This window comes from Nostoc sp. CALU 546 (assembly GCF_048836525.1).
In genome coordinates this window covers 57,672-149,470 of sequence record NZ_JAWJTF010000006.1, presented here as the reverse complement: position 1 = coordinate 149,470, position 91,799 = coordinate 57,672, and the positions used below count along the sequence as shown (strand labels likewise).

Below are 91,799 nucleotides of genomic sequence, written 5' to 3'. Positions count from 1 at the left end.
ACCAACTGACCAAACTGCCAGAAGCGATCGCATCCCTGACTCAGTTGCAACAGCTTTCCCTCAACAATAACCCTCTTAACCCTGACCTTGCAGCCGCTTACGAACAAGGCACTGAAGCAGTCTTCCAATACCTGCGGGCAAAGGCAGAAGCACAGATAACTCTGAACGAAGCCAAACTGATCCTAATTGGCGAGGGTGAGGTGGGCAAGAGCTGCCTGTTAGGGGCATTGCGGGGAGATGAATGGGAAGATGGTCGCCCCACGACTCACGGCATTGAAATTAAATCTGTAATCGTCACCGATCCCGACAGTGGCACAGAGATATCACTCAATGGTTGGGATTTTGGCGGTCAAAGGGTTTATCGACCGACGCACCAATTGTTTTTCAGTGCGCCAGCCGTGTATCTGGTTATCTGGAAACCACGGGAAGGTCCCCAACAGGGCTTTGTCAAAGAGTGGATTACGCTGATCAAAAATCGAGAACCAGATGCAAAGGTGTTGGTCGTCGCAACCCACGGCGGTCCCGGACAGCGACAACCGGATATTGACAGACAAGAAATTCTCGATCAATTCGGCAAAGATACGGTAATCGATTTCTTCCATGTAGACAGCAAACCCAACCAGGATACGACGGATTGCGCTGGTCTTGCAGAATTAAAAGATACTATTGCTCGTGTCGCTGCATCTCTTCCCGAAATGGGGCGTTCCGTTCCAGCAAAGTGGCAACGGGTGCGGGAAACCTTACAGACAAGTGACAAAGCCTATCTCCCCTACGATAATGTCATTGCCATCTGCGCTGAACAGGGAATTGATGAGGAGCAAGCAGAACTGTTCCTTCGCATCTCCCATATACTAGGGCATTTCATCCATTACCATTACGACCCAACACTACGCGATATCGTCATCCTCAAACCCGACTGGCTGGCAAAGGCGATCAGCTTTGTGCTGGATGATGAAATGACACGCAAACGCAACGGTTTGGTGGAATTTCAGCATCTCAGCCAGTTGTGGAGCCATCCGCCATTTGCAGGCGAAGAAGGCTACCCCTCAAAGTTGCATCCAATTTTTCTGCGGCTGATGGAACGCTTTGATCTATCCTACAAAGTGGTTTTCGATCCGTCAGAAACTAGCAATACCAGCCTCATTGCTCAACTTGTTCCCGATACACGGCCGGAGCCATTGCCCAATTGGGGAGAGCAACCGGAAGCAGGAGATAGACAACAGGTGCAAATCTGCCGCATTGTGGACAGTCGGGGACAGTTTGCAGTTGCAGAAGGATTGTTTTACCAGTTGATTGTCCGGTTGCACAAATACTCACTGGGACGGGCGAATTACGAAGACAGCATCCACTGGCAACGGGGCTTAATGCTTGACAATGACTACAACGGTCGGGCATTGCTGGAGTATGTTGGCACTGATGTAAAAATCACGGTGCGGGCAGCTTATCCTGAAAGGTTCCTATCCTATCTCACAGAAGAGATTAAATGGCTAGTCGAGAATTTTTGGGAAGGGTTGCGTTGTAATGTGATGGTTCCCTGCCTGCATTGCACCTTGCAGCATGAATGCGCCTGGAAACGGACTGTTTGAAGTACAAAAACTAATTGAAAGCAAAAAGAAAAATCGCCATGAGTTCCCATGTCCCATTTCCGGGTGTGGTGAATGGCAAAACATCGATCAATTGCTGAATAACGCGCCAACTGCTCAACCCCCATCCCAAGAAATTGGCATTGAGCAGTTCCGAGACATTGTGAAAGACGAGTTAAACGTCATCCGCCAAGATTTGGTTATGTACGATCGCCTAGATCAAGCACGCTTTCAGGTATTATCTCAGGAGCAACGTACTATTTTAAGCCAGGTCGATCAGCAGTTTGCAGAACTAATGCAGATGCTCACCGATGAAGCGAAAGATGGCCCGCGCCTGTTTAGCTTTAAGCCTATCGATCCGAAATTTTTCGATCGCCCCAAATGGATTAGTGCCAAGTTTCAACTCACCCTCTGGTGCGAACACGCACGTCAACCACTTCCAGCCTTAAATCCCGATGACAAGAAGAAGGGAGTCTATGAATTAGACTTGCCGCGTGAGTGGTTCACCAAGGCAGTCCCCTATCTCAGAATTTTGACCGGAACCCTGAGCCTAGTCTTACCTGTGGCAGGTTCGGCAACTAAATTTATACTGGATGATACCACCTACAAAGCCATTGAAGAACAACTCGATTTGGGACAGAAAAGCATCGAGTCTACCTTGAAGGGAAGTGATATGGCTTTAACTGGAAAGTCCAAGAGCGATGCCACCTTCTTGGAAGGCGATGCAATCCGCGCTCAAGGCTCGATTTTGCGAGAATTACACGCCCTTCTGAAACAAAAAGATCCTAGTTTTGGTGGTCTAGTGCGGGTGCAGAACAAACGCCGTGAATTTCTGTGGGTTCATCCTCAATTTGTCGATGAGTATTAATTTTATGTGAGTCTCCAACGGAGGCGCACATTAATTTTTGGGGTGAAATGTTTTGATATCGATTTCGGTTTTCAGTACAGTTGGATCATCTGTGTGTTCAATACGAAAACCTAGTTTTTCACAGACTTTTTGCATACCGTAATTATCAACCAAGATATCAGCAGTAATTTTATTTAGTTGCTCATCTCGACTAACTTGCAGTAACCTTTGTAGTAACTCGGTTCCTATACCCTGGCATTGAGAGCGATCGCTAACCACAATAGCAAATTCTGCCTCATTCGTACTATGTATTTTACTTAATCGACCAACTGCCAATATTTCCCGTGTCTGCGTTTCGGGATTTTGATATTCGACAACTAGAGCTATTTCGCGATCGTAATCAATAAAGCATATACGTGTTAGCCGTTCATGGGCTACTCTTGACTGGAGCTTAATTAGGTGGAAATAACGAAAATAAACACTTTGCTCTGAAAGTGTCTTGTGAAATTGCACCATCAACGGTTCATCTTCTGGACGGATGGGACGAATGGTAACAGGAGTGCCATCTTTCATCGTCCATTTGCTGACATATTTTGTAGGATAAGCTCGAATCGCTAACTTTGGTAGTTCGTTTTCTTTAACATTCGGTTCGTGGAGGATAATCCGCGCATCGAGGGCAATTAATTGCTCAGATGAAGCTAACAACGGGTTAATATCGATTTCCTTAATCCAACGCTGTTCCACAACTAATTGACTAAATACTACCATTAATTGTTCAAGGGCAGCAATATCAACACTTTTGCGTTCCCGAACTCCTTTAAGCGCTTTATAAATCTGCGTTTGCTCCATCATGCGCCGCGCTAAAGTGGTATTGAGGGGTGGAAGTGCGATCGCGCGATCGTGAAAAACTTCAACTAGTTGTCCCCCTGTACCAAACAGCAACACCGGGCCAAACTGTGGATCGAGACTACTACCGATAATTAGTTCATAACCAGCCATTTTTACCATAGGCTGCACGGTTACACCTAAAAAATGCTCAACACCTACTTTCTCACTCACAGATTCGGCAATAGCGTTGTAAGCATGTCGTACAGCTTCAGCATTTCTCAGATTTAATTGCACACCGCCAACATCTGTTTTATGAGTAATTGTGTGGGAAAAGAGCTTTAAAACAACTGGATAGCCAATTGTTTCAGCACATTGAACTGCTTCATCCTCGCTCTTAGAGACGCAAGTTGCAACCACCGGAATACCATAAGCAGCTAAAATCTGCTTCGATTCAAACTCCGTAAGAATAGTTCGCCCAGCCTGACGGGCTATTTGGATAATTTTTTCCACACAATTACGGTCTGGTATCCCTGAAGCGGAATCAAATACAGGCATTACAGGAGTTTCGTAGATACCGCGCAGATTATAACTAGACTGCCACATATAACTAAATATCCGAGCAGCAGTATCAGGGTAAGGATATGTGGGGATATGGCTACGATTGAGAATCATCTCACCTGCTGCAATATCTGCTCCTCCCATCCAACTAGCAAGGATAGGTTTACCAGCTATATGTGCGTAGGGTTTCAATTGCTCGGCTGTTTGGGTGGGTTCTGTCATTGCTTGAGGAGTGAGAATCACCAATAAACCATCACTATTGGAATCTTTCGCAGCAATTTCCAACGCTTTGGTATATCTCTGTGGATCAGCGTCTCCTAGAATATCAATCGGGTTGCCGTGACTCCAATGTGCTGGTAATAGTTGATTCAGGGATGCGCTAGTTTCCTCAGAAATTGGTGCAACTTCTCCACCTGCTGCAATCAAAGCATCAGTAGCAAGTACCCCAGGCCCACCTGCATTAGTTAAAATTGTCAGCCGTGGCCCTTGGGGACGGGGTTGTTTTGCCAGTACCTCTGCCATATCGAACAAATCAGAGATACTGTTGACGCGCAACACCCCACAACGTCGGAAAGCTGCATCCAGAACCTCATCACTTCCTGTCAGTGCGCCAGTATGGGAAGCAGCAGCTAAAGCAGCAGCTTCAGTACGACCTGCTTTTATGACAATAATCGGTTTAGTTAAAGCAACTTCCCGCGCTGCTGACAGAAACGATCGCGCATTCCCAATTGATTCCATGTAAATGACAATACTTTTGGTATGCGGGTCATCACTCAAATAGTAAATCAAATCTCCCCAACCCACATCCAGCATTGAGCCAAGAGAAACAAAGGCGCTAAAACCAACGTTTTCCCGAAAACTCCAATCAAGGATAGCCGTACAAAGCGCTCCACTTTGACTAATAAAGCCGACATTTCCAGGACGCGCCATTGTACTGGCAAAAGTTGCATTTAAACCTGTGCGTGGACTCATTACACCCAAGCAATTAGGGCCAATAATCCGCATTTTGCCCCGATGCGCTTGCTCAAGTATTTGCTGTTCTAAAGCGATACCCTCTGCACCAGCTTCTTTAAAACCAGCACTTAGAATAATTGCACCTTTGACACCTGCATCTACACATTCAGCAATAATACCTGGGACTGTTGTTGCGGGGGTGGCAATAACTGCTAAATCCACTAGTTCTGGTACATCAAAGATAGTCGGGTATGCTTTGATTCCCAATATGCTGTGCCGTTTGGGATTGACAGGGAAAACAGTTCCACCAAAAGGATTGCTAATCAAGTTCCATAGTAGAGTGCGTCCAACACTACCAGCTTTTTCGCTAGCACCAATTACAGCCACACTTTTTGGTGCAAAGATATCATCAAGGGGATTCGCTTTCTCAGTTCGCAAAATATCATAGGCGCGATCGCCAGATGACTGGATAGGCTTTTGCATGAGTTGCTGTTACCTGTGGTGGAAATATATTTTAAACAAGTAAGCTGAAATTTTCGTCTATAATCTGGGTAATTTTTTGTAAAGCGATCGCAACTCCAATTTCAGCAAATGGTGATAAATAGCAACCTAATTCAAAGTTCACACCTGGTACTTTGATCCACCAAGCCGGTGGACAACGACCGTATATAGCTTGAGTGAGAGCTAAGAGCGATCGCGGATCGGCTGTATGTCCGGCAATCATTTTGAAAGATTCAGGTGAAAGCAATTGTACCTGTACCTGAGAACTTTCAGAGGTGAAACAAGCATCGATAAAGATTGCCAAATCAGCATGGGCTAAAGCTTCAGCCAGTTCAGGGGTGAGTTGATGGACAGCCAAAGATTTCACTTTTGATAGATGCAACGCCTTAGCTACTCGTTGCCCAATGCCATCATCACTACGCAATTCATTACCGTAACCAATGGCGTAGGCGTAGCCCGTCGTAGACATCGCTTCCGGCGGAGCGTAGCCCATCGCATTAAAATTCATACTTTTTAGCTGTCCAACACTATTCTGAAATTAGAGACAAAACTTGAGGAACTTGTGAGGAGATAGAGAAGCTTAGAAGTAATGCTCACAATTTCCTCAGATTGTTGACATATAAATAAACCTGTGAGTAAACATTACAACTGATCAGTACTCTGTAGCAGAAATTATGACTACAGGCGATCGCCTATAGTCAAATTCTCTCCAGTCAAGACAAGAATTGTGATTTTTATCAACAACCAAGCATCTCTATAGTCTGGTGAATCTTTTGTTTGGAGGATGATGATGAGCATAAGTGATGGAAAGAACTCAGAAAATCTCAAAAATCCCCTGCTTTTTACGTTAGAAGTCGGATTATGGCCGCAAACGGTGTCTGATTCGGCTATTGTTGGTGATGCTGCGATCGTGTCACCTCCCACGAAAGATTCTTGCTCTACATACCCCACAGTCCCTGGTATTAGTTACAAAAATTTCGAGCTATCTTCAACAGGCTTGACCCCCAAACAACGAAAAACCGCTCTGGTTCAATTACAAAACTATGAGTCTACCCAGAGAAATTACTTCCTCGGCTATCAAGTCAACCAAAGCCTCAACTACGAAGAAGACTTGAAGCCGTACCTCAACTACCACATTAATAATGTCGGCGACCCTTTCCAAAGCGGGAACTATACCATCAACAGTAAGTTTATGGAGCGTGCAGTATTAGATTATTACGCCTCGCTGTGGAATGCGCGTTGGCCCCACGATCCCAATGATCCAGAGTCTTACTGGGGTTATGCTCTAACAATGGGTTGCACCGAAGGTAACTTATACGGTTTGTGGAACGGACGTGATTATTTAGCCGGTAAGTTCCTACTCAATGACCCTACCGTTGAAGAAGAAGCTAGACAAGCTAGTTTAGCAGGTCAGCCACGCTCGGTAGAGCGCCGCCTCATCTATCAGCAGACACCCGTTTTAGAAAATAACCCAAACGCTCACACTCCAGTTACATTTTATTCAGAGGACACGCACTACTCAATTATCAAAGCCATGCGCGTGATGGCTATTCAAAATTTTTACGAGATTGGGACTGAAAAATATCCCCAGGAAAATCCACTAGCACCAGGTCAACCTTGGCCAAAAGAGGTACCATCTCAAGGCGGTAACGATGGACCTGGCTCGATTGATATGGAATCACTGTGCAAACTTGTCGAGTTTTTTGCCGCCAAGGGATATCCGATTCTCGTGTGCTTTAACTACGGCACCACATTCAAAGGTGCTTATGACGATGTAGAAGCAGCAGGCAACGCTCTGCTTCCTATTTTAAAAAAATATGGTCTTGATGAACGTAAGGTATATTATGATCCCGAAGATCCGACCAAGTATGATATTCGCAGTGGTTACTGGTTCCATAGACTTCTTGCAGAAGTGGGTAAAGGGGCAGGGGGAAAGGTGAAAGGATGGAATTTTCCCTTTCCCTTTAACCTTTAACCTTTCCCCAACATCTTGTAAAAGTTACTTTTGCAAGATGTCTCATGTAGATGCTGCGCTCGGTGCTGCCTATATGCCATTTCTTGAAATGGCGTATAACATGGGCAAAATCTCGCAGCGTGGCCCGAACTTTGACTTTCGTCTGCCCTTTATCAACTCCATCGCTATGAGCGGACACAAGTGGATTGGCGCACCACTACCATGTGGGATTTATATGACCAAGACAAAATATCAGCTGCGTCCACCCGACGATCCAGAATATATAGGTTCTCAGGATACTACATTTGCTGGCTCTCGCAACGGCTTCTCAGCTATACTTCTCTGGGACTATCTGGCAAAAAATTCTTACGAAGCCCAGGTTAATAAGGTGCTTTATACCGAGAATATAGCTATCTATGCATACTTACAATTAAAGACCCTCGAAGAGAAACTGGGCGAGGATTTGTGGGTGAGACACACGCCACTATCACTTACTATACGCTTCAAACGTGCCAATGATGATATTGTCTTTAAATATTCTCTATCGAGCGAGACGTTGTATGTGAAAGGTCATAAGCGTGAGTACTCGCATATTTTCATCATGGCGCACGTTACAACTATCCTGATTGATGAACTGATTCAAGACCTCAGTCAGGCTGGTGCTTTTGGGAAGCAGGAAGAAGAAAAGCCAGAACTGGAAACTGATATCTACGTCACTCACAAGCCAAAAAAACTGATCCACGTTCCACATACTGGTCGTGGCTTTAAATAATTAATACTGTTATGAACTACCCCTATCTCAACGAAATTAGCCAGAAGTTAGCCAGGGGTTTTTACATCCCCTGACTTAACCTGAAGTGAATTCGACGGCTCATATAGTATCTGTCTACTTAGCTGAAAAATACCTCTCCTTGGTTTGACCAACTCAGTGCTGAGTGCTGAGTAAATTTAAGAAGTACTCAGTACTTCGCACAGGGCGTAAAAGCCCCGCAAGAGTGTGGGCGGAATCTTCTTATAGAGAGAAGGTTGATACCCGCGCATAGTGTGGGCGGTCAACTCAGCACGGGCTAAACGCCCCGCTATCCATGTACAGCACTTGGAACTCAGCACTGTATTTCCTCACAAGTTCCTCAAATTCTTTTTCTAATTTCAAGATAAAGATGCCCAACTATTGCATTAATTAGCTTGAAAATTTGCGAAGCAACAAATATGGGTTAAGCAAAAGAGATAGGCATCTGCCAAAAGTAGTGAAAATTTTTTGAACTTGGAATTGCTTAGGAGCTACACACCATGAGTACCATTGTTCAACCTCAAAGAGAATTTAATTTTTTTGATTTCTGGGATAGTTTTTGTCGCTGGATTACTAGTACAGAAAATCGGATTTACATCGGCTGGTTTGGTGTGTTGGCGATTCCCACTTTGTTGGCTGCCACCATCTGTTTTATTTTGGCTTTTATTGCCGCTCCCAGCGTAGATATGGATGGCATCCGTGAGCCAATCATGGGTTCATTGATGGATGGTAATAACTTAATTACAGCCGCAGTTGTACCAACCTCTGCTGCCATTGGTTTGCACTTTTATCCGATCTGGGACGCGGCATCAATGGATGAATGGCTCTACAATGGTGGGCCATATCAATTGATTGTGCTGCATTTTCTCATTGGTATTTGGTGCTATCTAGGGCGATTTTGGGAACTAAGCTATCGTTTGGGAATGCGCCCCTGGATAGCAATTGCCTATTCTGCACCCGTCATCGCCGCTACTTCCGTTTTGTTAGTTTATCCCATTGGCCAAGGTAGTTTTTCTGATGGTTTACCTTTGGGAATCACTGGAACTTTCCACTTTATGTTGGCTTTCCAAGGTGATCACAATATCCTTATGCACCCGTTTCACATGTTGGGTGTAGCAGGTATATTCAGTGGCGCACTATTTAGTTCTTTACATGGTTCTTTGGTGACTTCAACACTCATTCGGAAGACCGATGACAATGAATCAATTAATGCCGGATATAAGTTAGGTCAAAAGAAATTTACCTACAAGTACCTATCAGGACACTCTAGCTTTTTGGGACGGTTGTTGATTCCTATCTTTGCTAGTAAAAATCATCGTGCTTTCCATTTATTATTAGCAGCATTCCCAACGATAGGTATTTGGTTCGCAGCAATGGGTGTATGTTCGATGGCGTTTAATATCAATGGGTTGAACTTTAATCATTCCATCTTGGATAGTCGGGGTGAAGTAATTAGAACCAACGCTGATATACTGAACCGTGCCAATCTGGGTATAAATGCAATGCACGCTCCTAATGTCCATAATTTTCCTTTAGTTTTGTCTAGTGGTCAACCTATTCCAGTTAGTTAAAGATTGCATCCATCCATTTTTATGGTTGTTTTAAACCTGCCTGCAATTCTGATATTAGTCAATATTGCAGGCAATTTTTTTCTCAGAGCCGGAAACATGTATTATCAATAGGTAGTGAAAAATCACGCGACCATTCATTCCAAGAGCCAAAATAATTTCTGGCAGAAATTCCCGCCTCTTCAAGGGCTATTAATGTATTCGCAGCCCTTGAACCCTTAAAGCAGTAAATATACACAATGGACTCTGAAGTAATACCTACTGACTGACAAATTTCTCGGATTTCATCTGGCGATCGCAACGTGGGGATTTCCGATTCGGAATTCATCAGATGATGCCATTCTAACCATACAGCGTTAGGGATTCTGCCTTTGCGGGGACAAAAATCAGGATGATAGGGAGAAGAACTCAACCCAAGCCATTCATTGCGATCGCGCACATCTAATTTAATAATTGCTGGATTGTCAATTGCTTGCAACATCTCGGCGGTAGTCACCATCATGTCAGCATTGGGATGCAATCTAAATATGCTGCTTTCACGTAATGGTACTTCATCGGTAGTAGGTAATCCCTCTGTCAGCCATGCTCTATATCCTCCGTGTAAAATAGATACCTGAGTGCAGCCCAAATACTTCAGTAAGAAAGCTGCTCGACAAGATTGACCATAACCTCTATTTAAGGCATCTTCATACACAATTAACCGTTCCGCACCTGATATTCCCAGCTTGCTCATAATTTCTGCAAAATACTCTTGTAGTTCTTTTAATCCTGCTGGGGAGGAATTCTCTAAAAGATAGGTGAAAAAATCTCTAATATTTAGGGATTGAGGAATATGAGAGATAGCATAATCTTCGGGGCTTCGCGTATCGATAATGACAGTTTGTAACGATTTTTCTGCTGACAGCGACGTGAGTTCTTGAGGAGAAATGAGGAGTTTTGTATTCACGCTTTCATGCTTCTATTATTCTACCATTAGGCATTATCGCGCCCGTTAGATTTGCGTTTTGGAATACAAATCACAGAATAATAAATATTGAATGTTACAAGAGAACCTTTGTGGCTGTGTTGTTTTCAAGCAAGAATTCAGAATCCAGAATTCAGAAGTCAGAAGTCAGAAGTCAGAAGTCAGAATAGATTAATCTCGGCAAACTTCATTTACAATATTTCCATCTTTCCCAATTAATTGAATATGTAAAGGCATTTGTCCTGCCGCATGAGTTGAACAACTCAAGCAAGGGTCAAAAGCTCTGATTCCCGCCTCAACACGGTTTAACATCCCTTCAGAAATTTCTGAACCGTGAATAAAATGTCGGGCAATTTGTGCGACTGTGCGATTCATTGCCAGATTGTTCTGACCTGTGGCAATTACTAAATTTACTTTTTGAAGTAACCCATTCTCATCAACTTGATAATGGTGAAATAATGTCCCACGTGGTGCTTCACTCACACCCACTCCTTCTAATTGATTAATGCCAGCATCAGCACGCAATTTTTTAGACATTAAATCTGGGTCATCTATCATAATTTCTATGCGTTCAATGCAAGCTAAAATTTCAATCAACCGGGCATAGTGATAGAAAAATGATGAGGTGACAGTGCCTTTACCTCTGTCTCTAAATTCTCTCAATTCTGTATCAGCTAAAGGTGTACCAATATGACTGCAAATATTCAGACGTGCTAGCGGCCCCACCCGATAAATACCACTATCTAAACGACAATGGTCGCTCTGGTCAGGATAACCTAAAGGACGATAGTAAGGAGACTTTAAATAAGAATCTGGTTGAACTGCTTCACCAATAAATTCTTGATAATGAATTGGATCGAGTTTATCAGCAATAATATTTCCAGCGCTATCTACAAAACGAATATGTCCGTCGTAGTTCTCCCACAAACCATCAGGAGTAACTAAACCCATAAATAAGCTAGGAAAATTCCCAAAGATTTGCACTTCTTTTTGATAATCATTGAGTAAGCCTTTAAATCTACCCAGTGCATCTAATATTGTGCTGCGTACTTCTGGAATGCGGTTCTGAATATGGGTGCGTCCTTCTTGCGATAAGGGTTCACGGACACCACCAGGAACCGCCCATGATGGATGTATTTTTCGCCCTCCCAATTGTTCAATAATTTCTTGTCCAAATTGACGTAAGCGGATTCCGCCACGCGCTAATTCTGGTTCAGCTGCAATTAAGCCAAATACATTGCGTTTTTGAGGGTCGCTATCCATCCCTAATAATAAATCTGGGGCGCTGAGGTGGAAGAAACTCAGGGCGTGGGATTGGATAATTTGTCCCAAATTCATCAAACGGCGCAATTTTTCCGCAGCTTTGGGAATTGTAACAGCAAGGATGCGATCGCCTGCCTTTGCTGATGCTAATAAATGACTCACCGGACAAATCCCACAAATCCGCGCCGTAATTCCTGGCATTTCCCAAAGCGGGCGACCTTCACAAAACTTTTCAAAACCACGAAATTCTGTGACATGAAAGCGAGCATCGCTCACTTGTCCTGTATCATCCAAGTAAATAGATATTTTGGCATGTCCTTCAATTCGTGTAACCGGATCGATAATAATCTTTTTCATGACTATCTTAATTTTGGATTTTAGATTGACCAGTTTTAATTAAAAATTAAAAATTAAAAATTAAAAATCTAAAATTCGGTCAACCACTACACCAATTCTCATAAATGTCTTTAGCTTCTGGATATTCATCGCAATATTCTTCAAGGGCTGTTTTCACGACTTTCTCTGCTCGTTGATGTGCTATCTCGGCTTGTAATTCCTCGATCGCATCCCAAGCAGCAGCACATTCTTCTGAACGGATGCCTTTTTGATCGCAAATAACACGAGCTTTTTTAATTTCGTCCTGAAGCTGTTGTTCTAATAAGATAGTATGAGGTTGCTCAAGAAAACTACTATTAGCTAGAATGTCAACAAGGGAAATGATACCCAGTAGTTCGCCCTGAATAACAGGCGCTCTCTGCAAATTATGGTCAGCAAATAATCGTGCTATGTATTCTAAGCCAAGGTCAGGATTGACGACGATACAAGGCTTAGTCATCACTTCATGAACACGCACACTACAGGGATCTTTACCATAAGCAATCACTTTATAGACAATATCCTTTTCAGTAATCATGCCGTAGGCGTCTTGTTCATGGCGACGATCTACAACCAGCGCTTTCCAGTCCCTTGTTCTTAAGAGTTTGACTGCTTCCGCCACTGTTGCGGAACTACGAATCGTAGCAACATCTTTAGTCATAATGTCAGATGCTTTCAACATGATGCTCTCCAAATTTCTAATAAAGCTAATGCTATACGGGTTTAATAAAATCTAAAAATGTGAGCTTTCTAAATTTCCTTGTGATCTATTAGTCCTGTTATGCAGTCGCATCCATTGATAAGCAGTAATGTTTAATAATAAACCCACGAAGAATAACAAGACCATCAAGGCTATCTGATACCAGAGAAGTGGCTGGACAAATAAATCTAAAATCACGTGTAGTAAGTTCATAATGCTGTAAAAGATAGTTAAGCCAAAATGCATAACTCGATAACGTTTTGAATCGGTAAAAGTAGTAGCAATAATTGCCAACATTGGCAGCACAAAAAAACCTAACATCAACCACATAATTCCAGAAATATCATTGATGGTTTTGGCTGGTTGAGATTCGACAACAGGTAAACTATGAAAAAGCGGTATTAAATTCAGCTGTGTATGAAACAGTGTTCCTAGTAGAAATACTGTCCAAAGAGCAATGATTCTTTCCCGATAATTAACTGCCATAATTGTTGATAAATTTGTTTTACAATTGCCTCACTTTCAACTTAGATAAAGAATTTGAGTAACTTGTGAAGTTAACCAAACTTGATAAACTCACGTCCTGCTAATTGTGGTTTTTCTCCCCTTAAAAGTGGCTCTAACACTGCTTTAATCCGAGTTGCATCAGGTGGACAACCTGGCAAATAAATATCAACTGGGACTACTTTATGCACTGGTATCACCCGATCTAGTAAGGTTGGTACAATACCAGGCTCATGGGGAATTGTGGCGTGAATATCTGCGGCTTCGATGTAACAACGCTGAAGAACAGGTTCGGCACTACCTAAAGGGTTGCGTAAAGCAGTAACATTACCAGTGACAGCACAATCGCCAAAAGAGACAAGGATGTGCGATCGCTCTCTTACTGTCTGAATAGTTTCCAAGTGATCCTCATTGGCTACTGCACCCTCAACTAACACCACATCCACCCCTTGAGGATATTCTTTGGTATCAGCGAAGGGACTATAAACTAAATCCACTTGTCCAGCTAAATCAATCAGCCATTCATCCAAATCGAGAAAAGACATGTGACAACCAGAACAGCCGCCTAGCCAAACCGTTGCTAATTTTAAACGAGCCATTTTCTTTTTTTTGAGGGTGATAGGGATGAACTTTGACCTTATAACTCAAGACTTGAGTGCAACTTCTTGCCATTCCTGTACGACATATTTTGGAATTGAAAGATTGATGAAGTGTTGTCTATCTACAGGTATCCCAATCAACAAATCTTCAGTTGGTAATTGAGGCAAAACATTCTTGAAGTCATACTGACCGATGGTTGGTGCTGGTGCTTCATCTAGGAAAATATCAGGAGCAGTAAATACTTTACCTGTATCACTAGTAATTTTCAGGGGTAAGGGATGGGCTAGTTCCTGAGAACCAGGAAATCCCACCAACCGGAGACTTATTGACGATATTTTATTGCTATTAGAATGAACTCGCTTAAACAAGACAACCTGCCAATAATTTCCTAATTCATCATTTAATTTTTGCTGTGAGCGATAAACGATTTCTCCTGGCGCATCGTCTAATTGAATAACAGTAGCAATCACCTGTTGAGATGTGAATGTTGCTAAACCCAGGTATATATATATTGTTAATATTGCTAGCAATAGGAGCCACCAAAAAAATTTTAAGAGACGGCGTAACATTAGATTTACCTCGTTGTGCAAATTCATGATTGGTAGCTAAACAAGCCATTGCTACTTCTGGCGTGCTGTGACTAGGAAATCAAGTTTGGTGCGATGTCTTGCGACAAGCCACTTTGTGTCTACGCGTTTCATTTCTCCGACGCTTGAGCCTTTGTTAAAAAGCGCACCTGTAGGGCAAGCATTAATGCATTTACCGCAGGAAGTACAAGTATCTGAGGTTCCCCAAGGCTGATTCAAATCAGTGATTACATGAGAGTTTGTCCCCCTACCCGCCATATCCCAAGTGTGCGCTCCTTCAATTTCGTCACAAACACGGATGCAACGAGTGCAAAGAACACAACGGTTATGGTCAACACCGAAGCGATCGTGAGAAACATCGACTTTGCGATCGGGGAAATGGTAATCCAACCGCACATGATCCATACCCATCTCAATGGCCAAGTCTTGCAATTCGCAATTACCATTAGCTACGCAAACTGAGCAAATGTGATTGCCTTCAGCAAATAGCATTTCTATGATTGTGCGACGATATTTTTGCAAGCGATCGCTATTTGTCTCAACTTCCATACCCTCAGTAACTTTTGTCACACAAGCAGGTTGAAGTTTATTACTACCAGCAATTTCTACTAAACAAAGCCGACAAGCGCCAACATCTCCAACTCCTTCTAGGTGACACAAAGTCGGAATGTGAATCCCTGCATCCTGTGCCGCTTGGAGAATAGTCTCCTCCTCACGAGCGCTAATTAATTGTTCATTAATTGTTAAAGTTTTTACAACCATCTCTTATTGATTCCTGGTAACGCTAATGTACTTTCAAATTGCACATTTTTTCCAGTTATTGGTCTTTTATAAATACAAACAACAAATGAAAAATGACCAATGACTAATGACTAATCAAAGCTAAATACTCATCACGGAAGTAACGCAAGGTACTAAATACTGGATTGGGTGCAGATTGACCAAGACCACACAAGCTAGTATGTTTTACCATGTCACATAGTTCTTCCAACAATTCCAAATCAGCAAAGGATGCCTTACCTTCACTAATCTTTGTCAACAATTTATACAACTGCACCGTCCCCACCCGACAGGGAATGCATTTACCACACGATTCATCCATGCAAAATTCCATGAAGAAGCGGGCGACATCCACCATATTGGTAGTTTCATCCATGACAATCATCCCACCGGAACCCATCATCGAACCCAGTTGAGTGAGTGATTCATAATCTACCGGACTATCAAAAGCTGCTGCTGGAATACATCCCCCAGAAGGGCCACCAGTTTGGACTGCTTTTACCACACCACCATCTGGTACGCCACCGCCCATTGCTTCCACAATTTGCCGCAGTGAAGTTCCCATCGGTACTTCTATTAAACCTGTGTTACGGATTTTGCCAGCTAGAGCGAAAACCTTTGTACCTTTGCTCTTTTGAGTGCCAATATTAGCAAACCATTCAGCACCTTTGCGAATAATGGGTGCAATATTGGCGTAAGTTTCAACGTTATTAATTAAGGTTGGATAGCCCCATAAACCAGACTCAGCAGGATAAGGCGGACGGGGATGAGGAGTACCGCGTTTACCTTCAATAGAAGCCATTAAAGCGGTTTCTTCACCACAGACATAAGCACCAGCACCGATACGAATATCAATTTTAAAATCAAAGTGAGAGTCGAAAATTTGTGTGCCTAGAATGCCAAGGCGTTGTGCTTGACGAATGGCAATTTGCAGACGATTAATGGCAATGGGATATTCTGCCCGAATGTAAATGTAGCCTTGGTTTGCGCCGATAGAGTATGCTGCAATCGCCATTCCTTCCAAAACGCGATGAGGATCACTTTCCAGTACACTGCGATCCATAAACGCCCCTGGATCGCCCTCATCAGCATTGCAGATTACAAATTTGCGATCGCTTTGCTCGCCGTAGGCATCACTTTTTGCTTTGGCAACTGTTGCCCATTTCAAACCTGTAGGATAACCAGCACCACCACGTCCCCGTAAACCGCTGCGGGTAACAGTATCTACTACTTCGCTAGGAGTCATCTCCCGCAAGACATGGTAAAGCGCTTGATAACCGTTGGCAGCAATATAAGATTGAATGCGTTCTGGATCGACTTTGCCACTGTTTTCTAAAACAATTGGCATCTGGGATGTAAAAAATGGATGTGTTAAATCACCCTGTTGGACTGTTGTCTCTCCTCCATTGATAGCGGTGATAATTGATGGTGCATGATCAGGTGTGACTTTCTCATACAATTTGCTATGTGGAGATTGCCTAGAGTCCTCCCCAGTCCCCAGTACCCAATCCCCAGTCCCCAGTTTCTCCACCTGTACTAATGGCCCTTGACAGCATAAACGCATACAGCCAACGCCACGAACTTCTACTTTTTCTGTCAAATTCTCTGCTGTTACAGCCTCTTCTAGACGCTGTTTGACGACTTGGGAATTCGCAGACAGACAACCAGCGGCAACACAACAGCGAATTTGCACAAGTTTCTCTGAAGCACGTTCTTTTTGGGCAATTTCAATTAATTCAGGTAGATCCATCTTGCAACCATCCTTTGATGCAATCAAGGACTGATTCAGCAGTTTGATTGCCTAAAACAGTGCCATCAAGTACTACAGCAGGTGCAATTCCACAAGCACCCAAACATCTTGCTGTTAGCAGTGAAATTTGACCATCTGCTGAAGTTTCACCAGCGTGAATGTGGACAGATTTTTCTAAATTTGTCAGGATAGCTGGAGCGCCTTTGACGTAACAAGCTGTACCTGTACACACTACACAGGTATGTACACCACTAGGAGCAAGTGAAAACAAATGGTAGAACGTAGCAACGCCATAAACTCGGCTAGGTGGCAGTTTGAGACTATGAGCAACGTAAATTAATACATCGTTTTCTAAATAGCCAAAAAGTTCTTGCGCTTTATGCAATATCTCAATGAGTGCATCCTGTTGATACTGATAGCGTTTTATAGTTGCATCCAGCATCTTAAAGCGCTGATCACTGTGAGTTGCTGAGGGTGTTTTTGCCGTGTTGTTAATTTTAACAGCAAATGCTGAATTCATGGTTTGAGCCTCTTGTCTCTTCAGGATGTTCCGAGTCTCACAGTTAAGATGATAGAAGAACAATTTGAGAAACTTGTGATGACAGTTAAGTGAATTTTCGGCGTTGTTGGATGAAGGTACAATTAATCACACTCCAGACACAGAGGGAAGATTATATTTCGGGAGTAATATCTAAATTTCCGCTTAGTTATCAATAGTAATAGCTGATAACTAACGATGCATAATACCTAAGTTAGATCCTCACAACTTCCTCAGTTTTTTGGATTAACCTCAACATATAGCCGGAACAGGGTTAGAAAGTGAGGCAGAGGACAGTATTATTTATACTTTCTGCCCTCTGCCTCCTTCCTTTGTTTCTTGTTGAGGAGTCATGACCATGCAAAAACGACTTGGCATTCTTACCAGTGGTGGCGACTGTCCTGGACTCAATGCTGTAATTCGGGCAGTTGTAAACCACGCTACTCTTACATATAACTGGCAGGTAGTGGGTATTCCTTATGCGACTAGAGGGCTTTTAGAGAAAAAGGCAATTCCTCTGAGCATACATGGTCTAGACCTACGTGGTATTGACCCCTTGTTAAATATGGGAGGCACAATTCTGGGTAGCATTAACAAAGGAGATACTCTGGCTCATGTTGACGAGATTGTTGCAGGCTATCATGCTTTAGAACTAGCTGCCTTGATTGGTATTGGTGGAGATGGCAGTTTAGCAATTCTCAACGAACTGCAAAGCAAAGGGAACTGGCAGTTCATCGCCATTCCGAAAACAATTGATAATGATGTAGGCAAGACGGAAAGAGTAGTTGGGTTTGATACTGCGGTCAACACAATTGTTGATGCCCTAAATCGTTTGACATTTACAGCGGCTAGTCACGATCGCGTGATGATTGTCGAAGTCATGGGACGGAAAGCAGGTCACTTAGCACTGCACTCTGGCATTGCAGGTGGTGCGGATGTGATTTTGATTCCCGAAATTCCCTACACAATTAAAAGTGTGTGCGAACATTTGGCAGAATTACGCGATCGCTGGGGACGCAGATTTGCAATTGTAGTCGTAGCGGAAGGCGTTCAAATAGCAGTCGATTCATCTAACTATTCATCATGCCAAAAGCCATCCTGTGGTATGGGTCAATATATTGCCGATGAAATTCGCCGTTGCAGTAACGATCAAATTGATATTCGGGTTTCTGTTTTAGGACATATCCAACGAGGTGGTATTCCTTCAGCTTTAGACCGTTTGGTAGCCACAGCTTTTGGTAAAGCTGCGGTAGATTTATTAGCCGATGGACAATCTGCACAGATGGTAGCTTGGCAAAATGGACAAGTTGTAGCAGTTCCTTTAGAGGAAGTCTTGGCTTTTAGTCCGTGTCTTGTAGATCCCAATAATTTCTTAGTGCAAACGGCGCGATCGCTCAGTACTTATATTGGTAACATTACTCCAGCGATCGTCAAAACATAATTTACAGTTATTTTCAGGTAACCCAACCGAATATTTGCAGTACTTAGTGCCATTCGGTAAAGGTCAAAGGGAAAGGGTTAAACTTGGATTCTGCTGGTGCGATCGTAAAAACTCAACGGACATCATTATTTGCCCGTGAGTAAGGTAAGCGGAGCCTCTTAATAGGCATTCCCAGTCGTCGGAGACTGGGAACGAGGTCATGCTTCTACTTTATCGAAGGAGGCAGGAGGAAAACTGCCCGACGCTCCTCTCCTGAGCTACCGCTGCGCTATCTGTAACACCCCGCGACCTAATGGAGTAAGGGTTTAAGACAAGAACTCCAAAAATTCTAGTTTTGTGGCTCTTTTTCAGGAGGGGTTTGAATCCTATAAGTGAAAAAACCTCCTGCCTCCTGCCTCCTGCCTCCTTCAATGAGTCTTCTCTGTATTAACCACCTGCAACAGCTGGGACAATACTTACTTCATCACCATCTTTAAGAGTTGTGTTTATACCATCTAAATGACGGATATCTTCGCTATCGACGTAAAAATTTACAAACCGACGTAGTTTACCTTCTTCATCGCATAAGCGCGATTTAATCCCAGGAAAGCTTTTTTCTAAGGATTCCAACAATTCTGCAATGGTGCTACCACTGGATTCTAGAGTAGCTTGATTATTGGTAAAACTTTGAAGAGTCGTAGGAACTAAAACTTTTACAGCCATAGAAGTAAAAAGTGAGGAATTAAGAGTGAGGAGTTAGGAATAAAGTTAAGAGTTAAGAGTTATGAATAAAAAAACTCATAACTCATAACTCCTAACTAAACGAGGACTTGTTGCCATTCCAAGCGATCAAGAGTACGCGATCGCTCTAGCGCACGTTCAAAACTATCGAGTTTGGCGTCAATAGTCAAGGGTTCACCAACGTAGCCTTGGATTGCTTCTTGGGTTTTCAGACCATTGCCTGTGATGTAAATCACGGTTGTTTCATCTGGATCAATCTTGCCAGCTTCTACCAGTTTTTTCAGCACGGCCACAGTTGTACCACCAGCTGTTTCTGTGAAGATGCCTTCGGTTTCTGCCAGCAGTTTGATGCCATCAATAATTTCTGCATCATTAACTGATTCAATGTTACCACCAGTCTTTTGAGCTAACTCTACAGCATAAATGCCGTCTGCTGGGTTGCCGATCGCCAGCGATTTAGCAATTGTATTCGGTTTTACTGGCTTAATAAAGTCGCGTCCTTCTTTAAAGGCTTGGGCGATGGGTGAACAACCTTCAGCTTGAGCGCCGCTGAAACGAACGCTCTTGTTTTCTACTAAACCAACTTCTACAAATTCTTGGAAACCCTTATAAATTTTGGTAAATAGTGAACCAGATGCCAAGGGAGCAACAACATGATCCGGTAGTTCCCAGCCTAGTTGTTCCGCAACTTCAAAACCTAACGTCTTGGAACCTTCAGAGTAATAAGGACGTAGATTAATATTGACAAAACCCCATCCATGTGTATTAGCAACTTCTGAACAGAGGCGATTTACCTGATCGTAGTTGCCCTTAACTGCCATCAGGGTGGGACTGTAAATCAAGCTACCGAGAATTTTACCGGCTTCTAAATCTGCGGGGATGAACACACAGCAGTCTAAACCGGCGTGAGCTGCGATCGCAGCTGTAGAATTTGCCAAGTTACCAGTGCTAGCGCAAGAAACAGTAGTAAAGCCCAACTCTCGCGCCCTCGATAGAGCAACTGATACCACCCGATCCTTAAAGCTCAGGGTGGGCATATTCACGGCATCATTTTTTATATAAAGCTTATTTAGACCCAGGCGACGGGCAAGACGATGGGAACGAACCAAGGGAGTCATACCCGTTCCCACATCTATAACATTGTCAGTTGCGACAGGCAAAAAGGGACGGTAGCGCCAAATGGAGTTGGGCCCAGCTTGAATTGTTTCACGAGTGACAGTCAGACGTAGGGCGCTGTAGTCATACTTGACCTCTAACGGCCCAAAACATAACTCACAAACATTGCTGGCTTTGAGTTCATATTCGGCACCACATTCTTTACACTTTAAGGCTTGAAAGTAGGCAGTGCTGCTTTGGGTTTGGGTTTGGGTTTTGATTGCCTGAGTCATAAACTAGCTTTCCCTGTTTGTCTGTCGGCTGTCGCCTGATAGTAACACGAGTAAAAATACCAGTCAAACATACCCGACAAATTTTGTCGGGTATGTTTAGTATTGAAAGGAATGATTATTGTAAAACTTTAACATCAGTAATCCCTACATTTAGTATTTACACTTATGCGTCGAATGTTATAAAAAAAGAAAACAGCTTAAACTACTCAGCATTAACACTGCTAAATAATATGATTAAATTGCATTTTGTTTATGATGAATTTGCATTTATTTAAATTACTATCTCATTTAAGTAATCTAGATCACCTAGTTAACTTTCAATTTTTTTATCTAAACGACTCTATTGAGCAGTATGTCTTTCTGATGAAAAAGACGCAAAAGTGTTTTCAGATATAAGTTTTAGTGTTTTTAGCACCTGAGTTAAACCACTAAAATTTCTATGTGTGTTGCCAAAATAAAGTTACCTTTTCAACTTTGATGCACTCATTAATAGCTAGACAAGTTACTTATTTATACGGAAGATTTTTTGAGCTTTAAAAGCTACATTGCTATTTACATGAACAACTTAGCAAAATACAGTAATAAATTACACATATTTGCGATTGCCAGCCTTGAGTCTCAAGGGTAAGCATAAAACAAGTAGACAAGTTATTTCTGGTTATTGCCTCAATATAATTTTCAAGGAGTGTCAATCATTTCACTCCTTAAATATGCATTCCCGAAACGTTGAAGTTTTGGGCAGCTATATTCGGTAATTCTTTAAGGAATTGCCGAACTTTATCCTGTCTCAAAATCCAAGATACAAGTTCAGCAAACAAACAAACTACTTTTATGGTAAACCGAAACAAATCTGTCAACAAGCAGCGTAAGCCTTACCAATCTCTAGTAGCAACAGCATTATTAACTGGTAGCCTTTTCCAATTTATTGCACCTGTACTAGCTGACGGTACAGCTGCTGGTCAATCCATCAGCAACACAGCAACTGCTACCTACGAAGATCCTAACAATCCAGGAACTCCTATTAATACAACTTCTAACACCGTCACTGTTACAGTGGCAGAAGTTGCTGGTATCACAGTTGAATCTACTGGTGTAGTAGATAGTAACGGTGGCAACGTCGAAGTTAATGATTCATTAATCTTCAATTACACTATCACTAACGTTGGTAACGACCCCACCGGCTTCCGTATACCCAACTTAGCCACAACAACGGGGCCAGCTACAGTATCAGGAACCTTACCAAACGGTGGCACACCCAATAACCTGCAATACAGTATTGACAATGGTGTAACCTGGACTAACATCACAGCTGATGTGGTTGTACCAAACATTCCTGTAGGTGGTCAAGTTTTAGTCAGAGTACCAGTTACCGTCCAACCAGGCGCTCAAAACGGTGACACAATTACTGTTAGGCTTGGTAATACTCCTGCCAACGCTCAAAACGTCTTGCGGAATCCTGATGGTGGTGACGTTTACACTGTAGATAACCCTGATGATGGGCCTAACAATCCAGAAGTAGACGGCATACCTGTTAACGGTACTAGGGAAGCTAGTGATACATCTACCGATGTGAGAATTGGTGGAGTTGTTCAAAGCTATTCTTTAGCTACTGTTCTTAAGACACGCACTGCTTACAACAACAATAATACAGCCAACTCAATTACAGATGACACCTTAACTTATGGGTTGAGTTTGCGAGTTGAAGGTAATGATCCTACAGGACGGGGAATTACCCCCGCCGCATTGGAAGGTAGAAACATCAACCTTGACGGTTCAACTGTTCCACGCATCTTAGTTTCAGATGCCATTCCCACAGGTACAGATTTAGTTTCAGTCACTCCGCCTGCTGGGTGGATAGCAGTCTACACCACATCTCCAATTGGTACTAATGCCAATGACGCAGCATGGACAACAACAGTACCAACTAACCTTGCTACAGTTACGCGCGTTGGTTTTGTCAATAATCCTGCTACCGTTACATCAGTTGCACCTAATCAAACAGTTACTGGTTTCTCCATTCAATTAACAGTAGAATCTGGTGCAACATCACCCTTAATTGTTGCTAACATCGCTCAATTGTTTGGTCAAACCCCTGGCAATACCTTCCCTGTATACGATGAATCTGGTGATCAAAATCCCAGTAACTTCGGTGGACAAGTGGGTAACATGACACCATTTCCAGGTACAGATATTAATAATGATGGTATCCCAGAGACTTTGGTTGTTGATGATGGTTTTATTAACAACCCAGGTACTCCAGAAACAGGAGTTGATGGCAACAACGATAACACTGGTGTTGGTGATGGTGGTGAAGCTAACATCTTTACGGTGGAAGTTGCTGTAGCTTCAGCAATTCTCAATGGCCCAATTAATGCGCCCAATGCCATCGGCCCATCTGGTGGAACCAATGATGACTTTACTAACAAATCTTCTCTAGTCCCAGCAGGTACACTACCAAATACCACGCTTAACCCGCAACCAGTGGGCTTTACAAACACCATCAGAAATAGTGGTGCTAATGCTAGTAACTATTCTTTAGTACCTATACCACCTGCAAGTAATACACCTGCGGGAAATAATGCAGACTTACCCACAGGTACGTTAGTCACCATTACCTACGGTTCTGAATCTAGATCCTATGTTTGGAATGGCACGAATTTTCTCTTTGATATAGATCGTGATCCTGCTACGGCGGGTGATCAATCAGCTATTGATGCCATAACTGAATACATTACCATTCCTAACGTGGCTGCTGGCACTAATATCAACTACGGTGTGGAAATTGATTTACCTGCTAATACTCAGTTATCCACAGATATTGACAGAGGTTTCCCAGTGCCAATTACTGCCTTTGTGGATGATGCTACTGCTGGTTTAGGTGCAGAAACTGTTCGCAACACGACGATTGACCGTGTATATACTGGCTTCTTAAAACTGCGGAAACTGTCAAGAATCCTAGACCAAAATGGACAGCCAGTGGCAGGGGCTGATGGTCAACTCAGCGATACTCCTAAGAGTCCTGTACCTGGAAACATTATTGAGTATCAGATTCAGTACAGTAACATTTCTGAGCCACAATCTGGTAACGGTAACATCATCTTAAACGCCAGCAATGTGGTGATTAATGAAAATGGTGTCACACTTCCTAATAACTGGGCGTTAGACCAAGATAATAACGGCCAAATTGATACCAGCAACATCATTGGTTCAGCTACTGACCCCAACGGTAATATTCAATTCTTCAACGGTAATCCTGCTACTAACTCTGGTAGTGACCAGACTGGAACAACTGTAACTACGGATGTGACTAGATATGTCAATAGTGTCACCGGTCAGGTAGCCCCAGGTCAGCAGAGAACATTCAGCTTCCGACGTAAGGTTAACTAATTCGTTGGGATTGGGGACTCTGATGTTTGCAAACTCATTGGCGTGGTCACTGAGCTTTGTCGTTCGCGTAGCGTCTCGTAGAGAAGTGCAGTTTCTCGTAGAGAAAAGATTGCACGATCGCTGCAACCAGTTGACCTTATCCCCAATCCCTAAATAGGAAGTAAAGAGAGGAGTGACTCTTTCTTAGCAAAAACAGGGAAAGATAAGTCAACAATCAACATTCTGGAAGTTTTTTGAGGTGATTTATATGCAGCGTGTTTCTCTTGCAGGTTTAGGAGCGATCGCACTCATTATTACAGTTCCATTTGTCGGTCAAATTCCGGGAATCGCAAATGTATGGCATTCAGGAAGTGCTGTTGCTCAGAATATCAAAACTCAAGGGCAAATTCAATTGCGTTTAGAAGCAGAAAAGCAAGTGGTGGCACTGGATCAGCAGGGTAAGCAAAGCCAGAAATGGGAACCTTTGAAAGGTCAAGTTGTGGTGCGACCAGGAGATGTGTTGCGATATACCTTGAGTGGCGAAAATAAGAGCGATCGCCCAGTTAAAAATCTAATTCTCAATCAACCGATTCCGAAAGGAATGGTCTACGTGCTGAATTCTACCAATGTCGCCAACAATGCCAAAGTCATTTACAGCATTGATGGCGGGCGTAGCTTTGTCGAAAATCCCACTGTTAAAGTTACTCTTCCTGGCGGGAAAGTGGAAACAAAACCAGCCCCAGCCATTGCCTACACCCACATCCGTTTACAGATTCCATCACTTGCAGCCAAGACAACAGTTAAGGCGACTTATCAAACCCAAGTGCGCTGATGGAGACGAAGGGAGACGAATTTCCTGACTCGATAAAGAAGCGTTTCTAGGCGAAACCTGGAAACGAGATTTGGCTTAACTGGATTTCCACAAATAAGTGCTTTTATTAACAACAAGCTTGACATTTCAGAGGAGATGTGTAGGGTGAGCCATCCTCAAAACCAAAAGCAAATTACTTCTAGCAGTAGATGGTGGCGACGGTTAACAGCTACTCTTCTTCTGGGAAGTTTTTTGCATACTACTATACCTATACCAGCGATCGCGCAACAGACTAACAATCTGGTTGCGTCTTTGCCATTAATAAACCAAGCTACTTATACTTATACAGATTCCAGCAGTAATTATCAATATCAAGGCAGTTCTAGTCAGATTAATGTTAGTCCTAGCCCATTAGTTGACCCATTAGGGCGGATTTTAGGTTGTGCTGGCACAATTTTACCTGACTATACAGGTTTTTCAGTTGGGGTATATGAACCTAACTCTAGTGATCCAACGGGGACAGAGTTGGGCAGTTTGGTTTCTCTGACTCGAACAGAGTTACCAGATATTCCTAATAACAACATTCCTGGTGGTAAATCGCCAAATATCGAGAATAGTAACCCTTACTTCGTGACGAATAACCCTGCGGGTGTCTACAATTTTTTACTTGATCCGAATAAGGGTCAAACTGATCCAGGTAGAACCTACATTTTTGTAGTTAATCCACCACCAAATTCTATCTACAAACAGCGGCGGGTCAAGATTGAAATCCTTGCTAGTAGTGCTACACAAGGTAATGGTATCGTCCGATATGTTGCTACTTCTCTAGATGGTCAACCAATTAGTCTCACAGGCGAAACCAGGGTAGAGCAAACAGTTGTTTTAGTTCCCAATGCAGAAGTTGTGGGACTGGACTTATTAGCCTTTGAATTCACCACAAATTTGTGTCAAGCCAATCAGTTACAGATTATCAAAACAGGCGATCGCGCTGCTGCTGAACCTGGAGATACGGTAATCTACCGCGTGTCGGTGAAAAATCTCGCTGATGCTGGTTTGAATAATATATTTGTCACCGACAATCTACCTTTAGGATTCAATTTCTTGCCGAAATCTGTGCAAGGAGAATTGGATGGTCAACCAGTCACTATCACCTCAGAACGCAATGGAAACACAGTGACATTCCGCACAGACGTAACGATTCCCACAGAGAAAGTTCTGAATATTGCTTACGCTGCTCAACTCACAGCCGATTCACTGCGTGGAAATGGTCGTAATAGTGCGATCGTTAATGGCCAACGAGCTGATAACAGTTTTAGCACCAAGGATGGGCCAGCAACCCACCAGTTGAATATTCGTCCAGGAATCGTTTCTGATTGTGGCACGATTATCGGTCGGGTGTTTGTTGATAAAAACTTTGATGGTGAACAACAGCGTGGTGAGCCTGGAGTACCAAATGCGGTGATTTTTCTAGAAGACGGGAACCGCATCACTACAGATCCGAATGGTTTGTTCTCCTTAGCTAATGCTTTACCTGGATACCACACAGGTGTATTAGACCTCAGCAGTGTACCCGGTTACGCCCTAGCTCGTAACGAAAAATTCCGCGAACGCAATAGCCAATCTCGCTTGGTGCATTTAGAACCGGGTGGCTTGGTACGTATGAACTTCGCTGTCACCCCCACATTTCAGGAGTCAGTGAAGAAATGAAACCCAGACTGCACTGTACAACTACATTTAACCTGAGATTGATGGGGGCGATGCCAGTAATGGCTCTCAGCCTTGTTTTATATCCTGCGATCGCCAAAGCTGAAATCACTAGCGAAAAACTACTTTTCCCCGATTCTCCTTCGCAGGTAGACAAGGGTGTAGAAGATCCTGACTTTTCAAGTTCTAAAAGGGGAGAGGCTTTGAATTCTCCCCATGTTTTGGGAAGTTCTGACAAGCAACTTTCACCCCTCGAACTTCCCTCAACTTCTTCAGCACCAGTTATTGATACTTCAATTCCAGATATCCAACCAAGTGAAACGGAAATACAACCATTTCAACCAGCAACTTCTGTTGATTTGCCCAGAGGGTTACGTAAAATAGCAGCACGCGAAGACACAGAAACACAGATTGAAGCTTCTCCAACAGAAATACAACCATTTCAACCAGCAACTTCTGTCGATTTGCCTAGAGGCTTACGCAAAATAGCAGGAGTAGAGGACACGGAGAAAACGGAAGGGGTGAATGAAAATCTTCCCGTTTCCCCCACTATCCCTATCTCTACAGCAATCAAAATTTTGACTCCGACGGCTGACAGTGTTGTAGATGTCCAAGCTAGTACGGTAATTGTACAGTTCCCCGCTGGTAGTCAAGTGGAATTGCGGGTAAATGGGGCGTTGGTAGACCCTTCTTTAGTGGGACGGACGGAAACTGATGCCACTACTAACTTGGTAACGCAGACATGGTATGGTGTCTCGTTAAAAGAAGGTGCAAACACCATCTCTGCACAAGTTGTTGGCGGGACAGAACCTCCTGTAACAGTGCAAGTCGCAGTTCGGGGAGCGCCACAAAAACTAACTTTAGAAACAGTTGAGTCCCGTATCCCAGCAGATGGACGTTCTACGGCGACAATTCGGGGTCAATTCATCGATGCAAGTGGTAATCGCTCTAACCATGATGCTGTTGTCACTTTGATCCCTACTGCTGGGGAGTTGGTTGGGAAAGACTTCAAACCCGATGAACCGGGATTTCAAGTGGAGGCGAAAGCTGGGCAATTTACAGCGATTTTGCGATCGCAGCTAAAAGCGCAAACTGTGACAATTCGTGCGATCGCTAATGATTTAGAAGCCTTTACTCAACTGCAATTTGAAACGTCACTACGTCCGAGTTTAGTGACAGGGGTCATAGATTTACGCTTGGGTGCTAGAGGTACAAATTATTACGGTAGTTTCCGTGATTTCCTCCCTCCAGATAAAGACAACAGAACACAATTAGATTTCAATTCCGCGATATTTGCCACTGGTGCGATCGGGGAATGGTTATTTACAGGTGCATACAACAGTTCTCGTAGCTTGAATGAAGATTGTAACTGCGATAATCGCCTGTTTAGAACTTACCAATTCAGTGAGCAAAACTATCCTGTCTACGGCGATAGCTCAAAAGTTGATGTAGTTGCGCCTTCTATTGACAGTGTATTTCTGCGTTTTGAGCGTTCAGCTCGTATCCCCGGCTCTGATCCAGATTATGGCATGTGGGGTGACTACAACACAGAAGAATTTGCGCGGCGATCGCAGCAATTTACTGCTATTACTCGTCAACTCCACGGTTTTAAAGCTAACTACAACTTAGGAAACCTACAAATTACAGGTTTCTATGGCAACAACTTAGAAGGGTTTCAAAGAGATACCATTGCTCCCGATGGTACTAGTGGTTATTACTTCCTCTCTCGCAGACTACTACAACCAGGTAGCGAAAATGTCTTTATCGAGTTAGAAGAACTCAATCGTCCTGGGACTGTATTAGAACGCAAACAGCTTAACCGAGGCCCAGACTATGAAATCGACTACGATCGCGGTACATTAATATTCCGCGAACCGATTCTTCGTACCGATATTGATCAAACTGGACAAGTGTTGGTACGTCGGATTATTGTTAGCTACCAATATGACGACCAAAACTCTGACGGCAATATTTATGCTGGTCGTTTGCAATATAACCTTTCCCGCAAACTTAACCAGGAAAGTTGGATAGGAGCAACTTATGTTCAAGAAAATCACGGAGTGCGCGACTTTCAACTCTACGGTGCAGATGCGCTGATTGCTTTGGGTGACAAAGGGAAGTTAATCGCAGAATATGCCCATTCCACTAATGATTCTGATGTTGTGGGAAAAGTTAGTGGTGACGCCTACCGCTTGGAAGCTGAGGGAGAAATTGCCAATGGGATTCAAGGTCGTGCCTATTATCGCTTTGCTGATACCGGTTTTGCCAATAATGCCACTATCAGCTTTGTACCGGGACAAACTCGTTATGGAGCGCAGGTTACAGCTAAACTAACTTCAAGTACTAACGTCAGGGTGCAATACGACCACGAAGACAATTTTGGGATTGCTCCCCAACCCCTAGACACCTTTGAAGAACTGTTTGCACCTCGTTATGAGGCTATACCTGGGAGCAAAGTTGATAATTCACTGACGACGATTTCTGCTGGAATTCAACAACGTTTAGGTAAAGCTATTCTGGATCTGGATTGGATTCATCGTAATCGGGAAGACCGAATCCCCGACAGCGCTCTGAATAGTAATTCTAATCAATTGCGATCGCGTTTTACAGTTCCCATTGCGAAAAACCTGACTTTCCAAGCCCAAAATGAACTCAGCTTATCTTCCCAAAAAGATACTGTTTATCCAGATCGTACTATTTTAGGGTTGAATTGGGCAGTAGTTCCTGGTGTCAGCGTCAGTTTGGCTCAACAGTTTTATACTGGCGGTCAATTTTCGGGTAATTCCATCACCAGCTTAAGTGTCAATGGTGAACACAAACTCGGTACTGATACTACCTTGACTGGTCGTTACTCAATTTTGGGTGGTGCAAATGAACTGACTACTCAAGGTGCAATTGGTCTAAATAACCGCTGGACTATTGCTCCGGGATTGCGGCTGAATTTAGCTTACGAACACGTATTTGGCAACTTCTTAGGACGAACTGCGACGGGTCAACAATATGCCCAACCCTACGCCTTTGGTCAAGCAGCATCAGCGATCGGATTTGAGGGTGGCGATAGTTACAGTGTTGGGTTGGAGTACAGTGATAATCCCCAGTTTCAAGCCAGCGCTCGTTACGAACATCGTTCCTCTTCTGGTGGTAGTAATACAGTAATTACCGCAGGTGCCACAGGTAAAATTTCTCCGGCTCTGACGGCTCTGGTACGTTATCAACAAGCAAACTCTTCCAATCAGAAGCTTTCAGGATTGGGAGATACCGCTAATTTGAAGCTGGGTTTAGCCTACCGCGACCCCAATAGCGATAAATTTAATGCTTTGTTGCGTTATGAATATCGCCAAAATCCGACAATTATTCCTGAAACTATTCTCTTAGGTAGTGGTACGGGTTCCCAAGACCATACCTTTGCTTTAGAAGCTATTTATGCCCCTAACTGGCAATGGGAATTCTACGGTAAGTATGCTTTGCGTAACAGCACTTCTTATTTAGCCAACGATTTAGTTGGTACAAGTATGGTTAATCTGGGACAATTGCGAGCTACTTATCGTTTGGGATATAGCTGGGATTTAGTTGGTGAGGCTCGTTGGATTGGTCAATCTAACTACAGCGAGACGGGCTTTGTGGTAGAAACAGGCTACTACCTCACTCCTAATCTGCGCCTTTCTGCTGGATATGTTTTTGGTAAAGTTGATGACCGAGATTTTTCTGGAACACGTTCCGCAGGTGGCGCGTATTTGGGCTTTACGGTCAAGCTTGACGAATTGTTTGATGGTTTCGGACAGCAAAAACCTGTAGCACGTCAGCAACCAGAATCTACGGTGCAAACTCTGGTAAAGAAATTAAAAAATAGAATTCAGGAGTCAGGAGCCAGAATTCAGAATTGAATTCTATGTGACTGGCGGATAGCGTAGCAGTGACAAGTCCCGTACTCCTGCAAACAAGCAAGCTATGCATAGTGTAGAGAGCTTTCTGAATAAAGGGGTTCCTGAGAGGCTCCGCCTCTAGTGGCTTGACCAGAGAATTCGTTCCCAGCCCCCAGGCTGGGAACGAGGCAACATAGGACTTTGGGCTTATCTTAGTGCCATTTGGGTCTGAATCCCCTTCCAAGTTTTCCCAGTCCCCAGTCCCCAGCTTACAAGGGTAGGGGTTTTGTATTTAGTCATTTTTTGACTATTTCAACCAATGCTTAAATCCTGAAACGACCAAACCATGTTAAACAGTTGAGAATTTTCTCAACTATTTTCGAGATTTTTAAACCCCTACCCTTGAAAGAGTCCCCAGTCCCCAGTCCCTTTTTCAAGCTTCCTTTGTCAGCATCCAAGCAGAGTAAGCATCCTCAAAAAATCTGCTTTGACGACGAGTTCCCTTATGCTTGCTGACTCTTACTTTCAGGGTAGTTGTGTAAACTCCATCCATTACCTGATGTCCATAACCACAAACTTGACCAACTTGCCCTGTTCTTTGATGCAAAGCATAATCTCCAATATTCAGCATAATTCTGATTCCCTAATTAACTAGGCTGAGTAGTTTGTGTTTGACTGTTTGGGCGCGGTAAAATCACTTTGAGGATATTACCGCGCTCAAAACTGTAAAAATTAAGCTGCAATCCGGGGTCGGTTATTGGGTGCAGTTGGAGCCAGCAAACGACTGTATAGCTGAGTCAGTCGGAATGCCACACTATACCAACTAAAAGCAATTTCTGTCCGTTGCCTTGCTGCTTCACCTAACTGGTCTCGCCAAGCTGGGTTGATTAAAATGCGGTCTATGGCAGCAGCAAAAGCCACTTCATCTTTGGCGGGCGCTAGTAAACCTGTGACCTCTGGTACAACAGTAAACTGCAACCCACCGACATTACTAGCTACGACTGGAGTTTTACTCGCCATCGCCTCAATGGCAACTAAACCAAAAGGTTCGTAGTGACTGGGCACTACGCAGACATCAGCAGCAGCGTAGTAGAAGGGGAGGACAGTTTCATCTAGGCGACCGGCAAAGGTTGTACAATCTTCTAATCCGAGTTCAGTGACGATGCTGGCGATGCGATCGCGTTCAATTCCATCACTCTGACCTGGACGGCTACCACCCCCAATCACTAGTTGGAGGTTAGCCTCACCCCTTAAACTCGACTTGCCAATGGCTCGTACTAAAGTTTCAATACCTTTGCGTCGGTCAAAGCGACCAACATAGAGAACCATCTTGGCATCTGGTGCAATTCCCAACTTTTCCCTTGCAGTAGACCGCGGAATTTCCCCAAATTTATCAGTATCGGTACCACAGGGAATCATTTCAATGTTCCCTTTGCTGGAAACGAGTATCCGCATGTGTTTCTGTTCTTGTGGACTGGTTGCAACCACGCAGTCTACAGTTTCTAGACAGGCTTTTTCTATAGCTAGTCGCTGGGCTGCAATTACGGGAACATCACCAATACTTCTGTATTTAACCGCTCCTAAAGAGTGGTAAGTATGCACCTGAATCAGCGGTTGTTGCTTTTTCAATTCCATGCCAACCCAAGAAGACAACCAGTAATTGGTATGAATTAGGGAGTAATGGAACCCTTGGCGTTGCTGGAATCGCTGGAATTCTTCGATAAATTCAGGTAAATGGTTAAACAAGTCATCTCGCCCAATAAACTCAGCTGGGCCAGCATTTAACCGAATAGTACGACAGTTTAGGCTATGTTGAGAAATCGCAGCTTGTTCAGGACTACTACGACGAGTGAACATATCCACTTGCCAACCTTGCTGGGCTAGGGCATAACCTACTTGACGCACATAGACATTTTGACCCCCAGCTTCTTCTTGACCGATTTCAACAGCCGGGTCGCCATCGACAGAAATTAAAGCAATGCGATGTTTCTTATTCTGGAACATAGCTGATTTTCACCTCAAGGCAAATAATCCTACCTCAGACGCCAGAAATCAAGATATTGTTATCCTCTCTCAAGGCCGAGGGCAGGCACAACGAACCACAAAGTTACCAGCCAAAGGACACTGACGAGAACAAGGCATTACTTGTAAGAATGCTTCTCGTTCAGTCTCTTCTCAATGCCGACGAAGTTAGCTGACGGGCTAGGACTGAGAGATGTCCTTCTTGAAAAAGTTATAAGTTGTGAGTTATGAATTATGAGTTATCTATTTAGTAACTTTTAACTCCTCACTCTTGAATCCTCACTCTTAACTCTAACTTTCTTCAAAATACGCCCCAAACTTGGTTCCTCCGCTCCGGTTTACCCTTACTCACAAAACTTTTCAGGGAATATAGTGGATTAGGCAGACTGATTTATTTTTCTTCACAGTTTATAACGTGTCATCATCAACTATGTCAACAGTATGAACAAAAAAAGTGTGCTGGGAATCACTTTAAAGCTTGTTGTGCCTAGCGTTGGAGAATCAGAGCATAGGGGAAACTTGGAGTTTTTAAGATGCTATCAACGAGAAGCTTACTGATATTCACTGCTACATTTTATTGATTTTTTGGGAATGAAATAGTCTTGAGAATTTTAGTGCAAAAAAATCTGTGAGAGGATATTTGGAAAGTCAACAAATATACTCGAAACCACTTTCCTGCAAAGAAAGAGGTTTGGAAACCCCCATTTCCTCATAGGGAAGGAGAACTTAAGTCTCCCCACATTAAATGATCTCATCAATTATATGTCTCTTCTTACACCTGTTTAACCACTCGTATTTTCTCCTAGTCTTGTTCAAAAATCAGGAGTTCTATAGAAAGTTAGGCATGGCTTATTACGGTATGAATTAAGCTAACAAAGGGATAGAATGGTATTTAAATCTGCATAAGGTAAAAATCTACTCTTCCTGTTTTCCTAGATATACTTCAATAACACGAGAGTCATTTTGAACTTCCTCAAAATTCCCTTCGCACAGCACCGAACCTTCATGTAAAACTGTTACTTTCTTGGCAATTTGCCGCACAAATTCCATATCATGTTCAATTACTAAAATTGAATGACTTTGTGCTAGCGCTAAAAGTAATTCGCCGATGTTATAGGTTTCTTCATCTGTTAAACCTGCAACTGGTTCATCAACGAGTAATAAGTCTGGTGACTGTGCCACTAACATTCCAATTTCTAAACGCTGCTTTTCACCGTGAGAAAGTAAACCTGCTCTAATATCTGCTTTTGGCGTTAAACCGATGGTTTCTAACAATCCTTTAATATTATTCTTTTCAACAGCATTAGAATGTTCAAACAAAGTAGAAAAGACATTTTTCTTCTTGTTAATAGTAATTTCTAGATTTTCACGGGGCGTTAAATTCAGGTAAATTCGAGGTGTTTGAAACTTGCGCCCAATTCCCAATCGCGCAATTCGATATTCAGGTAAAGAACGTAGGTTTCTTCCTTTGAATAACACTCGCCCAAGGCTTGGTTGCACTTTCCCCGTAATCACATCCAGAAATGTTGTCTTTCCCGCTCCATTTGGGCCAATTACTACCCGTAATTCACCCACATCCATGCTAAAGTTAAGCTGATTTAGCGCCCTAAATCCGTCAAAATTAACAGTTACGTTTTCAGTTTCCAATATTTTCGCGTTCATGTTGCACTTCGGGGTCTTCTTCCAAGGTTGGATATGTAACAATTTGTTGACGGCGGTGGAAAAGAGAAATATTTTGACTACGCAACCATCCCACGATACCGTCAGGAAGGACTGTAACTACTATCAAAAATAGTGCGCCTTGGAAAAATAGCCAGATTTCAGCAAATTGTTCGCTTAAAAAAGTGCGGGCATAATTTACTAATAAAGTTCCGACAATCGCCCCAATTAAAGTAGCGCGTCCGCCTACAGCTACCCAAATCACCATTTCAATCGAAAAGGCAATATCCATTGCTCTGGGTGATACAGAACCACTTTGAATGGTGTAAAATGCTCCTGCTATCCCTGCGATCGCACCGGAAACTGCAAACACCAACACCTTAAAATCTGTAGGGTCGTAGCCAGAAAATCTTACCCGACTTTCATCATCACGAATTGCTATCAACAACCTCCCAAAGCGTCCGCTTGTCAACCAGCGACAAACGCCATAGGTTGCTGCGAGAAACACTACCGTCAGCGTGTAGAAAATCAATTGCGTCTTGGCATCGCTGACCGTTGCCCCAAAGAAAGTTGTAAAATCTATCAGTCCGTTCGTACCGTTGAAAAATTGTTGTTGACCGTTAAAGAAGTTGAAAAATACAATAGTTCCGGCTTGGGTCAAGATAGAAAAATAAACTCCCTTGAGGCGATTCCGAAATACTAAATATCCTAATATTCCCGCCAATAACCCTGGAATTAGTACCACAGCAGCTATTGTCAAAGGAAACGAATAAAAAGGTTGCCAAAATGCGGGAAGTTCTGTAACCCCATAAAGCCCCATGAAATCAGGTAATTCTCCAGTCGGGACTTGCAGTTTCAGGTACATTGCGATCGCATATCCACCCAAACCAAAGAAAATACCATGTCCCAAACTTAGTAAACCAGTATAACCCCAAATCAAATCGATACCCAAAGCCACGATCGCCAGTGACAAAAATCGCCCCAATAAATTTAGACGAAACTCCGTCAGCAGCAGTGGCATAATGATAATGAGGAAGAGTGCGATCGCAATCACCACCCCCACCTCAATTAAAATTAACCTTCCCCCCTTCTTTATCATTCTCTGTATCCTCTGCATCTCTGCGGTTTAAACATCAACAGTACGTCCCTTCTGCGGAAAAATCCCCCCAGGCTTCCACTGTAAAAACACAATAATCAGCGCAAATACCATCACCTTCGCCATACTCGTCGTGGCAAAAAAAGTAAAGAAATCTGCCAAAGGTTTAACAGGAGTCAACAACAAAGCCAAAGTCCCAGAACCAATTAAAAAATTAGCCGTACCAATACCCAAAGCTGCCAAAATAGTACCGGCTAAATTGCCCACACCCCCAACGACAACAACCATAAAAGTATCGATAATATAGTTTTGTCCCGTATTTGGCCCTACAGAACCAAGCAAACTAATCGCACATCCAGCCACACCAGCTAAACCAGAACCCAGTGCAAAAGTAATCGCATCAACCTTTTGAGTTGGGATACCCAAACAAGCACTCATACTCCGGTTTTGCGTCACAGCCCGAATTCTTAAACCCCAGCTAGAACGTTGTAAAAATAAGTAAATTCCTGATACACAAATTATTGTTAAAGCAATAATAAATAATCTGGCGAAGGGTAATTGTACACCACCTAAAGACATCCCTGCTTGTAACCAAGTAGGCGCAGTTACATCCACATTTTGAGCGCCAAACCAAGGTTGAGTTACTGCTAACTGATAAGTTTGACTCAATAAATTGCCTGTTGTAATTGTCACCCCCAGCGATAATAAAAATATCACCGCCACAATCCAGTTACGAACTCTTCCCAAATCTGTGCGGGAATTTAAAATCCATAAACCTCCAAAAAACAACAGAGAAAATAAGCCTATACCAATTATCAATACCCAATTTACACTGCGGACAAACTGCTGAAAAATTAAACTTACTCCCCAAGTTGCCAATAGAGTTTCTAACGGTCGTCCATAGAGATAACGAATCACGCCTTTTTCTAGAATTAATCCCACAGCAGCCGTGAAAATAAAAGCGATAATCAAAGCCAAAAATATATAAACTTCAAACCATACCCCGCCCAATTGTTTACATACATTTTGCACAACATAAGTTGTATAAGCACCGAACATCATCAATTCACCATGCGCCATATTAATGACGCCCATCAATCCAAATATAATGGCTAGTCCCAACGCGGCAATCAATAATACAGCGCCAATACTAATACCATTAAATACAGCTTCTAAAAATCCTGCTAACACTTATTTCTCCTATCTATCAGCTTCTCGTTTTTAGAATTGACGTAGGATATGTTAGGCACGCATTTCTATATTATTTCTAACAAAAAACATGACATGACCTCCTAACGCACCGTTATCTAAGATGGTGCGTTAGGCTAAAGCCGTAACACACCCTACTTATTTCTGATAGTTCGTAATCGTTAATTAATTACGAATTACGAATTACGAATTACGTAGCTTGCTTCTCGCCTTTGGCGAGTATTACGAATTATTTAGGCTTTCTTGAACTTACCACCCTTAGCCGGGTCAGTCCAATCACAAGCAAATCCTTTAGTCTCTTTTACAAACTGATTCCAAGGAACTGGCTCAACTGGTGTTGGAGTAGCATAGACAATATCAAACAGTCCATCTTGTCTAACTTGACCAATCCGCACAATTTTAGATATGTGATGATTGGCATCCATTGTCACTTTACCTTCAGGCGCATCTAGAGTTTGACCATAAGCCGCCGCCCGCACTTTTTCTAAATCAGTAGTTCCAGCTTTTTGTACTGCTTGCTTCCACAAATAAACTGCAATGTATGCTGCTTCCATTGGGTCATTTGTCACCCGATTTTCACCGTACTCTTTCTTGAAAGCTGCCACAAACTTTTTATTAGCAGGTGTGTCTACTGTTTGGAAATAGTTCCAGGCTGCATAGTGACCTTGGAGATACTCTACACCAATTGCTTTAACTTCTTCTTCGGCAATACTTACAGACATAGAGGGATATTTATCTGGTGTCAATCCAGCCCCTTTCAATTGTTTGAAGAAAGCCACGTTGCTATCACCATTCAAAGTGTTATAAATCACGCCGCCATTAGGCAAGTTTTGCTTGATTTTAGTGATAATTGGTGTAACTTCTGTGTTACCAAGGGGTAGATAATCTTCACCAACTGTTTTTCCGCCTAAAGCTTCTAGTTGAGCTTTAATGATGGTATTAGCTGTTCGGGGAAAAACGTAGTCAGAGCCAACTAAAAAGAATTCTTTGCCTTTATTTTTTAACAGCCAATCAACAGATGGTTCGATTTGTTGATTTGGCGCAGCGCCAGTGTAGAAAATGTTTTTAGAACACTCCTGACCTTCATATTGCACAGGATACCAGAGCATGTGATTTTTGCTCTCGAATACTGGCTTGACATTCTTGCGGCTAGCAGAAGTCCAACAACCAAAAACTACACTTACTTTATCTTGATCGATTAGCTTGGTTGCTTTTTCTCTAAAAGTATCCCAGTTAGAAGCACCATCTTCGGTAATTGCTTCAATTTGTTTACCTAAGACACCACCAGCAGCGTTTATTTCTTTGATTGCTAATTTTTCAGCATCGACAACGCTTTTTTCACTAATAGACATAGTACCACTCAGAGAGTGCAAAATACCTATCTTGATGGTATCACCCGCAGTAGCCGCCGCTGGTGAAGCAGCAGGAGGTGCGGCTGGAGTCTCTGTTGCAGTTGGAGAATTATTCGCGCAAGCTTTCAAAAAAAAGCTGCTTCCAAAAGTTGCAGAACCGTAGATTAAAAACTTGCGTCGGTTAAATTGTCTTCTCATATCTTTATGAATTTCCCTCTTGATGAATCAGCCAACTTATAGAAAGCTGACAATATCAATCTTCAAAGTGTGATATTAGTGCGATAGTTTACTAGTAAAAAGTGACGTGTTATACAAAAAAGTTCATTTTTGTAATAAAAAACAAACTTTTTAATATTAAGCTTTGTTAACTTCATAAATATTTTCATATCTATGAAATTATGTTGTGGAGGAAGAAAAATCTTTCTCTTCCACGAATGCCTGAGATTCTAGACAGTCTTTGAAGGCGCGATAAATCGCGTCTCTACATCAGGGTTTTGTTGCTCATTCTGAACTGTATTGAGTTGAAAACATCTGTCTTTTTTCAAAATGCTAGTCGCTACTGAACAGATAGCTGCTTGACACAGCAATATCAGGAATATTTTGTGTTTTTCACTGCGAGGCTTTTAGATTAGCATTTTTGTAATTATTTCATCTTCGTTGCCAGTTGCAAAATCAGCAAAGCGTTTTGCCAAGGGTGGTATAAGTACTAGGGGATTGCTAAACCCAGAAAAAACATGAACGCCTTCAAATCCTGGGATAGCACCAATTAAGGGTAGTTGATTGCTACTAAATGCCACTAGGCAATGATACCAAGTCCCTGGTAAATTCTCCAATGTTGGTAAAATTTGACCAACACTTCTTCGCAACCATTTTTCGCTTACGTCTGAGTTTACCTTGGCATGAGGATCTGCGATCGCACGGCTAATTTGACCAATGCGGATACTACCATCTGGAAACTGAATTGCACCCGCATCTAAAATTGGCGGTACTAAATCATTACCAAGTTCATCCCACAATTCATCAACTTGAGTAGATTCAGCTTCTAGTTGAAACCGTTGTAGATTAGCCGGCATAACTAAAGTGCGTAGCTTAATATCAACAGGTGGGGTTTCAATGATTTCTGCATGGGTAAAATACAGCTTGATGGAAACACCAGCAGATTTTAGCAGTTGGCGGCTGAGTCCACCCGCACAAATGACAACATTCGCGCTGTGGTAAGTTGTAGTGGTGGTTTTGACACCATCTTGCAAAACTTGCAAAACTTGAGAAATCTGCATTTCACCCCCAGCACGTTCAAAGGCTTGGATGTAAGCAAGTGATGTTTTTTCTGGGTGAATATGACCGTGTTTGACAGTTAAAGCACCAGATATTGCTTCTCGATTTAGCTGCGGTTCCAACTCACAAGCTTCTTGGACACTGAGTAAACGAGGTGGAATGGCAAAATGATTATATGATGCCGCAGTTGCTTCTGGGTCATTAGCGGCTGAAATCGTGAGTAATAAATCTAATTCCCGAAATTGGATATCAGCGTCTAACTCTTGAGATAAAATATGGTAACGTGCGATCGCTTCTTCGCACAATAGCCGAGTTAGTGGCGTATTGCCAGACCAATAGGCAAGCCCACCATAACTATAGCGAGTTGCATTCTGTGGTGTGCTGTATTGCTCCAACAAAAGTACAGCAAAACCTGTTTTTACTAATTCATAAGCGAGTGCAGCACCCGTAATTCCACCACCAACCACAATCCAGTCGTATATTTTCATATTAAATATCTTTCTTAACTACGAATTACGAATTACGAATTACGAATTACGAATTACGAATTACCATAACTTGCTTGTAAACGACTTAAAAGATATTCTCCCGCAAGGATAGGGGGATAAATAGGCGATTGTTCTTTCTGGCAACTTTCCAAACAAGTAATTTCGGTATCATCATTAGGATGACAGAAAAAAGCGATAGAATACCGGGACTGCTTCACCCTATCATCATTGGGAATCATCACTCGATGCTTAGTTGAGCAAAACACATGATTTGTCCACCGTTGCATTAAATCGCCAGTATTGACTATTACAGTATCAGGAATTGCAGGCGCGGCAATCCACTCTCCAGATGTTGTCTGTACTTCCAACCCACCAACATCATCTTGGAAAAGTAAGGTAATACTGCCATAATCGGAATGCTCACCAGCACGAACTTGTCCGGGTTTGGATGGTGTTTGCAATGGGGGATAGTGTAATAGTCGCAAGGTATGATTTTGTTGATTATGTCTTGTTGTAAAATAATTTTCTGGCAACTCCAACGCCAATGCATAAGTTTGTAGTATCGTGTTGGCAAGTTCTGTACAACTATCATAAAAAGTGACAAGAGAAGCATCTATCCCTACAGCCGCTTGTTTGTTGACATTCAACGCCTCTTTTAAGTCCCCTGGGTTGTTGGGGTTAAGACGTTCTCTCTCAATCCCAACGTAACCCGTATTACTAAATTCATCACTCCAAGCTTGCTTTTGCTTAACTTCTAAAGGTAAATTGAAGAAAGATTTGCTGTGAGTGAATACTTTATTTATTAGGTCTTTTGATATTCCCGAATTTCGCAAGTACATGAAACCAATTTCATGACAAGCTTGATAAATTTGTTTCACAATAGCTTGCCGAGTTGCTGCGTTGCCATTGCTAAAGGTAGTTAAATCAATTACTGGAATGATGACCATTGATATTTGTAAATTTTTGCTTTTGTTTAATTATTTAGCGGAGACATAAACTTTGCTCAAAATTATTCAGATAGAGACTGACGAACATAAATCCCATATACAGGAAATATTTTGGGAATATTTTAACGAGACTAAATTGATATTCAGCGATCAATTCGGCATTAATTTAGATGTTAATACATTCTTTGAGCAATATATGACTCAACTTCACGAATTTCTACCCCCTTCAGGACGCTTGCTTCTTGGGCAATCCGAGGCAAAAATAGCTGGCTGTGTTTGCTTACGAAAGATTGGTGAAGATGTTGGCGAATTAAAAAGGATGTATGTAAGATCAGAATTTCGCCGAAAAGGAATCGGTCGGGCATTGTTACAAGATATCATCAATGAAGCTGTCTACATTGGTTACTCAAGGATACGTTTAGACACCGCCCCTTTTGCAAAGGAAGCACAGGCACTTTATCGTGCATTTGGCTTTCAGGATATCAAACCATATTTGGAAAAAACAGAAATTCCTTTAGAACATCGTGCAAACTGGATTTTTATGGAATTGATTTTAAAATCATGAATATTCGTTGTGAAACTTTGACAGACTACCCAGCAATAGCTGAGGTGAATACATTAGCCTTTGGACAAGAAAATGAGGCTAAACTTGTAGAGGAAATTCGCCGTTCTGAGCGCTATATACCAGAACTTTCGTTAGTTGCAGAAATTGAAAATGTTGTAGTCGGTCATATTTTATTTAGCTATATTGACCTGGTAGGGAAAGAAACATTGCAGGTACTTGGTTTAGCACCTTTGGCAATTCTTCCACTGTTTCAAAGACAAGGAATTGGTAGTGCATTAATCAAAGCCGGGTTAGAGATAGCAGAGGCAAAGAAAGAAGCCGTAGTAATTGTACTAGGTCATCCCCAATTTTATACTCGTTTTGGCTTCAAAACTTCTGTTGTTTATGGAATCGAGTCTCCCTTTCCAATACCAGAGGAATTCTTCATGGTTAAAGCACTGCAAAGTTATCAGGAAAATTACAAAGGAAAAGTGGTTTATCCATCTACTTTTGATGGAGTATAAGTCACGAACAGATTCAGGGATGAGAGGTTCTTTTAAAAGTCGTTTGCTGTGGGTAAAGACGCGATGAATCGCGTCTCTACAAATGGTCTATTTGTCGCATTATTTTTTCAGATTGGTATTAGATGGGATGACAACAAATCATCGATTATTCATTAAAAATCACTGGTGCTGAACTATACTTTTTGCTTCTAAGGCAGCCGCAACCCTTAAAATTAACGCTTCATTATATGGTGCTGCTATTAATTGTACACCTAAAGGTAATGCATTTTGACGCTGAATTGGCACTGATAAAACGGGTAAACCAATGAAAGATAATGGTTGAGTAAATAACCCTAAATGAGGACGGACAAGAATTTCTTCGCCATCCAAAATCATCGTTTGTTGACCAATTAGCGGTGCGGAAATTGGTGTAGTTGGGGCAAGAATTACATCGACATTTTGAAAAACTTCCCGCACGCGATCGCGATACCAATTTCTAAAGCGTTGTGCTTGCAGATACCAGCTACTTGGAATTAACGCCCCAGCTAAAAAGCGATCGCGTGTAGCCGCATCAAAATCTTGAGGACGCGATACCTTCGGTGGGCTTTGCCTACGCAATTTATCCAAATGCAGATTTGCCCCTTCGCTAGCTGTAATCACAAAAGCTGCTGCACGGGCGCGGTGTGCTTCTGGTATGATTACGTATTCAGTGACTTCTATTGCATCAGCTACCTTTCGTACTGCTGCTAAAGCTTCCGATTCTGCGCCTTTGGTGAAATAATCACCAGCGATCGCAATTCTGATATCAGAAATATCCTGTTTAAGTTGTGGTAAAACCAATTCAGGCGGACGTTTTGTACAAATTGGATCGCGATCATCTTCTCCCTGAAGCACATCAAACACCGTCGCGATATCCTGCACCGATCGCGCAAAAGGGCCAATGTGGTCAAAACTGCTAGAAAATAAAGCTACCCCAGCACGAGATAACCTCCCGTAAGTCGGCTTGAAACCAAAAACGCCGCACAACGCCGCCGGAACGCGAATTGAACCATTAGTATCAGAACCCAACGTCAACGGTACTAATCCAGCAGCAACAGCCGCAGCCGAACCACCTGATGAACCACCAGCAACTCGCTGTAAATCATGGGGGTTATGAGTCGCGCCATAATGAGAATTTTCCGTTACGAAGCCATAAGCATACTCATCCATATTCAAAGCGCCAACCAGCACAGCACCGGCTTGTTTCAGCTTCGCTACTGCGGTTGCATCAAGGCTGGCTGCTGGGTTTTCTACATTGATTTTCGATCCCGCCAGAGTCGTTAAACCAGCGATATCGAAGAGATTTTTCACCGCAAAAGGCACACCAGCCAGCACTCCCGGATGATTACCTTGGGCAATTTCCCTGTCAATGCGGGCTGCATCTGTTAAAGCTGTTTCAGCAGTGATAGCCGTAAAACAGTTGAGTTGATGATCTCGCGCAGCGATTCGTGCTAATGCAGCTTTGGTGACATCCACCGCGCTAACTTTACCCTCGCGCACAGCAGCAGCTATTGTGATGGCATCGGCTGAATTAAAATTCATGCTGAAATATTAAGAGATAGCGCGTTTAGCTTTTTGAGTAATAGCAGTCCGCATAGTTTTTGTTAGTTGTAGCAAAGTAGCACTAAAACCTAAATCTAGAATACAAGATAATAAAAACCAAAAGGGCAAAAATTGGTTTTCAGGATTTTTAAAACTTTCTTTAAGAGCCATACGAGTCACAAGATTTGACCCGATCATAAAACCATATAGCGGCCCTATTAACAATCGCACTTGTTCACTTAAACGTGTTAAATCATCACCTTCGGCTTTAAATCGATCGGCAAAAGTGGACAACGTGTTAGCTATTCCCCAAATGCTATATATGGGAATTAGAAATCGTGCGATCGCACCTCCTGGCGTAATCGGATATTCCTTAAATAGATTCTTTAAATCGGCATGGAGACGATATAGCCAAACCAAAAAAACAATGATTGAAATTAAGCTGATAAATAACGAAATGATTGATACAAGTGCATCAAGAGAAGCAAGTAGCTGGTAAAGTGGCTTTGCTATGACTTCCAACAAAGATAATAGCGTAGAAGCAATACCAAATCCTAACAGCATCCAAAGCAACCGCACCAACAATCTACCGACACCCGCAGACTTCAATGAACTAGAAGCATTGAAATTATTCATCTGATTTTTCCAAGATATAATCGGCTAATATCTTAGTATCGTTAGTTATACTGCAAGCTCAGTAATATTACTAAAACATCAACATAGCTATTGTTGAAGCCATTATGGTTCAAACACTGGTGCAACTTCAATTTCCTCTGGTAAAGGGAAAGAATTTACAAGACTAGCGATCGCACTAATTCTCTCAAAATTTGCCACCACACCATCACGATACTCATCTCTGATCTCTAAATCTAACAACAACGCCATTTGATCAACATACTCACCCACATCAAACTCTTCTCTTCTCATCTCTCTTCCTTCGCGCCTTTGCGGTTCGTTATCTTAAACTTATAACCTCTCACCACAGATCAAATGCGATTAATTTTATACAGTAAACCCGGCTGTCATTTATGTGAAGGCTTGCAAGAAAAGCTAGAACAAATCCAAAATCTCAGTTTCGAGTTGGAAATTAGGGATATTACGACTCGTGAAGATTGGTTTGCTGCGTATCAGTATGAAGTGCCGGTACTTTTTTTATCAAACCACAGAGGCGAGGAGGAAAAAGAGGCGAGTGAGAAACCATTGCCGCGTCCTTCTCCTCGTGCTAGTGTGCAGCAGTTGGAGCAAATGTTGCGAAAGTATTTAGCCAATTAGAAAAAAATAATGCAGAATAAGCGCAAGATTAAGAATGTGACGAGGTTCACAAAATGAAATTGCGGGAATTACTAACAGCGGTAGACAGTGTTGAACAATTACCTAGCCATCCGACTTTAGAGGATGTGGAAGTTAGGGGTTTGAAGACGAATTCCCATGCTTGTCGTGTGGGAGATTTGTTTATTGGGATGCCAGGAACGCGGGTTGATGGTGGGGAATTTTGGCAAAGTGCGATCGCATCGGGGGCTGTAGCTGCGATCGTTTCTCCCGAAGCTGCACAAAAAAATCCTCCCACAAATCAGGCTGTGGTCATCAGTGCAAGTAACATCACTCAAGCTTGTGCCCAAATAGCCAGTGCTTTTTACGGTTATCCAGGGAAAAAACTCAAGCTGGTGGGTGTGACTGGGACAAATGGCAAAACTACAACTACTCATCTAATTGAATTTCTCCTCAACAAAGCTAATCTAGCTACAGCTTTGATGGGAACTCTCTACACTCGTTGGGCAGGTTTTGAGCAAACTGCTGCCCACACTACCCCCTTTGCTGTAGAACTGCAACAGCAGCTAGCTGAGGCGGTAAATGCTGGGAGTGAGTTCGGCGTGATGGAAGTAAGTTCTCACGCTTTGGCCCAAGGTAGAGTGTTGGGTTGTGAATTTGAGGTAGCGGTATTCAGTAATCTTACCCAAGACCATCTCGACTATCACAGCGACATGGAAGATTACTTTGCTGCCAAAGCGTTGTTATTTAGCCCCGATTATCTCAAGGGACGGGCAATAATTAATGCTGATGATTCCTACGGGAAGCGGTTAATTGCCTCCTTAGATTCTGAGCGCGTTTGGAGTTACAGCGTCAACGACAACAGCGCTGATTTATGGATGAGTGATTTAAATTACCAGCCGAATGGTGTCAGTGGGACATTACATACACCAAAAGGTGACGTAGCTTTTCGATCGCCCCTAGTCGGACAATATAATTTAGAAAATCTTCTTGCAGCCGTAGGAGCAGTTTTACACTTAGGTATAGATTTGCAGTTAGTGGCATCTGTGATACCTGATTTCCCAGGAGTTCCCGGACGGATGGAGCGGGTACAGATTAATCCTGAACAAGATATTAGCGTGATTGTGGATTATGCCCACACACCCGATAGCTTAGAAAATTTACTGAAAGCTGCACGTCCGTTTATACCGGGAAAAGTGATTTGTGTATTTGGTTGTGGAGGCGATCGCGATCGCACTAAGCGCCCAAAAATGGGTAAAATCGCTGCTGAATTAGCTGATGTGGCAGTAGTGACATCAGATAATCCCCGGACTGAAGACCCAGAGAGGATTTTGCAAGATATTTTGGCGGGAATTGCTGACACAGTGCAGCCGACTGTAATTTGCGATCGGGCTACTGCTATTCGTACCGCTATTTTACAAGCACAACCCGGTGATGGAGTGTTACTTGCTGGTAAAGGTCACGAAGACTACCAAATTCTCGGCACCGAAAAAATCCATTTTGACGACCGAGAACACGCACGCAACGCCTTACAGCAAAGACTTGCCGTACAAGCTTAATTTGGGCATTGGGCACAAGAGGCAGAGGGGCAGAGGAGAGGGGCAGAGGGGAAAAACTTACTGCAATTTCTCCCCTGCTCCCCTGCTCCCCTGCTCCCTCGTGGGTAGAGTTTTTTATAGTTAATATTTCTTTCCGTGGGGATTTTGTAAAAAATGCACACATAAAGGTGAAAATCGAAGACAGACTTATTTCTTGCTTCATCCTTTTTGTGCTTGACTCATGAATGTTTCTCTGGCTAAGGATCTGTCTGTTTATCAACTGGTTATGGGAGTGCAAGTGCCTCCTAAACCATTGTCCCTCAGTCCTGCTACTCTGCTATCACTGGTGAGAGCGCAAATTGACTTACTAATTGAGCAGCAAATTGCAGCCACTTTATGGGTGAAGCTACCACCAGAAAAAATTTGGCAATCAGAATTAGCGCGTTATCAATCCTCGGTAGGTGCGTCTAGTCTCATTTATACTTGCCAGATTGACGAAAGTGGAAAAGGGGAAGATGAGGAAGCAGGGGGAACAGAAGGAGATAAGGGAGAAGGAAAATTAAATACCTCCTCATCCCCCTCATCCCCCACATCTTCCAATTATGTCCTCGTTCACCTACCACCAGATAGCCAACTGCGACGGGAAAACTTTTTGATGGTGTTATCGCCCCAGTTTTGCAGTTTAATTTTGGCTCATCGACCACTTAAAAAACGCAAAACTCAGACATCGGGGAAGGTAAATACTAATAAAAACCAGCCGTTGCTGATTATAACTACTGTTGAAGGGAGAGTAATTCAGCAAGTATTAGATGGTATCAAACAAGCGATTGTGCCAGAATCATCCCCAATTTTACCTGCTGATTTTATTTGTCCAAGCGTACCTCAAGCCGCATTGATGAATCAACTGTTGGCAAAACAACTACTACGACAAGATGAAATTAATCGTCAAATAATCACAGTACGCACCACCAAGTTTCAGCAGCAAAATCAAGAACTGCACAACAAAGAGCAACTCAAAGATGAATATCTAAAAAATGTATGTCAGGAATTGCGTATACCCCTAACGCACATGAAGACAGCACTTTCATTATTAAACTCCCCTAATCTTAAACCCCCCCAGCGACAACGTTATTTACAGATGTTAAATACCCAGTGCGATCATCAAAATTCTCTGATTACTGGTTTATTGGAACTGGTGCAACTGGAACGTAATTGGGAAGGGATGGCTTTGGAGTCAGTGCGGCTCTCAGAGATTGTGCCTGGAGTAGTCAGTACCTACCAACCTGTAGCTCAAGAAAAAGGGATTATGCTAGCCTACACCATACCGACTGAACTCCCATCTGTTTGGTGCGTGAGTGGTGGTCTGAGGCAAATTGTGATTAATTTGCTGCACAACAGCATTAAGTTTACCTCTAATGGGGGTGAAGTATGGGTGCGTGCCCGTCTTCAAGGTGATCATGTCCAATTAGAATTCCGCGACACAGGTATCGGTATTGCCGAAAACGAAATTCCCAAAATCTTTGACCGTTTTTATCGTGTGCGTACAGCAGCAACAGAAGATTATGGTGGTGCTGGATTGGGGTTAACAATCGTACAGCAATTGCTACTGCGTTGTGGTGGATCTATTTCTGTAAAAAGTAAATTATATGAAGGTTCTACTTTTACAGTGCAACTGGCAACTGTTGGCAATATTCCAAAAGCGATTACAGAAAATGAGTTATAAATTATGAGTTATAAGTGATGAGTTATGAATTTTTAATTCATAACTTATAACTCCTATTTATACAGTTATCAGTTAGAAGTTGGGAGCCATAGTCCCCCACTTCTAAGAGGTTGTTTTAAAAGTATTTTGGTGTGATTTTAGACACGTTTAGATCCCCCCTAACCCCCTTTTTAAGGGGGGAACCGGAATCAAAGTCCCCCTTTTTAAGGGGAGCCAGTGCGGTCTTGGGGGTTTCCCCCATGAGCAACTGGCGTGGATTTAGGGGGATCTAAAACCTTTTGTTACCGACAAGAGGACTTTTAAAACATCCTCTAATAGGTATTTGGTACTTTCGTGCTTTTCACAATACACTGTATTATGTTTTACTTATAAGGCGATCAACTCGGACGGATACATCAGGAAAGGCGAGGGGTGAAATAGTACCTGTAGTTAGTGTCAGTTCAGTTTTGTATTCCCCATTTTTTAGGTCACGAAATACTTTTAACTGCGGAGTTTTCAGGTTGACAACCCAGTATTCAACAATACCAGCCTCAGCGTAAATGTCTTTTTTGTCACCTAAATCTTTGCTCAGGGTGGCTTTGGAGAATTCAATAACCCAGAATATATCTTCTGGATAAGGATGGTGTTCTAAGTAGACCTCACCTAATGGTTTGACAATCGCAACATCGGGAGCAGGTTCGGAATCGTTGGGTAAGGTAATGGGTTTGGCTTCGCGGATTTTTACCCGTTCACCGAGCAGTGTGCGAAGATAATCAGCGGCTTCTGTGTTGTAGTAGGCGTGAGGTTCTCGTTCTGGGGGCATAACAATGAGATCGCCGCGTAATAGTTCAATGGGCTGGTCGTCAAAGATGCCTGCCTCTATTGCTTGGTGATAACGTTTAATTGTCCATTTATAGGTAGTTACGGTCATAATCCTTATTTAGCCTTTTTTCTACCAATTAGACATTCTTGTTTACTTTGATTTTAGCAATCATAGTTTGATTTTAACGACAGTAAAATTCAATATTTTTTTTATAAGAAGAATTCAGAACTCAGGAGTCAGAATTCAGTATGAGTTCTGTACGAGTGGGTGACGAATATTGGTTAAAACTGTACTTCTCTACTAGACGCTAACGCCCGAAGTCAAGCGAAAAAAATAGGATTTACGCATTGACAGAAAATACCAAATATGGATTCTTTGAAAAAGCACGTCTGTCGTAGGGGTTTAGCAATGCTAAACCCCTACAATGACCATCGAAGAACGATTAATAAAAGGCTGAAACGACCCATTTTCATATATGCATACCATGATTAAGTTTTACAGTGCGTAAGTCCTAAAAAAATAAAATGTTTTCACCTTAAAACTCTATCCCTTTATGGGTAGAGTCTTCTGAATTCTGAATTCTGAATTCTGACTCCTGAGTTTTGTTTTATTTCCCAATACAAAACCTGCTGAAAATTCTCTCTAAAACTGATTCAGTGACTTCTTCTCCAGTAATTTCTCCTAAAGCTTGAATTGCACCCCGTAAGTCAATTGTCCAAAAATCAAGAGGGAACTGCTGGACAATCGTTGCTTGTACTTGTTCCAAAGACATTTTAGCTTGAGTTAAGGCTGCTGCCTGCCTTTGGTTAATGGCTAAATCCATATCAGCAGCTTGCACTTTTCCTGTTTGAACTATTTCTAAAATTGCTGTTTCTAAATTATCAATACCTTTATTTTGGGCTGCTGCCGTGAAAATTTTAGATTTTGAATCGCTACTTTGGTGCGCTTTCAGCGCAACTGGAATTTTAGATTGAAGAGTTGTTCTCTCGCTTTCTTCTACTAAATCGATTTTGTTAATCACTATAATCAACGGACGGTGTTGTACCTTTTCGTAAATTTCTTGATCGCCTTCTGTCCAACCGGCTGAAGCATCGATGGTAAGCAAGACTAAATCAGCTGCATTGGCGGCAAGATGCGATCGCTCAACACCAATTTTTTCCACTTGGTCTGTTGTTTCCCGAATCCCTGCTGTATCTAGCACTTGTACGGGAATTCCCCCGACAACTAACTGCGATTCCACTACATCGCGGGTTGTACCAGGTAAATCAGTCACAATGGCACGATCGCTCCGGCTCCAAGCGTTCAATAAACTCGACTTACCCACATTCGGACGCCCAACAATTGCCACTTTTAAACCAGTGCGTAGCAATTCCCCTTGATCTTTGGTTGCCAATAACCTAGTTATTTCTGCGGCAATTTTATCGATTTCTGATATTATTGCTTTATCCTCCAACGGAGGAAGGTCTTCCTCAAAATCAATCCGAGCTTCAATTTCTGCCAAAATATCCAAACAGTTAGCGCGTAACTGCCGAATCGGATGAGCTAATTTTCCTTGCAAACCAGCTAAGGCACTTTGAGCCGCTTGGGGCGATTTAGCTCCCACTAAATCGGCAATACCCTCGGCTTGAGTTAAATCCAATCGTCCATTCAAAAAGGCGCGGAGAGTAAATTCTCCCGGTTGCGCTAGTCTAGCCCCATTTTCCAAACACAGTTGTAATACCTGCTGCACTGCCATAATTCCCCCGTGGCAATGGAATTCTACTACATCTTCACGAGTGTAAGAACGGGGTGTTTTCATAATCAGCAACAAGGCTTCATCCACTATTTGGTGCGTCTGGGGATGGCGAATGTAACCGTAGAGAATCCGGTGACTTTCCCAAACTTGTCGCCCTGGTGCATGAAAGAGACTTTGGGCAATTGCCATTGCTTGAGAACCGGACACCCGCACAATCCCAACACTACCCTGTTGGGGGACAACAGCAGTAGCGATCGCGGTTATAGTTCCAGTAGTAGCAAAGATTTCCGACATGAGCGCCCTTTATAAGAGTGAGGAGTTAGGAGTTAGGAGTAAAAATCATAACTCATAACTCCTAACTCATAACTTCTAATACCAATTTAATGTGAAGTTGCACATATCTTGATCCCCCTAAATCCCCCTTAAAAAGGGGGACTTTGAATTCCCCCCTTTTTAAGGGGGGCTAGGGGGGATCGAATTCTATGCAGCTTCATAAAGAATTGGTATAACTTTCTAAATGGTAAGTATTTGGACTAATGAGATGGCAACTGGCAAGGTAAAATTTATCTGGAGGGTTATGCCTGATAGTAAAGAGTTAAGAGTGAAGAGTTAGGGGTGAAAATCATAACTCACAACTCATACCTCATAACTTTTAGAGAGAGGAATTTACTGTGGAGCAAAAGATTGACTGCGCCCAAGCCTGTGTTAACGGGTGTGTTTTAGGGGATAAATGTCCCAATATCGAGTTTAGAGAAGCAGCCGCAAAATTTATTGAAGAAACTCCCTTAGAGAAAATGCTGGAGTTAGCACAAGAACGTCTGCGACAAAAAATGACGGAACCGCCAAAATGGGTTTTTCCTGAAGATCCATAATATTCCGGGCAACAGGCACAAGCAAGACAGCGTAGAAGTTAAATAGTATCTGGATACAGGATCTATCTTTTATTCTCGCAGTTTTGCCGCCAAGCGATCGCAATCTCCCTTCTTCTGTTGTGCCAGCTTCTCCTTCAGGAGTGGTTGAAGCATTCTAGAGAACTTAATTCTTCATCACCGCATCCAAAAGAATATTGGCATCAAAGCGGACTACATCGGTACAAGGTAGCCCCGTTTCTGCTATTGTTTGAGCGATCGCATCATGTGCCGCAGACTCATCTAAATGGGCTGTGTTCAAAGCTATACCGACTACAGGAACACTTCCAAAAGCACCACCGGCACTAGCAACAGTTTCATAAAGCCGAATCACCTCTGGTAAGGGTGGAATTATGACATGGGGATGATTACGTACATGAACTTGTCCCGCGCGATGTCCTAACACCAGTTGGGTTGGTTGAGAACCACGAATCAGGGGTAGGGTTGCCGTTGAACCAGGATGCAACAGTGAACCTTGTCCTTCAATGTGCAAAATGTCGTAGTTTTTGCCATAGCGCATAACTATCTGTTCCACAGCACCGGCGGCAAAATCTACGCGCACGGCATCTAAAGCTACGCCGTCTCCTTCTAACATCACCCCAGTTTGCCCTGTGGCGAGGAATTTAGAACGCCAGCCCCGCAGTTTTGATGCCCAATGTAACTCCAAGCTAGTTGACATTTTACCAATGGCCATATCGGTTCCCACTGTCAACACCCGCCGGCAAGGGAGAGTGCGTGCCATTCCACTCGCAACACTGATATTAGATGGCTCTTTTCGGACATCCCAAATTAGTTGCCCTGGTTTGAGCAGTGCATTTAATTCTGGGATACTTGCCATTGGTGTATGTAAACCATTCACCAGCGACATTCCCGCTTCTAAAGCGTCTTTAATTTCCAGCCAATAATCATCTGGTACAGCACCACCTCCTGGGGCAATGCCAATTACCAAGACTTCTGGTTTATACTCAAGGGCTGCGGCTACCGATGCCACAATCGGTACATCACGCTTGATGCCTGTTAATTCTGGTAGGGATTTGCCAGCACACTCGCGATCAATTACGGCTACGATTGGGGATTCACTGTAACGTAAAATCGCTAGCCCTGTTTTGCCGTGAGTCCCAACAGTTCCCTCATGAAGTAAAATAGCTACTCGTTGATTAAGTGGTAGACGCACTGTGTTGCACTCCCAAACCTGGTAAATCGTTTGGCAAAACTCTTCCTTCTTTTAGCAATGCACCCGTAAAAGGGTCATCAATTAAATTCAGGTGACTGTCTAAATCTAAATAATCAGCTAGTGGCGCTAGCTGTAATGCTGCTGTATTAGCTAGTGAACTGTCAGAATAGCAACCGAACATTACTTGCAACCGATATGCTCGTGCTGTATGTACCATTCGCATTGCCTCTGTTAGTCCCCCTGATTTCATCAGTTTGATATTAATACCATCTACGTAATTTGCCAAATCGGGAATATCAGCGCTGGTGAAACAACTTTCATCGACAAAAATGGGGAGGGAAGAATGTTCTTTGAGTTTTGCTAAACTTGGTTCCTGCCCCCGTGGCAATGGCTGTTCTACATACTTTATACCTAAATCTGCCAACCAGTTGCACATTGCGATCGCATCTTCTAAACTCCAACCCCCGTTGGCATCAACAAATAATTCTATTTCAGGCGCTTCTTCTCGCACCGCCAATAGCATTTTTTTATCTGCATCTATCCCATCTGGACTACCTAGCTTCACCTTGAAAAGACGGACATCGGTAAATTTTAGCCAGTCTCGCGCTCTTGCGATCGCACCTTCAGGCGAATTAATCCCAATTGTGACAGAAGTCGGGACTATTTGATTGCGATCGAGTCCCCAAATTTGCCACAAAGGCAATCTTACCCGCTTACCCAACCAGTCGTGCATTGCCATATCCAAGGCAGCTCTTGCAGCAGAAGGAACTTGGTTTTGTGTTAAAACTTGTTCAATTTGCTGCCGCTGTAAGGGGCTGAATGCTTGTAAAAGTGGCACAACTTGCTGTAGCGCCTCTTTGATTGCATCAGTTGATTGCCGATGATTACCTACACCAAATGGTGATGCTTCCCCCCAGCCTTCGATTCCATCTTGTGAAATTCTCACCCATACATTAGTTGTTTGTGCCGTTGTACCTCGACTAATGGTCAACGGAAATCTCTTATTTACTGTAAATAAATTTACATTTATTTGCATATTTATTATGCATATTATGATATTGCCAAAGTCAGTGTAAGTTCAAAATTTAGATTATCGGATGCATTTGTTATACTTTTTTACATTCATTAGAAAGTTTTATACATACATTCTATTTTTACTTAGTTTATGAACAAATTACAAAAATGGAAGATTTTAAAATCAAAAATGGTTTTAGATAATCCTTGGTGTCAGGTGAGACAAGATGAAATAGAATTACCGAGTGGTAAAATTATAGATGATTATTTTGTCAGTATTAAGCCTGACGTTGCGATGGTTTTACCTATCACTAGTAATAAAGAAATTATTTTTGTCCAGCAATATAGACACGCCGTAGGTGAATTTTTCTTGGAACTGCCGGCAGGGAATTTTGACCCGACAAAAGAGAGTGCAGAGGTAGCCGCAATTAGAGAACTAAGAGAAGAGACTGGTTATATTCCCCAAGAATTTAAAAAAATTGGAACTCTATACGATAAGCCGAGTAAAGATACGAATCAAATACATTTATTTGTAGCAGAAAATGTGAGTAAAGTTGGAGAGCCGCAACTAGATATTACAGAAGAAATTGAAGTTGTATTTATTCCTGTAGAATCAGTTTTAGATAAAGTTGTTGAGGGAGAAATTTCTGTCGCAGGAACCGTAGCGGCTCTTGTTTTAGGTTTACAGTTTATCAGTTATTAATAAATGTACACCGAGGGATTAAGGGATGGGGTGCAATGACTGTGGGAATCGCAACTAAATTATCCATACATAATATTATTCAAAGCGAAAGCGTTCCATAAAACGGCGGTCAATCCAATCTTTGTAACACCATAATAATTTGTGGGGTGGTAGAGTGATAATACCTCTGGTTGCGTAGGTGTTGCCCATCGCAGATATCGCTCGTTCGTCTCCAGTACCTATTAAACTCAAATATTCTTTTTGTGGTCTATAAGGTTTAAGCGACTTACCTAATAAAATTCGCTGCAAATTCTCAAACAAAGGCTTACCTTGCCTAACAGCAAATACCCCAGCTTTTGGACGCGGATGATTTACCATTGTGGCAATATCACCAGATGCAAATACCTGCGGGTGCGTTTGAGATTGTAATGTGTCTTCTACCAGAATAAAACCTTGCTCATCAGTTCCTAGTCCAGCGGTTTTTAACCATTCGGGTGCTGAGGCTTGTGTTACCCAAAAAATTTTATTAAATTCTACTTTTAAGCCAGATTCACATTTAATTTCAAATACTTCTTTAGTTTCCCTATGAGTTATGGGTGCAATTTTACACACAGTTTCCCCAAGATGTAGCTCAATACCCCGTTCAGTTAAAATTTGCTGAAGTTGATGGCGTACTGATTGATGGTAATTGGGCATCAGTTCTTGTCCACGCTGAAATAAATGAACTTTCAGGTTTTCAATTGGTTGTTGAGCTTTATCCAAAATCTGATGTAAGTGCGATCGCATCGCTAGCGCTAATTCTACACCGCCAGCGCCACCACCGACGATCGCAATACTAATTGGTTCTTGAAGATTTTTACCTACAGCTGCAATTAGTTCATACCAATGCTCTAATAGCTGCGATACTGGTTTAGCTGCGATCGCATATTCTGCTGCATCTGATACAGATATTGTGGCCGGAGTGCTGCCAATATCAACAGACAGCACATCAAAATCTACCGCAAGTCCGTTCGCACAAAGAACTTTGTTGTTTTCCAAGTCTAGGGCAACTACCGTGTCAATATACAACTGTGCCTGAGCAAAGTTCGCCAAGGGTCGCAAGTCAATATGGCATTCGTCATGGGTGTAAAATCCGGCAATGTGTCCTGGTAACATTCCAGAATAGGCTGTCTCTGATGCTGCGGTAATCAACGTTAAGCGAACTCCGGGTAACGGTTTCATTCCGAACATTTTCATGACAATAGCATGGCTATGACCCCCACCAATTAACACCAGGTCTTTAACTATTGGCTGTATTTTTTGCTGCATTTCGATACTCAGATTTAGTTAATCAAGAATTATGAATAAATTGAAGAAGAATTCACGAATCAAAATCAATGAGTTGAGGATTTAGACTCGCCACTCATTCAAGACTACTCAATTTGAGATTGAGTGGGGGACTTAAACCCGTTTATTTAGATGCGACTCGAAAATACTCGCTAATGCTGCGCTATCCGCCAGTCATACAGAATTTATAATTTAATTCTAGCTCCTGACTCCTGAATTCTTTCTTGTTAAAATCATCATGACGAGGGTTAATTGTCAACGAAGAATAAAGACTAGTGAGTACAATTGATAACTGAGGACAGTTAGCAGCATGTATGTTCATGTCTATTTACTCAACAGTTATATAGCGGTTCTCAATTGCATGGAATACAAACCTAACCCTCATGACCTTCACTGCTAGCATTGGGGAGTAAAACTCAAAGTATTTCTCTTAAAAGGAGAGAGGTTAGACTGTAATGTATCCACACTAAAATCGCTATATTCTCTATTTTGCTCGTTGCATTATCATATTCAAATATTGACCATGTATGAAACAATAGCATGGGCTAATAAATTGTTAAAAATACTGTAACCACTTGAAGATTTTTTCAGTAATTATTAATGCTTTTCATGCCATGAAAGATATTTTATCAAAAAATAACATCCATCTATCAAAAATATTCCTGTGGATACCTGCTTTCCAGGAAAAAGTCAAAAAAACTCAGCATAAGTCACCAAAACAACGCTTAAGAATAGCAAGTGAACAGCTAGGAAATAGCACAATAGAAACCAGCCTAGCTATAATTAACGATTTAGAGTATATTGCCCATAATCATCCACATTACCACTGGATAATCATCGACATTCTTACTACTTTTGTACGAAAGAATGCTCCTTATATGCCCCAAAAGGAAGTAACAAGCAATCTATCAACAAAAGTTCGTGTAGATATTCAAGCAGCCCTGACTGTTATCGCCAGAAGAGATGCAAATCAAGACCCAGAAAATGAGCAACTTGATTTGAGCTTCACGGACATGAGAGGAGCAAACTTAAATGGGGCGAATTTAGAACAAACAAATCTCTATCAAGCTAATCTTGCTGGTGCCAATCTTATAAAAGCTAATCTAGCAGGAGCAATACTTAGTGCAGCTAACCTAGAAGGAGCTAACTTATATCTAGCCAATTTAGAAGGAGCAATCCTCAGTGTAGCCAACCTAAAAAGAGCTAACCTTTCTGGAGCTAACCTGCATTGTGCAAGTTTATATCTAGCTAGATTGCATGGGGCAATTCTCAATGATGCCATACTCGATGGGGCAAACCTTAGAGAAACCCAATTCTCTCAGTAAAATACTAATATCATGCCCGCTTGATTAATTTTCCCTACTTCCTACTCCTTACTCTCCATTTCCTATGTGCAGCGTAATTCATAATTCTTGTACCGCAAGCGTTTCATTGATTTGGAATGGGTGGTTTGTTTCTGCCGTAATATAGAAGTATATTCAATATTATTCCTTAGTTCAATGAGTATCTTGACACCTATTATAATTTTCTGCTAAATGCTATACTATTTTTCCGCAACATCTAAGTAATAATTCTAGGTTGTAAGGAAAATCTTTACCATGTCTTCTAAAAAGACAGATGCTCTGTTGAATTGGCTAATAACTATAACAGTTATATTTGGCTTCTCATTAACTGTAATTTTCTTCGTATTGTCAAGTATTAAAGAATTGTCAATCCAGGAAAAAATTCAGTATAGAAACCAAGCATTAACAACTACTGCAATAGTTTTTCTCGCATCGGCAGCAATGTTTAATACTTATTATGCAGCAAGGCGTGCCCAAGCGATGCAGAAAAATGCGATCGCAGCTGAGAAAAACCTGGATATTGGCATTCAAAATGCAAAAATCAATCAAGATAGATTGATTGCAGAACGCTTTATGGGGGCAATTTCGCAGCTTGGTCATGAAAAGGTCGAAACCCGGACAGGCGCAATTTATGCACTAGAAAGAGTTGCTCAGGATTTTCCCAAAGAACACTGGACAATCATGGAAATCCTCACTGCCTTTGTGCGAGAAAATGCACCTATCAAGCACCTAAAAGGGGAGCAACAAAAACCGGAATATCAAGGGGCAGTGTACTCAAGTCGGCGTAGAGGCGGGTCGCGTCCGACACAGCCGTTAGAGCAAAATCTCCATGAAGAATTGCCAAAAATCCGCACCGATATTCAAGCAGCCCTGACTGTTATCGGCAGGCGTAATTTACTCGAAGACCCAAAAGATCAGAAACTTGATTTACGTAGCACCGATATTAGACTAGCAGACCTGCTAAAAGCTAACCTGCAACAAGCTGACCTCCGTGGGGCTGACTTGAGTGGTGCTGACCTCCGTGGGGCTGACTTGAGCGGATCTGACCTGAGTGGCGCTAAACTCATTAGGTCTATTCTCTATGAAACCAAATTACTAAAATCTAGCTTATGTGGAGCCAACCTTTGTTGGGCTAACCTCAATCGTACCAACCTCTCTGGAGCAAACCTGCGTTCAGCTAACCTCTCTGGAGCAAGTCTGCGTGCAGCAAATTTACAGGGAGCGAACCTTTATAAAGCTAACTTGCAACAAGCAACCTTAAAAGTCGCTAATCTCTCTGGAGCAAAGCTGTTTCTAGCTAATTTGCAAGGAGCAAAATTGGGGAAAGCTAACCTGCAAATGACGGGTTTAATTGGAGCCAACCTTTCAGGGGCTAACTTGAATGGAGCCAACCTTTCAGGGGCTAACTTGAATGCAGCCAAACTCCACCAAACAGAAGTTTATTTTGCCAACCTCTCAGAAGCTAGCTTAACGGAAGCTGACCTACATCAAGCCAACCTCATCGGAGCAAACTTATATAGGGCAACCTTTTATCAAGCTAACTTGACTCAAGCAAACCTGATGGGAGCTAACTTTTCAGAAGCTAACCTCAGTGATGTCAAACTGGAAGGGACAATTTTGACAGGGGCTAAAAACTTAGAGTTACAGCAGATTAGAAAAGCACTTGGCGATCGCACCACTCGTCTACCTGATTATATCGAAGCACCGACACATTGGCGGCAGTCTGGTTAAGTTATCACAGCATCATTCGTTATTTGGGCGCATTCTACCAGTTTCATTTAGTGCTATAGTTTTTACTAAAATTCTCCGTAAATATTTGGGAGATGAGGAAAAAACATAATCTATGTCTGATAACAAGACAGAGACACCAAGAAATTTGTTTATAGTTCTAATTTTATTTATTCGATTATTCATTTAGCGAAAAACAAGAAATAAATGAGGTACCGCCGCCCTCTATAACTTGTAGGAGAATATAGAAGAGAAGAATCTTGCCTACAGTATTAATAAATGCTCAGGGAAAAACCATGCAATCAGCTTTACGTATCACAACCAAAGTTTTACCAGGAAACAAAATAGAAATTGAAATTCTAGAAGCTGAAATAGGCGATAGCGTTGATGTATTTGTGATTTTACCAGAAAAAGCTGAACCAAAACATCGTTCTGTACTCGACATTATAGAAGAAAGCCGTAGGAGACACCCTTCTCGAACTGCTGAGGTTATAGACAGACAACTACAAGAAGAACGCTTATTATGGGACGGCTAATGCTTCCAACAAGTGGCTCTATTTAGAGGTTGTTTGAAAAGTTCTCTTGTCGGTATCAAAAGTTTTAGATCCCCCTAAATCCACGCCAGTTGCTCATGGGGGAAACCCCCAAGACCGCACTGGCTCCCCTTAAAAAGGGGGACTTTGACTCCGGTTCCCCCTTTTTTAAGGGGGGTTAGGGGGGATCAAAAGTGCCTAAAGTTATAGAGAAATACTTTTCAAACAACCTCTTATATGCTTTCGTAATTTTCCTGGTTTATCTATTGTTATCCTCAGTGAAGTTTTAGCATCTTGAACAATGTCTACCCACTATAGAATTCACAACTGCAATCAAAATCAAAAATTCACGAGACTGAGGCAAAAACCCTTTACAATTCTCTTCCCTTCGCGCTCTTTGCGTCCTTTGCGGTTCGTTAAAAAAATAAATCGTTTAGGATTGCTATATGTCTGATAACAAGACAGACCCTCTGAGAAATTGGTTAATAGTTCTACCATTTATATTTATTGTTTGCTTATTTATTGTTTTTTTAGCCTTTGTGAATGTTGAAGGTTTATCAATAGAGCAAAGGTTAGATTATGGAATTAAAGCTTTAACAACTACTGGGACAATTTTTGTTGGAATTGCTGTATTCATCAATGCGTTCTATGCAGCTAAACGTGCGGAAGCTTTGGATAAAAGTGCTGAAGCTGCAAATAAGAGCGCCGAGGCTGCAAATAAAACTGCTGAAGCTGCTTTAAAGAATGCAGAAGCAGCACAAGACAAACAAATTACAGAACGCTTTGCGAAAGCGGTTGAACAGCTTGGGAATGAAAAGATTGAAACGCGATTGGGGGCGATTTATACTCTAGAACGAATCGCCAAGGATTCCCCAAAAGACCACTGGACAATTATGGAAGTCCTTACGGCTTTTGTGCGAGAGAATGCACCTTTGAAAGATTTTTCCGAGAAAAATACAGATTTATTAATAATAGTCAATACTTTGAATTATCAAAAATCAAAGGAGATAGAGGAAAAACTAAAACTTCAGACAGATATTCAAGCAGCCCTTACCGTAATTGGACGGCGCAAGTCTGAAAATGAACTAGAAAATCAGAGCTTGGATTTAAATAATGTAGATATCAGGGGGGCAATCCTCTACAAAGCCAATCTGCAAGGGGCAAACCTCAAGGGAGCCAATCTGCAAGGGGCCCCCAGCCACAAACTGCAAGGGGCAAACCTCATCGAAGCCAATCTGCAAGGGGCATCATACCTCAACAAAGCCAATCTGCAAGGGGCAAACCTCTACAAAGCCAATCTGCAAGGGGCAAACCTCATCGGAGCCGAAAATCTAGAACAAGAGCAGATTGAATTGGCAAAAGGCGATCGCACAACAATCTTACCGGAAAATCTTCAACCACCCAAACATTGGAAAGCTCAACTTTGACCTTCTGAACCTCAAACGTGAGTCTTTATAAAAGATAAAGTTGCTTAGAGTGACAGCAAAACCCAACTTACTGGTATAACCTTAGAAATATTCCCTAAGCAGGAGACAAATAATAAGACAGGTGTCCTATCCTCAATGATCCTGTAAAAATAAAAAAGGGAGATGTCTCTAACAAAGCGGTTGGAAATTTTAGATTTAATTCGGGAGCTTCGGCAGCAACTTAACCTCTCTCAGAAACAGTTTGCTGCTAAAGTAGGAGTTTCCTTCAAAACAGTCAACCGTTGGGAGAATGGGTATACAGTCCCTTCACGTATAGCGCTAAAACTAATAGAAGAAATGTTACGGAAAATGGGTGAACCCGGCAAAAGTTTGCTAAGTCAATATTTCCCAGAAGCAGAGTAGGGTTATGAGTCGTAGGGCAAAGGTATCTAAACCCCAAAACCTCTTTGCTGGCGGTAGAGACAAGGGCACATTCATTCGGGAGCAACTGTTGCACTATGGTGTTGCTTTCCTATGCGTTGCCTTAGCACTGTGGGCAACTCTGTTACTCAATCCATATCTCACTCCAACACCTGCGGCACTATTTTTTGCTGCGGTGATGGTGAGTGCCTGGTACGGTGGCTTAGGGCCAGGGTTACTTGCAACCGTTTTGTCTACTTTGGCAATCAATTACTTCTTTTTTAAGCCACTTTATCCGCAGAAAATTACCAATCTGAATATTGTAATCCCGCTAGTTGTGTTCATGCTAACAGCAGGGTTAATCAGTTGGCTCAACGAATCACGCCGCATAGCCCAACGGCAAGCTGAAGCAAATCTGAAGTTACTACACGAAAGCCAGGTACAGTTTGGTCGCTTAACAGAGTCCAATGAGGAAGCACTGCGGCAACGAGAAACAGAACTTCGCCTAATTACAGATACGCTACCAGTTCTGATTTCCTTTGTAGATTCACAACAACGCTACCGCTTCAACAACCGAGCTTATGAAGAGTGGTTTGGGCATCCGGCGACAGAAGTTTATGGGAAGACACTTTGGGAAGTTTTGGGTGAATCCGCTTATAAAGTGCTTCGTCCTTATGTGGAAAAAGTACTAGCAGGAGAGCAGGTCACTTTTGAAAGTCAAATTCCTTATAAAGATGGTGGTACACGTTACATTAATGCTATTTACGTTCCCCAGTTTAATCAACAGGGAACTGTTGAAGGGTATGCAGCGTTGATTACTGACATCAGCGATCGCAAACGGGCAGAAGCCGCGTTGCGCGAAAGTGAAGCCCGTTTTCGCCAAATGGCAGATACCGCCCCCGTACTCGTATGGATGTCCGGCACTGACACATTCTGTAACTACTTTAATAAACCCTGGCTAGATTTTACCGGGCGAACTCTAGAGCAAGAAATGGGCAATGGATGGAGTGAAGGTGTTCATCCCGATGATTTTCGGCGTTGCTTAGACACATACACCAATGCTTTTCATGCCCGACAAAAATTTACAATGGAATATCGCCTTAGACGTTTTGATGGCGAATACCGTTGGGTTTTTGATACTGGTGTACCTCGATTCGCACCAACAGGGGAGTTTCTCGGCTATATCGGCTCTTGTGTTGATATCCACGATCGCAACTTGGCAGAAAAAGCGCTACGTGACAGTGAGGAGCGATATCGAATTTTAACGGAAGTGTCGCCACAGGCTATTTGGATGGGCAATAGCGATGGTGGTATTACCTATTGCAATCAATACTGGTTAGATTTTACTGGATTGACAATGCAGCAGACCACTGGTTATGGCTGGATTTATGTCATTCACCCCGATGACCGCGATCGCGTCTTTAAAACTTCGATGGAGGCTGTTGCTAACGCGACCAACTATGAAATAGAAATTCGCTTTCGTCGAGTTTCTGATGGTAGCTATCGTTGGCATATTGTCCGGGGTTTGCCATTTCGAGATGTAACCGGACAAATTATCAAGTGGGTGGGCATTGCCAGCGATATTCACGATCGCAAGGTTGCCGAAGCTGCCCTGCAACAACTCAATGACATGCTGGAGCAACGGATTCAAGAGCGCACTGTCCAACTCGAAGCTGCCAACAAGGAACTTGAATCTTTCTCCTATTCAGTCTCTCACGACTTGCGGGCACCGCTGCGCCACATTGGCGGATTTATCGAATTGCTTCAGAAACGGCATACTTCAACAAGCTTAGATCAAACGAGTCAGCGCTATTTGAAAATAATTTCAGAAACGGCAAAACAGGCAGGAATACTGATCGATGAGTTGCTGACATTTTCTCGGATGGGGCGCACCGAAATGCGCTATATCAACCTGAATATGGAGGAATTGGTACAAGAAGTAATACGCGATTTGATCGCAGAAACCCCAGGACGGATCATCCGTTGGCACATCGAGTCATTGTCAGAAGTGCAGGGCGACCCCTCTATGCTACGGCTCGTACTTCGCAACTTGATGGGCAATGCCGTAAAATATACCCAGACTCGAAACCCAGCAGAAATCACTGTTGGAAGTATTGACAATGAAAACGAAGTTGTCTTTTTTGTACAAGATAACGGCGTTGGCTTTAATATGCAATATGTTCACAAGCTATTCGGAGTATTTCAACGCCTGCATAGCGACCCACAATTTGAAGGAACAGGTGTTGGTTTGGCAAACGTGCAACGCATTATTCATCGGCATAATGGTCGAGTTTGGGCAGAAGCTGTAGTTGATAGTGGAGCCACCTTTTATTTCTCGCTGCCTAAGTTGTCAAAGAAGGAGAGTGAATGAAAGAACTCAAGCGAATTTTGCTGATTGAAGACAGTGCTAACGATGCAGAATTAATACTAGCGGCCTTGTCAGAAAACCATCTCGCCAACGAAGTAGTGGTGGTACGTGATGGAGAGGAAGCACTGGATTATCTTTATCGCCGGGGGTTGTTTCGGTTGCGAATGGAAGGGTATCCTGTTGTTGTGCTACTCGATTTGAAATTACCTAAAATCGATGGATTAGAAGTATTGGCACAACTCAAATCTGACCCAGTAATGCGAGTTATTCCAGTTGTGGTGCTGACCTCTTCTCGTGAGGAGCCAGACCTAGTTCGATGCTACGAATTAGGGGTCAATGCTTATGTTGTGAAGCCAGTGGATTACCACGATTTTGTCGATTCTATTAAAGGTGTGGGATTGTTTTGGGCAGTGATTAATCAGCCTCCCGTTGGTGCTTTACCTCCAGCGCCTCATTCTCAACAGGAGAGAAACTGATGAATGTCCTGCGTTTCCTCCTTTTGGAAGACAGCCTGTTAGATGCAGAGCTTGCCCAAGCGGTATTAATTGAAGGAGGAATTAATTGCGAACTGATCCGAGTCGAAACCGGTGCTGACTTCGTAGCGGCTGTGGAAACAGAGGCTTTCGATTTAATTCTTGCTGATTATGCCCTGCCATCTTTTGATGGAATTTCTGCCTTGGAAATTGCCCGAAATCGCTGTTCAGAGGTTCCTTTTATCTTTGTTTCTGCCGTGCTGGGTGAAGAATTAGCGATCGAAGCTTTGAAAAACGGTGCAACTGATTATGTGTTGAAGCAACGATTAGGGCGGTTAGTTCCCTCGGTGCAACGGGCATTGCGGGAAGCTAAAGAGCGGCTTGAACGCAAGCAAATAGAGGAGTCTTTACAGAAGAGTGAAGCCAGGTATCGCCGAATTGTTGATACCTCTTATGAGGGAATCTGGATGATTGATTCTCAAACCCAAACAGAGTATGTGAATCAGCGGTTGTCTCAGATGTTGGGTTATGCGGCAGAAGAAATGCTTGGTCGTTCCATATTTGATTTTATGGATCAGGCTGATGATATGGCAGTCGAAGAGAAATTGGAGTGGCTCAAGGGAGAGGGGAGGGATCTTAAAGAAGGTCGATTGCGCTGCAAGGATGGTTCATACATCTGGACACTGATTTCTGCGAGAGCGATTTTGAATGAACAAAGTGAATTCTTAGGTGCGATCGCTATGCTAACTGATATCACCGATCGCAAACGCACCGAATCAGAACGCGATCGCCTTTTGCAACTTGAGCAAATAGCCAGGGCGGAAGCAGAGGCTGCTAACCGCATAAAAGATGAGTTTCTGGCGGTGCTTTCCCATGAGTTGCGATCGCCCCTGAATCCGATTCTCGGTTGGGCGAAACTGTTGCAAATGCGAAAATTTGATGAGATATTGCTCCAGAAAGGACTGGAAACTATTGAGCGCAATGCCAAATTACAAGCTCAACTAATTGAAGACTTGCTGGATGTTTCTCGCATCCTCCAAGGCAAACTCAACCTCAATATGATCCCAGTCGATCTGGTATCTACCATTGAAGCCGCAATGGAAACGGTGCATTTAGCAGCAGAGGCTAAAACTATTCAAATTGAGACGATGTTTGATCCAACTGTGGGGAGAGTTTTGGGTGACTCAGCCCGCTTACAGCAAGTTTTCTGGAACCTTTTATCAAATGCCGTTAAGTTTACTGGGACTGGGGGAAAAGTAAATGTGCGATTGGAGTGCATCGACGCTCAAGCGCAGATTACTGTGAGTGATACAGGGAAGGGGATTCACCCTGACTTTCTACCTCATGTGTTTGACTATTTCTGTCAGGGTGATAGTACAACAACTAGAAAGTTTGGTGGGTTAGGGTTAGGTTTAGCGATCGCTCGTCACTTGATTGAGATGCATGGTGGAACGGTTTGGGTTGAAAGTCTTGGCGAGGATCAGGGAGCAAGCTTCACAGTTAGATTCCCACTGCTCAAGGACAGTGCAACAGTTAAGGATGACACGAATACTGATTCCTCAACTGCCGTTTTTAACTTTTCTCCTCTCATGGGAATACAAGTCCTGATTGTGGATGACAATGCAGACACCCGCGACTTTTTCAGCTTTGTCCTGGAACAGTTTGGCGCGATCGTCACCGCAGTAGCATCGGGATATGAAGCATTACAAGCGCTAACACAATCCAAGCCAGATATCTTACTCAGCGATATTGGGATGCCAGAGATGAACGGCTATATGTTGATGGAACAGGTGCGGACTCAAGAAGCAGCAGTAAAGGGAAAACAGATTCCGGCGATCGCTCTGACTGCTTACGCAGGTGAAATCAATCAGCAGAAAGCACTAAAAGCCGGGTTTCAACAGCACATTGTTAAACCTGTAGCCCCAGAGGAATTGCTTGTAGCGATTTCCAATTTAGTCAAATGTGCTGAGAAAAGTGAATTAAGTAATCTGCAATTTTAATCCAATACAGTTCAGATAAGACCAAAACACTTGTAGAGACGGCGATTTATCGCGTCTTGTAGCGATTTATTGCGTCTCGAAAACCCACAATTTTGTATAATTAGCCCTTAACCCAAGCGGATTGAATTTCAATCATTATAGTTTGGCAGTATCGTTCTACTGCAACAGGAAATTATCTGTAATTACACCTGATAACATCCTCAATTCTGAATTTGAGCATTCTTATTTAGCAGAATTCAGGAGTAAGGAGCCAGAATTCAGAATTGAATTCTGAACGAAAGAGCGGATGAATAACCGACGTTTTTGCACCCCCACCAAATCGTAGATATGGTGGTCTTCAATCCTGCGCCGATTTGAATCCCCGACTGATAGCGCAGCGTTAGCGACGCAGGAGCGTCTTGATTCTGACTCCTGAATTCTGACTTCTGAATTCTTCTTCAATTAGCAGGCATTTCATCAATGATTATCACGCAGTGCCTTTAAGAATCGGTTAAGCATATCCGTGTTTGTACTCTATCATAACTCTACAGTTGCTCTTAGAATCAACCTAAATTTATTTCCGTAAGGAGTCAAATATGAAGACTTATGACATGTCTTTAATAAAAACAAATGGACTCACGACTTTGCTGGCATTTATCTCAATTATATTTATTTTATCATTAACTTTAATTTTTTCATTCTTTGAATATATTCAAGGGTTTTCAACTCAAGAAAAAATCGAATACATCACCCAAGCATTGACAACTCTGGCCATAATCATTGGAGGATTGGCATTAATAATTAATGCTTACTATACTTCCAGACTCTCTCTAGATGAAAATCAGAGTCTATTAACCCAACTCCTGGCTGGGACACTAGCTTGGGATAACAATATCGGCACTAGTATCAATTACACACAACCAACTCACCAAGAAATTGTTCCTGAACGCTTTTCTAAAGCAATTGAACAACTGGGAAATGAAAAGATTGAAACACGATTTGCTGCCATTTATGCTTTAGAAAGAATTGCCAAAGATTCTCCAAAAGATCATTGGACAATTATGGAAATTCTCGCTGCTTTTATCCGCGAGAATGCCCCGGTGAAACATGAATATGATGACGAATTACGGGAATCATCAAAACTACCTACAGATATTCAAACAGCCTTAACTGTTATTGGACGACGCGATTCACATAAAGATCCGGTAAATCAAAAACTGGATTTACGCAATACAGACCTCGGTAATGCAGACTTAACAGAAGCTAACCTCTCTAGAGCAATTCTCGTAGGAGCTAATTTGCAATGGGTTAATTTTACACGAGCAAATCTCTCTGATGCAGACTTATCAGTAACTTATCTTTGTGGGTCAATCCTCTATGAAGCCAACCTGCAAAAAGCAATCCTCCCAGAAGCCAATCTCCAAGGCGTAGTTCTCAGAAAAGCAAACCTCTCTGAGGCAATTCTTTATGATGCCAACTTGGAAGGGGCAATCCTTTGTGATGCTAATCTCACAAGGGCAGTTCTTTGTGATGCCAACTTGGAAGGAGCAATCCTTTGTGATGCCAATTTGGAAGAAGTCAACTTTGAGGGTAGCAATCTCCAAGATGCCAACCTGATTGGCAGTAATTTGCAAAAGGCAAAACTTGCTGGAGCTAATCTAGAAAGTGCATTACTTAGTACAGCTAACCTACAAGAAACTGATTTCCAAGAAGCAAACCTCTGTGGAGCCAACTTGAGCGGCTCAGAAAACCTAGAATCAAAGCAGATTGAACAGGCAATTGGCGATCGCACAACAATCCTACCAGAAAATCTGAAAATACCTCAACACTGGCGTTAGGGACTTCTAACTATAGCAGGAGGCAGGAGGCAGGAGGCAGGAGGCAAAAGTATTACTATTCCTAGCCTTGGGGTTTTCAAAATGTCCTAACCTATGTGGCTACGGCTATAAAAATAAAAAAAGGTAGGATTTCCTACCTTTTACCCAAAAAAAGCATTTTGTAACCAAATACCAAATTAAATATCACACACACTTTTGACGTATCTATTGCAAACCTATGACAAAGTTGTGACGTTTAATTTGTAGCTGATTTCGCCATTACTCCCAGTTGCAACCCCGGTGGATAATTCCCTTCTTCCTTGATACGCTTAATTTCAGCATCGGTTATCCGTAAATTTAACTTTTGTGCCAGCGATCGCACAATATCTCCCCTGTCAATTACACCAGCTACAGCACCAGCGGGAGAAAGCACCGTAATTCTAGGTAACTGCTCATTTTCTAGCTTGTTAATCACCTCAGCTATCGATGTTGATTCTGCAACAGTGGGTATTTCTGTCAATGGACGCACTATGCTGTGTAAGGTTTCGGTTTCCCATTCACTCCTTTGGGTTAAACGGAAATCGTCAATGGAAACTAGACCCCGGTAACGTCCATCAGAAGCAGCAAAATAAACCTGTGAGGGAGCGGTTTCCAAGAGATATAAATCGGCAAAGGAGCGCAATGTCTGGTCAGCATCAATAACTCGAAAATCACGGGTCATTGCATCGGACGCCACCACCTTGAGTAGGCTTTCTTGCAGTGTAGTCATGTTGTCATAGTTGTTGGCGTTGCGGACAGCAAACCAACCTAACAGCGCAATCCACAAACCAGCTACTAACTCCCTGGTCACAAAATCTACAACAAATCCTAAAGCGATCGCAGCATAACCCAATATTTGCCCTGCCTTTGCAGCCCAGTGTACGGCTTGAAAGCGATTACCTGTTATTTGCCATAGTGCTGCTTTTAACACTTGCCCCCCATCAAGAGGTAAGCCGGGAATTAGGTTAAATAGAGCCACCACCAAGTTAATTCTCGCCAAATCTCCAACCATGACACTGAGAGGATTAGTATCAGGTATGACAATAGTTAATAGCTGGAGCAAGAAAAATAGGATGATACTGACCAAAGGCCCAGCGATCGCTACTTGAAACGCTTTGAGAGGAGTTTTAGATTCTTCTTCAATAGCAGCAATCCCGCCAAACATAAATAGAGTAATTGAATTCACTCTAATGCCTTGCGATCGGGCTACTAAGCTATGACCCAACTCATGTAACAATACCGAACCAAATAGCAGCAGTGCCATAACTATTCCAGCACTCCAAGCTATAAGATTCCCCCATTCCTGATAAGCTACCCCAAAATTGAGGGTTGCCAACCCTAAAATCACAAACCATAATGGGTCTAAAAATAGGGGAATTCCAAATAAAGACCCAATTCTCCAATTTGTTTGCATTACATTTCCCTAAAACTAAATATCGCCAGTAGTTTTTATACTGAAATACTACGCATATTCGTATACAAATTGATATTGAGCATCAATTCAGTAGTTGAGAGTGACGCAATGCTCTTATTTCTAGAATAGACAATTAATGGCTGTTAGGTGTGGGGATTGGGGACTGGGGATTGGGGATTGGGCATAGAAAATTGTAGGTTGGGTTAAACAAAGCGCAACCCAACAAAGCCCCGAAAATGTTGGGTTTCGTTCCTCAACCCAACCTACACATTTCAAGGTTTTTGGCGCTAACCCAAGCGTATTGCAATGAAAAGAGGCAGAGGGGTAGGAAGCAGGGAGCAGAGCCAATACGGCTCGGTTAAGGCAAGAGACACGATAAATCGCCGTTTCTACAAAGGACTGATTCTTGTAAAGACGGCGATTTATCGCGTCTTTGGGATCTAAAGTGTGTCATCAACAAACCTTGTCCGAACTGTATTGGGAGCATAGGAGAAAGAGTTAATTTTCTCCCCCTGTGCCCCGCCCAAAATTGTTTTTAGGAGTTTTGTATTGACTGCGGCGTTACTTGTAACGCCGCAGTCATCAAAAAACTACAGACGACCGATGTTAGTCAGCCCTAAAACGATGCCAATGCCGATAATATGACCAAAAGCCATCGCCCCAACGAATGTTGGAATACTAATTGGCAAAATAGGGAACTTGGGGCCAACTAGGGGTTTTTCAATCCTGGTACTTAATAAAACCATTACTAAGCTGCTGACACTGATGATGATCGCTACTGTAGGATTCCACGCAGGTGTTGCGGGAACAGATGCAGCTAGTGCTAGAAAAATAGAGGAAATCAAGCTTTTGTCTCCTAAAGTGAAAAGTTAATCTTAGACCAACAAGATTATAAAATTACAAGGCCCAAAAGTTTTTTAGATAGTTTAGACTTTTCAAGTGATTATTTAAATTTGTTCAGATATTCATGCGCGTTAAGATTTGCGGCATTACTCAACCAGAGCAGTCTATAGCGATCGCCTCTCTTGGCGCAACGGCACTAGGATTTATTTGTGTACCAACTTCACCTCGCTACGTTACCACGTTGCAAATTCGGGCAGCAGTGGCAGAACTCCCAGCAAACATTGACAGAATTGGTGTTTTCGCCAATGCCAGCATCCCTGAAATCTGCCAGATAGTTGTTGATTCTGGGCTGACTGGCGTCCAGTTACACGGAGATGAATCACCAGATTTTTGCGACCAAATACGTCAATCTTTACCCAAGGTCGAAATTATCAAAGCACTGAGAATTCGGAGTCTTGAGCATCTTGACACAACTACTGATTACACAAAACACGTAGATACTTTGCTACTTGATGCCTACCATCCGCAACAACTGGGTGGTACAGGCAAAACTTTAGATTGGACAATGCTAGAACAATTTCGCCCTAGTTGTCCTTGGTTTTTAGCAGGAGGATTGACAGCCGATAATATTGTGGAAGCCCTAAATCAGGTTAATCCTAGCGGCATAGATTTATCTAGTGGTGTGGAACGAACACCTGGAGATAAGGATTTAGATAAAGTAGCCAAGTTGTTTGAGAAATTAGGGAGTAGGGAGTAGGGAGTAGGGGGAGATGAGGGAGATGGGGGAGATGGGGGAGAATTTTTAAATAAATCGCTACCTTGTCTATGCCCATTCCCCATTCCCCATTCCCCATTCCCCATTTATCAAAAGAATGCTGGTTGATGACGAATCAAGTTAAAAAATTCTTCACGAGTTTTTTGTTCTTCTTGGAACACACCAACCATTGCGCTAGTGACAGTCCAAGAACCTGGTTTCTGCACGCCCCGCATCACCATGCACATGTGGCTAGCTTCCATCACAACGGCAACGCCTTGAGGTTCTAGAATGGTCTGGATTGCTTCGGCAATTTGGCGCGTTAATCTCTCCTGCACTTGTAAGCGGCGAGAATACATCTCAACAATGCGGGCTAGCTTACTCAATCCCACAACTTTTTGGTTGGGGATATAAGCAACGTGCGCTCTACCCATAAATGGCAGCATGTGGTGTTCGCACAGACTAAAGAAATTAATATCTCTAACTAGTACCATCTCGCTATGCCCTTCATCAAAAATGGCATCGTTAACTAGTTCTTCAAGAGATTGGTTATAGCCACTGGTAAGAAACCGCATTGCCTCGGCTACTCGTTTGGGTGTTTTGAGGAGTCCTTCGCGTTCTGGATCTTCACCAACGCCCAATATTAGTGTCCGTACGGCGTCCTTCATTTCCTCCATCTGTTCCTCTTTTGGCGGGCACACATCTGCTGGTCGCCCGTTATGAGTATTGCGATCGGGTCTAGGAGTTATGGCTTCTGCCAAGTCGGGAATCAGAGGCGATTGAGAGTAATTGGAACCGTTGGAACTAGCGATAGTCATGATTCAGTCTTGGTTATGGTTTAGTCATTGGTCATTGGTCATTAGTCATTGGTCATTTGCAAAAGACAAAGGACGAAGGACTAATTAGAGTGCGCCAGCGCTGGGCATCAGGATCAGTTCATCAATCACTGCCTGTTGTGGTAAAAGTACAGCGTAAAGAATTGACTGAGCCACAATTTCCGGGGTTAACATTTTGGAACGGTCTAGGTTGACATGAACTGTTTCTGTATCCCAAAGTTCGGTATTGACTGCACCGGGACAAATAGCTGTGACACGAATGCCGTGGGTGCGTTCTTCTTGCGCCAGGGTTTGAGTGAGGGCAATCAAACCAGCCTTGCTGACGCTATATGCTCCCCAACCGGGAAAGGGTTGCTTGGCAGCAATTGAAGCGACATTGATAATTGTGCCTGTGCCCCGATCGCGCATTGAAGGTAAAATCCCCATAATGCACCCAAACACGCCAGTCAGATTCAAGTCAATTACCTGTTGCCAGTCTTCTAGGGGAGTTTCGCTCAAAGTGGCTGTATAGGCTATGCCCGCATTGTTTACCAGAATGTCTATATCACCAAAGTCTAGAGCGATCGCTTGGATCTTGTCTTTGACTTCGGAGATCCGCGCTAAATCGACAGCGTAAGCTTTCGCTTCGACCCCAGTATGCTCTACGGCTTCTCTTACCGCCTCTAACTTATCCAAAGAACGACTGACTAAGGCGACATCTATTCCCGCTTTTGCAAAGGCTAAAGCCGTTGCTTTCCCAATTCCACTACTAGCCCCAGTAATCAGGGCGCGTCGTTTTTGCTCAACACTCATGGTGTCTCCCAATTTTTTGGCAGTTCCCAAAACCTATTACCACCCAATTATTTACATTTCTCGGTTTGGATAGATTAAAGGAGTCTAAAAATCTGATGATTTTCATTAGGCAAATGCTATGATGCTGCACAATAGTTCCCATATTGTGGGTTTTAGCAGTGAAGACAACAAATCATTGCCTGGAAAACCACGCTGTACATTCAAATTAGATTATTTACAAAATACAAAACCCACTCAATTAAGTTGAGTAGATTTAGCAAACATGCAAATGCCTATGGCTAGATTGTTAAAAATCTTTAAGCACATAGGCAATTATAGCATTGCTGATTAGCTAATCAATCATTAATGAAGTGCTGTTAGTGGGCAACTTCTGTAAAAACACCAATTTTGCGGAATTTTTCGTAACGCAGTTGGCGGCGTTCTGGAGCGGTTAAACGATTGAGTTCGTCCAAATTTTCTAGCAGCACTTGCTTAAGAGTATTAGCGGCTTTTAAAGGGTCGGAATGAGCGCCACCAGTGGGTTCGGGGAGTATTTGGTCAATAATTCCCAATTTTTTCAGGTCATGGGAAATAATTTTCAGAGCCACGGCGGCTTGGGGAGCCTTACCAGCATCTTTCCACAAAATGGCAGCACAGGCTTCGGGAGTGGCGACGGTATAAACGGAGTGTTCAAACATGAGTAGGCGATCGCCTACGCCGATACCAAGTGCGCCACCAGAACCGCCTTCACCAATGACTGTGCAGATAATTGGCACATCTAAGCAGAACATTTCCCGCAAGTTGTAAGCGATCGCTTCTCCTTGACCTTGATGTTCTGCTTCTACCCCAGACCAAGCTCCTGGTGTGTCGATAAAAGTTAGTATTGGCATACTAAACTTATTGGCGTGTTCCATCAACCGCATGGCTTTGCGGTAGCCGCCAGGGTAAGGCATTCCAAAGTTACGGGCAATATTGTCTTTAGTATCCCGTCCTTTTTGATGACCCAACATCACCACAGGTTGTCCACTCAGACGACCGACACCACCAACTAAAGCCGGATCGTCACCACCACAGCGATCGCCATGTAATTCCATCCATTCATCACTAATAGCCTGAATGTAATCGAGAGTACTAGGGCGACGCGGATGACGAGCGACTTGCAATCGCTGAGACGGGGATAGACTTGTGAAAATTTCCTCACGCAGTTGCATGGCACGTGCTTCTAGTTGGCGAATTTGACCAGAAACATCGACGCCATTTTCTTCTGCAAGTTGCCGAATTTGATCAATTCGGGTTGCAAGTTCTGCTAGGGGTTTTTCAAAATCTAGCAGTAGCGGTTTACGCTCGGTAGTTGCCATCGTAGGGGTTATAAGTTACGAGTTATAAGTTATCTATCCTTTGTCCTTTGTCCTTTGTCTTTAGTCCTTTGTCAGTTGTCCTTTGTCCTTTGCAAATAACAAATGACCAATAACAAATGACCAATGACCAATGACTAATGACTAAACTAGCAGCGGTCTAAATCCATGTTTTACTGACACCCGACCAATCTGCTCCATTTTGTCTACGGTAATCTGATTCCGTCCCCACGAAAAGTTCGTGTATAACTTCTCAAATTCCAGCAGCATTGATTCGGCAAAACAAGCAAACAACTGGCGGGCTGGCACATCCATATTGACTATTTTCATAATCTTCCAGTCAATATCCAGGGAATGCTCTACAATTCCACCATTTAACACGTGTACACCAGGATGCTGAATTTTGGTTGCTAAGTTTTTCGGATAACCACCATCAATCAACAAACAGGGTTGTTTCAAAGTAGTGGGGTCAATTTCCACGCCTCTGGGCATACTAGCAACCCAAACTACAACATCAGCTTGGGGCAGTGCTTCTGTCAAACCCATGATTTTCCCTCGCCCCAATTCGCCTTGCAACTCTTTGAGACGTTCTTGATCACGGGCGATCAACAAAAGTTCTTGGACATCTGTTTTCGCATCTAGCCAGCGTGTAACTGCACTACCAATATCCCCAGTTGCCCCACATATAGCAACAGTCGCTTTTGACAGATCAATTCCCAGTTGTTTTGACGCTTCTTCCACCTGCTTACAAATAATGTAGGCAGTATGTGTGTTTCCAGTGGTGAAGCGTTCAAACTCTAGTTTGATGTTGCGGACTTGGCTAAACTGCTCTAACTTAAAGTTTTCAAAAATAATTGAGGAAAATCCGCCTAAAGCTGTGATGTTAATGCCGTGCTTTTGTGCATGGGCCATGGCGTTGAGGATTTTGCGCGTTGCGGCTTTGATGCGGCGACTAGCTAGCATTTCCGGCAAAAAGCAAGACTCTACATATCTTCCTTCAATTTGTTGCCCAGTTACACTGGTGACAATAATGGTATCAACAATTTGCGGTGGGGCGCTACACCAAAAGTCTAACCCTTGATCGGCATATTCTGGGTATCCCAATTCTTGAGCTACCGCTTGAGCGTGTTCTAAACTAGTCAGATGTCCAATTAGACCAAACATGTAGTGATTATTAGGCTTATGCTATCTTGAGGCGTGGAATTTAGTAGAGTTGGGAGTTAAAAGTTAGGAGTTCTGAGTTCTGAATTTTAACTACTCAGCACTCAGGACTCGTTACTGGGCACTCTTTTAGGCGGCAATGAGTCCGTAAGCTGACAAGCGCATGATGTCGCGAGTCGTAAAACCGATGTTACTTAATGCTTCTCCGTATTGAATCATAAAGTCTTCTACCAAAGCATCTTTTTCCATTGCCATTGTGTGGGCATCACCTTCTACTTGGTTGAGCATTCTCCAAACTATGGGTAGGTTCTGGCGGTTTGCAAGTTCAAGTTCAGCCTTGGCTTCTGCAAAGTGTTCTTTGAGCCAAACTTCTCCAAAGTTGAGGTGGCTATATTCTTCTTTTACTACTCCCTCAGTGATTTTGCGGGCAAAAGCGTCGGCGACGGGGATGTAAATGTTATATGCTGCGATCGCAAAACATTCGATAATCAAAGACTGAATCAATAGACAAGTGACGACTTTACCTTCTGCCGCCGCAGTTTGGAAGTTTTGGTGTAGTCCAGAGAAAAACTCCTTAGCAAATTCCAAATCTGGGGTAACTTGCAAATTGCGCCCACAAGCTTCAAATCCTTTCTTGTGGCGGCTTTCCATCTTGGATAAGCGAATCAATTCATCATGAGATTCCGGCAGCAGTTGGGCTAGGGTGATGTAATTTTCATGGGCTTCTTGTTCCCCTTCAATCACGATCGCATTAATCCGGCTATAAGCATCTTTGTATGTTTCGCTCTTGAAATCTAATCCTTTAAATTCGTCTGTAAGCTGCGGCATGGTTATGTTTACTCCTGTAAACTTGAATTATTTGACACCAGGATTCAATTTACCCTATGAACTGAGGGTAACAATCACTGTGGTTTAATTTAACTTAACAAGTAACTATGTTTATAGATTAACTGTTGCTGGAGGAGATGCTCTAGTCCTAGCGAAACAAATGCTTTGCAGTTTGAGTTATGTCTAAACCAAACCCGAATCTAAAATCTGGCGATTTTTTAAGCCTAGTAGTGTTACTGCTAGGGGCATTTATCGTTCTACTACCGCTGTTTGTGGTCTTTCTCACCTCCTTTGCACCGACTGCCGCCAGCCCAGAAAATTTGTCCAAAAATAACTGGTCTTTAGCAAATTACCGCGTTGCGTGGCAACAGGGAAAATTTTTGCTGGCGTTTGCTAATTCTACCTTGGTAGCGATCGCTGTGACGGCGTTTCAGATTGTCACTTCTGCTTTGGCTGGTTACGCCTTAGCACGGCTGAAGTTTCGGGGACGCCAAGCACTGCTATTAGTCGTTTTAGCAACTTTGGTGATTCCCTTTCAGTTATTGGTGATTCCCATCTTTTTGGTTTTGAAGTGGGGACACTTGATAAATACATATTGGGCGCTTATTTTACCCACTGCGGTCAACGGGTTTGGGATTTTCTTGTTACGTCAGTATTTCCAGACAATTCCCGTAGAATTAGAGGAAGCCGCAGCTATAGATGGGGCAAACCGACTACAAATTTTGTGGCGAGTGATGTTACCTTTAGCCCGTCCGGCGTTAATAACACTATTTTTGTTCACTTTCATCGGTGAATGGAATGATTTATTTAAGCCTTTAGTATTTACGACACGACCAGAATTAAGAACGGTGCAGCTGGCATTGGCAGAGTTTCAAGAGCAATTTACGAATAATTGGCCCTTGATGATGGCAGCAGTGACCATAGCGACAGTTCCAGTGATGGTATTATTTCTCATCGGTCAGCGTCAGTTTATTCAGGGTATTGCGGCGACGGGGATTAAGAATTAGCAACAAAACCTATTATTGTAGAGACGCGATTTATCGCGTCTTCGATTGATCAAAAAATGTCCCGCTACGCTAACGCCCGTAAGTGGCGCGTTCGCGGTAGCGTTCGCACGAGAAAAAATCCTTATATCTCAAGGTAAGTAAAAACCCTTGTGCCCGTTGTGTCTATCTGAGTTTAATTGCGCTAGCGTTCGCGTAGCGTCTCGTAGAGAAGCGGGGCGTTAGCAAGAGTGCGAATTAGATTTATCGCGTCTTCAAAGACCAATCATCTACACCAATAACCCTTAACCCAAGTGTATTGCCTTTTAGTTCATCAATGTATAAAGGTAATCCAGCGTTAAAATATTAAGTTTTGTAACACCATGCGTAATTCTTCCTAGCCAAGCCGTATCAACTAATGATACACATCCTTTAGGAAATGGAAACAGTTATGGACTCTGAAACATTACAGAAGTTACAAGCAGAAGTTGAACAGAAACTACTTGAAAGCGTTAATAACGCTGGCTTATACGCATTGCTTGAAAAATACGGAGTATTAGATGATAGAGCTTTGACAGTTCAATGGCAATGCAATCTTGACCCAAACAAAATCAAATCTGGTAGTGCAGGCACAGAACAGGAAATTGTTCTAATGGAGAATTCATGGTGTATCCCTTGCCCGTCAACTGGCGACCCTTTCGGCTGCAACTGTTAAATAATTTAGTCTTTGTACTGTAAAGAGTTTATTCTAGTAAGTATAAAAATGCTGAACTTTGCATTTACTAGTTAGGCTACAGAGATAATCCCAAGTATCACCATACCTAATTAGCAAGGAGCAGTATTTCAATATACTCTTACTTTTTGGGTGCAAGTTTCTAATGTCTGGAAACCGAAGCAGTTGGTGCTGGGAGTTAGGAATAGTGAGTACTTTAGCAATTGCTGGAGCGCTCACTTTCTTTGAGAGCTTTGCCTTAGCCCAAATACAAAGGGATGGCACACTTGGATCTGAAAGTTCAATCATTACGCCAAAGCTAATCGATGGTCAGCCTATAGACCAGATTGATGGTGGGGCAGTTCGTGGTACAAACTTGTACCACAGCTTTGAACAGTTTTCTGTCTCTGCGGGAAGTACAGCCCACTTTAACAATGCAATAAATATTCAAAATATCATCAGTCGGGTAACAGGTAATTCGATTTCTAATATAGATGGCATTCTGAAAGCTAACGGCACAGCCAACCTGTTTCTGATTAATCCTAACGGCATTGTTTTTGGGTCTAATGCTTCTTTAAATATCGGCGGTTCATTTGTGGCAAGTACGGCAAGTAGCTTGAACTTTGCTGATGGTACAAAGTTTAGTGCTACATCTCCTCAAACTACACCTCTACTGACACTAAGTGTTCCCATTGGTTTGCAATTTGGAGCAACTGCTGCTCCCATCCGCAATCAATCCCAAGCCAAACCAGATGGCGCAGTTAATATCTTTAGGCAAGGCGTTGGTCTACAGGTGCAGCAAGGCAAAACCCTGGCACTGATAGGCGGTGATATCAGGCTAGAGGGGGGAAATATCACAGCAAAGGATGGAAGAGTTGAGTTAGGAAGCGTCGCTGGTAATAGTCTGGTTAGTTTCAGCCCAACGAATCAAGGTTGGGCATTTGGATATGAAGGTGTTCAAAATTTCCAGAACGTCGAAGTAATCCAGTTAAATAAAATTCGATCTACTGTAGATACTCATGGAGAGGGGCGCGGCAATATTCAGGTGCAAGGGAAGCTTGTGCGGGTAGCTGGCGGTTTCCTAATTCTAGTTGATCTCTTTGGAGGGCAATCAGGAGGGGATTTGACAGTGAACGCCTCAGAGTCTGTAGTAGTTGAACAAGATACACAAGTGTTTACTCAGAGTTTATCAAACGGAAACTCTGGAAACATAAATGTCACTACTCAGAAGTTGGTGGTCAGAAGTGGGGCACAATTACACGGGCAATTGACCATAAACGCATCAGATTCCGTGGAACTAATCGGTGGCACCTCCATTCCTGTGTTCCGAGATGGTAGTGATTTAATATCCAGTGGATTATTTAGTGCAACTTATGGCGATAAAAACGCTGGCAGTATCACAATTAATACTGGAAAGTTGCGTATCCAAGGAGGGGCAAGAATATCAACAAGCTCTGAGGGTATATATAGGTTTATTTCTAACCAACTTACACCAAAAAATACAGGAAAAGCAGGAAACTTGACGGTAAACGTCTCTGATTCCGTAGAACTAATTGGAACCTCACCAAATGGTTCTAGACTCAGTGGCTTGTTTTCTGGAACTGAAGGGCCTGGAGATGGCGGCAACTTGACCCTAACGACAGGGCGATTGATTATCAATAATGGGGCTGCAATCACTGTGAGCAGCCAAGCTCGAAAAAATGTAATCTATGTCGGAGATCCAAATAACCTAGGTAAAGCTGGCGATTTAAATATAACCGCTCGCTCCATACTTCTGGACAACAAAGGAAAGCTTACAGCTGAAACCGAGTCAGGTCGAGGCGGGAATATTGCGGTACAGGTGCAGGACTTATTATTGATGCGCCGCGAAAGTAAAATAACCACTAATGCAGGTAAGACAGGGCTTGGTGGAGATGGCGGTAATATCACCATCAAAGCACCTAATGGCTTTGTTGTCGCCGCTCCCTTTGCAAATAGCGATATCACTGCCAATGCCTTCTCTGGTTCTGGTGGTAAAATCACAATCACCGCTAAGAACATCTTTGGGTTTGTACCCCGCACTCGTGCAGACGTAGAGAGACTTGATCCGGAAGAAATAAACCCGAAGAACTTGCGAACAAGTGACATTACCGCATTTTCTCAGCAAAACCCTTTATTAAATGGCACTGTACAAATCAACTCACCAGATGCTGACCCCAGTAAAGGATTAGTAGAATTGCCCGTAAATCTGGATGATGCTTCGCAGCAAATTACTGCTGGTTGTAATTCTGGTGGAAAAATAGCCAGTAGTTCATTTGTTGCTACTGGGCGTGGAGGACTAGCACCCGATCCCACAGAGCTATTGATAGCTGATGCGGTGCTAGCAGATTGGATCACACTCTCTCCAGAGAGTGAGAATCGTGCTGGCAATATTCAGAAAGAAGTGGGTGTACAAGCGCAGCCAAATACAGAAGAAAAGTCACAGAAAGTTAATTCTGTCAATGAACCTACTCAAATTGTGGAAGCTCAAGGATGGGTTACAGATGCCAATGGGAAGGTGGTTCTGGTTGCTCAAGTACCTATTGCGTCGCCCCATAACTCCTCGCTCACCGCTACATCTTGTGCTGGTAATTAGGCCCTTTGTATTAAAGTAATTGCTCAGTGTGTTGGCGATCGCAACAGAAAGAAATAAGTTATGACTAAAGTGATGTCATAATAGTCATCAAAACAAACATCATTTAATAGAACTGTATGGAGCAACAGACGGTTCGCACAACATTGACTATCCCACAAGATTTGTTAGAGGCAACGGATAAAGCCGTTCAGGCAGGAAAAGCCAAAAGCCGCAACGAGTTTGTAACACGGGCATTACGGCGTGAACTCGCTGTGCAAAAACGGGCAGAAATTGATGCAGCCTTAGCAGAAATGGCAAATGATGTAGAGTATCAAGCCGAAGTTTTGCAGATGGAGGCAGAATTTGCCCCGGCTCAGTGGGAAGCTTTGAAGTTAGAGGAAACTCCAGAATGAGACGGGGTGAAGTCTACGACGCCCGTCTAGAGCCGACTGAAGGATCAGAACAGGGTGGAACCCGTCCAGTCATTATTGTCAGTCGGGGTGTAATTAATGTTGCCAGTCCTGTGGTTCTGGCAGTTCCCTGTACAACCTATCGATCAAGTAAGCGCATCTATCCTACACAAGTTTTGATTCAAGCACCCAACGGTGGCTTAACCCATGACTCGCTCGCAATGACAGATCAGATTCGGGTACTCTCAAAATCACGCTTATTGCGTTTGCGGGGAATGCTTTTTGAGGAAACGATCGCCCAACTAAATCAAGCACTGTTGATTGCTCTTGATCTGCCAGGGCAAGATGATCAAATACTCTTGGATGTAGATTAACCGCTTCACCGAAGAAAGGCAGAGGGCAGGAGGCAGGAGGTTTTAGAAAATAATTATTCCCTCTGCCAAAAGAGTTTGAGAGCAACTAAATTTATTTATGAAAAACAAAAAAATATGTATTTTGAGACGCGTAGCGCAAGAAATACAGTGTCCTTGTTTGCTCCTGCCTCCTGCCCCCTACCTTAACTCACCAACTGCGCGGCGGAATTGAAAAATTGACGACACAACCCCTTCGTAACTAAAAGTGTTGTCAACAAGTTAGCGAAAGCAACCATGAAGATAATCAAAATTTCATAAGATACAGCATCCAGAGGTTTAACACCTGCTAGCAATTGTCCAGTAGTAATTCCTGGTATTGCCACCATACCGATGAGAATCATTTGATTGAGAGTGGGAATCAATCCGGCTTTGATGGCGTCTTTGCGATACTGGCTAACTGCTTGCTCTGGAGTTGCACCTAAGCTCAAATGAGTTTCTATTTCGAGATGACTGGAATTAATGGTGCTGACAAGACGATCGCCTGCGATCGCAGCTGCATTGGTAGCATTACCTAAAACTATCCCTGCTAAAGGAATTATATACTGTGGTTCATACCATCTCTCTGGTTGAACGATCAAGAAGTTGGTGTAAAGCACTGTCAGGGCGGTACTAATTAAAATTGCACCCCACACCAAAGGCAACAGATGAGGAATTTTTTGGCTGATGCGATTTCGTGCGACAATCGCCGTAATTGTCAGCATTATTACTAATAGCGCCAAAACTGCCCAAGCATTGTCTAAAGCCAAGATGAAATCTAAAATGTATCCCAATACAAGAAGTTGTAAGATGGTTCTCCCAGTAGCAAGGGCTAAGTTTAACTCTAGTCCTAATTTTTCCCAGGCAGATAAACCAATGGCGATCGCCATCAATCCCACAGCAATAGCTAAATCCACAAAATCCAGCTTGATCAATTCCTGCATGGGTTCTCTATCTCCTAGTATTTTCTTCTCAAAGCAGCCCACACAAGAGGAACTTTGATCCGATGTGTTGGATCTTGAGTAAAAGGGACTGGGTACTGGGGATTAGGGACTGGGGATTTGGTTTTCAAACTAAAAATTATGGAATTTGCTCTCACCTCTCCCAAATTTTTGAATGTTTTCCCAGTCCCCAGTACCCAGTACCCAGTCCCAGAGCGGCGTTCCTCCCCCACCAACGAGTACGTGTGCTGGGGGACTCTTCGCCGCAATCCTTTGATATATATCACTTTCATCAATTCAAAATTCCAAATGGTACGACCTTAACAAGGCAAACACCTAGTATGCCTACTATCTGTAAATTAAATGTGCGGCAGTTTACCGCGCCACAATTTAAGTAAAAACCCTAATAGATGCGTATCTTGGGCGATAGTCTTTTAGTAGCTCCTATTTGATTAACAATTCAATCAGCAAAAATTGACTGTCGAAGTGCATCCTTTGTATCTTCCGATAAAATGAGAACTCATGATCCAAAGTGTAAATCCCATCCCTGCCTTTGATATCAAGCAGCAATACACCACCATCGAAGCAGAAGTAAGTGCAGCCGTCTTAGAGGTTTTAGCTTCTGGCCGCTATATTGGCGGCCCCTTAGTCGAAGGCTTTGAAAAACAGTTTGCCGCTTATAATACTGTTACAGAATGTGTGGCTTGTAATTCTGGTACTGATGCGCTCTACTTAGCGTTACGAGTCTTGGACATTGGTGCAGGCGATGAAGTGATTACAACGCCTTTCACCTTTATTGCTACATCAGAAGTGATTAGCGCCGTTGGTGCAAAGCCTGTTTTCGTTGATATTGACGCTACTACGTTTAATTTAGATGTGGAGCAATTAGCCGCGGCTATTACACCCAAAACCAAAGCGATTATCCCGGTTCACCTATTTGGACAACCTGTGGATATGACATCATTAATGGCGATCGCTCAATCTCACAATTTGGCAATAATTGAAGATTGCGCTCAGTCTACAGGGGCTATGTGGGCTGATCAGAAAGTAGGAAGTATTGGACATATTGGTTGCTTTAGTTTCTACCCTACCAAAAATCTTGGTGGTTGTGGTGATGGCGGAGCAATAACGACTAATGATCCAGCGATCGCTACCAAACTCCGAATATTACGAGATCATGGTAGTAAAGTTCGATATTTACATGAGGAAATCGGTGTAAATAGCCGCTTGGATGCTCTCCAAGCAGCGATCTTGCAGATTAAGCTGCGTTATTTAGATATTTGGAATGATCGCCGACGAGATATCGCCAACTATTATTATCAGTTCCTCAGTCAAATTCCAGGGATAGTCCCGCCCCAAGAATTACCTGAAGGTGTTGGGGTATGGAACCAATACACTATTCGCATATCAGGCGAAGGGCGTAATGGTTCTAGCGCCAAATATCGAGATTGGGTGCGTAGTCAATTGCAAGAACAGGGCGTAAGTTCAATGATTTACTACCCCCATCCTTTACATTTGCAGCCAGTTTATCAAAATTTGGGCTATGAAATTGGGGACTTACCAATAGCAGAGCAAGCTTGCCATGAGGTTATATCTCTACCTATGTTCCCAGAACTGACACAACAGCAGCAAGATCAGGTGATTTATGCCTTGAAAGAAGTTATGAGTTAGAAGTTAGGAGTTAGAAGTTAGAAGTTAGAAGTTAGGAGTTAAAAGTTAAAAGTTTTGAATAAATAAGTTTCTTCAACTCATCACTCTTAACTCATAACTCATCACTCCTAACTCTTAACTCTTAACTCCTTACTACATTTGCAGTCGCTAAGGCTTCTACTAAGCCACGCACAGCAGCAATCATTGCGATTTCGCTATTGAGTTGGTTGATGGCGGAACCAACACCAACACCCGCAGCACCAGATGCGATCGCTAATGGTGCAGTGACGCTAGAAATACCTGAAGCACACAATACTGGTACTGACACCACACGGGAAATCTCAAAAGCTGCTGCCAACGTCGGGGCAGCTTTTTCAATTAATCCTAAAGTTCCGGGGTGAACTGGGTTACTGCTAGTACCGCCTTCGGTTTGAATTATGTCTGCTCCAGCTTTCACCAATTCTTCTGCTAACTGTACCTGTTGATCTAGTTCCAGAATGTGGGGAACGGTGACAGATAGAGTGATTTCTGGGAAGAGAGCGCGGGTTTGCTTAGTTAGCGCTAGTACTTCCAGAGCCTCAAAGCGGCGTCCTTGAGCATAGAAAGAATCGAAATTACCGATTTCAATTAAATCAGCACCAGCTGCTACAGCTTGCACAAATTTTTCTGGTTCTACTGCCGATACACAAATTGGTAAACTTGTCAAACTTTTAGCTAACTGAACTAAGGCTGGATCGGCGGCAATATCGACGAAAGTAGCACCGCCTAATTCAGCAGCTTTGACAGTAGCAGCAACGCTAGCAGCGTCGAAATTATTCAAACCGCTGATCACTTTTAGAACGCGGCGGTTAGTAAATGCACGTTTGAGTGTGGAATGCATCGTCATAGTTTGGCTTTTGAAGCTACGAAAATTAGGTATATTCTACCGTCCCTCAGTTGATGAGAGACTAAATCACTATGGTAGTTGCCAAATATTGATAATTTTATCGAGTCAGGTAGGAGGCAGAGGGCAGTATTGCTGGAGGAAAACCCGATGCCCGCAGACTCGCTAACTCACATCTTGCACCTAGCCCTAGCGATTAGAAATCGCGGCTATACAAACAAACGCGAACAGCGTCTCGCAGAGAAATCCGCCTGGTATTGTGAAGACTAACGCAAAATCAAGGTTTTTCAACCTGCGGAGGCAGGTTTTGTCTGTGTAGCCGCGACTTCTAGTCGCCTGGTGCAAAATATAAGCTAAGGCGATGTCTGACAGGAGTACTCATTTAGCTGTAAATTATTCACCCCTGCTATGAAATTTATTTTATTTAATAAAACTTAAAAGAGGTTTATTATCCTCTAAAATCTTTTGCAGAGATTTAGGTAAGATATATGGCTGATATTGTTGATATTGCAGTTACGGCTGAGTCTTTTAAAACACTGGTGGCGGCTGTGCAAGCTGCTGGTTTAGTAGAAACATTAAAAAGTCCTGGCCCGTTCACTGTCTTTGCACCAAATGACGATGCTTTTGCCAAGTTACCAGCGGGAACTATCCAAACTCTGTTACAGAATATTCCCCAGCTAACGCGGATTTTAAAGTATCATGTCGTTCCAGGAAAGCTGCTAAAGGCTGATTTAGCACAACTCGGCACGGTTAACTCTGTGGAAGGTTCACCCATTAAAATTGATTCTTCCGATGGTTTTGAAGTTAAAAATGCCACAGTTTTAGCAGCAGATATCGAAGCTGATAATGGTGTAGTACACGTTATCGATACGGTAATTTTACCGGGTTAATTCAGCGAGGGTGGAAAATACCCACCCTAGCTATCTAAAATCTTTATAATTACCTAACTATTGAGTAGTATCAAAACGTAACTCAATAGTTTAATTTATGTTATATTTGCAATGTGATTACTCACTTATCTGTTAATTTAGATTTCGTTTTTTTAAACTAAATTAAATTCTTAAAAAGCTAACATCTATCCCAAGAAACAAAATTAATGCTCGATCTTAACACCTTAGCTGAATTCTCTCGTGGCAACTGCATAGGTATCTGTGCATTTCTTGTACCAGCGAACTTGCTGATCACAATTTTAACGATGAGCCTAGTAGCGTTACGTCGCCCATTATCTCAAGTGTGGCAATCTGCTGGAATTGCAAGCTTTTTCGCTTCTGTAATGATACTGCACGTATATACCTGGTTCATGATTGGCGTGGTGATGGCTCCTACTTATATCTTGATGTCGCTAGCAATCACCTGTTTATTAACTAATTTGGCAGCAATTCTTTTTCAAAGACGCTACAGCAACAGCCCTAGTCTTTTCAACTGAAGTCTACGGATCGTCTATGGTTGACATACTCACCGAGAAAGAAGGGTCGGTGATTCTGGAGTAAGTAATAAGTAATGAGTAAATACCCATTTTTCATCCACTCATTACTCATTACTCATTACTCGTTACTCATTACTCATTTAAAGTCCTGTCACCGATGATAAAAAGCCGTCCTCAAAGGACGGGGCTTCAGTCCCAATTTATTGGTGATATTTTATACCTCTTCACTCGTGTTCAAGAATGGCATATAGCCAAGAGTCTCGCCATTTTCCCTTAATCCAATGGTATTCTCGCAAATATCCTTCTTGTTGCATTCCGATTTTTTGCATAACTATTGCTGAAGCCGTGTTTTCTGGGTGACAAGTTGCAAATATGCGATGTAAGTCTAACTCCTGAAAACCGAAGGATACAATTGCTTTTACAGTTTCAGTTGCATATCCTTGCCATCAAAATTACTTAGTGAAAGAGTATCAAATAGAGCCTGTTTTGTTGGCAGTATCCTGAACGGATATGCGACAGATGCCAATTAAGTGCTTTTGGGCTTTCAAAGTCACTGCCAAGGCAAAATGCTGACGGGGTTTTTCCCCTTGCAATGAAATATCTCTTTACAAAAAATTTTTGGTATCTTCTTCGCTATTCGAGATATATAGTCTTTTATCTATGAAAGCAATTTAATATTTATTTAATATTAGGGCTGGTGAATTAACAATATTGGCATATAAAGCTGTAAGCTATTGTTTATCGCATAAAATTTGAGTATAAATAAAACTTACAATTTAGGTAAGTTTTCCCAGTTCACATTTTGGAACCGTTTTTGACTTAAGCCTTATCTAGTGGGAATTCGTATTCAGCGACTCGTCATTTAGAAAGGCACTATAGCTCCTTTGCAAAGAATTAAAGTTTTTTGCCTAATTTTTCATGTTCATAAAACATGAAACTTACTCAAAGTAGCTGGCAATTTTTACAACCCAAATTTATTTTGCTGTTTTTGTAACCAATACCCCAGTATGTCATTGACTAATACGATCCATTTTAGAAACTTACGAGGCGATTTATTTGGTGGTGTAACTGCTGCGATCGTTTCGTTGCCTCTAGCGCTGGCATTCGGTGTTGCCTCTGGTGCTGGGCCTGTAGCTGGTCTTTATGGTGCAGTTTGCGTTGGCTTTTTCGCAGCCTTATTTGGTGGGACACCAACCCTAATTTCTGAGCCAACCGGGCCAATGACCGTAGTCATGACTGCAATTGTCGGTTCCATGACCGCAGCTAACCCTGAAAACGGCTTGGCAATGGCATTTACCGTAGTCATGCTAGCGGGAATATTCCAAATCTTTTTTGGGATATTTAAGTTGGGTAAATACATTACCCTAATGCCTTACAGCGTCATTTCTGGCTTTATGTCTGGGATTGGGGTGATTCTGATTATTTTGCAAATTGCTCCTTTTGTCGGACAGCCAAATCCTAAAGGTGGCGTACTGGGGATGGTGCAAAATTTGCCTCAGTTATTAACTCAGATTAATCCTGCCGAAACAGCTTTAGGTTTGCTGACACTGGCAATTATTTTCTTTATGCCACGCAAACTCAAGCGCATTGTTCCACCGCAACTTGTGGCATTAATTGTCGGAACTATAGTTTCTTTAACCATTTTTGGCGGTACGGATATCAGACGAATTGGTGAAATTCCAATTGGACTACCAACATTGCAAATACCTACCTTTACTGCATCTCAAATCACAGTCATGATTGTGGATGGGGCGATGCTGGGGATGTTGGGTTGTATTGATACTTTATTAACGGCAGTAATTGCAGATAGTTTGACTCGTACCGAACACAAATCTGACAAAGAATTGATTGGTCAAGGTATCGGTAACTTAGTATCTGGTTTGTGTGGTGGATTACCTGGTGCTGGCGCCACGATGGGAACAGTAGTTAATATCCAAACTGGTGCTAGTACGGCTGTATCTGGTTTAACTCGTGCGTTAATTTTGTTAATTGTAGTTTTGTGGGCTGCGGGTGTAACTCAACCTATCCCAATGGCGGTATTGGCTGGTATTGCTCTGAAAGTGGGGATTGATATTCTTGACTGGAGCTTCTTGAAACGCGCTCATAAGGTGTCGCTGAAAGGCACACTCATCATGTACGGTGTATTATTCTTAACCGTATTTGTTGACTTGATTGTTGCTGTCGGCGTGGGAGTGTTTATTGCTAATATCTTAACTATCAATCGCCTGTCGGAATTACAAGCTCAGGAAGTGAAGACAATTAGCGATACTGATGATGCAATTGTCTTGAATAACGAAGAGAAAAAATTGCTTGATCTAGCTAATGGACGTGTCTTGCTATTTTACCTGAGCGGGCCGATGATCTTTGGGGTATCGAAAGCGATCGCTCGTGAACATTCAGCAATGGCTGACTCTGATGTGTTGATTATGGACTTGACCGATGTCCCAATGTTGGGTGTGACTGCTTCTTTGGCAATTGAAAATGCCATCAAGGATGCTAGTGAGCAAGGTCGTCATGTGTTAATTGTTGGTGCAACTAGCAAAGTCAAAAAGCGCTTAGAAAAGTTTGACATTTCGAGGTTTGTACCAGATCATTACATGTTTGTAGACCGTGTAGATGCACTTAAACAAGCTGTTGCTTTAGTTAATCCTCATGCAAGTTCTGCTAATACTCCTGGGGTTAGCATCTAGACTGACACCTATTAATAATTCGTAATTCGTAATTCGTAATTAAGGATGCAATTACGAATTACGAGATATAGCGGTTCTCTGTTGCATAGAATATAGACCCAATCCCCAGCCCCTTCCCTTCAAGGGAATGGAAGTGAGGTCAAAGTGTATTGCACCCGAATGAGAAGCGCTATAGAAATTACATTTTTTAAGTTGGCTCCAAAATGAATCAGAAACACAAGCAAAAACATGATTTTTTCAGAACCAATACTTAATTCGTTTACGCGGTTAAATTTTCTCACCGGAGGTTTGCAGTCTCCTTTACTAGCAACAACCAATGAGGCAGAATATGCCCCTATTGTCCTGACTGGAGTATTGCTAACTTTAGTAGTCATTTATCTGGCTAGTAAAATTGGTGGCGAATTATTTAGAATGATTGACTTGCCTCCTGTCTTAGGAGAATTAGTTGGCGGCGTGCTTGTGGGTGCTTCTGCTCTGCATTTGGTGGTGTTTCCCGACAGTGGAGCGGCTGGTAGCGACTCCATTATCATGACTATCCTGCAATTCATTAATAACCTCAGTCCTGATGCAGTCACATCAATTTTTCAAAGCCAGAGTGAAGTTGTTTCTGTGCTTGCCGAACTAGGTGTGATCATTCTGTTATTTGAAATTGGTCTAGAATCAGACTTAAAAGAATTACAGAAGGTCGGTTATCAAGCAACAGTTGTTGCTTGTGTTGGGGTAGCTGTTCCTTTCGCGGCTGGAACAGCGGGGCTGATTTTATTGTTTCATGCGCCAGTAATTCCAGCAATTTTTGCAGGTGCAGCGCTTACAGCTACTAGTATTGGCATTACCTCAAAAGTTTTGTCAGAAATTGGGCAGTTAAAATCTCGTGAAGGACAGATTATTGTCGGTGCAGCTGTCATTGATGACATTTTAGGCATCATTGTATTGGCAGTGGTTGCGAGTCTTGCTAAAACTGGTGAGGTTGATATTTTCAACGTCATTTATCTAATTGTCAGTGCTACAGTCTTTCTCATTGGCTCGATTTTATTAGGGAAATATTTCAATCAAAGTTTTGTTGCGATCGCTGATAAATTGCAAACGCGAGGCAACTTAATTATCCCAGCATTTATCTTTGCCTTTTTCATGGCTTTTCTGGGTAGTGCCATTCATTTAGAAGCTATCTTAGGTGCATTTGCGGCTGGCTTAGTTTTGGATGAAACGGATAAACGCAAAGAGCTAGATGAGCAGGTTAAACCGGTTGCTGATATCTTAGTACCAGTTTTCTTTGTGACGGTTGGCGCGAAAGTTGATTTAGGAGTTCTTAATCCTTTAGTTCCAGAAAATCGAGAAGGATTAATTATTTCTATCTTTTTAATTGCGATCGCAATTATCGGTAAAGTTGTCACAGGTTGGGCGGTTTTTGGTCAACCTGGAATTAATCGGTTAGCGGTTGGTGTGGGGATGATTCCCCGTGGCGAAGTTGGGTTAGTGTTTGCCGCCATTGGTGCAGCTAGTGGTACCCTTGATAAACCATTGCAAGCTGCGATCGTTATTATGGTGATTTTGACGACCTTCTTAGCACCGCCTTTATTGCGGTTTGCATTCAAACAATCACCAGAAGAAAAAGAAGCTTTAGAGAAAGCCAATGTAATAGGCTAGCGCCGCAAATTAAGAAGCAGGGGGAAGGGGGCAGGGAGGAGGGAGCAGGGGGAAATAACTAACTCCTTCTCTACTACTGGTTCTCGTACCCCTGCGGGTAAGCAAGCTACAGGTGAAGTGGTTACTGAACGTATCCGAAATGTCGAATCCTAATTCTGTTCTATCCCCCCTGCCCCTTTTCCTCTTTTTCAATCCTTATCCAACAGGCAATTTCCGTGTTAGAAGCGTGCATATTCGCAACAATATTTTGCGGATTTTTCGGCATCATCCTTAAAAAGAACCTCGTTATGAAGATCATCTCTATGGATGTCATGAGTACCGGGGTTATCGCCTGTTACGTGCTAATTGCATCACGAAATGGCTTATTCACACCAATTATTTCCAACGTCAAAAATATCAGATACGCCGACCCGGTTCCCCAGGCGGTTATATTGACGGCGATTGTGATCGGATTTTCGATTCAGGCGTTAATGCTCGTCGGCGTTATGAAGTTGGCACGAGATAATCCGACTTTGGAAAGCAACGAAATCGAGAAGAATAATACGCCATGAATAGCATTACGATCGCATGGATTGCACTACCGTTTTTTTTGGGCTTTGTCATTTATCTGCTCCCAAAAGTTGACAAATATCTTGCTCTGTGCGTTGCTTTTGCTTCCGCAGGATATGCATTGCAGCTATTTGTCACTCAGTCGCCACTAACACTACAGTTAATAGATAATTTTGGCGTTATTTTAACAGTCGATCAATTAAGCGGCTACTTTATATTAACTAATGCGTTGGTGACGGCAGCAGTTATCCTCTACTGTTGGCACAGCGATAAGACAGCTTTTTTTTACGCACAACTGATCATTTTGCACGGCAGTGTCAATGCCGCGTTTGCTTGTGCGGATTTGATCAGCTTATACGTGGCGTTAGAGGTGAGTGGTATTGCTGCGTTTCTGTTGATTGCCTATCCCCGAACTGATCGGTCAATTTGGGTTGGCTTACGTTATCTGTTTATCAGCAACGTGGCAATGCTTTTTTATCTGGTTGGCGCGGTGTTGGCATATCAGGCGCATCATTCCTTTAGTTTTGAAGGCTTGCGCGTAGCACCTCCAGAAGCCCTTGCCCTAATTTTTTTGGGACTCTTGACAAAAGGAGGAATTTTTGTATCAGGATTATGGTTGCCGTTGACTCACTCGGAATCGGAAACGCCAGTGTCGGCAATGCTGTCGGGAGTTGTGGTAAAAGCTGGTGTCTATCCATTAGTGCGGTGTGCGCTAATGGTGGCAGAGGTTGATCCGATAGTAAGAACCTTTGGAGTTGGGACGGCGCTTTTGGGAGTTTTCTATGCAGTCTTTGAAAAAGATACCAAGCGGATGCTAGCGTTTCACACGGTTTCGCAGTTGGGCTTTATCCTCGCTGCGCCGTCCGTGGGTGGTTTTTATGCGCTGACGCACGGACTGGTTAAATCGGCACTTTTTCTAATTGCCGGGGCTTTACCGAGTCGCAATTTCAAGGAACTGCAACATCAAGCGATCGCTACCCCAATCTGGATCGCCTTAGTTATAGCCAGCTTCTCGATCTCTGGTTTCCCCTTGTTGTCCGGCTTTGGGGCGAAGGTGTTGACGACAAAGAATTTGCT

General features: G+C 42.7%; 78 protein-coding genes, 1 pseudogene and 1 riboswitch (1 of these 80 only partly in view). Of the genes and pseudogenes, 40 read left to right on the top strand and 39 right to left on the bottom strand.

Annotated features, from left to right (window positions below; all coding sequences use genetic code 11):
* Together RRG12_RS05055 and RRG12_RS05050 are read left to right on the top strand one after the other, a co-directional pair.
* On the top strand, positions 1-1,586 hold a 1,586-nt coding region (locus RRG12_RS05055; protein ID WP_420758574.1), incomplete at its 5' end, for a COR domain-containing protein.
* Positions 1,558-2,451 (top strand): hypothetical protein, encoded by an 894-nt coding sequence (locus tag RRG12_RS05050; protein ID WP_420758573.1) that lies wholly within the window; start codon positions 1,558-1,560, stop codon positions 2,449-2,451. The genes RRG12_RS05055 and RRG12_RS05050, both read left to right, overlap by 29 nt.
* Positions 2,452-2,481: 30 nt before the next feature.
* Here the strand turns inward: RRG12_RS05050 and RRG12_RS05045 are convergent, their stop codons facing one another.
* Together RRG12_RS05045 and RRG12_RS05040 are read right to left on the bottom strand one after the other, a co-directional pair.
* Complete coding sequence (locus RRG12_RS05045) at positions 2,482-5,253, bottom strand: bifunctional acetate--CoA ligase family protein/GNAT family N-acetyltransferase (RefSeq protein WP_420758572.1); 2,772 nt, start codon at positions 5,251-5,253, stop codon at positions 2,482-2,484.
* Positions 5,254-5,284: 31 nt separating this feature from the next.
* Positions 5,285-5,740 (bottom strand): hydrogenase maturation protease, encoded by a 456-nt coding sequence (locus RRG12_RS05040; RefSeq protein ID WP_420758587.1) that lies wholly within the window; start codon positions 5,738-5,740, stop codon positions 5,285-5,287.
* Positions 5,741-6,055: 315 nt separating this feature from the next.
* On the opposite strand from RRG12_RS05040, the gene RRG12_RS05035 reads away from it, so the two are divergent.
* From RRG12_RS05035 to RRG12_RS05025, 3 genes are all read left to right on the top strand, one after another.
* On the top strand, positions 6,056-7,246 hold the full coding sequence (locus tag RRG12_RS05035) for a hypothetical protein (protein WP_420758571.1): 1,191 nt from the start codon (positions 6,056-6,058) through the stop codon (positions 7,244-7,246).
* Between the two features lie 166 nt (positions 7,247-7,412).
* Complete coding sequence (locus tag RRG12_RS05030) at positions 7,413-7,997, top strand: hypothetical protein (RefSeq protein ID WP_420758570.1); 585 nt, start codon at positions 7,413-7,415, stop codon at positions 7,995-7,997.
* Positions 7,998-8,515: 518 nt separating this feature from the next.
* Positions 8,516-9,586 (top strand): Photosystem Q(B) protein 1, encoded by a 1,071-nt coding sequence (locus RRG12_RS05025; protein ID WP_069070241.1) that lies wholly within the window; start codon positions 8,516-8,518, stop codon positions 9,584-9,586.
* 82 nt (positions 9,587-9,668) lie between these two features.
* Here RRG12_RS05025 and RRG12_RS05020 read toward each other — a convergent pair whose 3' ends face one another.
* The 9 genes from RRG12_RS05020 to hoxE all read right to left on the bottom strand — a co-directional run bounded on the left by RRG12_RS05020 (position 9,669) and on the right by hoxE (position 17,626).
* Positions 9,669-10,529, bottom strand: coding sequence for a sulfurtransferase (locus tag RRG12_RS05020; RefSeq protein WP_420758569.1), 861 nt, complete (start codon positions 10,527-10,529; stop codon positions 9,669-9,671).
* Positions 10,530-10,718: 189 nt separating this feature from the next.
* Positions 10,719-12,167 (bottom strand): Ni/Fe hydrogenase subunit alpha, encoded by a 1,449-nt coding sequence (locus RRG12_RS05015; protein ID WP_420758568.1) that lies wholly within the window; start codon positions 12,165-12,167, stop codon positions 10,719-10,721.
* Between the two features lie 79 nt (positions 12,168-12,246).
* Positions 12,247-12,867, bottom strand: coding sequence for a CBS domain-containing protein (locus RRG12_RS05010; RefSeq protein WP_420758567.1), 621 nt, complete (start codon positions 12,865-12,867; stop codon positions 12,247-12,249).
* Positions 12,868-12,918: 51 nt separating this feature from the next.
* Positions 12,919-13,371: a hypothetical protein gene (locus RRG12_RS05005; protein WP_420758566.1), complete on the bottom strand. Its 453-nt coding sequence runs from the start codon at positions 13,369-13,371 to the stop codon at positions 12,919-12,921.
* A gap of 71 nt (positions 13,372-13,442) precedes the next feature.
* Positions 13,443-13,988, bottom strand: coding sequence for an oxidoreductase (locus tag RRG12_RS05000; protein ID WP_420758565.1), 546 nt, complete (start codon positions 13,986-13,988; stop codon positions 13,443-13,445).
* A gap of 45 nt (positions 13,989-14,033) precedes the next feature.
* Positions 14,034-14,558: a DUF3122 domain-containing protein gene (locus RRG12_RS04995; RefSeq protein ID WP_420758564.1), complete on the bottom strand. Its 525-nt coding sequence runs from the start codon at positions 14,556-14,558 to the stop codon at positions 14,034-14,036.
* 51 nt (positions 14,559-14,609) lie between these two features.
* Positions 14,610-15,338, bottom strand: coding sequence for a bidirectional hydrogenase complex protein HoxU (gene hoxU, locus RRG12_RS04990; protein ID WP_420758563.1), 729 nt, complete (start codon positions 15,336-15,338; stop codon positions 14,610-14,612).
* Positions 15,339-15,441: 103 nt separating this feature from the next.
* Entirely contained in the window at positions 15,442-17,106 is a 1,665-nt protein-coding gene (locus RRG12_RS04985) for a NuoF family protein (RefSeq protein ID WP_420758562.1), read from the bottom strand.
* Positions 17,093-17,626 carry a bidirectional hydrogenase complex protein HoxE gene (hoxE, locus tag RRG12_RS04980; RefSeq protein ID WP_420758561.1) on the bottom strand — a complete coding sequence of 178 codons (534 nt, stop codon included), beginning with the start codon at positions 17,624-17,626 and terminating at the stop codon, positions 17,093-17,095. The genes RRG12_RS04985 and hoxE overlap by 14 nt, the downstream gene beginning before the upstream one ends.
* 376 nt (positions 17,627-18,002) lie before the next feature.
* On the opposite strand from hoxE, the gene RRG12_RS04975 reads away from it, so the two are divergent.
* Positions 18,003-19,085: an ATP-dependent 6-phosphofructokinase gene (locus RRG12_RS04975; RefSeq protein WP_420758560.1), complete on the top strand. Its 1,083-nt coding sequence runs from the start codon at positions 18,003-18,005 to the stop codon at positions 19,083-19,085.
* A 426-nt stretch (positions 19,086-19,511) separates the two neighbouring features.
* On the opposite strand, the gene RRG12_RS04970 is transcribed toward RRG12_RS04975, so the two are convergent.
* Positions 19,512-19,787: a ubiquitin-like small modifier protein 1 gene (locus RRG12_RS04970; RefSeq protein ID WP_069070252.1), complete on the bottom strand. Its 276-nt coding sequence runs from the start codon at positions 19,785-19,787 to the stop codon at positions 19,512-19,514.
* 95 nt (positions 19,788-19,882) lie between these two features.
* Entirely contained in the window at positions 19,883-21,193 is a 1,311-nt protein-coding gene (gene thrC, locus RRG12_RS04965) for a threonine synthase (RefSeq protein WP_420758559.1), read from the bottom strand.
* Between the two features lie 831 nt (positions 21,194-22,024).
* On the opposite strand from thrC, the gene RRG12_RS04960 reads away from it, so the two are divergent.
* The 4 genes from RRG12_RS04960 (at position 22,025) to RRG12_RS04945 (ending at position 30,958) form a co-directional block, all read left to right on the top strand.
* A complete protein-coding gene (locus RRG12_RS04960; protein ID WP_420758558.1) occupies positions 22,025-24,580 on the top strand; it encodes a hypothetical protein in 2,556 nt (851 codons plus the stop codon).
* A 247-nt stretch (positions 24,581-24,827) separates the two neighbouring features.
* Positions 24,828-25,391, top strand: a complete 564-nt coding sequence (locus RRG12_RS04955) for a hypothetical protein (RefSeq protein ID WP_420758557.1) — start codon at positions 24,828-24,830, stop codon at positions 25,389-25,391.
* Positions 25,392-25,526: 135 nt separating this feature from the next.
* Positions 25,527-27,077, top strand: coding sequence for a hypothetical protein (locus tag RRG12_RS04950; RefSeq protein WP_420758556.1), 1,551 nt, complete (start codon positions 25,527-25,529; stop codon positions 27,075-27,077).
* Complete coding sequence (locus RRG12_RS04945) at positions 27,074-30,958, top strand: TonB-dependent receptor (protein ID WP_420758555.1); 3,885 nt, start codon at positions 27,074-27,076, stop codon at positions 30,956-30,958. Before RRG12_RS04950 ends, RRG12_RS04945 begins: the two co-directional genes overlap by 4 nt.
* Positions 30,959-31,370: 412 nt before the next feature.
* On the opposite strand, the gene RRG12_RS04940 is transcribed toward RRG12_RS04945, so the two are convergent.
* The 8 genes from RRG12_RS04940 to RRG12_RS04905 all read right to left on the bottom strand — a co-directional run bounded on the left by RRG12_RS04940 (position 31,371) and on the right by RRG12_RS04905 (position 40,985).
* A complete protein-coding gene (locus RRG12_RS04940; protein WP_069070258.1) occupies positions 31,371-31,568 on the bottom strand; it encodes a hypothetical protein in 198 nt (65 codons plus the stop codon).
* A gap of 101 nt (positions 31,569-31,669) precedes the next feature.
* Positions 31,670-32,941 (bottom strand): glycosyltransferase, encoded by a 1,272-nt coding sequence (locus RRG12_RS04935; protein ID WP_420758554.1) that lies wholly within the window; start codon positions 32,939-32,941, stop codon positions 31,670-31,672.
* A 160-nt stretch (positions 32,942-33,101) separates the two neighbouring features.
* Positions 33,102-33,353, bottom strand: a riboswitch (cyclic di-AMP (ydaO/yuaA leader).
* A gap of 521 nt (positions 33,354-33,874) precedes the next feature.
* Positions 33,875-34,621 (bottom strand): urea ABC transporter ATP-binding protein UrtD, encoded by a 747-nt coding sequence (gene urtD, locus RRG12_RS04930; RefSeq protein WP_420758553.1) that lies wholly within the window; start codon positions 34,619-34,621, stop codon positions 33,875-33,877.
* A complete protein-coding gene (gene urtC, locus RRG12_RS04925) occupies positions 34,596-35,717 on the bottom strand; it encodes an urea ABC transporter permease subunit UrtC (protein ID WP_420758552.1) in 1,122 nt (373 codons plus the stop codon). Before urtC ends, urtD begins: the two co-directional genes overlap by 26 nt.
* A 27-nt stretch (positions 35,718-35,744) precedes the next feature.
* On the bottom strand, positions 35,745-36,905 hold the full coding sequence (gene urtB, locus RRG12_RS04920) for an urea ABC transporter permease subunit UrtB (protein WP_069070262.1): 1,161 nt from the start codon (positions 36,903-36,905) through the stop codon (positions 35,745-35,747).
* Between the two features lie 251 nt (positions 36,906-37,156).
* Positions 37,157-38,473: an urea ABC transporter substrate-binding protein gene (gene urtA / locus RRG12_RS04915; protein ID WP_069070263.1), complete on the bottom strand. Its 1,317-nt coding sequence runs from the start codon at positions 38,471-38,473 to the stop codon at positions 37,157-37,159.
* A gap of 425 nt (positions 38,474-38,898) precedes the next feature.
* Complete coding sequence (locus tag RRG12_RS04910; RefSeq protein ID WP_420758551.1) at positions 38,899-40,038, bottom strand: NAD(P)/FAD-dependent oxidoreductase; 1,140 nt, start codon at positions 40,036-40,038, stop codon at positions 38,899-38,901.
* 53 nt (positions 40,039-40,091) lie between these two features.
* Positions 40,092-40,985, bottom strand: a complete 894-nt coding sequence (locus RRG12_RS04905; protein ID WP_420758550.1) for an isopenicillin N synthase family dioxygenase — start codon at positions 40,983-40,985, stop codon at positions 40,092-40,094.
* Between the two features lie 52 nt (positions 40,986-41,037).
* Between RRG12_RS04905 and RRG12_RS04900 the strand changes: the two genes are divergently transcribed.
* On the top strand, positions 41,038-41,550 hold the full coding sequence (locus tag RRG12_RS04900) for a GNAT family N-acetyltransferase (protein ID WP_420758549.1): 513 nt from the start codon (positions 41,038-41,040) through the stop codon (positions 41,548-41,550).
* Entirely contained in the window at positions 41,547-42,053 is a 507-nt protein-coding gene (locus RRG12_RS04895; RefSeq protein WP_420758548.1) for a GNAT family N-acetyltransferase, read from the top strand. The genes RRG12_RS04900 and RRG12_RS04895 overlap by 4 nt, the downstream gene beginning before the upstream one ends.
* Before the next feature lie 159 nt (positions 42,054-42,212).
* Here the strand turns inward: RRG12_RS04895 and RRG12_RS04890 are convergent, their stop codons facing one another.
* From RRG12_RS04890 to RRG12_RS04880, 3 genes are all read right to left on the bottom strand, one after another.
* Positions 42,213-43,613, bottom strand: a complete 1,401-nt coding sequence (locus RRG12_RS04890) for an AtzE family amidohydrolase (RefSeq protein ID WP_420758547.1) — start codon at positions 43,611-43,613, stop codon at positions 42,213-42,215.
* A 9-nt stretch (positions 43,614-43,622) separates the two neighbouring features.
* Entirely contained in the window at positions 43,623-44,249 is a 627-nt protein-coding gene (locus tag RRG12_RS04885) for a hypothetical protein (protein WP_420758546.1), read from the bottom strand.
* Positions 44,250-44,351: 102 nt separating this feature from the next.
* The gene (locus RRG12_RS04880; RefSeq protein ID WP_069070270.1) at positions 44,352-44,540 is read right to left on the bottom strand and encodes a DUF4089 domain-containing protein; all 189 of its coding nucleotides are present in this window, start codon (positions 44,538-44,540) and stop codon (positions 44,352-44,354) included.
* A gap of 63 nt (positions 44,541-44,603) precedes the next feature.
* Between RRG12_RS04880 and RRG12_RS04875 the strand changes: the two genes are divergently transcribed.
* The 3 genes from RRG12_RS04875 (at position 44,604) to RRG12_RS04865 (ending at position 48,143) form a co-directional block, all read left to right on the top strand.
* A complete protein-coding gene (locus RRG12_RS04875; RefSeq protein WP_420758545.1) occupies positions 44,604-44,885 on the top strand; it encodes a glutaredoxin family protein in 282 nt (93 codons plus the stop codon).
* Positions 44,886-44,938: 53 nt separating this feature from the next.
* Positions 44,939-46,441, top strand: coding sequence for a UDP-N-acetylmuramoyl-L-alanyl-D-glutamate--2,6-diaminopimelate ligase (locus RRG12_RS04870; protein WP_420758544.1), 1,503 nt, complete (start codon positions 44,939-44,941; stop codon positions 46,439-46,441).
* 220 nt (positions 46,442-46,661) lie between these two features.
* Entirely contained in the window at positions 46,662-48,143 is a 1,482-nt protein-coding gene (locus RRG12_RS04865; RefSeq protein ID WP_420758543.1) for a DICT sensory domain-containing protein, read from the top strand.
* Between the two features lie 355 nt (positions 48,144-48,498).
* On the opposite strand, the gene RRG12_RS04860 is transcribed toward RRG12_RS04865, so the two are convergent.
* Positions 48,499-49,053 (bottom strand): Uma2 family endonuclease, encoded by a 555-nt coding sequence (locus RRG12_RS04860; RefSeq protein WP_420758542.1) that lies wholly within the window; start codon positions 49,051-49,053, stop codon positions 48,499-48,501.
* Positions 49,054-49,552: 499 nt separating this feature from the next.
* A complete protein-coding gene (gene mnmE / locus RRG12_RS04855) occupies positions 49,553-50,974 on the bottom strand; it encodes a tRNA uridine-5-carboxymethylaminomethyl(34) synthesis GTPase MnmE (protein WP_420758541.1) in 1,422 nt (473 codons plus the stop codon).
* Between the two features lie 377 nt (positions 50,975-51,351).
* Here mnmE and RRG12_RS04850 point away from each other — a divergent pair, with 377 nt between their 5' ends.
* Positions 51,352-51,552, top strand: coding sequence for a hypothetical protein (locus tag RRG12_RS04850; protein ID WP_069070276.1), 201 nt, complete (start codon positions 51,352-51,354; stop codon positions 51,550-51,552).
* 163 nt (positions 51,553-51,715) lie between these two features.
* On the opposite strand, the gene RRG12_RS04845 is transcribed toward RRG12_RS04850, so the two are convergent.
* Positions 51,716-52,762: a DUF1611 domain-containing protein gene (locus tag RRG12_RS04845; protein ID WP_069070277.1), complete on the bottom strand. Its 1,047-nt coding sequence runs from the start codon at positions 52,760-52,762 to the stop codon at positions 51,716-51,718.
* Complete coding sequence (locus RRG12_RS04840; RefSeq protein ID WP_420758540.1) at positions 52,746-53,798, bottom strand: dipeptide epimerase; 1,053 nt, start codon at positions 53,796-53,798, stop codon at positions 52,746-52,748. The genes RRG12_RS04845 and RRG12_RS04840 overlap by 17 nt, the downstream gene beginning before the upstream one ends.
* A 129-nt stretch (positions 53,799-53,927) precedes the next feature.
* Here RRG12_RS04840 and RRG12_RS04835 point away from each other — a divergent pair, with 129 nt between their 5' ends.
* Positions 53,928-54,479 carry an NUDIX hydrolase gene (locus RRG12_RS04835; protein WP_420758539.1) on the top strand — a complete coding sequence of 184 codons (552 nt, stop codon included), beginning with the start codon at positions 53,928-53,930 and terminating at the stop codon, positions 54,477-54,479.
* A 75-nt stretch (positions 54,480-54,554) separates the two neighbouring features.
* On the opposite strand, the gene RRG12_RS04830 is transcribed toward RRG12_RS04835, so the two are convergent.
* Positions 54,555-55,766: an FAD-dependent oxidoreductase gene (locus tag RRG12_RS04830; RefSeq protein ID WP_420758538.1), complete on the bottom strand. Its 1,212-nt coding sequence runs from the start codon at positions 55,764-55,766 to the stop codon at positions 54,555-54,557.
* 632 nt (positions 55,767-56,398) lie between these two features.
* On the opposite strand from RRG12_RS04830, the gene RRG12_RS04825 reads away from it, so the two are divergent.
* From RRG12_RS04825 to RRG12_RS04785, 9 genes are all read left to right on the top strand, one after another.
* Positions 56,399-57,109 carry a pentapeptide repeat-containing protein gene (locus RRG12_RS04825; protein ID WP_420758537.1) on the top strand — a complete coding sequence of 237 codons (711 nt, stop codon included), beginning with the start codon at positions 56,399-56,401 and terminating at the stop codon, positions 57,107-57,109.
* Positions 57,110-57,382: 273 nt separating this feature from the next.
* Positions 57,383-58,858, top strand: coding sequence for a pentapeptide repeat-containing protein (locus tag RRG12_RS04820; RefSeq protein WP_069070279.1), 1,476 nt, complete (start codon positions 57,383-57,385; stop codon positions 58,856-58,858).
* Positions 58,859-59,151: 293 nt separating this feature from the next.
* Positions 59,152-59,391, top strand: coding sequence for a hypothetical protein (locus RRG12_RS04815; RefSeq protein ID WP_420758536.1), 240 nt, complete (start codon positions 59,152-59,154; stop codon positions 59,389-59,391).
* A gap of 443 nt (positions 59,392-59,834) precedes the next feature.
* On the top strand, positions 59,835-60,815 hold the full coding sequence (locus RRG12_RS04810) for a pentapeptide repeat-containing protein (protein WP_420758535.1): 981 nt from the start codon (positions 59,835-59,837) through the stop codon (positions 60,813-60,815).
* A gap of 162 nt (positions 60,816-60,977) precedes the next feature.
* Positions 60,978-61,217: a helix-turn-helix domain-containing protein gene (locus RRG12_RS04805; RefSeq protein WP_420758534.1), complete on the top strand. Its 240-nt coding sequence runs from the start codon at positions 60,978-60,980 to the stop codon at positions 61,215-61,217.
* Between the two features lie 4 nt (positions 61,218-61,221).
* Positions 61,222-63,585 carry a PAS domain S-box protein gene (locus RRG12_RS04800; RefSeq protein WP_420758533.1) on the top strand — a complete coding sequence of 788 codons (2,364 nt, stop codon included), beginning with the start codon at positions 61,222-61,224 and terminating at the stop codon, positions 63,583-63,585.
* Positions 63,582-64,058 carry a response regulator gene (locus RRG12_RS04795; RefSeq protein ID WP_069068535.1) on the top strand — a complete coding sequence of 159 codons (477 nt, stop codon included), beginning with the start codon at positions 63,582-63,584 and terminating at the stop codon, positions 64,056-64,058. Before RRG12_RS04800 ends, RRG12_RS04795 begins: the two co-directional genes overlap by 4 nt.
* Positions 64,058-66,055: a response regulator gene (locus tag RRG12_RS04790; protein ID WP_420758532.1), complete on the top strand. Its 1,998-nt coding sequence runs from the start codon at positions 64,058-64,060 to the stop codon at positions 66,053-66,055. Before RRG12_RS04795 ends, RRG12_RS04790 begins: the two co-directional genes overlap by 1 nt.
* Before the next feature lie 575 nt (positions 66,056-66,630).
* The gene (locus RRG12_RS04785) at positions 66,631-67,872 is read left to right on the top strand and encodes a pentapeptide repeat-containing protein (RefSeq protein WP_420758531.1); all 1,242 of its coding nucleotides are present in this window, start codon (positions 66,631-66,633) and stop codon (positions 67,870-67,872) included.
* A 235-nt stretch (positions 67,873-68,107) separates the two neighbouring features.
* On the opposite strand, the gene RRG12_RS04780 is transcribed toward RRG12_RS04785, so the two are convergent.
* Together RRG12_RS04780 and psaK are read right to left on the bottom strand one after the other, a co-directional pair.
* Positions 68,108-69,304, bottom strand: a complete 1,197-nt coding sequence (locus tag RRG12_RS04780; RefSeq protein ID WP_420758530.1) for a site-2 protease family protein — start codon at positions 69,302-69,304, stop codon at positions 68,108-68,110.
* A gap of 590 nt (positions 69,305-69,894) precedes the next feature.
* Entirely contained in the window at positions 69,895-70,149 is a 255-nt protein-coding gene (psaK, locus tag RRG12_RS04775) for a photosystem I reaction center subunit PsaK (protein WP_069068715.1), read from the bottom strand.
* 122 nt (positions 70,150-70,271) lie between these two features.
* On the opposite strand from psaK, the gene RRG12_RS04770 reads away from it, so the two are divergent.
* Positions 70,272-70,904: a phosphoribosylanthranilate isomerase gene (locus tag RRG12_RS04770; protein WP_420758529.1), complete on the top strand. Its 633-nt coding sequence runs from the start codon at positions 70,272-70,274 to the stop codon at positions 70,902-70,904.
* Positions 70,905-71,011: 107 nt separating this feature from the next.
* Here the strand turns inward: RRG12_RS04770 and folE are convergent, their stop codons facing one another.
* The 5 genes from folE to RRG12_RS04745 all read right to left on the bottom strand — a co-directional run bounded on the left by folE (position 71,012) and on the right by RRG12_RS04745 (position 75,852).
* Positions 71,012-71,719 carry a GTP cyclohydrolase I FolE gene (gene folE / locus RRG12_RS04765; RefSeq protein ID WP_181928917.1) on the bottom strand — a complete coding sequence of 236 codons (708 nt, stop codon included), beginning with the start codon at positions 71,717-71,719 and terminating at the stop codon, positions 71,012-71,014.
* A gap of 84 nt (positions 71,720-71,803) precedes the next feature.
* Complete coding sequence (locus RRG12_RS04760) at positions 71,804-72,529, bottom strand: SDR family oxidoreductase (RefSeq protein WP_069073546.1); 726 nt, start codon at positions 72,527-72,529, stop codon at positions 71,804-71,806.
* Between the two features lie 356 nt (positions 72,530-72,885).
* Positions 72,886-73,866 carry an acetyl-CoA carboxylase carboxyltransferase subunit alpha gene (locus tag RRG12_RS04755; RefSeq protein WP_069073547.1) on the bottom strand — a complete coding sequence of 327 codons (981 nt, stop codon included), beginning with the start codon at positions 73,864-73,866 and terminating at the stop codon, positions 72,886-72,888.
* Between the two features lie 141 nt (positions 73,867-74,007).
* Positions 74,008-75,027, bottom strand: a complete 1,020-nt coding sequence (locus RRG12_RS04750; RefSeq protein ID WP_181928918.1) for a long-chain acyl-[acyl-carrier-protein] reductase — start codon at positions 75,025-75,027, stop codon at positions 74,008-74,010.
* A 126-nt stretch (positions 75,028-75,153) separates the two neighbouring features.
* Positions 75,154-75,852 (bottom strand): aldehyde oxygenase (deformylating), encoded by a 699-nt coding sequence (locus RRG12_RS04745; protein ID WP_420758528.1) that lies wholly within the window; start codon positions 75,850-75,852, stop codon positions 75,154-75,156.
* A gap of 179 nt (positions 75,853-76,031) precedes the next feature.
* Between RRG12_RS04745 and RRG12_RS04740 the strand changes: the two genes are divergently transcribed.
* The 5 genes from RRG12_RS04740 (at position 76,032) to RRG12_RS04720 (ending at position 80,924) form a co-directional block, all read left to right on the top strand.
* Positions 76,032-76,859 carry a carbohydrate ABC transporter permease gene (locus RRG12_RS04740; RefSeq protein ID WP_420758527.1) on the top strand — a complete coding sequence of 276 codons (828 nt, stop codon included), beginning with the start codon at positions 76,032-76,034 and terminating at the stop codon, positions 76,857-76,859.
* Positions 76,860-77,286: 427 nt separating this feature from the next.
* On the top strand, positions 77,287-77,550 hold the full coding sequence (locus RRG12_RS04735) for a hypothetical protein (protein WP_069073551.1): 264 nt from the start codon (positions 77,287-77,289) through the stop codon (positions 77,548-77,550).
* A gap of 163 nt (positions 77,551-77,713) precedes the next feature.
* Entirely contained in the window at positions 77,714-80,161 is a 2,448-nt protein-coding gene (locus RRG12_RS04730; protein ID WP_420758526.1) for a filamentous hemagglutinin N-terminal domain-containing protein, read from the top strand.
* A 116-nt stretch (positions 80,162-80,277) separates the two neighbouring features.
* Complete coding sequence (locus tag RRG12_RS04725; RefSeq protein ID WP_420758525.1) at positions 80,278-80,553, top strand: ribbon-helix-helix domain-containing protein; 276 nt, start codon at positions 80,278-80,280, stop codon at positions 80,551-80,553.
* On the top strand, positions 80,550-80,924 hold the full coding sequence (locus tag RRG12_RS04720; protein ID WP_420758524.1) for a type II toxin-antitoxin system PemK/MazF family toxin: 375 nt from the start codon (positions 80,550-80,552) through the stop codon (positions 80,922-80,924). Before RRG12_RS04725 ends, RRG12_RS04720 begins: the two co-directional genes overlap by 4 nt.
* Before the next feature lie 182 nt (positions 80,925-81,106).
* Here the strand turns inward: RRG12_RS04720 and RRG12_RS04715 are convergent, their stop codons facing one another.
* Complete coding sequence (locus RRG12_RS04715) at positions 81,107-81,883, bottom strand: ABC transporter permease (RefSeq protein ID WP_069073555.1); 777 nt, start codon at positions 81,881-81,883, stop codon at positions 81,107-81,109.
* 519 nt (positions 81,884-82,402) lie between these two features.
* Here RRG12_RS04715 and RRG12_RS04710 point away from each other — a divergent pair.
* Positions 82,403-83,551 (top strand): DegT/DnrJ/EryC1/StrS family aminotransferase, encoded by a 1,149-nt coding sequence (locus tag RRG12_RS04710; protein ID WP_069073557.1) that lies wholly within the window; start codon positions 82,403-82,405, stop codon positions 83,549-83,551.
* 121 nt (positions 83,552-83,672) lie between these two features.
* Here the strand turns inward: RRG12_RS04710 and RRG12_RS04705 are convergent, their stop codons facing one another.
* Entirely contained in the window at positions 83,673-84,416 is a 744-nt protein-coding gene (locus RRG12_RS04705; RefSeq protein WP_420758523.1) for a DUF561 domain-containing protein, read from the bottom strand.
* Positions 84,417-84,494: 78 nt separating this feature from the next.
* Here RRG12_RS04705 and RRG12_RS04700 point away from each other — a divergent pair, with 78 nt between their 5' ends.
* The 3 genes from RRG12_RS04700 to RRG12_RS04690 all read left to right on the top strand — a co-directional run bounded on the left by RRG12_RS04700 (position 84,495) and on the right by RRG12_RS04690 (position 85,839).
* Positions 84,495-84,683 (top strand): hypothetical protein, encoded by a 189-nt coding sequence (locus RRG12_RS04700; protein ID WP_420758522.1) that lies wholly within the window; start codon positions 84,495-84,497, stop codon positions 84,681-84,683.
* Positions 84,684-84,901: 218 nt separating this feature from the next.
* Positions 84,902-85,303 carry a fasciclin domain-containing protein gene (locus RRG12_RS04695; protein WP_069073559.1) on the top strand — a complete coding sequence of 134 codons (402 nt, stop codon included), beginning with the start codon at positions 84,902-84,904 and terminating at the stop codon, positions 85,301-85,303.
* A gap of 206 nt (positions 85,304-85,509) precedes the next feature.
* Positions 85,510-85,839: a hypothetical protein gene (locus RRG12_RS04690; RefSeq protein ID WP_420758521.1), complete on the top strand. Its 330-nt coding sequence runs from the start codon at positions 85,510-85,512 to the stop codon at positions 85,837-85,839.
* Between the two features lie 224 nt (positions 85,840-86,063).
* Here RRG12_RS04690 and RRG12_RS04685 read toward each other — a convergent pair.
* Positions 86,064-86,270, bottom strand: a pseudogene (locus RRG12_RS04685) (GNAT family N-acetyltransferase); the annotation flags it as partial.
* Positions 86,271-86,846: 576 nt separating this feature from the next.
* Between RRG12_RS04685 and RRG12_RS04680 the strand changes: the two are divergent.
* From RRG12_RS04680 to RRG12_RS04665, 4 genes are all read left to right on the top strand, one after another.
* Entirely contained in the window at positions 86,847-88,529 is a 1,683-nt protein-coding gene (locus RRG12_RS04680) for a SulP family inorganic anion transporter (protein WP_420758520.1), read from the top strand.
* A gap of 228 nt (positions 88,530-88,757) precedes the next feature.
* Positions 88,758-90,173 (top strand): cation:proton antiporter, encoded by a 1,416-nt coding sequence (locus tag RRG12_RS04675; RefSeq protein WP_420758519.1) that lies wholly within the window; start codon positions 88,758-88,760, stop codon positions 90,171-90,173.
* 215 nt (positions 90,174-90,388) lie between these two features.
* Complete coding sequence (locus tag RRG12_RS04670) at positions 90,389-90,724, top strand: cation:proton antiporter subunit C (RefSeq protein ID WP_420758518.1); 336 nt, start codon at positions 90,389-90,391, stop codon at positions 90,722-90,724.
* Positions 90,721-91,799, top strand: the 5' portion of a protein-coding gene (locus RRG12_RS04665) for a cation:proton antiporter (protein ID WP_420758517.1). The gene runs 361 nt beyond the window's last position; only the first 1,079 of its 1,440 coding nucleotides appear in the window; its start codon is at positions 90,721-90,723; the stop codon falls past the right edge of the window. The genes RRG12_RS04670 and RRG12_RS04665 overlap by 4 nt, the downstream gene beginning before the upstream one ends.

Bases quoted from the DNA above. Each gene is read 5' to 3' on its own strand.
- RRG12_RS05050 (WP_420758573.1), top strand. From the start codon at position 1,558: ATGAATGCGCCTGGAAACGGACTGTTTGAAGTACAAAAACTAATTGAA.
- RRG12_RS05045 (WP_420758572.1), bottom strand. From the start codon at position 5,253: ATGCAAAAGCCTATCCAGTCATCTGGCGATCGCGCCTATGATATTTTG.
- RRG12_RS05040 (WP_420758587.1), bottom strand. From the start codon at position 5,740: ATGTCTACGACGGGCTACGCCTACGCCATTGGTTACGGTAATGAATTG.
- RRG12_RS05035 (WP_420758571.1), top strand. From the start codon at position 6,056: ATGATGATGAGCATAAGTGATGGAAAGAACTCAGAAAATCTCAAAAAT.
- RRG12_RS05030 (WP_420758570.1), top strand. From the start codon at position 7,413: ATGAGCGGACACAAGTGGATTGGCGCACCACTACCATGTGGGATTTAT.
- RRG12_RS05025 (WP_069070241.1), top strand. From the start codon at position 8,516: ATGAGTACCATTGTTCAACCTCAAAGAGAATTTAATTTTTTTGATTTC.
- RRG12_RS05015 (WP_420758568.1), bottom strand. From the start codon at position 12,167: ATGAAAAAGATTATTATCGATCCGGTTACACGAATTGAAGGACATGCC.
- RRG12_RS05010 (WP_420758567.1), bottom strand. From the start codon at position 12,867: ATGTTGAAAGCATCTGACATTATGACTAAAGATGTTGCTACGATTCGT.
- RRG12_RS05005 (WP_420758566.1), bottom strand. From the start codon at position 13,371: ATGGCAGTTAATTATCGGGAAAGAATCATTGCTCTTTGGACAGTATTT.
- RRG12_RS05000 (WP_420758565.1), bottom strand. From the start codon at position 13,988: ATGGCTCGTTTAAAATTAGCAACGGTTTGGCTAGGCGGCTGTTCTGGT.
- RRG12_RS04995 (WP_420758564.1), bottom strand. From the start codon at position 14,558: ATGTTACGCCGTCTCTTAAAATTTTTTTGGTGGCTCCTATTGCTAGCA.
- hoxU (WP_420758563.1), bottom strand. From the start codon at position 15,338: ATGGTTGTAAAAACTTTAACAATTAATGAACAATTAATTAGCGCTCGT.
- RRG12_RS04985 (WP_420758562.1), bottom strand. From the start codon at position 17,106: ATGGATCTACCTGAATTAATTGAAATTGCCCAAAAAGAACGTGCTTCA.
- hoxE (WP_420758561.1), bottom strand. From the start codon at position 17,626: ATGAATTCAGCATTTGCTGTTAAAATTAACAACACGGCAAAAACACCC.
- RRG12_RS04975 (WP_420758560.1), top strand. From the start codon at position 18,003: ATGCAAAAACGACTTGGCATTCTTACCAGTGGTGGCGACTGTCCTGGA.
- RRG12_RS04970 (WP_069070252.1), bottom strand. From the start codon at position 19,787: ATGGCTGTAAAAGTTTTAGTTCCTACGACTCTTCAAAGTTTTACCAAT.
- thrC (WP_420758559.1), bottom strand. From the start codon at position 21,193: ATGACTCAGGCAATCAAAACCCAAACCCAAACCCAAAGCAGCACTGCC.
- RRG12_RS04960 (WP_420758558.1), top strand. From the start codon at position 22,025: ATGGTAAACCGAAACAAATCTGTCAACAAGCAGCGTAAGCCTTACCAA.
- RRG12_RS04955 (WP_420758557.1), top strand. From the start codon at position 24,828: ATGCAGCGTGTTTCTCTTGCAGGTTTAGGAGCGATCGCACTCATTATT.
- RRG12_RS04950 (WP_420758556.1), top strand. From the start codon at position 25,527: ATGTGTAGGGTGAGCCATCCTCAAAACCAAAAGCAAATTACTTCTAGC.
- RRG12_RS04945 (WP_420758555.1), top strand. From the start codon at position 27,074: ATGAAACCCAGACTGCACTGTACAACTACATTTAACCTGAGATTGATG.
- RRG12_RS04940 (WP_069070258.1), bottom strand. From the start codon at position 31,568: ATGCTGAATATTGGAGATTATGCTTTGCATCAAAGAACAGGGCAAGTT.
- RRG12_RS04935 (WP_420758554.1), bottom strand. From the start codon at position 32,941: ATGTTCCAGAATAAGAAACATCGCATTGCTTTAATTTCTGTCGATGGC.
- urtD (WP_420758553.1), bottom strand. From the start codon at position 34,621: ATGAACGCGAAAATATTGGAAACTGAAAACGTAACTGTTAATTTTGAC.
- urtC (WP_420758552.1), bottom strand. From the start codon at position 35,717: ATGATAAAGAAGGGGGGAAGGTTAATTTTAATTGAGGTGGGGGTGGTG.
- urtA (WP_069070263.1), bottom strand. From the start codon at position 38,473: ATGAGAAGACAATTTAACCGACGCAAGTTTTTAATCTACGGTTCTGCA.
- RRG12_RS04910 (WP_420758551.1), bottom strand. From the start codon at position 40,038: ATGAAAATATACGACTGGATTGTGGTTGGTGGTGGAATTACGGGTGCT.
- RRG12_RS04905 (WP_420758550.1), bottom strand. From the start codon at position 40,985: ATGGTCATCATTCCAGTAATTGATTTAACTACCTTTAGCAATGGCAAC.
- RRG12_RS04895 (WP_420758548.1), top strand. From the start codon at position 41,547: ATGAATATTCGTTGTGAAACTTTGACAGACTACCCAGCAATAGCTGAG.
- RRG12_RS04890 (WP_420758547.1), bottom strand. From the start codon at position 43,613: ATGAATTTTAATTCAGCCGATGCCATCACAATAGCTGCTGCTGTGCGC.
- RRG12_RS04885 (WP_420758546.1), bottom strand. From the start codon at position 44,249: ATGAATAATTTCAATGCTTCTAGTTCATTGAAGTCTGCGGGTGTCGGT.
- RRG12_RS04880 (WP_069070270.1), bottom strand. From the start codon at position 44,540: ATGAGAAGAGAAGAGTTTGATGTGGGTGAGTATGTTGATCAAATGGCG.
- RRG12_RS04875 (WP_420758545.1), top strand. From the start codon at position 44,604: ATGCGATTAATTTTATACAGTAAACCCGGCTGTCATTTATGTGAAGGC.
- RRG12_RS04870 (WP_420758544.1), top strand. From the start codon at position 44,939: ATGAAATTGCGGGAATTACTAACAGCGGTAGACAGTGTTGAACAATTA.
- RRG12_RS04865 (WP_420758543.1), top strand. From the start codon at position 46,662: ATGAATGTTTCTCTGGCTAAGGATCTGTCTGTTTATCAACTGGTTATG.
- RRG12_RS04860 (WP_420758542.1), bottom strand. From the start codon at position 49,053: ATGACCGTAACTACCTATAAATGGACAATTAAACGTTATCACCAAGCA.
- mnmE (WP_420758541.1), bottom strand. From the start codon at position 50,974: ATGTCGGAAATCTTTGCTACTACTGGAACTATAACCGCGATCGCTACT.
- RRG12_RS04840 (WP_420758540.1), bottom strand. From the start codon at position 53,798: ATGCAAATAAATGTAAATTTATTTACAGTAAATAAGAGATTTCCGTTG.
- RRG12_RS04835 (WP_420758539.1), top strand. From the start codon at position 53,928: ATGAACAAATTACAAAAATGGAAGATTTTAAAATCAAAAATGGTTTTA.
- RRG12_RS04830 (WP_420758538.1), bottom strand. From the start codon at position 55,766: ATGCAGCAAAAAATACAGCCAATAGTTAAAGACCTGGTGTTAATTGGT.
- RRG12_RS04825 (WP_420758537.1), top strand. From the start codon at position 56,399: ATGAAAGATATTTTATCAAAAAATAACATCCATCTATCAAAAATATTC.
- RRG12_RS04820 (WP_069070279.1), top strand. From the start codon at position 57,383: ATGTCTTCTAAAAAGACAGATGCTCTGTTGAATTGGCTAATAACTATA.
- RRG12_RS04815 (WP_420758536.1), top strand. From the start codon at position 59,152: ATGCAATCAGCTTTACGTATCACAACCAAAGTTTTACCAGGAAACAAA.
- RRG12_RS04810 (WP_420758535.1), top strand. From the start codon at position 59,835: ATGTCTGATAACAAGACAGACCCTCTGAGAAATTGGTTAATAGTTCTA.
- RRG12_RS04805 (WP_420758534.1), top strand. From the start codon at position 60,978: ATGTCTCTAACAAAGCGGTTGGAAATTTTAGATTTAATTCGGGAGCTT.
- RRG12_RS04800 (WP_420758533.1), top strand. From the start codon at position 61,222: ATGAGTCGTAGGGCAAAGGTATCTAAACCCCAAAACCTCTTTGCTGGC.
- RRG12_RS04795 (WP_069068535.1), top strand. From the start codon at position 63,582: ATGAAAGAACTCAAGCGAATTTTGCTGATTGAAGACAGTGCTAACGAT.
- RRG12_RS04790 (WP_420758532.1), top strand. From the start codon at position 64,058: ATGAATGTCCTGCGTTTCCTCCTTTTGGAAGACAGCCTGTTAGATGCA.
- RRG12_RS04785 (WP_420758531.1), top strand. From the start codon at position 66,631: ATGAAGACTTATGACATGTCTTTAATAAAAACAAATGGACTCACGACT.
- RRG12_RS04780 (WP_420758530.1), bottom strand. From the start codon at position 69,304: ATGCAAACAAATTGGAGAATTGGGTCTTTATTTGGAATTCCCCTATTT.
- RRG12_RS04770 (WP_420758529.1), top strand. From the start codon at position 70,272: ATGCGCGTTAAGATTTGCGGCATTACTCAACCAGAGCAGTCTATAGCG.
- folE (WP_181928917.1), bottom strand. From the start codon at position 71,719: ATGACTATCGCTAGTTCCAACGGTTCCAATTACTCTCAATCGCCTCTG.
- RRG12_RS04760 (WP_069073546.1), bottom strand. From the start codon at position 72,529: ATGAGTGTTGAGCAAAAACGACGCGCCCTGATTACTGGGGCTAGTAGT.
- RRG12_RS04755 (WP_069073547.1), bottom strand. From the start codon at position 73,866: ATGGCAACTACCGAGCGTAAACCGCTACTGCTAGATTTTGAAAAACCC.
- RRG12_RS04750 (WP_181928918.1), bottom strand. From the start codon at position 75,027: ATGTTTGGTCTAATTGGACATCTGACTAGTTTAGAACACGCTCAAGCG.
- RRG12_RS04745 (WP_420758528.1), bottom strand. From the start codon at position 75,852: ATGCCGCAGCTTACAGACGAATTTAAAGGATTAGATTTCAAGAGCGAA.
- RRG12_RS04740 (WP_420758527.1), top strand. From the start codon at position 76,032: ATGTCTAAACCAAACCCGAATCTAAAATCTGGCGATTTTTTAAGCCTA.
- RRG12_RS04735 (WP_069073551.1), top strand. From the start codon at position 77,287: ATGGACTCTGAAACATTACAGAAGTTACAAGCAGAAGTTGAACAGAAA.
- RRG12_RS04730 (WP_420758526.1), top strand. From the start codon at position 77,714: ATGTCTGGAAACCGAAGCAGTTGGTGCTGGGAGTTAGGAATAGTGAGT.
- RRG12_RS04725 (WP_420758525.1), top strand. From the start codon at position 80,278: ATGGAGCAACAGACGGTTCGCACAACATTGACTATCCCACAAGATTTG.
- RRG12_RS04720 (WP_420758524.1), top strand. From the start codon at position 80,550: ATGAGACGGGGTGAAGTCTACGACGCCCGTCTAGAGCCGACTGAAGGA.
- RRG12_RS04715 (WP_069073555.1), bottom strand. From the start codon at position 81,883: ATGCAGGAATTGATCAAGCTGGATTTTGTGGATTTAGCTATTGCTGTG.
- RRG12_RS04710 (WP_069073557.1), top strand. From the start codon at position 82,403: ATGATCCAAAGTGTAAATCCCATCCCTGCCTTTGATATCAAGCAGCAA.
- RRG12_RS04705 (WP_420758523.1), bottom strand. From the start codon at position 84,416: ATGACGATGCATTCCACACTCAAACGTGCATTTACTAACCGCCGCGTT.
- RRG12_RS04695 (WP_069073559.1), top strand. From the start codon at position 84,902: ATGGCTGATATTGTTGATATTGCAGTTACGGCTGAGTCTTTTAAAACA.
- RRG12_RS04690 (WP_420758521.1), top strand. From the start codon at position 85,510: ATGCTCGATCTTAACACCTTAGCTGAATTCTCTCGTGGCAACTGCATA.
- RRG12_RS04680 (WP_420758520.1), top strand. From the start codon at position 86,847: ATGTCATTGACTAATACGATCCATTTTAGAAACTTACGAGGCGATTTA.
- RRG12_RS04675 (WP_420758519.1), top strand. From the start codon at position 88,758: ATGATTTTTTCAGAACCAATACTTAATTCGTTTACGCGGTTAAATTTT.